This is a genomic window from Rhizobium sp. R339 (assembly GCF_002211395.1).
GTDB lineage: Bacteria > Pseudomonadota > Alphaproteobacteria > Rhizobiales > Rhizobiaceae > Rhizobium.
Window position 1 is genome coordinate 1 of record NZ_LOKV01000027.1, and the last position, 113,310, is coordinate 113,310.

A 113,310-nucleotide genomic window follows, 5' to 3' on the forward strand; every position below is an offset into this window, starting at 1 on the left:
TGCCGCTGTTCCGGCAGCAGATCAAGGAAGGCGGCCCGGTGACGCTGACGCATCCCGATATCACCCGCTACTTCATGACGATTTCGGAGGCCTCGCAGCTCGTCATCCAGGCGGGCGCAATGGCGGACGGCGGGGATGTTTTCCTGCTGGATATGGGAGAGCCTGTCCGCATCGCCGATCTTGCCCGCAAGATGGTGGAGCTTTCCGGCCTGACCGTGCGCCACGAGGATAATCCCGAAGGGGATATCGAGCTTGCCGTTACCGGCCTCAGGCCCGGCGAGAAGCTCTATGAAGAACTGCTGATCGGCGATAATCCCGAAACGACGGAACATCCCCGGATCATGAAGGCGCGCGAGGATTTTCTGTCCTGGCCGGAGCTTTCAAAGAGGCTGAACTCGCTCAACGCGGCGCTGGATCGCAACGATATGATCGCGGCGCGCGTGGCCTTGGCGGAACTCGTTTCCGGCTATTCATCGACGGGCGAGGTTTCGGATCTGGCCTTCACCGGCGCCGAAACCATTACGGCGGCCTGAAACTCCGCCGACGCCCAGGTGGCGGAAATCAGCTTCGAACGACGGGCGCAAATCGCGTGCTGCCGCGATCCGCGCAAATGAGCGCGACCATATAGGCGAAGATCGGATCCAATGCCTTTTGGTTGAACATGATGCCGAAGCTGCCCGTTATAACGTAGCTGCTGATCAACAGAAGGGCGATCGCGACGGCGAGGTCGCGGCCCGGCCCGGGCTCCTTTTTCCAGGCAGCGATCAAAGGTGTCAGGAGCAGCAGCGAAAGTGCGGCGATGCCGACGATGCCTGCGTCAATTCCCGCGGTTAGAAAACCGTTATGAACATGCGAATAGGGAAGCTGCGGCCTGATGCTTTCGGGGACCTCCGCCAGCACCGCCGCCATTCTGTTTTGCGGGCCATAACCGGTAAACGGATCCTTGACGATGGCCGATAGTGCGCCTTTGTAGAGGGCGACCCGCGCGCTCAGCGATGTGATATCGCCATGAGCGCTTTCAAGCGACGAAAGATTGTTCTGGAGTTCGCGGACGCGATAGACGACCTGGTCGCTGCCGAGAGCAAGAAGCCCCAGCAACAGCACGGTGCCGGTGATGGCCACGCTGCGCAAACTCACATGAAAGCGGTGCTTGGGAAAATACCACAGGAAGATCACGACGTGCACGGGAATGACCAGCCAGGCCGAGCGCGTTCCGGAGAGCAGCGCGCAACCTAGGCCTGCCGCATATCCCAGGATCGCGATTTTTTGCTCCATGCTTTTGGGCGAATGGATGTTGAGAAGCGCGACGCTGCCGAAAAGAACCCCAATAACGCCGAGCAGTGCGGCGTTCGAGGTACCCGCTTCCGCCCTAGGCATCAGGAACAGGACCTGAAGCAGGCTGAAAATAAAGGTCACGATCATGCCGAGGCCGGCACCCAGGATAAAGAGCGGCACGAGGCGGCCATCGGGAGATTGGCGCATACGCGGCAAAATCAGCCAGATCGAAAAGAAAGGCAGGAGACGGAAAATCCAATTCAGCTCTTCGGAGAAAGGCGGATTGACGAATATGCTGACGATCATCACCACCGGGTAGATCGTCATGCAAATGGCAACCAGTCGGTCGGATTTCGACAGATTCAGTGGAAAGCGGGCCGTCGTCAGAAGATAGAGGCCCGATATCATCGACCCGAGGAGGATGAACGAGTTAAAATTGGGCGAAAGGCCGGGCAGGATTGCAAAGAGAAAGACCGCAATGCCGTTGGTTCGATCAAGCGTGCTTCCCGACCCGTTTCCGGGATGAAGTATCGCAATCACGAGTTGCCTGAAGTAATTCACTTTGCTGATCCTGAGGTGTCGCTAATCCAGCCTCGCTAAGGACCGTTGTCACCGCTGTCAAGCTGTGAGGGCAGGCAAAACCCCTGCTTTCCTCACTGTCGTATTCTGGCAACAGCAAAGCCTGATGCTTCCTCGTCTTACCCGATGATCAGCCGCAATGTTCTGCGATGGTCAAGCCGACACGACAAGAAAACACGTTTGAGGTGCGAACTTGCTGCGAGGCTTTATCGTCAAGCGTCGTGATTCCGCGTTCGGAAAAACGCCATTAGAGCGCATGATGGGTGGGCGATACACTCAATCGACTGCACCGCCACTTGGTTGGTGCCTGCCGCTATCGCCAATAGGAGCGCGCCGGGCTTTCCGCTGATGATCGGCCCAGGAGATAGCCGAGACCGAATGCGACAAAGCCGATACTGAGCAGCAATGCGCTTGCTGTGTGCGGATGGTCTCTAGCGCCTGAGGTGACTGCATAGACCTCACGTTTCACGCCGCTGGCCGCCGATCGGGCAGCCTTGGCCAATCCCTCCGGCTGCTCGACGGGTGTGCCGGTGAATCCCGCGTTCAAATCTTGTTTGTCGGCCATGTCGGGACCTTCCTCAATTACTCGGGGGAATTTTTCAGTCCTGCTCGCGTGTGCCGGGTGAGGCTTCGCGTTGATCAGCGTCTTCGAGATCCGTCTTCACGAGGAAGGTATCGGCATGCTGGCGCGAGGCCTCGCGCAGGGCTTCGAGCTTTGGAGGATTATCGGCTTCGCTCCACTGCGCATCGAGTTCATGCTCAGCCAGGCTCCAGTGATGCGCCTGTCTTCCCTCCGGCCTGCCTTCCCTTTCCCACAGGGAATAGGCGCGTTTCCGGATTTCGTCCTCGCGGCTGGTGGTCTGCGGCCGGCTCCGATCGTCGGCTACGCTTGCGGTTCGCCGCGCCGTCTTTGGTCTGCGCGCATCCGTCGCGGCTGAAGTTTGCGCCTCGGCGCCGTTGGTCGCACTTCCGTTCGTCTTGCGTCGTGCTGGGTTTTTCATGAACATCTCCTTGGGAAAACACAACCAAGTCGGCTGATCTAAGTTCCCTGCAAGAATGCATTTCCGCCACGTCGATGCCGAGCACAGCACACCTTGGCAAGGCATTATAACTGATATACTAGTATGCCAGAGAGCGTCGGCATACTGGTATCCCTCATGCGGCAGACAGCAGAAACCCAGGTCTTCGTACCGCCATCGTTTCAAGAGCTTGGCGGCCGGCTGCGCCGCGTTACCGCGGCTGGCGTCATCTACGAGCGCCTGCACGCCGACATCGTCTCGCTCCGGATGCGGCCCGGCATGCTGCTGCAGGAAAAGCGGATCGCGGAAGAATTCGGCGTCAGCCGCACGCCGGTGCGCGAGGCCCTGCTGAGGCTTTCCGAAGGCGGACTGGTCGATATCTTTCCGCAATCGGGCACCGTCGTATCGCGCGTGCCGGTCTCAGTGATCCCCGAAGCGGTCGTCGTGCGCAAGGCACTCGAAGGCACGACCGTCGAGATGGCGGCTCAGACCGCAACCCCTGCCGATATCGCCCGCCTTGATGCTATCATCGCCCGTCAGCATGCGCATGCCGCGGCCGATGATGTCGTGAGCTTCCATGAGGACGACGAGGCCTTTCACGAGGCGATCGCGCAGATATCGGGCTATCCCGGCATCTGGGGACTCCTGAAGACCGTCAAGGTGCAGATCGACCGGGCGCGGCGGCTGGCGCTGCCGGCGCTCGGGCGTATGGGCAATGTGGTGCACGAACACACCATCATCCGCGATGCGCTCGTCGCACATGATGCGGCGGCGGCACGCGAGGCGATGATCCATCACTTGAGCGCCGTCATCCCTGACGTCGATGAATTGCGCTCGCGCTACCCCGATTATTTCTGCTGACGGCAGTCCAAACAGGAAACGAAAAGGCGAGGAAGGAAGAAGGATGAGGCAAGGTTGGAGATGGTTCGGGCCGGAAGCGCCGGTAACGCTGGATGACGTCCGCCAGACGGGCGCGACCAACATCGTGTCATCGCTGCACCAGGTGCCGATCGGCAGGGCCTGGACAGAGAAGGAAGTGCGCGAGCGGCAGTCTTTGATCGAGACGACGCCTGCCGGCCGTTCGCCGCTTATCTGGTCGGTCGTGGAAAGCATCCCGATTCCTGACGCGGTCAAGCGCAAGGGCGGGGAGGCGAAGGCCGAAATCGAGGCGTGGATCGCCAGCCTCGAAGCGGTCGCTGCCTGCGGCATTCCGATCGTCTGCTATAATTTCATGCCTGTCGTGGACTGGACGCGCACCGAACTCGATTTCGTGACGCCGACAGGGGCCACCGCCATGCGCTTCGATCATGAACGTTTCGCGGCCTTCGATCTCTTCATTCTGGAACGGCCAGATGCAGCCCGGCAATATTCCGAGCAAGACCGTGAGCGGGCGCGGGCTGTCTTCGAGACCATGTCGGAGGAGGAGATTGCCGAGATCACCCGCATCATCACTTCGGCCCTGCCTGGTTCGACCACCGAACCCCTGACCATCCCGGCTTTCCGGGAGAAACTGGTCGCCTATAGCGGCATCGATGCCGCAAGGCTGCGCCAGCACCTAATCGAATTCCTGGAGGCGGTGACGCCGGCTGCCGAAGCGCGCGGCGTCAAGCTGACGCTGCATCCCGACGATCCGCCGCGCTCGCTGTTCGGCCTCCCCCGCATCGCATCGACCGCCGATGACTATGCGGCTCTCTTCGATGCGGTGCCGTCGGTGGCGAATGGCATGTGTTACTGCACCGGGAGCCTTGGCGTGCGGGCCGACAACGACCTGCCGGCAATCGCCCGGCGCTTCGCGTCGCGCATCCATTTCGCCCATCTGCGCGCCACGACCCGCGAAGGCGACGGCCGGACCTTCCACGAAAGTGCGCACCTCGAAGGCGACGTCGATATGGTCGCGGTTCTCAGGGAACTGGTTGCCGAAGACGGCCGCCGCGGTTCCGAAGATACCATCGTCTTCCGCTCGGACCATGGCCACCGCATGCTCGATGATCTCGACAAGACGGTCACGCCAGGCTATCCCGCCATCGGCCGTATGCGCGGCCTTGCGGAGCTTCGTGGCATCATGCATGCGCTCGGCGCTCCGCCGACCTGACGGTCCGCGGCGCGCCAGCCGCTGGCGCTGCTACGAAATCTCGACGGTGAAGCCGAAGCGCGCCGTCGCGCCGGGCGACAATATGTTGGTATACGGCCGTCGCGACAGCTCGCTCGAGGCTCCGGCTTCCGCGGCCGTTCCATGCCATGGCTCGACGCAGATGAAGGGCGCGCCCGGCTTGGTCCACAGAGCAAGATTGGGCAAGTTGTCGAAACGGAACCGCAGGCTCGGCCCGCCTTCGGCGCGGTAGCGCAGCCCTTCGCCCGCGCCTTTCGGGAAGATCATCGCGTCCTTCTCGAACATAGCGTGATCCAGCACCAGCCGGCCTCTGTCGAAGGGTGAGGGCAGCGGCGCCGGATCGATGAGACCGCCCTCCAGCCGCACGAGCTCCGGCTCACCCTCATTGTCCAGCGTGACCGTGTGGGCGCGCCCGGACGCATGAGGCAGCGGCCAGACGAAAGCCGGATGGAAGCCGAACCCGAAGGGCATCGGTTTCTGGTCGCGATTGGTAACTTCCGCCGTGACAGTCAAGGCGCTGCCCTCGATCGCATGTTCGACGGCGAGGAGAAAATCGAACGGATAGACCGCCCGGGTGGCTTCAGATGCGGCCAGCTCGTGCCGGCATGTCGTCGCCGTGGAGCTTGCAAGGGTAAATTCGCTGCGCCGGGCAAAGCCGTGCTGTGCCATCGGGTAGACCGTGCCGTCGATCGCGACTTTGTCGTCGGGCGCCTTGCCGACGATCGGAAACAGGATCGGCGCGCGCCCTGTCCAAAAGGCCGCGTCGCCCGTCCATAGCCAGGAGCGTCCGTCGCTGGTGGTGAGCGCCTGCATCTCGGCGCCGAGCGAGGAGACGTCAACAGTGAGATCCTGGTTGCCGATCCGGATTGAGCTTGGCATCGCAATTCCCCTTCACGCTGGTTCGGTATCAAAGCCATATCTTTCCGCGTCGGGAATTTCTACCTGTTCGGGAAAGGCGGGGCGGTGATTGGCGTCAATATTTCTCCGGCTTGTTCAAGCTCTCGCCGTCCGGAAGCGAATGAGGGTTTTGTGCTTTTCATCCGCCGATCGGACAACTAACCATATCATTGATCATCGTTTCGAAAGGCGGCGGGTTTGACGAACTTCAGACAATTGGAGGTGCTGCGAACGCTGCTGGCGACCGGATCGACGATTGCCGCGGCAAAGAGCATGGGGCTCAGCCAGTCCGGCGTCAGCCGCCTTCTGCAGCAACTCGAAACCGATCTCTCGCTTACGCTGTTCGCGCGTGAAAAAGGACGGCTGATCCCGACGCCGGAAGCGCTGATCTTGGCGCGGGACGCCGAGAATATCCTTCTCGGCATCGACCGCTTCTCCGGTCTGGCAGAGGATCTACGCACCGGTGCGGCCGGTCCTGAGGTCGTCAGGATCGGCCTGCCGAGCAGCATGTGGGAGGATTTCGCGCCGGCAATGCTCGTCGATTACGCAAAGGATTTTCCCGGCGTCCGCATCGAAACCTTCTTCGAGACGACGACTGCGATCACGAGGCTGGTGGAGCAGCGCATCATCGATTTCGGTTTCCTGCGTTATGAAGGCGAAACGGGACCGGGCATCGAGATGGAGCCGGTCGCCACCGGTGTCAGCGTCTGTGTCATCCAGAAGGACCACCCTCTCGCGGAACTGAACGAGATCGCGCCGAAGGATCTGCGCAATATTCCGCTGATCCTGATCGGCCGCCAGCGGCCGACGCGCATGCTGCTCGACCAGGTCTTCAAACGGGCAGGGGTGAAACAGAACGTCAAGATCGAGACGCATACCAACAGTTCGGCCTGCGCCTATGCCGCCCACGGCCTGGGCGTCGCCATCCTCAGCAGCTTCTACGCCAACCTTTACCGTCACCTGCCGGTCGTCCAGCGGCCCTTCGTGCCGCAGTCGACGCAGGAGTTCGGTCTGGCCAAGCCGGCCGGCCAGCCGCCGTCGCTTGCCGCGCAAGCGCTGATGGACGCGTTGAAACGCCAGATCGCCCTATCGCAGAAATAACAGCAAAACGAGTGGGATAAGCTTCGTCCGCACAAGCTGCGGAGCCGAAATGCTTCGTCCGCTTCTGCATAGGGGTATGACGAAACTGCATAATATTGCAGGTATTTCTCAAATCCATCATAGTTCTCGCAAAACAAACGCATGAAAGCGGCGGATCGCCGCCAACCATGTTCCAGGGGAACTGATGCTCAGATTCATTATCAACCGCCTTCTCATGGCGCTGCCGACAGTGGTGATCGTTTCGATCACCGTCTTCGCGCTCATTCGTTTCATTCCCGGCGATCCCGCCGCGCTGATGCTCGGCGATATGGCCGAGCCGGAACAGATCGCCGCCATGCGCTCCGAACTCGGGCTCGACAAGTCGATCCCGCAGCAATTCCTGATCTGGAGCGAAAACGTGCTGACCGGCGATTTCGGCCGTTCGATCGTCAATAACGAGCCGGTCCTGCCGCTGGTTGCCGCGCGTTTCATGATCAGCGCCGAGATCGTCCTGATCGCCGTTGCGCTTGCGAGCCTCATTGCCGTTCCCGCCGGCGTCATCGCCGCCTGGCGGCAGAACAGCATCACCGATCTCGCGTTGGTGGGCACGGCGACCGTGCTGCTGTCGATCCCGACTTTCTGGCTCGGCCTGCTGCTGCTTCTGCTGTTCGGCCTGAAGCTCGGCTGGCTGCCGGTGCTGGGCTACGTCTCCATCGGCAGCAATTTCTGGGGCGGCCTGATCTATCTCGTCCTGCCGATCATGACGCTCGTCATCCATGAGATGGGCGTGCTCATCCGGATGGCGCGCGCCTCGACGCTGGAAGTGCTGCGGCTCGATTACATCACCCATGCCCGCGCCAAGGGGCTGTCGGAAAGCGCCGTGCTCTGGAAACACGCGTTCAAGAATGCATTCGGCCCGACCTGGACGATGATCGGCCTCATTCTCGGCAATCTGCTCGGCGGCATCGCCGTCATCGAAACGGTTTTCACCATTCCGGGTCTCGGCCGGCTGATGGTCGACAGCATTTTCGCGCGTGACTACCCGGTCATCCAGGGCTGCCTGCTTTTCGTCGCGATCTCCTATGTGCTGGTCAACCTGATTGTCGACCTGCTCTATCCGCTCTTCGATCCGCGCGTGGTGGCAGAATGAGAAACCTCACTCTGAACGGCCTCATCGGCGGCCTGCTGATCGCCGCACTTCTCGCCACCGCCGCAACAGGCTTCTTCTGGACCCCTTACGATCCGATGAAGCTGAGCTTCACCGCCCGTCTTGCCGCTCCCGACGCGGCCCATTGGCTCGGCACCGATGAATTCGGCCGCGACGTGCTGAGCCGCTTGATGGTTGGCGCCCGCGCCAGCGTCTGGATCGGTTTCCTCACGGTTGCCTTCGCTGCAATCTGCGGAACGGTAATCGGCATCATCAGCGGCTATGCGCGTGGCTGGGTCGATGCCGTCATCATGGCGATCAACAATGCGCAGCTCGCCTTTCCCGGCATCCTGCTGGCGCTCGGCCTGCTCGCCGTCTTCGGCGCCAACCAATACGGTATCATCTTCGCGCTCGGCATCGCCTATACGCCGTCGATGGCGCGTGTGGTGCGTGGTGCGGTGCTGTCGCTGCGTGAGCGCGAATTCATCGAGGCATCCAAGGTGATGGGCAATGGCGAGATCTATACGATGGCCCGCCATATCCTGCCGAACTGCCTGGCGCCGATCACGGTTCTCTCCACCTCCATGTTCGGCTGGGCGATCCTCTCGGAAAGCGCGCTCAGCTTCCTCGGCCTCGGCGTGCCGCCGCCGGCGCCGACCTGGGGCAATATGCTGGCGGCCGGCCGGCCTTTCATCGAGCAGGCGGTTTGGCTCGGGCTCTTCCCCGGTCTCTGCATCGCGCTCACCCTTCTCGGTATCAACCTTCTGGGCGACGCGCTCCGCGACAAGCTCGATCCGCGTATGAGAGGCCTGAAATGATCAAGGAAAGCCTTCTCAGCGTCCGCGGCCTGTCGCTCCAGGTCGCCCATCGCGGCATCGATGTCGTCAGGGATGTCAGCTTCGATATCGAAGCCGGGGAAATCTTCGGCATCGTCGGTGAAAGCGGCTCCGGCAAGACGCTGGCGACCCGCGCTCTGATCTCGCTCCTGCCACCGGCCGTCAGGGTGACGGGCGGCACGGTCAGCTACAAGGGGCGCAACGTGCTGGCGATGAGCGACAGCGCGCTGCGGCAATTGCGCGGCGCCGAAATCGGCGTCGTCTTTCAGGAGCCGATGACCTCGCTCAATCCGTCGATGACGATCGGCCGGCAGCTTGAAGAAGGGCTGATCCTCCACACGAAGATGCCGCCGGAGGAACGCCGCAGCCGCATTCTCGATATGCTCACCCGCGTCGGCATCCGCGATCCCGAAGGGGCGCTGCCGGCCTATCCGCACGAATTCTCCGGCGGTATGCGCCAACGTATCATGCTGGCTTCGGTGATGCTGCTGAAGCCGGCGCTCCTGATCGCCGACGAGCCGACGACGGCACTCGACGCCGTCATCCAGCGCGACGTCATGGAACTGTTGGTCGAGCTGACGCGGGCCGAAGGCACCGCTGTCCTGCTCATCAGCCACGATCTGCCGATGGTGGCACGCTATACCAGCCGGATCGTCGTCATGGAAAAGGGCGCGATCGTCGAACAGGGAACCACCGAGCAACTGCTCGAGGCGCCGCGCCATCCCTATACGAAAAAACTGCTCTCCTCGCTGCCCTTCCGCGGGGAGACCCGCGCGATCGATCTCACAACCGCGCCGATGGTGTCGGCGCGCGATATCGTCGTCGATTATGCCGGCCGGAAATCGCTGTTGAAGAAAGCGGCGCCGAAACGTGCGCTGCATGGCGTCAGCATCGATATCCGCGAGGGCGAGGTCGTCGCGCTCGTCGGCGGTTCCGGCTCCGGCAAAACGACGCTCGGGCGCACGATTGCCGGCCTCGTCGATCAGAGCGGAGGTCAGATCCTCTTCCAGGGCCGCGAGCGTGATGCAGACTGGCGCGACTATCGGCTGAATTGCCAGATGGTGTTCCAGGATCCCTATTCCTCGCTCGATCCGCGCATGACGATCGCAGCCCTCGTCGAAGAGGCGCTGCGGCTGGTGCCGGGCATCGACGGCGCGGCTAAGAAAAAACGCGCGTTGGAAACGCTGGAGGAAGTCGGCCTCGGCGCCGATTATACCTTGCGGTATCCGCATGAGCTGTCCGGCGGCCAGCGTCAGCGCGTCGCGATCGCCCGCGCCATCGCCCGGCGGCCGAAATTCCTGATCGCCGACGAGCCGGTTTCCGCGCTCGACGTGACGGTGCGCGCCCAGGTGCTCGATCTCTTCTCGAACCTTCAGAAGCGCTACGGCTTCTCCTGCCTCTTCATCAGCCATGATCTCGGCGTGGTCGAACAGATCGCCGACCGTGTGGTCGTCATGCAGGACGGCCGGATCATCGAAGAGGGCGACCGCAACACGATCTTCGACAGTCCGAAGGAGGCCTATACGCGCCGTCTCCTTTCGGCAATTCCCGCTCTCGATCAGAACGAGCAGGGCGGCGTGAAACTGAAATGGCGCCTGGAGAACTGAGTTGGACACGGGCACGAATTCAAGCGGGGCCGCCAAGCGGCTGAATGCGATCTGCGATGCGCAGCCCTTCGTTACGCGCTTCATGGCGCGCAATCTTCTGACCGGCGAAACGATCGGCCGCGGCGCCGATGAGGAGACGCCGTCGGCAAGCACGCGCAAGACCTCGATCATGATGGCGGCATTGAAGGCGGTCGAGGACGGCCGCCTCGATCTCGACGAGCAGATCGTTTACGAGAAGCGTCTTGCCGAGGAAGTGGCGAGCGGCATCTTCCGCTACATGACCCCCGGTATCGTCATTTCGCTGCGCGATGCCATCACCGGCATGATGGTGCTAAGCGACAATGTCTGCACCAAGATGGTGTTCGAACGCCTGACGCTCGAGGAAGTCGACAGCTACTGCAAGGCGCTGGGCATGAGCGGCACGCACCATCGCTTCCTGATTCCGCCGCTGGCGCTGTCGCCCGATCACGCGCTCGGTGCGGTCACGACGACGACCGCGGCCGATCAGGTCTTGCTGCTGCAGACAATCCTGGATGCGCAAACTTCGGAAGATGCGGCAGCGAGGCTCGGCTGCTCGCAGGCGCTCTGCGCCTTCGCGCTGCAGACGCTGAAAAACCAGGTGCTGCGCTACGGCATCCCGTCGCGGCTGCCGTTCGAAACCATCGTCGCCAGCAAGGGCGGCCGCGGCAAGCGCGGGCGCATGGATACCGGCATCGTCTTCCGGGACGGGGCACCGTTCTACATCCTCGCCGCCTATACCGACCAGGTTCCTCAGGTGATGGAAGACGGAACGCCAGGTTACACGATCGCACTCGAAACCATCGGCAGTCTCGCCCGGGCCTGCTGGGAAGAGTTCCAACAATAATCGATCAATAAACAGAAAGAGGGTAGAACAATGAGAAAAATCCTGCTTGCAAGCACCATTCTGCTGACCATGGCCGGTACGGCGGCAGCCCGCGATATCGTCGTGGCGCAAAGCTCCGACCTGCGCAGCAGCAATCCCGGCGTCAACCGCGACGGCAACACCGACAATGTCATCCTGCATATCGTCGAAGGTCTCGTCGGCTATGCCAATAATGGCGAGGTCAAGCCGCTTCTTGCCAAGACCGTCGACATGTCCGCCGACGGTCTGACCTATACGTTCAAGCTGCGTGACGGCGTGAAGTTCCACAATGGCAAGGTGCTGAGCGCCGATGACGTCGTCTGGAACTGGAACCGATACATGGACCCGAAGACCAAGTGGACCTGCATCAATGATTTCAACGGCAGCGGCGTCGTGCACGTCACCGGCATCAAGGCCGTCGACGCCTCCACCGTCGAGATCGTGCTGGAGAAGCCTTCGGCGGTTTTCCTCGGCCTGATGTCGCGTCCGGAATGCGGCTACACCGGCATCATCTCGAAAGACTCCGTTGCCGCCGACGGCACCTTCGTCGCGCCGATCGGTACCGGTCCGTTCAAATGGGATGAGTGGAAGAAGGCCGAATATATTCATCTGACGAAGTTCGCCGACTACGTCTCGCCGGCGAATGACGGCAAACCCGACGGCGCGGTCGGCTCCAAGCGGCCGCTGGTCGACGGCATCAAGTTCATGGTCATTCCCGATGCCTCGACCGTCAAGGCAGGTCTCGAATCCGGTGTGCTCGATACGGCGGAGATCTCACCGGACCTGATTCCGGAGTTCAAGGCGAGCGACAAGGTTCAGCTGATCATCGCCCGCAACAACGGCAAGAACCTGTTCTACATCCAGACACGCGATCCGGTCCTCGGCAAGCCGGGCGTGCGCCGCGCCATGGCGCAGGCGCTCGATCTCGATGAACTCGTGGCGGCGGCCTCGAACGGGACCGGCGAAGCCAATGGCTCGATGGTGCCGACGGACTCGGTCTATTTCAGCGACACGCAGAAGAAGCGCCTTCCCTATGATCTCGAAGCCGCGAAGAAGGAGCTTGCCGAGGCCGGCTACAATGGCGAGCCGATCACCATCATCGCCAACAAGCGCGGCAACGTGCCGAGCTTCCCCGCCGCCGTCATGGCGCAGGCCATGATGCAGCAGGTGGGCCTCAATGTGCAGATCGAGGTCCTCGACTATGCAACGCAGGTCGATCGGCGCCGGTCCGGCAACTACCAGGTCATCTCGCAGTCGGTAACGCCGCGTCTCGACCCCGCTCTGGCCTACAGCTTCTATGTCGGCGACAAGGACAAGAACGCATCGCTGATGTGGGACAATCCGAAGGCGATCGAACTGCGGAACGCCGCGTACGCCGAAATTGATCCGGAAAAGCGGCAGGCGATCTTCGATCAGTTCCATACGCTGATGCTTGAGGATATGCCCGGCATCTTTCTCTACGACATGGTCGATGTCTGGGGCGCGACGAAGAAGCTGAAGGGCCAGCCGGTCTGGCAGTCGAACGCCCGCCTCTGGGAAGTCTCGCTCGACGACTGAGCCTGTTGCCCAGAGCGTGCCGCGGGTTTGCGACGACACGCTCAAAACCAAGGAATTCGACAATGCCGCCGGGCTTCGGTCCGACGGCAGCAGATCGTTTGACGCCGCGGGAAGCGGCGATGCATCGAGGACATGCCATGCCCGACAGAGAAGCCGTCTTGACCCTTGCCTCCGTCATCGAGGGCATGAAGCCCGAATTCACGGCGCTGAGCGATCAGATCTGGGATTTCGCCGAGCTGAAATTCGACGAATATCGGTCCAGCAAGCTGCTTGCGGCGACGCTGGAGGAAAACGGCTTTCATCTCAGGCGCGGGATCGCCGGGATGGAGACGGCCTTCATCGGCGAATATGGCAGCGGCCAGCCGGTGATCGCCTTTCTCGGCGAATTCGATGCGCTGGCCGGCATGAGCCAGGTCGCTGACGTGGCCGAGGCAAGGCCGATCGCCCCGGATGACAGCGGTCACGGCTGCGGCCACAATCTGCTCGGCGTCGGCTCGCTGCTCGCCGCGATCGCGCTCGCCAGGCATCTCGAAGAGAAGGGGCTGCCGGGAACCGTGCGTTATTACGGCTGCCCGGGCGAAGAGGGCGGCTCCGGCAAGACTTTCATGGTGCGCGCCGGCGCCTTCGACGATGTCGATGCGGCGCTGACCTGGCATCCGGCGCCCTTCAACGGCGTGCGTTCCACCAACAATCTTGCCGTGCTCGAATATTACTATCGGTTCAAGGGGCTGGCCGCGCACGCGTCGAACAGCGCCCATCTCGGCCGTTCGGCGCTCGATGCGGTCGAGCTTATGAATGTCGGCGTCAATTTCCTCCGCGAGCATATGCCTGCGGACTGCCGCGTGCATTATGCGATCACCGACACCGGCGGCCGGGCGGCAAATGTCGTCCAGGCGAGGGCCGAAGCCCTCTATCTCATCCGCGCGCCCGAGATGGCGCAGGCGATGGCTCTTGCCGAACGCGTCGAGAAGGTGGCGCGCGGTGCGGCGATGATGACCGAGACCGAGGTGGAGGTCGTCTTCGATACCGCCTCCACCAATCTTCTCCCCAATCTGACGCTAGAAGGCGCGATGCACGAGAACATGGTGACGCTCGGGCCCGTGCCCTTCGACGAGGCCGATATCGATTTCGCGCAGAAGATCCAGAACACTTTTACGGAGGAGGCGATCAAAAGCAGCATCCGCCTTTACCACATCAAAAGCGACGTCTTTTCCAACCAGGCGATCGACGGCTCGACGCCGCTGCATCTCGGTCTTCGCGATTTTGAGGGCCAGTCGCATTTCCGCGCCGGCTCGACGGATGTCGGCGATGTCAGCTGGGTGGTGCCGACAGCGCAATGCTGGACGCCTGCCTGGACGATCGGCACCAATCCGCATACCTGGCAGGTGGTGGCGCAGGGGCGAAGCCCCGCCGCCCACAAGGCGATGGTGCATGCAGCAAAGACGCTGGCGGCGACCGGCTTGTCACTGCTGACCTCTCCCGACCTGCTGGCGCGGGCCAAGGCTGAATGGCGCGACAAGACGAAGGGAAGAGCCTATGTCTGCCCCATACCGGCGGCGGTAAAGCCGGGAAAGGCGCATGCTCGCGGGTGAGGTGACATAGTCAGCAGCAACACCGCGATTTGCTATTTACGCATCGCGCCCAAGCGCGCGAGCACTTCGTTCGGGATGCCGTAGCGCTGAATGGCGTCGCGGTTGTTCCGCAATCCGCAGATCTCGCGCTGGATGAAGAATGCCCAGACGGCGTCGGAGGCTTCATTGACGAGCCGCTCACGCTCTTCGGCGCTCTGGCGCTCGGCTGACCAGGATTTCAGGCTGGCGAGCGCTGCTTCCACTTTCAGCCCGTGACGCCCGAGCGCATCGGCGCGTTCCGACATCAGCTCGTATTCGAGCACGTTGAAGCCGTTGGCATTCTGCTGGTGCTGTCTGAAGGATTGCGGCGGACGAACGCTCATGGGCACGAATTCCTTTTCAGCGCTGGCATCGACATTATCCAATCCGTCCGCCGAGATCGAGAGGGTCGAACGGGCCTACCCCGCTGTTTCCATGCGTGGTAAGGGGCGCGGTAACTTTTCCAGGTCCTGCGCGCACATCATGATTCGTATCGAGAATATCAGCAAGCAACTCAGCCACCGGATCCTCTTCATCGAGGCATCGGCAGCCCTCAACAAAGGCGAGAAGATCGGCCTCGTCGGCCCGAACGGCGCCGGCAAGACGACGATCTTCCGGATGATCAACGGCGAAGAGCAGCCCGACGAAGGACAGGTGTCCTGCGAAAAGGGCGTCACCATCGGCTACTTCAATCAGGATGTCGGCGAAATGGCAGGCCACAGCGCCGTCGCCGAAGTGATGAACGGCGCCGGGCCTGTCAGCATCGTTGCCGCCGAATTGCGCGAACTCGAAGCCGCCATGGCCGATCCTGACAGGGCCGGCGACATGGAGGAGATCATCGAGCGTTACGGCGAAGTGCAGGCGCGTTACGAAGAACTGGACGGCTATGCGCTCGAAGGGCGCGCCCGCGAAGTGCTTGCGGGCCTCAGCTTCAGCCAGGAAATGATGGACGGCGATGTCGGCGCGCTGTCGGGCGGCTGGAAGATGCGCGTGGCGCTTGCCCGCATTCTGCTGATGCGTCCCGACGTCATGCTGCTCGACGAACCGAGCAACCATCTCGATCTCGAAAGCCTGATCTGGCTCGAAGAATTTCTGAAGGGCTATGAAGGGGCGCTACTGATGACCTCGCACGACCGCGAGTTCATGAACCGCATCGTCAACAAGATCATCGAGATCGATGGCGGCGGACTGACGGCCTATTCCGGCGACTATGAATTCTACGAGCAGCAGCGGGCGCAGAACGAGAAGCAGCAGCAAGCCCAGTTCGAGCGCCAGCAGGCGATGCTTGCCAAGGAAATCAAGTTCATCGAGCGGTTTAAGGCGCGCGCTTCGCATGCCTCGCAGGTACAGAGCCGGGTGAAGAAGCTGGAGAAGATCGACCGGGTGGAGCCGCCCAAGCGCCGGCAGTCGGTCGCTTTCGAATTCCAGCCGGCACCGCGCTCCGGCGAGGACGTGGTCAGCCTGAAGAGCGTCCACAAGAAATATGGCAGCCGAAGCATCTATGAGGGGCTGGATTTCATGGTGCGGCGGCGCGAGCGCTGGTGCATCATGGGCATCAACGGCGCCGGCAAATCGACGCTTTTGAAGCTGGTGACGGGCACGACCACGCCTGACCAGGGCAGCGTCGCTCTCGGCGCCAGCGTCAAGATGGGCTATTTCGCCCAGCACGCCATGGATATCCTCGACGGCGAGCGCACCGTCTTCCAATCGCTGGAAGACCGGTTTCCGCAGGCCGGGCAGGGGCCTTTGCGCGCGCTTGCCGGATGTTTCGGCTTTTCCGGCGACGATGTCGAGAAGCGGTGCCGGGTGCTCTCCGGCGGCGAGAAGGCGCGTCTGGTCATGGCGATGATGCTCTTCGACCCGCCGAACCTGCTCGTGCTCGACGAGCCGACGAACCACCTCGATCTCGACACCAAGGAAATGCTGATCAAGGCGCTCTCGCAATATGAGGGCACCATGCTCTTCGTCTCGCACGACCGGCATTTCCTCGCCGCGCTTTCGAACCGCGTGCTGGAGCTGACGCCCGAAGGTGTTCACCAATATGGCGGCGGCTACACGGAATATGTGGCGCACACCGGCCACGAGGCGCCCGGCCTGCGAAGCTGACGATCTTTTTCCGGGACATGTCTGGGAACTCACACAGGAATTAAAGTAGCCGCGGCCAGTTCGTGTGGAGAGGGCAACTCTCCGCCGATGTGCGGCGGCTGCCACGATGATGACCCAATTCCATGATGTTTGCAGGCCCTTCTTGGGGCAAATCAGGTCGGGGCAGCATGGACTGGATCAATCGTTATGTCGATCAGCCGTTATTGAACGGGGCTGCGGGCTTGCTGCGGGCTTGGCACATTCGCACGCGCCAGCCGCCGGAGCTGCTGGAGCCGACGTGGAATCTGGCCGTGCTCTCTTTCCTCCTCATCGCGAGCGGACAATTTATGACGGGCAGGGCTTTTGCGCTCAGCGTCGTCGCGCTGGTCATGCTGGCGCTGCCTTCCGCGCGAAAGCTGTTTTCGGCGATGAAGGCGGGCAGCAGCGCCTATGGCGCGCGGCAATATAAGTCTTTGCGCGCACGCGCCGTCACCAAACGCGAGGCGGAGTGGTCGGTCCGGTTGATCGTCCTGTTCGCATCCGCCTGCCTCCCCTTCGTCGCACGGATCGATGATCCAGTGGGAGCCTGCTTCATGCTGGGTGCCAGCGTCTGGTTCGTGCTGACCGGCCCGCTCAAGGCCTATCTCGAAGCGGCAGAACCTCCGGAGCCGAATGAGGGCGACCGGATGTTTGACGGCGTTTTTCATTTCGGCTGAGCAAAGCCGATGCGGCGCTCCCCGTGCCGTCCGTGAGCGGGCAGGGAACCAAAAGCGGGCGGTCTCCGTTATGCCAGCAGCAACGTAAGAGGAGATCGCGATGCTTTACTACGCTTTGGTATTTCTCGTTGTGGCCTTGATTGCCGGCGTCCTTGGATTTGGCGGCATCGCCGGGGCTTCAGCTTCCATTGCCCAGGTTCTGTTCTTTATTTTCCTGGTGCTGTTCGTCGTGTCGCTCGTCATGCGCTTTATGCGCAGAGTATAGTGCCGACGGATAGAGTATAAAAACCCGGCGAAACCATCGCCGGGTTTTTCTTTACTGGAGGTTGCCGTCCCGATCGCGATCCGCCGTCGCGAAATCCGCCATAACCCGCTGTATAAATTCGCTCTTGTTGATGCGGCCGTCCTTGTTGGCGTCCGTCAGGGTGAATTGCTCGACGGTCAGGATCTGCACCGTCTCGCCGGATTGCAGGCTGCCGTCTTTGTTCTTGTCGAGATTACCGAAGGCCGTGCCCATGAAGGCTTCGTATTCGGAACGATCGACCGTCTTGCTGGAATTGACGTCAAGCTTGTCCATCTGCCCCTGATACATCGAGGCGGCTTGTTGGGCGAGCACGCCGGTGGATTGGAACAGGGCGACTGCCGTTACCAAAGCCAAGATCTTCATCGCTATACCCCCACGATTTATTTGCAAGCCAGGCGGTTGCCAACGAAACCGCCGCCGCCGATGCCGGCGCCGATGGCGAGCACCTGGCCGGTGCCGGCCCCGATGGTGCTGCCGATCAAGCCGCCGACGATCGCGCCGCCGACGGTGCCGGCAATACAGCCGAATTCGGAATTCCGGTCCGAGACGGCTTGAGACGTGGTTCCGGATTGACAGGCGGATACCGCAAGGCATCCTGCCAGCATGATGGTTGTGTGTTTGCGCATTTTTCCCTCCCGATGAACTCTGCACCGCCATTTCCAATAGAAATCGGCGGGCGTGCCGTTAGCCGGCCCCAGCAAAATAATCATCTGACATGCATCTCAAATTTCAGCCGGCATTGCTGCTGAAGCAGAAACAGAACCCCGGAAAAGCATCCGGACATTCTGTTGTCATGCCGGGAATCGGTATTTCGATTCTTCGTATTTGTTGCTGTGCAGCAGGAAATTTACGGAATACTACAGCTATACATGAGCTCTGGCAACCTATGCGATCACCCCAGCTCGACGCGGCTGCTGCCCGGTGCATCCTCGGCGAAACAGCATGTGCCTTTCCTGCAACCATTCCTGACAAGATTGTGAAATGGCGTATGCGGGTAGCATATGCCTTTGAAATGTCCCAATGCCGCTAAACCGTAGGGTTGTCGCTTGCGCCTCCCGCGCTTTGACACGCGACGCGAAAACGGCGCCGATCTGGGATCGTTTACGGTTCCCGTCCGTTATCCGGTGCCGGCAGCCGGGTATTCCCGTCACGATTTGAGAAGGAGAGACTTATGAACAAAACTCTTGCGACGGCTTTTGCCGCGGTATCGTTGTCGTTTGTCGGCGCGGGGGTGGCTGGTGCCGCCGACCCCGTCACCAGGACATATGAAGAGCCGGATCTGCGCAATGGCGTGAAGATCGGCTATCTCACCTGCGATATCAGCGGTGGCACGGGCTATGTGCTCGGTTCGTCCAAGGAAGCCGATTGCGTCTTCCAGTCGATTGTCGGCAACGAGCTCGTCGATCACTATACCGGCGAAGTCAGAAAGCTCGGCATCGATCTCGGCTTCACCACGCGCAGCCGCCTGATCTGGGGCGTTTTCGCGCCGACCGCCGGCTATCATCGTGGATCGCTTGCGGGCCTCTATGTTGGCGCCAGCGCGGAAGCGACGGTCGGCGCCGGTGTCGGCGCCAATCTCCTGGTCGGCGGCACTTCCGGCTCGATCCATCTGCAGACGGTCAGCCTCACCGGCCAGCTCGGCCTCAACGTTGCCGCCGGCAGCGCATCGATGACGCTGACGCCGGCGAATTGACAGGACTTTGACGCGTCCCTGCCGCGGCGCGGCGGGGGCGTCCCCCTTCTTGAAATTGATTTCCTTCCACGCCCAAACGGATCGCCAATGGATATTCGAATGGCAACGCCCGATGAGGACGAAATCCTGGCCGGGCATTATCTGAAGATCTGGGACAGTTACGGCACGCCGCCCGAGCACTATAGGGCGGATGCGGCGGCGCGGATCTTGTCTTTCCTCAGAAGCGGCCGCGCGGAGCGGCGCCTCGCCTCGTTCCTGGCCGTCATCGACGGTGAAATCGCCGGTTCCGTATCCTGCCAGCTGCACCAATCGCCCTTTCCTGAAGTCATCCGGGAGGAGCAGCGGCTGCTTGGTTATATCTGGTCCGTCTATGTCGAGGACGTCTTCCGCAGGCGCGGCATCGCGCTGGCGTTGACCAAAGCGGCTGTCGGCTACCTGAAATCGATCGGCTGTACGACGGCTGTCATCCATGCCTCGGATGCCGGCGAACCCGTTTACCGCTCTGTCGGTTTCGAAATAGCCAAGGAAATGCGGCTGAAGCTTCTGGAGGAATAGCAGGCACCGTCCGGCTAGGCTTTCGCCCGGCCGGGTGCGGTGAAGGCGGCGATCGTCTCCTCGTCATGGCCGGCCTCGCGCAGAAAGCGGCCGGCAAATTCGATGGCCGGGCTCCGCAGCGCATCGTCCGGCCGGATCAGGTGGAACGCCACGTGGGATTCGAGCGTGCGTTCCGACACCGCGACGGCGCGCCCGGCGGCCAGCGCCGCATCCGATAGGGGAGGGCGGGCGAGCGCGATGCCGAGCCCCTGGGCACAGGCATCCATCACCAGATTATAGTCCTCGAAGCGACGGTCCTGGCCGCGGGGCGTATAATCGATACCCTCACGCGAGAGCCAGCGGCGCCAGCCTTCTATATTCGAATCGTGAATGATCGGCAGGTCGAGCAGCGAAAGGGCATCCGAGCGCTGTCCGAGCTGCTTCGCCAGTGCGGGCGCGGCTATGGGAAAGGATTTCTCCCGCCACAGCGGCAGGGCGCGCACGCCGGCCCAGGGACCCTTGCCGCAACGGATGGCGAGATCCGTGCCTTCGCCGAAATCCGCCAGCCGATGTTCGAGTGTCAGTTCGACATGCAGCTCGTTTCCTTCGAGCTTCGCCAGACGCGGGAACAGCCACAGCGACGCCACCGAAGGCGTCACCGAAAGGCGCACCACCGCCTTGTTCGGCCGGGGCAGCCAGCGCTCGCCGGTGTTGCCGAGCAGGGAAAGCGCTTCCGCGGCGCGGGCGAAAAACCGCATGCCCTCCGGCGTCAGCCGCACGCCGCGCGCTTCGCGCGCAAACAGCCGCACACCCATCCAGCGCTCGAGCCGCGAAACCTGCCGCGACACCGCGCCATGGGTGAGGCCGCTTTCCTCGGCCGCGGCCGAAAAGGATCCGAGGCGGGCGGCGCGGGCAAAGGTCTCGAGAGTATCGAGGGGCGGAAGGACTGGTGAGCTGTGAACCATACGCACATTTGATCATCGATTGCGGTGCTTTTCAAGCATGGATCGAAAGCCTAATTCATTCTCACGCGCGCAGATGGAGGCGAAAATGAGCATGGCGGCAAGCACACCGGTCTCGGCGAAACAGCAAGGCGCATTCGATCTGGTGGCCTTTGCGGCGATCGTCGTCACCATTCTCTTCTGGGCTTCCTCCTTCGTGGTGATCCGCATCTGCCTTGGACCGCTGACGCCGATCGAACTGGCGACGGCGCGGTATGTGGCGGCCGGCGTCCTCGCCCTTGTCTATCTCACTATCTATCGGCCGATGCCGGAAAAGCGCGATTTCTTCCGCCTCTCCGTCGCTGCCGTGCTCTTCATCGCCGCTTATGCGGTTCTGTTGAACACCGGCGAGCAGACCGTGGCGGCGGGACCGGCCAGCTTCATCATCAATACCATGCCGGTCTTCACCGCCCTCATTGCCACATTCGCGCTCGGCGAGCGCTTCGGCCGCTGGGGCTGGGCGGGCACCGCGGTTTCCTTCGGCGGCGTCGCGCTGATTGCGGTCTCCTCGGACGGCGGCTTCAAGCTCGATCCGAACGCTGTGCTGATCCTCGGCGCAGCGCTCTGCTCGGCGATCGCAAGCGTGCTGCAAAAACCGTTGCTCGCCCGCCTGCCGGCGCTTGCCGTCACCGCCTGGATCCTGCTGATCGGCTCCGTGCCGCTGTTTCCCGCCGTCCCGGCGACGATCCGCGCGCTGGCCGCCGCACCGGCGGAGGTCAACTGGGGCGTCGCCTATCTCGTCATCTTCCCGACGGCGATCGGTTATCTCACCTGGGCCATCGCATTGAAGCGGCTGACGGCCGCGCGCGCCTCGAATTTTCTTTACGGGGTTCCGCCGGTCGCAACGCTGATCGGCTTCGTCTGGCTCGGCGAAACGCCGACGGCACTCGGCGCGATCGGCGGCGTCATGGCGATCCTCGGCGTGCTCGTGGTCAACGTCATGCGGAAACGGTAACGGCCGCGCCGCTACCACCAAAATCGGCGGCGAAAGTTCGCCGCCGATAAATAGACGTTGCGCCGCTCTTCGCTTTCTTTAAAAACGAAAGCAGATCGAAAGGGGGCGCCGATGTTCTTGACCGACCGACAAACTGAAATCGTGGCGATCGCGAAATCGAGCGGCAGGGTTCTGGTCGAGGAGCTTGCCTCCCGCTTCTCGGTAACGCCGCAAACCATCCGCAAGGATCTGAACGATCTCTGCGATGCGCAGGTGCTGACGCGCATCCATGGCGGCGCGACATTTCCGAGCGGAACCGAGAACGTCAAATACGAGGCGCGCCGCCAGATCGCCGCTTCGGAGAAGCAGGCAATCGGCGTTGCGGCCGTCGAGCTGATCCCGAGCGGAGCCTCGCTCTTCATCAATATCGGCACGACGACCGAGGCGGTGGGCGAGGCGCTCGCCAATCATCACGAGCTGATGGTGATCACCAATAATATAAACGTTGCCAACAGGTTGCGTCTCTTCCCGGCAATCGAGGTGGTAATCGCCGGCGGGGTCGTGCGCGGTTCGGACGGCGGGATCGTCGGCGAAGCGGCGGTCGATTTCATCCGCCAGTTCAAGGTCGATTATGCCGTGATCGGTGCCTCGGCGATCGATGTCGACGGCGCGCTTCTCGACTATGACTTTCGCGAGGTGAAGGTCGCGCAGGCGATCATCGCCAATGCCCGCCACGTCATTCTCGTTGCCGATTCGACGAAGTTCGAACGCACCGCGCCGGTCCGGATCGGTCAGCTTTCCCAGGTTCATACCTTCATCACCGACCACTGTCCGGTGCCGTCGATCCGAAATCTCTGCCTCGAAAACAATGTGAAACTGATCGAAACGAGCAGCAGATCGCGATAGAGCTCCCAACATTCGTTTGACATTCGTATTTCTTTCGTTTTAACTGATGTCACTTTCGCAATCGCGCAAGTTTTGTGCGATGCGAAATCAGCAGTAGGCTCGGAGGGGCAATTGGGCCGGGAGATATACGACATTTTCGTCATTGGCGGCGGCATCAACGGCTGCGGCATCGCGCGTGATGCCGTCGGGCGAGGCTATTCCGTCGCGCTGGCGGAGATGAACGATTTCGCCTCCGGCACCTCATCCGGCGCCACCAAGCTGATCCATGGCGGCTTGCGTTATCTCGAGCATTACGAATTCCGCCTCGTGCGTGAATCGCTGATGGAGCGCGAGATCCTCTGGGCGATGGCGCCGCACATCATCTGGCCGCTGCGCTTCGTATTGCCTTATCACAAGGGCGGTATCCGCCCGGCCTGGCTGATCCGGCTCGGCCTCTTCCTCTACGACCACCTCGGCGGTCGCAAGCTGCTGCCGGCGACGGATGTGCTGGACATGCGCAAGGATCCCGCGGGCAAGCCGCTGAAGGCGCTGTTTACGAGAGCATTCGAATATTCCGACGGCTGGGTCGACGATGCCCGCATGGTCGTGCTGAACGCCCGCGACGCCGCCGACAAGGGTGCCGCGATCATGCCCCGCACCAAAGTGGTGTCGGCAAGGCGCGAGAACGGCCTTTGGCATATCGAGACGACCGATACCGTCACCGGCCGTAACGGCAGCCATCAGGCCCGCATGCTGGTCAATGCCGCCGGCCCCTGGGTCGATCACGTCATCCGTTCCGCCTTCGGCCAGAACGAGGCCCGCCATGTTCGCCTCGTCCAGGGCAGCCATATCGTCGTCAAGAAGAAGTTCGACGACCCGCGCGCCTATTTCTTCCAGAACCCCGACAACCGCATCATCTTCGCCATTCCCTATGAGGGCGACTTCACCTTGATCGGCACGACCGACCGCGATTACACCGCCGATCCCAAGGACGTCCGGATCTCCGAGGAGGAGACCGTCTATCTCTGCAATGCGGCGTCGGAATATTTCAAGGAGCCGGTCAAGCCGGAGGATATCGTCTGGACTTATTCGGCGGTGCGGCCGCTTTATGACGACGGCGCCTCGAAGGCGCAGGAGGCGACGCGCGACTACGTGCTGAAGCTCGAGGGCGAGGGCGCCGCCGCACCGCTGCTCAACGTCTTCGGCGGCAAGCTCACCACCTATCGCCGGCTTTCCGAACATGCGCTGGAAAAGATCGGTGCGGCGATCGGCATCAAGGGCGCTCCCTGGACGGCGAAGAGCCACCTGCCCGGCGGCAATTTCGCCGTCAAGGGTTATGAGGCCGAGGTCGCCAAGCTGAAAAGCCGCTATCCCTTCCTTGCCGATCCGCATGCGCGCCGGCTGGTGCGCCGCTACGGCACCAGGGCCGAGACGCTGCTCGGCGATGCCCGCGGCATCGATGATCTCGGGCGGCTGTTCGGCGGCGATCTTTACGAAGCCGAAGTCAGATATCTCGTCGAACATGAATGGGCCCGGCACGCCGATGACGTGCTGTGGAGGAGAACAAAGGATGGTCTGCGCCTTTCCGGGGAGCAGGCTCAGTCACTGGAGGAGTACATGGCTGCCATACCGGCGATGGCCGGATAAGGCGGCATGTGGTCCCCGCTGCGTGGAGGCAGGGGAATCGGAATGCTGGAACTGCGAAACGCCGCCAAGATGGTGGGGGCGGACTATCATATCTATCCGACCGATCTGGTCCTCGAGCGCGGCACGCTGAACGTCCTGCTCGGGCCGACGCTGTCGGGCAAGACGTCGCTGATGCGGCTGATGGCGGGGCTCGACCGTCCGACCGCCGGCTCCGTCCATTTCGACGGCGCCGACGTCACCGGCATGCCGGTGCAGAAGCGCAATGTCGCCATGGTCTACCAGCAGTTCATCAATTACCCGGCGCTGACCGTCTATGAGAACATCGCCTCGCCGATGCGCATCTCGGGGAAGGATGCCGCCACGATAGACCGCGACGTGCGCAAGGCCGCCGAGCTTCTGAAGCTCACGCCCTATCTCGACCGCACGCCGCTCCATCTCTCCGGCGGCCAGCAGCAGCGCACGGCACTTGCGCGCGCCCTCGTCAAGAACGCCAGCCTGGTGCTGATGGACGAGCCGCTCGCCAATCTCGATTACAAGCTGCGAGAGGAACTGCGTGAGGAACTCCCGAAGATCTTCGCTCAGTCCGGTGCGATCTTCGTCTATGCGACCACCGAACCTTCCGAGGCGCTGCTGCTCGGCGGCAATACGGCAACCTTGAACCAAGGTCGGGTCACCCAGTTCGGGCCGACGATCGACGTCTACCGGCGCCCCGTCGATCTCGACAGCGCCGGCATCTTCGCCGATCCGCCGCTGAACACGCTCGACGTCACCAAAGCGGGCAATGTCTTCACGCGTCAGGGCGGAGCAGCACTTCCGGTTCCCCCGCATCTGGCCGCCGTGCCGGACGGGCCGGTTACTGTGGCGTTTCACCCGCATCATCTCGGCTTCAAGCCGCAGACCGGTGACGCCGCCCGCCTGCAGGCGCGCACGCTGGTTTCCGAGATCACCGGTTCGGAGAGCTTCGTTCACCTGGAATATGACGGCGTGCGCTGGGTCATGCTGGCGCACGGCATTCACGACATCGATCCCGACATGGAGATCGAGGCCTTCCTCGACACCCGCCACCTCTTGGCCTTCGGCTCCGATGGCCGCGCCATCGCCACGGTCGGCCACGCTGCCGCTGCAGCGGCAAAGGCATAGGAGAGCACAATGGCACGCATTACGCTCGACCATATCCGCCACGCCTACGGAGCCAATCCGCAGACGGAGAAGGATTATTCGCTGAAGGAAGTCGACCACGAATGGAACGACGGCGGCGCCTATGCGCTGCTCGGTCCGTCCGGCTGCGGCAAGACCACGCTGCTCAACATCATCTCGGGTCTGCTGCAGCCCTCGCATGGCCGCATCTTGTTCGACGGCAAGGATGTGACGAACCTTTCGACGCAAAGCCGCAACATCGCCCAGGTCTTCCAGTTTCCCGTCATCTACGACACGATGACCGTTTACGACAATCTGGCCTTTCCCCTGCGCAACCGCGGCGTGGCCGAGGCCGATGTCGACCGGCGCGTGCGCGACATTCTCGAAATGATCGACCTTGCCGGCTGGGCCAAACGCAAGGCGCAGGGGCTGACCGCCGACCAGAAGCAGAAGATCTCGCTCGGCCGCGGGCTGGTGCGCAACGACGTCAACGCCATCCTGTTCGACGAGCCGCTGACCGTCATCGATCCGCACATGAAATGGGTGCTGCGCTCGCAGCTGAAACGGCTGCACAAGCAGTTCGGTTTCACCATGGTCTATGTCACCCACGACCAGACCGAGGCGCTGACTTTCGCCGAGAAGGTCGTTGTCATGTATGACGGCCAGATCGTTCAGATCGGCACGCCGGCCGAGCTCTTCGAGCGGCCGAGCCACACCTTCGTCGGCTATTTCATCGGTTCGCCCGGTATGAACGTCATGCCGGCCCACGTCGACGGCAGCGCCGTCAAGGTCGGGGACGAGGTGCTGACGCTCGATTACGCGCCGAAGACCGCCGGCTCGGTCAAAACCGAGCTCGGTATCCGCCCCGAATTCATCCGTCTCGGACGCGAGGGTATGCCGGTCACGATCAGCAAGGTCGAAGACATCGGCCGGCAGAAGATCGTGCGAGCCCGTTTCGCCGGCCAGCCGCTCGCGATCGTTGTGCCCGAAGATGCCGATATCCCCGCGGATGCCCGCGTCACCTTCGATCCGTCCGCCATCAGCATCTACGCCGACAGCTGGCGTGTCGGCAGGGAGGCCTGAGCCATGCAGAAGACTTGGAACAACAAAGCCTGGTTTCTGGTGTTGCCGGTGCTGCTGCTCGTCGCCTTTTCGGCTGTCATCCCGCTGATGACCGTCGTCAACTATTCGGTCCAGGATACATTCGGTAACAACGAATTCTTCTGGGCCGGCACCGACTGGTTCATCCAGACGCTGCATTCCGACCGCTTCTGGGAAGCGCTGCAGCGCAACCTGCTGTTCTCCTTCATCATCCTGGCGTTGGAAATTCCGCTCGGGATCTTCATTGCGCTCAACATGCCGAAATCAGGGCCGGGCGTTCCCGTCTGCCTAGTGCTGATGGCGCTGCCGCTGCTCATCCCGTGGAATGTCGTCGGCACGATCTGGCAGGTTTTCGGGCGCGTCGATATCGGCCTGCTCGGCCATACCCTCGAAGCGATCGGCCTCGACTACAACTATGTCCGCGATCCGATCGACGCCTGGGTCACCGTCATCGTCATGGACGTCTGGCACTGGACGAGCCTCGTCGTGCTGCTCTGCTATGCCGGCCTCGTCTCAATCCCCGATGCCTATTATCAGGCGGCCAAGATCGACGGCGCCTCGCGTTGGTCCGTCTTCCGCTATATCCAGCTGCCGAAGATGAAGCGGGTGCTGCTGATCGCCGTGCTGCTGCGTTTCATGGACAGTTTCATGATCTATACCGAGCCCTTCGTCGTCACCGGCGGCGGCCCCGGCAACTCGACGACCTTCCTCTCCATCGACCTTGTGAAAATGGCGGTCGGCCAGTTCGATCTCGGCCCGGCAGCGGCAATGTCGATCATCTATTTCCTCATCATCCTGCTGCTCTCCTGGGTGTTCTACACCGTGATGACCAGCAGCGACGCGAGCTAAGGGGGAGGGCAATCATGACCAATAAATTCAAACCTGCAGGCAGCCTCTCCTGGCTCGTCCCGACGATCTATATCATCTTCCTGATCCTGCCGATCTACTGGCTCGTCAATATGAGCTTCAAGGAGAACGCCGAGATCACCGGCGCCTTCTCGCTCTGGCCGACGAACCCGACGCTGCGCAACTACACGGTCATCTTCACCGATCCGTCCTGGTATAACGGCTACATCAACTCGATCATCTACGTGGTGATGAACACGGTGATTTCGGTGGCTGCGGCGCTGCCGGCGGCTTACGCCTTCTCGCGCTACCGCTTCCTCGGCGACAAGCATCTGTTCTTCTGGCTGCTGACCAACCGCATGGCGCCGCCGGCGGTCTTCGCGCTGCCCTTCTTCCAGCTCTATTCGGCCTTCGGCCTGATCGACACCCATATCGCCGTGGCGCTTGCCCACTGCCTGTTCAACGTGCCGCTCGCCGTCTGGATCCTCGAAGGTTTCATGTCCGGCGTGCCGAAGGAGATCGACGAGACCGCCTATATCGACGGTTATTCCTTCCCGCGCTTCTTCATCAGGATCTTCATTCCGCTGATCGCAAGCGGCGTCGGCGTGGCGGCATTCTTTTGCTTCATGTTTTCCTGGGTCGAACTGCTGCTTGCCCGCACGCTGACGACGACGGCGGCAAAGCCGATCTCGGCGATCATGACGCGAACGGTTTCGGCCTCCGGCATGGACTGGGGCGTGCTGGCGGCGGCCGGCGTGCTCACCATCATTCCGGGCGCGCTCGTCATCTATTTCGTCCGCAACTACATCGCCAAGGGCTTCGCGCTCGGGCGCGTTTGAGGAGGAGACGGTCATGAATTTTTCCTGGATGGCCTGGACGCTGCCGACGGCGCTGTTCTTCCTGACGATCCTGGCGCTTCTGGTCGCCATGAGCGTCTGGGAATATTTTTCGCCGGGCGGCTCGCCGCGCACGGGTGTGCTGCGCTTCGAGACCACGCGCGGCGACCGGCTCTTCGTTTCGCTGCTGGGCAGCGCTTTCATTCATCTTGCATGGCTTGGGCTCGCTGGGCCCAACCTGTGGTGGGCTCTTGCCATCTCCGTGGTCTACGCCATCGGCGTGTTCCGCTACGTGTGACGGCAAAGTGAAGACAGATGGCCGGGGGTCCTTGGCCGCCTGAGTATGTGACTGCAATCGCAAACCCTGGGAGGATATTATGCGACGGCACTTATTGACGACGACAGCAGGTCTGCTGCTGGCAATGACCGCATCGGCCTATGCCGGCATGGACGAGGCGAAGACCTTCCTCGACAAGGAAGTCGGCGATCTCTCGACGCTTCCCCGCGCTGACCAGGAAAAGGAAATGCAGTGGTTCGTCGATGCAGCGAAACCCTTCGCCGGCATGGACATCAAGGTCGTTTCCGAAACGATCGCGACACACGAATATGAATCCAAGGTGCTGGCCCCGGCCTTCACCGCCATCACCGGCATCAAGATCACCCACGACCTGATCGGCGAAGGCGACGTCGTCGAAAAGCTGCAGACGCAGATGCAGTCGGGCGAAAACATCTATGACGCCTATATCAACGACTCGGACCTGATCGGCACCCATTGGCGCTATCAGCAGGCCCGCTCGCTGACCGACTGGATGGCCAACGAAGGCAAGGATGTCACCAATCCCGGTCTCGACATTGACGACTTCATCGGCAAGTCCTTCACCACGGCGCCTGACGGCAAGCTCTACCAGCTGCCCGACCAGCAGTTCGCGAACCTCTACTGGTTCCGCTACGACTGGTTCAACGACGAGAAGAACAAGGCCGACTTCAAGGCGAAGTACGGTTACGATCTCGGCGTGCCGGTCAACTGGTCTGCCTATGAGGATATTGCCGAGTTCTTCACCGGCCGCGAGATCGACGGCAAGAAGGTCTATGGCCACATGGACTACGGCAAAAAGGACCCGTCGCTCGGCTGGCGCTTTACCGACGCCTGGCTGTCGATGGCCGGCAACGGCGATAAGGGCATCCCGAACGGCAAGCCGGTCGACGAATGGGGTATCAAGGTCGACGAGAACTCCCGTCCTGTTGGTTCGTGCGTCGCACGCGGCGGCGATACCAACGGCCCGGCCGCAGTCTACTCCATCCAGAAATATCTGGACTGGATGAAGGCCTATGCGCCGGCAGCCGCCCAGGGCATGACCTTCTCCGAATCCGGCCCGGTCCCGTCTCAGGGTGAAGTCGCCCAGCAGATGTTCACCTATACGGCCTTCACCGCCGATTTCGTCAAGGAAGGCCTGCCGGTCGTCAATGCCGACGGTACGCCCAAATGGCGTTTCGCACCGAGCCCGCACGGCGTCTACTGGAAGGACGGCATGAAGCTCGGCTATCAGGACGCCGGTTCCTGGACGCTGATGAAGTCCACGCCCGACGATCGCGCCAAGGCGGCCTGGCTCTATGCCCAGTTCGTCACCTCCAAGACTGTCGACGTGAAGAAGAGCCATGTCGGCTTGACTTTCATCCGCCAGTCCACGCTTGATCATAAGTCCTTCACCGACCGCGCGCCGAAGCTCGGCGGCCTCGTCGAATTCTACCGTTCGCCGGCCCGCCTGCAGTGGTCGCCGACCGGTACGAACGTTCCCGACTATCCGAAGCTGGCACAGCTTTGGTGGCAGGCGATCGGCGACGCCTCTTCCGGCGCGAAGACGGCGCAGGAAGCGATGGACTCGCTGTGCTCCGAGCAGGAAAAGGTGCTCCAGCGCCTGGAACGGGCGAAGGTCCAGGGCGATATCGGCCCGAAACTCGCCGAAGAGCATGATCTCGCTTATTGGAACGCGGATGCGGTGAAGAAGGGCAACCTTGCGCCGCAGCTGAAGATCGAGAACGAGAAGGAAAAGCCGCTTACCGTCAACTACGACGAACTCGTCAAGAGCTGGCAGAAGTAAGGCGGACCCGGCCGGAAGCGACGAGGCTTCCGGCCATCACTTCCCGCCACCGGCTGCAGGCCGGTGGCACCCCACAATCTTTCTCATGAGATGTCCGCGTCTTGCCGTTTCCGGCAGGCGGAGCGGTTTCGCGTGAGCCGGAGACGGATATGAGCGGCTATATTCTTTCGATCGACCAGGGCACGACATCTTCGCGCGCCATCATCTTCGATGGCGACATGAAAATGGCCGGCTCGGCGCAGGCGGAGATCACCCAATATTATCCGCAGCCCGGCTGGGTGGAGCACGACGCCGCCGAAATCTGGCAGTCCGTCATCGATACCGTGCGCGGGGCAATCGCCGATGCCGGCTTGAACGCCGCCGCAATCGCCGCGATCGGCATCACCAATCAGCGCGAGACGGCAGTCGTCTGGGACCGCCGCTCCGGAACACCGCTTCATCGCGCGATCGTCTGGCAGGACAGGCGTACGGCCGAAATGTGCGATAGCCTGAAGGCCGACGGATATGAAAAACTGTTCAGCGCCAAGACCGGCCTGCTGCTCGACCCCTATTTCTCCGGAACGAAGTTGCGCTGGCTGCTCGATAATGTCGATGGCCTGCGCGAGAAGGCGGAGGCGGGCGAAGTCTGTTTCGGCACGATCGACAGCTGGCTGATCTACAAGCTGACTGATGGTCGCGTGCATGCCACCGATGCGACCAATGCGTCGCGGACGCTGCTCTACAATATCGATGATGGCGCATGGGACGAGGAGCTTCTCGGCATTCTCGGCATCCCCGCGGTCATGCTTCCCGAGGTGAGGGAATGCGCCGATGATTTCGGCCGGGTCGACGAGGCGCTGTTCGGCGCTGCCCTCCCGATCCTCGGTGTGGCCGGAGACCAGCAGGCGGCGGCCGTGGGCAATGCCTGCTTCGAGCCCGGCATGATGAAATCCACCTACGGCACCGGCTGTTTTGCGCTGCTCAATACCGGCAGGGACCGTGTTTCCTCTTCCAACCGGATGCTGACGACGATCGCCTGCCGGCTCGACGGCGAGACGACCTATGCGCTCGAAGGCTCGATCTTCATCGCCGGTGCCGCCGTGCAATGGCTGCGCGACGGTCTCGGCATCATCAATCAGGCCTCCGAAGCCGGGATTCTGGCGACCAAGGCCGATCCCGGGCAGCAGGTCTATATCGTTCCTGCCTTCACCGGCCTCGGCGCGCCCTATTGGGATCCGGCCGCGCGCGGCGCGATCTTCGGCCTGACGCGAAACAGCGGCCCGGCGGAATTTGCCCGCGCCGTGCTCGAATCCGTCGCCTACCAGACGCTCGACCTGCTGGTGGCGATGAAAAAGGACTGGGGCGCCAACCAGCTGGAAACGGTGCTGCGCGTCGATGGCGGCATGGCGGCTTCGGATTGGACGATGCAGTGCCTGGCCGACATTACGGGAAATCCCGTCGACCGCTCGGCGATCCGCGAGACGACGGCGCTCGGCGCCGCCTGGCTTGCCGGATCGAAAGCCGGCATCTGGCCCGGCAAGCGCGAATTTGCCAAGGCCTGGGCTTGCGACCGCCGCTTCAGCCCCGCGATGGAAGAGACCGAGCGGCAGGGGAAGATCATCGGCTGGAAGAATGCCGTATCGCGCATGATCTCGGACGCCTCGGCCGGCTGACGCATTCCCTGTATGTGGCTCGCTTTACGCGCGGCCGGCGGCTTTCCTGTTGATGAAGCTGAGCGCGAGAACCGCGAAGATCAGCGTGCCCGTGCCGACCTGCTGCCAGTAGAAATTCAGATCGGTCAGCAGCAGCCCGTTGGCGACGATGCTGAGCAGCAGGACACCAAGCACGGTGCCGCCGACATTCGGCCGCCCGAGCGGGCTGAGCGTCGTGCCGATGAAAGTGGCGCCGATGGCATTCAGCAGGAAGGCATTGCCGGAGGACGGGATATAGACGGTGACTGTCGCCGTCAGGATCAGCCCGGCGACGGCTGCGATCAAGCCGACGATGATGAAGGTCACGGCGATATGGGCGGATGTTCCAATGCCGGAATAGCGCACGACCGCCGGCTGAATGCCGATCGAGAGAATGACGCGGCCGAAGCGGGTGCGGGCAAAGACGACCGCTGCGGCTGCGATGATCGCGATGGCGGCCGCAAGCGGCACGGGGAAGCCGGCGATCGTGCCATGGCCGAGAAAACGGAAAGCCTCGGGCACGCCGCTCGGCGGTAGGTAGACTGGATTGCCGCCATTGGTCAGCAATTGCTGGACGCTGCGGCCGATGAACAGCGTGCCGAGCGTGGCAAGGAACGGCGACACACCGATCCCTGATATCAGCAGCGCGTTGAAGGCGCCGACGAGCGCCCCGGCCGCCAATCCGGCAAAGGCGGCAACTGCCACCGGCTGTCCGGCAAGCACGAGGGAGACGAAGGCGAAGCTCGCAAAATCCATCGCCGTTCCCACAGAGAGATCGATGCCGCCCGACGAGACGGCGAAGGTCATGGCGATGGAGACGATGGCGAGCAGCGTGAAATTGTTGACCAGGATGCTCTGGAGGTTCGCTGGCGTCAGGAATGTCGGCGTTGCCGCCGAGAAGATCGCGGACACCGCCACGAGCGCGAGGATCAGCCCGTAGCGCAGTGCGCCGGCGCCGATCAGGTGGGGCAGGTTGGCGGCGGCGGGCGTCGAAGTCTGGAGCGACATGATCAGGCCTCCTGCCGGCGCAACAGCGTGGTCGCGGAGACCACGATCAGAATGAGCACGCCCTGGACGCCGCTGACCAGCGTGCTCGAAATATTGAGCAGCTGGAAGCCATTGGTCAGGAAGCCGACCAGCAGGGCCGAGAGGAATGTGCCGGTGACCGTCGGAACCAGCCGGCGTGAAAAGACCGAGCCGAGCAGGGCGATCACGACGACTGGCAACAGCATCTCGCCGGAGCCGGTCGTGCTGCCGCTCAGATAGGAGACGGACAGGATGCCGGCGATGCCGCCGGATATGCCGCTGGCGACGAAGGCACCAGCGAGCAGCCGGCGAAGCGGCAGGCCGGCGGCGCGCGCCGCATCCGGGAATTCGCCGACGGCATAAAGACGTAGGCCGAGCGGCGTATATTGAATGATCGCCGTAGCGATTGCCGTGAAGCCGATGAGCACATAGGCGAGCACCGGCAGGCCGAAGGGATCGGAGCCCGAAAGCGCCGAGAGGAACGGCGTGGAGGCCGGCAGGACGGTATTCTGGGTCAGCACCAGTTCCAGCCCGGCGACGACGTTCATCACCGCAAGCGTGGCAAGAAGCGGCACGATGCCGGCATAGACGACGGCAACGGCATTGACCGTGCCGATCAGCGCTCCGGTCAGGATTGAGGCAGTGATGGCCGTCGCGTCGCCGTAGCCGAGCTGTGTCAGGCTGGCATAGACGGCGGCGCTGAGGCCCATATTGGCCGCCAGCGACAGGTCGATGCCGCCGGTGACGACATTGGAGCCGCCGGCAACCAGAACGACCGTCAGCCCGATGGCCAGCACGCCCGATATGGCGGATTGGCCGAGCACGTTGCCGATATTGCCGACGCTCAAGAAATAGGGCGCGGTGAGCGAGAAGATGATCAGAATGGCCGCAAAAGCGATCAAGGATCCGAAGCGCAAGACGCCAGCGGCGATGTTGCCGGCCGGCTGGGACGGCGGTTCTATCGCCGAAAACCCGGCAGGTGCGAATTCCACTTCAGCCGACATGGCGCTTGCCCTCTAACGATCCGGTCGATTCCGCCAGCACGGCATCCGCCGTGGTCTCAGACGATATGAATTCCCGCGCCACGCGGCCGCGGAAGAGCACGAGGATGCGATCGGTGATGCCGACGAGTTCGGGCAGGTCCGAGGACAGCACGATGACGGCCGCACCCCGCGCCGCAAGCTCGCCGATCAGCCTATAGATTTCGACCTTGGAGCCGATATCGACACCGACCGTCGGCTCGTCGAGGAGATAGATCTCGGAGTGGCGGCTCAGCCACTTGGCGATGGCCACCTTCTGCTGGTTGCCGCCCGAGAGCGTCCGCAGAAGCGCATTCCGGCCGCTGGTCTTCACCTGCAGCCGGGTGATCAGGGCATCGATTTCGCGCCGCTCGCGCTTGCGATCGAGAAAGCCGAAACGCGTGAACCGGGCGAGGCTGGAAAGGCTGGTATTTTCCGCAACGCTGAGGTCGAGCGCGATGCCATGGCGGCGCCGATCCTCCGGCACCAGCGCGATCTCGTGGCCAGCCGCCTGCTTTGGATTGGTGAAACGGGCAGCTTTGCCATTGATCTCGATGCGGCCGGACGCCGACCTCTCGAGCCCGAAGAGGGTACGCACCAGCTCCTTGGCGCCGGAGCCGAGTAGGCCGGTGAGTCCGAGCACTTCGCCGCGGCGCAGCGAGAAGCTGACGTCGGTGTATTTCCCCGGCGACGACAATTGCTCGACCTTGAGGATTTCCTCACCTGATGTGACCTGCGGCTTCGGAAACATCTCCTTGATATCGCGCTCGACCATCAGCCGGGCGATCGCGGAAGCCGAGGTCTCTCCGATAGGCACGGAAGCGACGGTGAGCCCGTTGCGCAGCACGGTGACGTGATCGCAGAGCTCCTCGATTTCGTTGAGATAATGCGAGATGTAGATGATGGTCACGCCTTCATCGCGCAGGCGGCGGATCAGCCGGAACAGGATATCGGCCTCGCGCGCCACCAGCGCGGCCGTCGGCTCGTCGAAGACCAGAACCTTCGGCTGGTTGAGGAGGGCGCGGGTGATCTGCACGATCTGCTTTTCGGCGGTCGACAATTCGCCGATCAGGGCGGTGTTCGGCAGGCGGAGGCCGAAATAATCGTTGAGAATATTGGAGGCGCGGCGCTGCATCAGCCGCCGGTCGAGAAAGGGCGTGCCCGATATGCGCGGTTCCCGCCCGAGGAACAGGGCCTCGCCGGCGGTGAAGGTCGGCACCAGCAGCCGGTCCTGGTGAATGAAGTGGATGCCCAGCTCTTCGGCGAGATGCGGCGTCAGCCTGTCGAATGTCCGCCCTTCGATCTCGATCCGGCCGTCATCCGGCTGGTGAAGACCGGCAAGCAGCTTGATCAGCGTCGATTTGCCGGCACCGTTCTGGCCGACAAGACCGTGGATCGTGCCGCGCTTGACGAACAGCGACGCGCCGGCCAGCGCCTGCGCGCCGCCGAAGCGCTTGACGATGCCTTCGAAGCGGATGATGTCGTCGCGCGCCCTTGCCGGCGGCGTCAGCGAAATGGCCGTCATAGGATCTCTCCGGTCGTCATGCCCCGGGCGATCCGGCCACGCCGGATTGCCCGTCGGCGAGCGTCAGCCGATGCCCAGCTTCTTGGTGACTTCGCCGACATTGGCCTTGTTGGCGAGGAGCGCCGGCACGTAGGTCTCGCGCGGCAGCGTCTGTCCGGAGAGGAGCCTCGCGACGTTGCGGATGGCGGTCCGGCCGATTTCCGCCGGCTGCTGCGCCACATCGGCACCGGCGGGCGAATTCGGATCGGCGACAAGCTGCAGCACTTCAGGGCTGCCATCGACGCCGTAGGTGCGGATTTCTGTCCGCCCCGCTGCCGTCAGCGCCTGTGTTGCGCCAAGCTGGGGAATATCCCAGGCCGACCAGATCGCCTTGATCGACCCCTTTTCCGGATACTTGTTCAGGATCGCCGTGATCTGGGTGAAGGCGTCCTGCACGGTGTTGGGGATGACGTCGCGCAGTTCCGGCTGGAGGATTTTCACCTTCGGGAAATATTTGACGACATTGACCAGCTGGTCGTAGCGGATGGCGCAGGGGGTGACGCCATAGAAACCGTTGAAGACGACGATATTGCCTTCGCCGCCGATATCCGAGACGAGCTGCAGCGCGAGATCCTTGCCGATGCCCCAATTGTCCGACGTGGTGTTGTTGATCGAATTGGTCGAGCCGACATCGACGGTCAGGACCGGAATGCCGGCATCGCGCGCCTTCTTCAGCCAGGGATCGATGACGCTCAGCGTGCCGAGGATTTGAACGATCGCATCCGGCTTCTGGGCGATCAAGGTCTGCAGCTGCGAGACCAGCTTGCCGTCATTGCGTCCGGCGTCCACGGCGATCGGCTCGCCGCCGAGACGCTTCACCTCTTCGATCTGGGCATTATAGGCCTGCAGGTCGAAGAAGTGATCGGTGCCGGTCGCGCTGATGGCGATGCGCTTGGCTTTCAGCGACAATTCTTCTTCGGCTGCCAAAACAGGCTTCCGGCCGATCAGCGAGGCGCCGGCGACGGCGACCCCAGCCGCAGCGGACAATTTCAGCAGATCCCGTCTTCCAAGGCCGCTTTCGGATTTTTCGATGCTCATAACCACTCTCTCCAAATGACTTATATCTATAAATTAGGTGGACTACTGAAAATGAGGAGAAATGGATTTCCAAAAAGATAAGCTTCGAGGAAAAGACTGGACGGAGCGAAAACGCATTCCTGGCTGCCGGTTTCCCGGCAGCTCCGCCGCACGTCAGGAGATTGCCTATTCGGCTTGCGTGGCGGCGGCCATGATATTTGCTGCGGGGAGCGACGGCCGGTCGCTCCTCGCAGAGAGTGCCATTACGTTTTCTGGCGCGGCGAGCGCGCCATCAGCCGGGCATAGGCGATGGCAGAGAGCATGTTGACGTGGTTGGCCTTGCCGGTGCCGGCTATGTCGAAGGCGGTGCCGTGATCGACCGAGACGCGGTCGATCGGCAGCCCGAGCGAGACGTTGACCGCCGTCTCGAAGGCGACGAGCTTGATCGGGATGTGGCCCTGGTCGTGATACTGGGCGATGACGAGGTCGAAGGCGCCGTTATAGGCGCGGGCGAACACCGTATCGGCCGAGATCGGCCCGACGACGTCGATGCCCTTGGCCTGCGCCTGCTCGACGGCGGGCGCCAGGAATTCCGTGTCTTCGGTGCCGAACAGGCCGTTTTCGCCGCAATGGGGGTTAAGGCCGGCCACGGCGATGCGAGCCTTCTTGCCGAGGCGCAGGAAATGTTTGTGCCCGGCTTCGATGGTCGCCAGCACCCGCTCCGTCTTGGCGCGTTCGATCGCGCCCTTCAGCGAGATATGGGTCGAGACATGGATGGTGTTCAGCCGTTCGGAGGCAAGCAGCATGAAGGAGCTCTTCGAGCCTGTGAGATGCGCGAGAAGCCCGGTATGGCCGTCATGGTGATGGCCGGCAAGGTTCATCGCTTCCTTGTTGATCGGCGCGGTGACGATGACATCGGCTTTCCCAGACATGGCGAGATCGACGGCGCGGGTGATATAGCGCACCGACGCGTCGCCCGCGACCGGGCTGACCTTGCCGATCTCGGGGAGGGCCGCGCCGAGCGGAACTTCGTCGACGGCGATCCTGCCATCGCCGGCGGCGTCGGCAAGCGCAAATTTCAGGCCCGTGCCGCTGACGCGGTCGGCCCGCTCCAGCGCTTCCACATTGCCGACAACGACGAAATCGCCGCGTTCTTCGTTCGGAAGGGCAGCCAAGGCCTTGACGATCACTTCGGGGCCGACGCCAGCGGGATCACCGAGCGTCACGGCGACTTTTGCATTCCTGTCCATCATCAAAGTCCTTCTGAAAACCGTGTCGCCTAGAGCATGATGCCGAAAAGTGTAGGCGGTTTTCGGGCGGCATCATGCTCTAACTCTTTAATTTAGAACAGGATTCAGATTTTAGGCCGACCTGGCCTAAAATCATCCTGTTCTAGAAGGCGGCCGCGTAAATCGAGCGAATGTCGGCGCGGGTGAGATCGCGCGGATTGTTATCAAGTAGCCGGCGAATGGCAAAGGCGTCGTCGGCCATGGCGTCGAGATCGCTTTCCGGGACGCCGAGGCCGGAGAGCTTCATCTCGATGCCGAGAGCGGCGCAGAAAGCGTAAGCCGCATCGAAGACGGATGCCGTATCGTCCGAGGGCTCATAGCCGAGCGCCTCCATCACCGCTTTCGTCTTCTCAGGGGCCGCCGGCGTGTTGAAGGCAAGCACATGTGGGAAGATCAGCGCATTCGCCGCGCCATGCGCCACATGCCAGCGCGTGCCGAGGGGATAGGCGAGCGCATGGCCGCCGGCGGTGTTGACCGGGCCGAGACAGAAGCCGCCGTAAAGCGAGGCGAGCGACAGGCCGGCGCGCGCTTCCGCGTCGCTGCCGTCCTTGACGGCGCGGGCGAGATATCTGCCGACCAGCCGGGTTCCCTCGATCGCGTAGATGTCGACCATCGGGTGGGCCTTGCGGTTGGTGAAGGCCTCGACGCAATGGGCCATCGCATCGACGCCGGTGGCGGCGGTAGTGCGAGCCGGCACGGTGAAGGTCAGGGCTGGATCGATGACGGCGATGTCGGCGAGCATATGCAGGCTTTCGACGGCGAGCTTCGCCATCGTCTTGGGATCGGTGACGAGTGCGCGGATGCCGGCTTCGCTGCCGGTGCCCGAGGTTGTTGGCACCTGGGCGAGACCGGCCTTGCGCGGTCCATGCACCTTGTTGGGGCCGACGACCTCATGCAGCGTCTGCGCCGAGCCGGCAAGAACGGCGGCAAGCTTTGCCAGATCCATGGCGCTGCCGCCACCGAAACCGACGATCAGCTCTGCATCGGCGGCATTGGCCGCAGCCAGCACCTTGTCGAGATTGGCCGTATCCGGCTCCGGCGTCACTTCGGAGAAGACCGTCACCTCGCCCTTGAGTTCCAGCACGTCGATGCGCGAAGCGTTGAAAGCATCCGAGATGACAAGCGTGCGGCGATAGCCTCTTTCGCCGGCCCATTTGCCGAGCTTTCCTGCCGTGCCGATGCCGAATTCGATCTGATGCGGCCGAATTATCGTGATTGGCGAACCCAAGCTGGCCATGAACCAGTCCTCCCTGCAGGATCTTGCGGCAATAGTGTCGCTCTCTTTATTGTAAAGTTGTAATGTCAAAGTCAAGCCGACATTCCCGAGAGCCTGAAATTTTGTCGCGCGATGTTCGCCGGAGCAAGTTTTCAGATGAAGTTTGCACGATTATTTTGTATATAAAACAATAAGATATATGAATTTCGCCGATTAGGGCGGGCATTTGGCTTAGGAGAGGCCGAGTCCGTCGCGCGGCAGCCGACCGGTCAGGGCTGTTGTCAATTCATGGCTGTTCGATCGGCCAAAAACCATTGTACCCGCGTCCTTTCGGTGTTGATCGGACGCAGGTTTACAATTGGCTGGCCGCTGCCTTGCTTACGGCAGGGCGTTCGGTTCGAGGCGCACATATTTGATGGCGCGCCGATAGTAGGTATAGGCGACATGGAGCGTGCCGTCGCCGCTTTGGGTGACCGAGGGATAGGAGAATTCCCGGTTCAGCGAATCCTTGGAATTGTTGCTGAGGCAGTGGCCTTCGCCGGTATCGAGATCGATCCGATACGGAAAGCTCCTGCCGCCATCCCTTGATATTGCGAGGCTCAGCGGCGCACGCGGAACACCCCAGATCGCTTTCCGGCGGATATCGGCAACGGCGGCCGCCGTCTCTCCGGCGTCGTCGCCCTCGATTTCGTCATAGAGAGACAGGCGCCGCGCATCCGACATATCGGCGTTCGAATGGTTGTAAACCATTGCGATTTCTCCATCATTCAGGACTGTAGCCTGAATGGAAGAGTTGTTGTTCGGAAGTTCGGTGGGCTCGGGCGCGCTCCACGTCCTGCCGCCATCGCTCGATCGGCTGGAAAGAATGCTTTCGGCGAAACGGTTGCGGTAGAAGGCAATCATCTCGCCGCCGCCGAGCGGCAGGATGTTCATGTGCACGGCGCCGATGCTGTCGGCGATGTCGTGCATCTGCCAGCTTGCGCCGCCGTCGCGTGAGATCAGCACGGCGGCCGTATCGGCGTCGCCGCTCCAGCGCTGGCCGTTGAGGCCGACGCAGCGGAACACCGGAAGCAGCCATTCGCCCCTGCCGTTGACGACCATCTGCTGGCGAACAAATGTGCCGGGGCTGTCGCAGAGGATGCGGACCGGGCCGAAGCTTTGGCCGCCATCATCGGAGATCCGGCATTTGACAACGGAACCGTCCTGATTGCCCGAGGTCTGCGAGGTATAGAGCAGCCATGTCTTTCCGCCAGGAGCATTGAAAATCAATGGGTTCTGCTCGGATTTCTCCGGATCGTCGCTCATCTTTTCAGGCTCGGACCAGCGCTTCGACCCCGGCGCCAGCCGCGACATGTAAATCGAGATGTCGCCCATGCCCTCCATCGTGCCGCCGAACCAGACGCATGTCAGTGTGCCGTCAGGCAGAAAGGCGAGATTGGCCGCATGGTTCTGGATGCAGGGGGAAGGCAGATAGGCGTCGGCACGGCCTGCGATGGTGGGATGAGGGGCTATGGCCCCGGTCATCAGGGCGGGGACGGCTTCGGGGGACAGGCCGGTGAAGGTCATGGCGGATCTCCTCAAGGCAGCTTGGCGTAGCTTTCGGCGAGCGCGGCATAATCCGCATCGCCGAGTGGCATCAGCGGCGCACGTGTGCGCTTCCAGGCGGGATTGCCTGTCTTCAGCCCCACCATTGCCTTGATGGTCGGGATCTGGACGTAAGAGTTGGAAAGCGTGCGATAGGCGTTGATGCGCGCCTGCGCCGCCTCGACATCGGCGGCGCGCGCCTCGTCATGCACATGGTCGTAGACGGTGCGCAGCGAATCCGCCACGAGATTGGAGGTTGCGGTAATGCAGCCGGCGCCGCCGGCCTTCATCAGCGGCAGCAGCAGCGGATCGGCGCCAGCGAGAACGGAAAACCCGGGATAGGCGGCGATGATAGCCTGCATGTTATTGAAATCGCCGGCAGATTCCTTGATGCCGACAACGGTTTCGGGGAAGGCGGCAATCAGCCGGCCGATCAGCGGGATGGAGAGCGGCACGCCCGAAACCTGAGGGATGTGGTAGAGGATGACCTGCAGGCGCGTGTCGGCGATCTTTTCCAGCACCTGCGAATAGGCGGCGAAGAGGCCGTCGTCGGAGACGCCCTTGTAGTAGAAGGGCGGCAGCATCACGACCTTGGTGACGCCGACCGACAGGGCGTGCCGCGTCAGTTCCACGGTTTCGGGAATGGCGACGACACCGGTGCCCGGCAGCAGCTTGTCGGCCGGAATGCCGGCCTCCAGCGCCGCTTCCAGAATTGCGCGGCGCTCGCTGGAGGAGAAGGAATTGGCCTCGCCGGTCGTGCCGAGCAGGGCCACACCATGGCAACCCTCAGCCAGCAACCGCCGGCAATGATCGGTGAAAAGGGCAAGGTCCGGCCTGTTCTCTGCGGTCAGCGGCGTTGCGGCCGCGCTGAAAACGCCCGTGATCCTTTGATGGCTCATCCTATCCTCCCTTCGGCGCGTCCCATCTTGCCGATCTATCTCCGAACCGGCCGGTTGCGCGTGCATTTGTCATTCGCCTGTCGCGATGGAGTGCCAAGAACTTTTCCATTGCAGCGCTTTTGTCAAGAAGACAAAATGGCCTCGTGGAAAACCAAAAAACTATCTATTTGATTTTGTTTGTTTATTTTTAGAGGTATATTTTGTTCGACTGAAAAACGCGATTTTTTGTTGACATATTTACAATAACGGGAGAACGATATGGGACCGGATTGTGCTGCGCCTGGCAAGGGGCAGGGAGAGCGCTGCCGAATTTACCGTGGGAGGAACGCATGTCTTTTGATCAATCTGATAAAACCAATATCTCGCGTCGCAATGCGCTGAAGCTTGGCCTTGCTGCCGGCGTCGGCCTCACCGTCTTCGGAATGAATGCCCGTATCGTGATGGCCGATGAAGGCCAGGTCCTTAAGGTCGCGCATCCGGCCTTCGACCAGGATTGGTCGCCGCTGCGCGGCGGCGGCAGGACCTTCCGCTGGAATTCGATCTGGTGGGCTTCGCCGATGTATTTCGACAGCGAAGGCAATATCAAGCCTTACGTCTTCACCAGCTGGGAATCGGCCGACAACACGGTCTGGACCTTCAAGATCGATCCCAAGGCCGTCTTCTCCGACGGCAGCAAGATCACCTCGGCCGACGTCAAGGGATCGTGGGAAGTCGCCTCGATGCCGAACACCAAGAGCCAGCGCGCCGACCAGGTGCTGAGCAAGGTCAAGGGCTACGCCGAAATCGCCGCTGGCTCGGGCAACGAGCTGACCGGTGTCGCGACGCCCGACGAGGGGACGGTGGTGGTGACGCTCGCCGCCGCCGATCCGATCTTCTTCATGCGTCTCGCAAACCACATCGCGCCGATCACCAAGGCATCGCAGTCGCGGGGCAGCGACGGCGAGGAAATCATCGACTGGTACAAGCCGGAGAACAATCCGGTCTTTTCCGGCCCGTTCAAGCTGACGAGCATCGATATCGATGCCGGCAAGATCACCTTCGAGCCGAATGAGAACTTCTTTGGGCAGAAGCCGAAGCTTGCCCGCATCGACATTACCTCGATCGAGGACAATGTCACCGCGACGTCGCTGATCAAGTCCGGCGAGTTCAACGCCCATACCGAGCTCGTCACCTCGACGATCATCCAGGATCTCGGCCCGGAATTCTCGGCCGGCCCGCTGATCCCGACCAGCCAGCACTTCTGGTTCAACATTTCCCGCGCGCCGATGGACGATCCGAAGGTGCGCCAGGCGCTGATCATGGCGGTCGATCGCGACGGGTTGTTCAAGGCTTCCTATCCGGATGGGCCGCACAAGAAGGCCGATCAGATCCTCAATTCGGTTCCCGGCGCCGACAATTCCGGCTTCGAACCCTTTCCCTTTGATCCGGCAGCCGCCAAGAAGCTGCTCGCCGAATCGAGCTATGGCGGGCCAGAGCGCCTGCCCAAGCTCCTGTTCGTCGGCATCTCGGCGCCGGCCATTCAGGCCGCCGCCCAGTTCATCGCCGAGCAGTGGCGCCAGAATCTCGGCATCACGGCCGTCGACATGAAGCCGCAGCAGGACGCCTATGCCGGTCCGGACCAGAACTCGGTCCAGATCTTCCGCGACGACGTCGGCACCCGTGTTCCCGATGCCGTTTCCTATCTGGCTGGCAGCATCGCCTCGACCTCGTCGAACGCACAGAACAAGCTCGGCGGATACAAGAACGACAAGGTCGACAGCGCCCTTGCCGAAGCGGCGACCAAGGCTGCGGACGATCCGCAGCGCGTCACTCTCGCCCAGGAGGCCCAGAAGGCGTTCCGCGAGGATTGGGCCTTCATTCCATGGTATTCTCAGGCGATGTCGCGCTGGGCCACCAAGGAGGTCAAGGGCATGGAGAAGAACCTCGACTGGCAGATCGCCGAGCCCTGGAACATCTCCATCGGCTGATTCTGAACTATCGTTTCTGACGATGAGCGCGCGAGGGCCGCAAGGCCTTCGCGCAAGTTTCAAGAAGAAGAGATGCGATCCGCCGGGCTTTGGCAAAGGGCGGGAACGCATCGTACCACAGGTGGGAGGTGGCCTTGCTGCGCTACGTGCTAACCCGGTTCGCCATCTGGATTCCGTCCGTTCTCGTGGTGATGCTGGCCGTCTACGCGCTGGCCTTCTATGGCGCTGGCGATCCGATCAAGCTCATCTTCCTGCGCGCGCCGGGCGACGTCGCCTACAATCCGCAGCGCATCGAGGCCATTCGCGAAAGCGCCGGTCTCAACAGGCCCTTCATCGAGCAGTTCGGCCTTTACATCTGGAACCTGCTGCACGGCCAGTTCGGCAATTCGCTGACATCAGGCCGCGCCGTCTGGGCGATGGTCTCGGCTGCCGCCCCGGTCTCGTTCCAGCTTGCCCTCTGCGCCATCATCCTGACGGCTGTCGTCGCGATCCCGCTCGGCATGATCGCCGCGCTGAACCAGAATTCGCGCCTCGACTATGCCATTCTCGGCTCGGCGCTCTTCCTCTGGGCGATCCCCGCCTATGTCGCCGGTCCGCTGCTGATGGTCGGCCTCATCGTGCTCTTACCGGGTGCCAGCGTGCCTTATGGCTGGGGCGGCGTCTTCGATGTCCGCATCCTGTTGCCGCTGCTGGTGCTCTCCTTCCAGCCGATCGCGCTGATCGTGCGCCAGACGCGCGCCGCCGTCATCGAGGTGCTGTCGGAGGATTTTGTCCGCACCGCCCGCGCCAAGGGTGTGCCGGAGATCATCGTGGCGCTGCGCCATATCCTGCGGCCGGTGCTGACGCCCGTGGTGACCCAGCTCGGCCTGATCATGATCACCATCGTCAACGGCGCCATCTTCGTCGAACTCGTCTTCGGCTTGCCGGGTCTCGGCCGCCTGACGGTGCAGGCGCTGATCAATTCCGATTATCCCGTCATCCTGGCGATCACGCTGATCGGATCGTTCCTGGTGATGGTGTCGAACCTGCTGGTGGACGTGCTCTATCCGCTGCTCGATCCGCGCGCCAACGATTCAAGAAGGAGCCGCTGACCATGTCCGCCATCCCTCTTTCCACCACCGAGACCATCGAGGAGCCGCCGGTCAGCCTGTGGCGCGACGCCTGGCATCGGCTGCGGCGCAACAAGCTCGCCGTCTTCGGCCTCGTCGTCGTCCTGATCCTCGCCTTCACCGCGATCTTCGGGCCGTATCTCACGCCCTATGATTATCTCAGCCAGGACCTCAACGCCCGCAACGCACTGCCGTCGATGAGCCACCTCTTCGGAACCGATGATCTCGGCCGCGACGTCTTCAGCCGCGTGGTCTTCGGCACGCGCACCGCCTTCCTCGTCGCCGTTATCGTCACCTTCTTCGCCGTGCTGATCGGCCTAACCCTCGGCGCGGTGGCCGGTTTCTTCGGCAATCCCTTCGACCGCGCCATCATGTGGCTGACCGACGTGACGATGTCGGTCCCCAACCTGCTGCTCGTCGTCGTCATCAACGCCTCGCTGAAATCGCCGATCACCCGATGGATGGAGGCGCGCTACCTCGAGACCCTCAATCCCTTCTACCGCCAGACGATCTGGGTGGATTTCATCCTCGTCTTCGGGTCGATGGCGCTCATCTCCTGGCCGCCCTATGCCCGCCTGGTGCGCGCTCAGGTCCTGTCGATCCGCAGCCGGCCCTATATCACCGCGGCCCAGGCGCTCGGGCTATCGAACTGGCTCATCATCAAGCGCTATGTGGTGCCGAATGCACTCGGGCCGCTGATCGTCTCGGTCAGCGCCGGTCTCGGCACGGCGATGGTGCTGGAAAGCGCCTTCAGCTTCCTCGGGGTCGGGGTCAATCCGCCGACGCCGAGCTGGGGCAACATGATCTCGGACGGCCTTCGCGTCTGGCAGCATTATCCGCATCTTCTCGCCGCTCCGGCGGCCGTGCTCGGCCTTGCCTCGGTTGCCTTCAGCTTCCTCGGCGACGGCCTCAACGACGCGCTCAATCCGCGGGGCAGCAAATGATGGACACGCAAAACAGAGAACGCCTGCTCGATGTCAGGGGCCTCACCGTCGAGATCGACGGCCGCAACGGCCCAGCCGTCGTCGTCGACGGCATCGATCTGCATGTCGACAAGGGCGAGACGCTAGGCGTCGTCGGCGAATCCGGCTGCGGCAAGAGCCTCACCATGCTGAGCCTGATGCGGCTCCTGCCGAACAAGATCAAGGTCGCCAGGGGAACGGCGAGTTTCGACGGCCGCGACCTGCAGACGATGTCGAATGGCGAGCTGCGCAAGGTGCGCGGCGGCGATATCGGCTTCGTCTTCCAGGACCCGATGACCTCGCTCAATCCCGTCATGCGCGTCGGCGACCAGATCTGCGAGCCGCTGATCTATCATCGCAAAATGAAAAAGGCGGAGGCCCGCGCCCGCGCCGTCGAGCTTCTGCGCCTGGTCGGCATTCCTGGCCCCGAAGAGCGGCTGCAGGCCTTTCCGCATGAACTATCAGGCGGCATGCGCCAGCGCGTCATGATCGCGATCGGCCTTGCCTGCAATCCGAAGCTCCTGATCGCCGACGAGCCGACGACGGCGCTCGATGTCACGATCCAGGCCCAGATCGTCGATCTGGTGAAGGATCTGCGCGCCAAGCTCGGCATGTCCGTCGTCTGGATCACCCATGATCTGGCGTTGATAGCCGGCCTCGTCGACCGTGTCGCCGTGCTTTATGCCGGCACGGTCGTTGAGGATGCGCCGGTCGATGAGCTCTATGCCCGCCCAAGCCATCCCTATACGCGCGGTCTGCTCTCCTCGATCCCGAAACTGTCCGATCCACCGGCAAGCCGGTTGAGCTCGATCGGCGGCACGCCGCCGGAGCCCGGCCGCCGGCCAAAGGGCTGCCCCTTTGCGCCGCGCTGCCCCCTCGTCGAGGCGATCTGCCACGAGAAGGTGCCGCGGCTCGAACCCTTGAGCGGCAGCAGCGACCATCGCGCCGCCTGTTTCGTCGTCCAGAAAATGCAGGAGGCCGCGTGATGGCTGCGCAACCGCTGCTCAAGGTCGAAAACCTCGTCAAGCATTTCCACGTCAAGCTCGGTGCCTTCGGCGAACGCTCGGCCACCGTCTATGCCCTCGACAATGTGGATCTCGACATCATGGAAGGCGAGACGCTGAGCCTCGTCGGTGAATCCGGCTGCGGCAAATCGACGACCGGTTTCACCATCCTCAACCTCTACAAGGCGACCAGCGGCAGGGTCGTCTACAAGGGACAGGATCTCGCCACGCTCGACGAAAAGCAGATGCGGCCCTTCCGCCGCGACCTGCAGATCGTCTTCCAGGATCCCTATTCGACGCTCAATCCGCGCATGACCGTGGGCGAGGCGATCGGTGAGCCGATCCTCTTTCACAAGCTCTGCACCAAGGCTGAACTCAAGGAGAAGGTGGCGGCGCTGCTGACGGATGTCGGCCTGCCTACGCGGTTTGCCCAACGTTATCCGCACGAGCTTTCCGGCGGCCAGCGCCAGCGCGTCGTCATCGCCCGCGCGCTCGCCTGCCAGCCGAAATTCATCGTCTGCGACGAGGCAATCTCCGCGCTTGACGTGTCGATCCAGGCGCAGATCATCAACCTCCTGCTCGATCTGCAGGAGAAATACGGCCTGACCTATCTCTTCATCGCCCATGACCTCGCGGTGGTGCGCCATATCAGCACCCGCGTCGGCGTCATGTATCTTGGGCGGCTCGCCGAACTGGCGACCCGCGAGGAGCTCTTCGACAATCCGCTGCACCCCTATACCAGGGCGCTGCTGTCGGCCGTTCCCGAGACCGATCCGGAACATGAGCGCACCCGCCAGCGCCAGATCCTGCAGGGCGATGTGCCGAGCCCGCTGAACCCGCCATCCGGCTGCCGGTTTCACACGCGTTGCCCGATCGCCATGGATGTCTGCAGCAAGGTCATACCCGTCTGGAAGGAAGCCAAGCCCGGTCATCTCGTCGCCTGCCACGCCGTCAATACGGAAGAGATCGCATGACGCTGAAGGCCGCGATCATCGCCGACGATCTGACGGGGGCGCTCGATACCGGCACGCCCTTCGTCGCGGCCGGCCTTTCGGTCGCGGTCGCCGTCGATATCGAGGCGGCGCAGGATGCGGTTGCCACCGGCTGCGATGTCGTCGTCGTCAATACCGCGTCCCGCGCCCTTGGCGAGCGTGACGCCGCCGACAGGGTCCGATCGGCGGCCAGGATATTTCGCGATGTGAAGCCCGGCGTCATCATGAAGAAGATCGACTCCCGGCTGAAGGGCAATGTCGCGGCCGAAAGCCTGGCGCTGGCGGATGTGTTCGGCCTGAAGACTATTCTCGTGGCGCCCGCCATTCCCGATCAGGAGCGCCTGACCTACCGAGGCTGCGTCATCGGGCGTGGCGTCAACAAGCCGCTGCCGATCGCCAGGCTGTTCGAGGGCCGGGGCGCAGACAATGTCGTCGTTGCCGATGCAGAAGACGATAACGATCTCGACCAGATCGCCGAAGGCCACGACTGGCGAAAGACGCTCGGCGTCGGTGCGCGCGGCCTCGGCGCGGCGCTCGCCCGCTGGCTCGGCGAAGCGGGCCGGCCGGCAACGGAATTTGCCGCGACCCCGCGCACGCTGTTTGCCTTCGGCTCGCGCGATCCGATCACCGAGGTCCAGATGAACCGGCTCGAAGCCTCGGGTTCCCTGCGCATGGTGGTCGACGCGCCGATGGGCGAGATCGAATGCGGAGAGGGCCTGGCGCTGCCGGTGTTGCTGCGCTGCACCGGCGACATGGCGGCCGATGCCGGGCTCGTCGCCAGCCGCTTTGCGGCAGGCGTCAGGACTGTCATCGGTGATACGAGGGCGGATATGCTGATGGTCGGCGGCGGCGATACCGCACTTGCCGTATTCCGTGCACTCGGGGTCAGCGTGCTGGTGCCGAAGGGCGAGATCGAAGCCGGTATCCCCTGGTTCGATGTCACGGCCGCTGACGGGCGGCATTTTCGGTGCGCCGTCAAGTCGGGGGGCTTCGGCACGCCCGATAGTTTGCTAAGACTGGTTCTTCGGAATCAGGCGGCCTAGTAGGATACCGTCGGGGAGAATGACGTGACTGAAGCGAATGGCGAATCTTTGAACGCGGAAGCCGGCCCGCCGGGCAAGCCCGAACGCGGCAAGGCCGTCAAGCTGGTTGATCGTGTCTTCGACCAGTTGCTCGAGCGCATTCGCGGCGGAAACTATCCGCCGGATTCACGCCTTCCCGGCGAACACGAGCTGGCCTCGATGCTGGGCGTTTCCCGGCCGATCGTCCGGGATGCGCTGGCGCGGCTGCGCGACCAGGGCATGGTCTATGCCCGGCAAGGCGCCGGCACCTTCGTCAGCGCCCATGGCTCGCCGACGACACAGCTTGCCTATTCGCCCGTCAAGACCATTGCCGATATTCAGCGCTGCTACGAATTCCGCCTGACGATAGAGCCGGCAGCCGCCTATTTTGCCGCCAAACGGCGCAACGAGCAAGCGATCCAGAAAATCGCCAGCGCGCTTGCGGATCTGCGCGAGGCGACAAGCCATCAGCTTCACCGCGCCGACGCCGATTTCACCTTCCATCGCGCCGTGACGGAAGCGGCCAACAATCATTACTACACCGCGTCGATCGATGCGCTGAAGGCCCATATCGCCGTCGGCATGCACCTCCACGGCCTCTCCCTGCTCGGCCCACGCCAGGGGCTGGAACAGGTCTATGAGGAGCACAACGCCATCTACAAGGCGATCGCCGACGGTCGCGCCGACGATGCGCAACGGCTGATGAAAGCGCATCTCGAAGGGTCTCGCGATCGCCTGTTCGAGGGCAGGGTGCTCGACCTGTCATTTTGAGCCGGTCGCGGGGGTAATGCCTCACGCTTCTGAGGCTTATTTGTTGAGTTCCTCGGCCATCTGGAGATGATGCTCCAGGGCGGGACGTGTGGCTGCGGCCCAGGCCTTCAGCTCGGGATTGTCCCCCTCGTCGCCATATCGCTTGAAGAGATCGACTGCGTCCTCGTGAGCGGCTTCCTGATCAGAGTGATATTGCTTGTTGAAATCGTCTCCCTGCAGGCCGTTAAGCTTGTCGAGCATGCTCTGCTGCTCCGATGTCATGGCGCTCGGAAGGGTTGCCTTGACCTTGCCGCTTGAGACCAGTGCCTTGAGCTCGTCGCTGGTCTTCTGATGATCGGTGATCATTTGCTGCGCAAAGGCCTTCGTCGCATCGTCGCCGCGCTCGGCAGCGAGTTTGCTGGAGGCGATTTCGAACATATCGCTGGCGGCTGCTTCCTGGACGAAATCCTCCGTTTTCGGCGGGACGCCCATCAAGGAATTGACGCCCGTCTTTTCGGCGGCGGATTGCGCAAAAGCGGGAACGGCAAGAGAGACGGCGAGCGAAGCAATAACAAGGCGTTTCATCGGGATCTCCTCGGTTGATGGTCTGCCGAACTTTCGAGAAAGACGAGAGTTCCCGTGATCTTGTTTCGATGTCCCGGTTGGGCGTCACGATAGAATATCGTCAGTCGGATTTTTGCTTTTTGATGATGCTGATGGCGCCGCTGACTTCGAGAATCGCAAATTTGATTTCCGTAACGCTTTCGATGCCTTCTTGGCTCCGAGCCGCCTCCATGACGTCTTCTTTTTGCAGCCTGGCTCCCTTGAGGGCACGCTCGTCATAGACGCCATCCGTCACGAGCACAGTCGGCACTCCATCAATGACGTGGCCAGCGCGCGGCCACCATCTCTTCACGTAAGACAACCCGATGTCAGTCGTGAACAGCGTCAGGATCAGGATGACGGAGTTGGTGATCGAAAAGTCGTCGCCGAGCATCGCCTGCTGCGTGGTCTCGGAGATCACCAGCACGATGACGAGATCGAAGGGTGTCATCTGAGCGAGCGTCCGTCTTCCCGACAGGCGGATGATCACAAGCAGCGTGAAATAGATCGTCAGTCCGCGTAATACGGCATCCACGGTGGCGCCCTCACGGAAAGATGAAAGTCGATTGGGTGCGGGTATCAGCACCGATCCCAATGGTGGCGCGTCGTGGACCGGCAAGCTCCGTCTGCAGGCGGAACACGATCTGCGCTGGTCCTGCCGGGTCGGCGGGGAATACGTAGCCTATCCGCCCATCTCGGGCGAAGGTCGTCTTTTGAGGCGGATCGATCCCCTCTATCGAAAATGTTTGAAGAAATTCCGCGTCGACCGTGAAGACCCTGTCTTCGGATGAAGGCCCAAAGTTCAAGATCATGTGCTCGGGAGCATTCCACCGCGAAATGGCCGGGAAATCTACCGAACCCTCCGGCAATACGAGGGTTTGGCGTGAAAACGCACCTCCCCGCCCAAGCAAACCCAATAGGCATGCGACCAGGAGGAGCGTGAAGATGATCCAGGAAATGCGTTGAACTGCCCAGAATCTTGTCTGGAAATCGGTGGTATCGACCAGGCCCTCCGGCAGTGCGGGCTCACGTATTTTTCCCATGCGCACTCCCTTACGCGTTGCGCATAGAACTGGCGTTGCGCCTAAATGTTCCCGCATACCTGACGGTTGCAGGAACGGTCAGAAGCCGAAAGGAAAAGTCTCCAGGTCACCGTCGCTGGGTTCCCGCTGCGCCAGCGGCGAAAGTGCACGCGTCTCGTCGAACCAGAGGAAGGCGTCATATTGCCGGGATAGCGATGTCGGCATGTAATGGCTCAACCGTTCCGTTTCCGGCCGGTAGATGACGCCGATGAAGCGCTGAAGCCGCTGCTCGACGAGGCTGGCGTGCAGCTCTTCATGGGCTTTGAGATCGAGAAGAAACCGCGGTTTTCCGGAATCGTGACATAGGTGCTCGCAGCTTTGTGGCAGCGACGGATTGACTTGTTTTTTCTCGGCTGTTCCATCCCAATCGCTCGCGGCGATCACTTCGCCGGAATGCGTTCCCAATCCTATGAGACTGGTCATTCCGTCAAACCGCTGCCGGCAGAGCTGGCCGAGGTTCAGTTCGTCGCGGGCGGCCGCCATGTCGGTGTAGCGGGCGTCGCCGATATGCGAATTATGGGCCCACACGATAATCTTCGCCGCCGATCCGTGAAAGTCGAGCAGGTGTTCGATCGTATCGGCCATATAGGTGTCGCGGAGATTCCAGGCTTGCGAACCGCCATAATACATGACGCGGTAATATCGTTCGGCCGCGGCGAGCAAGCGTGCCGACTGAGCGGCATTCAGAAAATCGTCGCCATCGGAGGCCTCGTCATCTAGCGACTGGGCGAGGAGTTCCGTGCACTGTTTCAGCACCGCATCCTCGCATGATCGATAAGCGTCGGTGAGGACGGCTCTGCCGTAAGTCGCCGGATTGCTCTGCCAGGGGCTGAGGCAGCCGTAGCGTTCCCTGGCGATGGCTGCGGTTTCCGGGCTGACGCTTTCGAGATAGTCGAGCACGGAGCGGATCGAGCCCGACATGTTGTAGAGATCCAGCCCGTAGAACCGTATCGGATCCTTTTGCAAAGCCGCGCGCCGTTGGTTCTCCTCTTTCATCCAATTGGCGAATTTTGAAAACTCCATGTTCCGCCACATCCACTCGGGAAAACGGCCGAAGGGCGGGCTGCCTTTTAGTGCTTGTCCTTTGGTCCATCGATCGATCGCGGCGGCATCGGGCCAGTCTGCTTCGACCGCGATCAGATTGAACCCGTGATGCTCGATGAGGTGGCGGCTGATGGCGGCGCGGGCCTCGTAAAATTCGGCCGTGCCGTGGGTGGATTCGCCGAGCAGAACGATGCGGCTTTCGGCAAACCGATCGAAAAGAGCGGCAAAGTTCTGGTCATCAAGGGATGAAAATTCTTCCGCCGCGTCTGCGATGAGCCGGTGAGGGGGCTCTTCCGGACGTGACGACGGGGCCGTCGCCGTATACATCGGATGGGCTGCCGTCCAGGCGTCTTCGCCGATCAGGGGAACGAAGAATACGCCGCCGAGATCGTCTTCCTCGAAGGCTTCGGCCCCGATACGCTTGATCCGCTTCAGCCGCTGCGCGTCGCCGCGGCCGACGGGAATGATAAGCCGTCCTCCAAGGTCCAACTGCTCCTTCAAGGCAAGCGGCACCTCGGGTGCACCGGCGGATACGATAATGGCATCGAACGGAGCGGCTTTCGCCCAGCCCTTGCTGCCGTCGCCCACGCGAACATCGATGTTGCGGTATCCGAGCTGTTCGAACCGCTCGCTGGCTTGAAGCGCCAGCCTCTCATGGCGCTCGACGGAATAGACGTGCTTGGCGATCCGGCTGATGAGGGCCGAGGCATAACCGGAACCGGTTCCGACCTCTAGCACCTTGTCTCCGGCGTCGAGATCCGCCTTTTCGAGCATCAGGGCGACGATGAACGGCTGTGAGATGGTTTGGCCGTCGCCGATCGAGAGCGGCGCATCCTCATAGGCGAATTCCGCATAGCCCGGATCGACGAACCTTTCGCGCGGTACCGCGCGCATCGCCCTGACGACGCTTTGGTCGCAGATACCGCGCCGCGTCAGCTGTTGCTCTACCATGCGATCTCGGGTGCGCGTCATATCCATGGATCGGCTCCGTCGTCGATTGTAATTTCGGGAGTCAGAAGAAGGCAAAACACCAGGTCGTCCGGAGAGTTCCTTGGGCGAGCGGTTTTGCTCCGCGCGGTTACGGAACTTAGTCTGAAGAGCGAAGTTGGACAGGCATTAGCGAAGAGGCGTCAATGTCCGAAAATCCACTCATCACCGAACCGGTCGAAGATCTTGCCTCGCGTCTGGAGGCGATGACCGAGGACGAGTTGTTCGTGACCATGAGCGAGCTGGAAAAAGCCAGCGAGGCTGCTCCGGACGAAGCGGCCGAGATTCTTCCACGGATCGCTTTGACCGAAAGCGAAATCGAACGGCGCTTTCCCGGCCAGGTGCTCGCGCCCTATCGCGACTGGAAGCAGAGACAGCCGCTTCTTTGACTGCGGCAAACAGAACCGAAATGAATGGAGGCTTCGATGAGCAGTTCCGAGACGACAACGGACCATAAGGCGATCCGTGCATGGGCGGAGGAAAGGAAGGGCAGGCCGGCGGTCATCCGAGCCGGCGGCAAAGGCGGTGTCCTGCGCATCGATTTCGGCGAAAAGGAAGAGGAATTCGACGAGATCGGATGGGATGAATTCTTCAAGATCTTCGACGAAAGCAAGCTCGCCTTTCTGTACCAGGACAAGACTAAGGACGGAAAGACGAGCCGCTTCAACAAATTCGTCGAGCGTGGCTGAATGTTCGGCGGCTCACAGCCGCCGGCTCCACTTATTTGGCGCCCGAACCGGGTTTTGTCATGTTGGCATGCTGGTGGGCGAGCACGCTTGCCGGCGTGACATTGGCGACAGCGGCCTGCAATTTGTTCTTCCATCCGCTGACGACGTCGCCCTCGCCATCCATCATCGCGTCATAGCCGATCCGCGCGACTTCGCCGGCATCATCTTTCTTCGCCTGGCCGATCGACGTATCCAGAAGGTCGGCGCGCCGAAAGAATTCGGTCTCGGTCGCTCCCGGCATGAGGCAGCTGACCGTCACGCCAGAGTCCTTCAGCTCCTCCCGCAACGCGAAGGAAAAGCTGTTGATGAAGGCTTTGGTGCCGTTATAGACGGCCTGGTAGGAGCCGGGCATGAAGCCCGCGATCGAGCCTGTCAGCAGGATGCGGCCTTTGCCGCGGCTGCGCATCTGGTTGCCGATCTCGTGGATGAGATAGATCGTTCCGGTGATGTTGGTGTCGACGACCTTGCGTGCTTCGGTGAAATTCTGGTCGAGGAAGCCCTTGCCGAGGCCGCGTCCGGCATTGGCCATCAGGAGGTCGACCGAGCGGCCGCCGGCGGTGATACGCTCGACGAGCCGGTCGACACCTTCGAGCGTCGAAAGATCGGCTTCGACGGCATCGACCGATGTGCCGAACTCCCTGAGATGTGCTGCGGCCTGGTTGATGCGCTCTTCGTCGGCGACAATGATGAGATCATAGCCATCCTGCGCCGCGCATTTTGCCAGTTCATAGCCGATGCCCGTCGATGCGCCGGTGACGACGGCAAGGCCTTTATCTGATTCATGATCAGCCATGATGTTTCTCCTTTAAGGTTTCAGAACGACCTTGATGCATCCGTCCTGCTTATCCCGGAAGGTCTTGTAGAGCTCGGGACCATCTTCCAGCGTGCCGCGGTGCGTGATGACGAAGGAAGGGTCGATTTCGCCCTTCTGGATCCGGTCCATGAGGATCGGCAGGTAATGCTGGACCGGTGTCTGCGCCATTTTGAACGTCAGGCCGCGATTGATTGCGGACCCCATCGGAATCTTGTCGAGAAAACCGCCATAGACACCGACGATCGAGACCGTGCCGAAGTTGCGGCAGCAGTGGATGGCCTGGCGCAGCACATGCGGCCGGTCGGTGCCCATGAACAATGCGACCTTGATGCGGTCGAGGCGGGAATCCCAACTGGCGGCGGCCTCGGCCTCTGTTCCCACGGCGTCGATGCAGGCATCCGCACCGCGGCCATTGGTCAACGCCATGATTTCGTCGTAGATGTCCTTGTCCAGGAAATCGAGGGTGATGGCTCCGGCCGCTTGCGCCAGCGCCAGCCGCTCAGGCACAGTGTCGATGGCGATCACCCGCTCGGCCCCGAGCAGGAAGGCCGAGCGTATCGCCATCTGGCCGACCGGACCGCAGCCCCAGATCGCGATCGTCTCGCCGGGCTGGATGTTGCAGAAGTCGGCGGCCATGTAGCCGGTCGGGAAAATATCGGAGAGAAACAGCACCTGCTCGTCGGAAAGCCCTTCCGGCACCTTGACCGGCCCGACATCGGCATAGGGTACGCGCAGATATTCCGCCTGCCCGCCGGCATAGCCGCCGAGCAGATGCGAGTAGCCGAAAAGGCCGGCCGGCGAATTTCCCCAGAGTTTCGTCACCTTCGATCGGTCGGGATTGGAGCGTTCGCAGCCGGAATAGAAGCCGCGCTTGCAGAAGAAACATTCCCCGCAGGAAATGGTGAAGGGCACCACGACACGATCGCCGACCTTGAGCTTTGTATTGTCCTTGCCGACTTCCACTACCTCGCCCATGGTCTCATGGCCCATGACATCGCCGCTGTGCATGTCAGGCATGACGCCGTCATAGAGATGCAGATCCGATCCGCAGATCGCGCAGGCGGTGACCCTGATAATGGCGTCGCGTCCCTCTTCGATTTTGGGATCGGGAACGCTGTCGCAGCGGATATCATGTTTGCCGTGCCATGTGAGAGCTCTCACGGTGTTTCTCCTCGGCCGATCCTTCGATGGCGCTCCAACCTCAACTTTTGCGAAATGTTCCCGTCAATAAAGCTTTCGGCTTGGGGAGGTTCAAACGCTGCGTGGATCAGGGGAACCAAGGGTGGTGCGGCAAGTTCCTTCCTGAGCAAGCCGGGCAACGACAGCAACGCACATCATGAGAAGGAGGGCGCCATGACCTCGCCCAAACATGCCAAATCCACGAAGCCGACTGATAAGGACAACACCGACGATCCAGGCATCGGTCGCTCGCGCGGCATCGTCTCGCCGCCAGATGACGAAGCTCTTCAAGCCGACAATACGGTCGAAGGCGATACCGCCAACGATACGACACCCCAGGGCGGCGTCGATCCGCGACATCGCGGCCGCACCAACAAGTAACGAGGCAGGATCATTCAGAGTTCGATCAGCGCATAGGGTTTGCCGGTCGGTTTTTCGATATGCGCAGCCACATTATAGACGGGCGCGCCGCCTGGCGTGCGACCCTCATAGGAGCCGCGATGGGCGTGGCCGTGCACTACCGCATCCACCCGAAAACGGTCGATGGTTTCAGCCAACCGTGAAGAGCCGAGAAACGGATAGATCTCCAGAGGTTCGCCTGCCACGGTTTCGGCGATCGGTGCGTAGTGCAGTACGACGAGCGAGCGGTCGGCGCGGACCTGCCGCATCGCATTTTCGAGCCGCATCGATTCCTCGACGCTTTCGGCAACCATCGCCTTGATCGCCGCCTCACCGAACGAACCCAGCATATGGCGGCCGAAGCCGCCGGCAAAACCCTTGACTCCGACGAAGCCGACGCCGGCGACCTCGGCCGCCTGGCCATTCAGCAGCTTGACCCCGACATCAGTGAGGATCTTGCAGACTTCGTCGACATGCCCGCTTTCGTGATCGTGATTGCCGAGGACCGCGACCGTCGGCACGGTGCAATGGCGCAGGTCGCTCGCGAGCAATTCGGCCTCCTTCGGCTTGCCGAGATCGGTCAGATCCCCGGCGATGACCAGAACGTCGGCCACCGAGGAAATCTCGGCGAAGAGATCCTTGTAGGATTTTGCGCCGTCCTCCGTCACATGAAGGTCGGCCACCGCCGCAATTCGCACGCTTTTTCGCTGATCGTCCATTACGCTTCTCCTAATCTCCTCGTAGCTCACCTTCGCCGCCGACATCGGCAAAGCCCCATTCCTTCACATCGATTTCAAAATCGACGCGGGAATACATCCGGCCGCGGCATATCTTCATCTGCGGAAGCGGCAGCTCCTGCTGCGCCTTGATCCGGTCCAGAAGCTCCTCCAGCAGCCATTGCGGGATCTTGTCGCGCTCGGTCGGGTAGATCCATCTAAAATTGAGGAGATGGATCAGGAGGACTTCCCAATGAACTTCGAGATAGGCGAGCAGCTTGCGCCAATCGATCTGATCATGCGCCTTGAGGATGACATGGGCGATATCGGCGCCGTCGTAGCGGTGCCGCAGCTGGACGAAGCATTTCGACCAAATCAGTTCGGTCGGGCTCACGATCCTCACTGTATGGCCGCACATTTCGACCTTGCGCGCGTCCTCGAACCAGTCCTCGCCGACAGGCATGGTCCCGTTGGAAGAAGCAAAGATCACGTCGAAGAAATGATTGCCTTTCAAGACCTTTCCAAGCCAGCGCTCGTCTTCCACTTCGACGGCGTAACCCTTTGATTTGAAATGTCCGAGGATGCGTGCGTAGTCGCCCGCCTTGCAAAAAATGTCGAAGTCCTTGGTCTGCCGCGAGATGCCCGTATAGGCGCAGACGGCATAGGTGCCGGCAACGAGGAAAGGGATGTGGGAGTCAGCAAGCTCGCGAACCACTTCGGTCACGAACGGCTCTGCGTCTGGATCGATCAGTTGCGGAACCGCCTTCACTTTCATCAGCATGTCATTGTCGTCACCCTTGCCAGCATTTTTCGCGGTCATCGTCGGTCCCTGTGTTGATACGCACAGCAACACGTGGAGGGGCTTGATGTTCCCGGCAGCTTTGGTTTGAGGCAAAACCTGTCAATCCGGATCGGAACTTCGCTACCGCCGCTTCGTTCGGACAACGAGACGCAATTCCGCGTCGGCAGACTCACGACTTGAATTGGAGCATGTGATGGACAGGCAAGCGAAGATATCGACCGGCATGAACGACAGGCCGAGGGACGAGACGATTGCCGAAAGCGGCCCCGGTATTCCTGACGACAGCGGCAGAATGGTTGAAGTTACGGATGAGGAAGTGCAGCGCATCAAGAGTTCGCTTTCGCGCGATCGCCTTGACGATCTCAAGGACGAACTTGACGAACAGACCGATCTTCCCCAGAGGGGCGCACCGTGAGCGACAGCAGAAAAGACAGGACGGTATCCTCGGGAGTGCGGCACGACAATTCGAAGCCGCCGCGACGAATGATGATATTCGTCATCACGATTTTCATCATTGCCTGTCTTCTCGCCCTGGCTTTCATGTTGATTACGCATCCCGGCGAACCTGATGAAAAAGCACCGGCGCCGGCAACGGAGCAGGTACGATGAGCGAGAATTCGGACAAGGACCCCATTCAGCGGCCATCGTCGTCCCCCGAGGGGAAAAGGACCAGGCTCAATGCCGGCAGAATAGCGCTGATGCTGGTCGGCACCGTTGCCGTCGTCGCATTCATACTCTACGGGACGATCGTCTTCTATGGCCTCATCAAAGGCTCGTAAGAGCAGACGATTCTGCTTCGTGTAATTCGCCTGTCGCCGGCGTGGCAGTTCATGCGGAATCAACCCCTCGCCGCAATGCGCCTAAGTATGATGAGGAGCGTCGGCTTCCACTTCGGCGTAGAGCTGTCCGCACAGTGTCAGCGATCCGCGCATGGCGGCGACGCGTTTTTCGGCATCCTCGGACGAATAGGCCCAAATGTCGGTCGCCCAAGTCTTGCCATCCATCTCGTATTGCAGGGCAAACCTGTAAAGCTGGCGGCCGTCGTTGCCGGTCGTCACGAAAGCCCCGTCTGGATCGTCATGACCGTTCCGACTTCTGTTAAAACTTATAACATTCACAGCAAGCTCCCTGGATGCGCGATCTTGCAGCTCTCACGGAGCCGCTTTTCCAGGGCTAACCAAATCGATCGGCTTTCGTTCCCACGCCGCCTGGAGCATGATGCCGAAAAATGTGAGCGGTTTTCGGACGACATCATGCTCTAACTCTTTAATCTAGAACAGGATTCAGATTTTAGGCCAACCGGGCCTAAAATCATCCTGTTCTAGGGGCGAGGGGTCTGCGGTCGCAACGTCTTGCCGGATGCCGCATCGAAGAGATGAAGCTTCTCCGGCCGGGGGGCTATCGTGACGGCCCGACCCGGATCAAAGTCGTAGCGTTCCGTAAACACCGCGACCAGCTCGCCCGGGCCATAGCGCAGGAACACCATCGTTTCATGGCCGGTGGGTTCGGTGACGGCGACCGTCGCTTTCAGACCCGCGTCGGCGAGCGACAAATGTTCGGGCCGTACGCCCAGCAGCACGGCCTGTCCGTCCGAGGCTTCCGGCGTGAAGCCGAGCGCAATCTCGTCGCCGGACTCGGTGACGAAGATCGCCCCATCGGCCTTGTAGCGGCCCTTCAGCAGATTCATCGACGGCGAGCCGATGAAGGTTGCGACGAAGGTGTTGCCGGGGCGGTCGTAGAGTTCCAGGGGCGTGCCGATCTGCTCGACCTTGCCGCCCTGCATCACCACGATCTTGTCGGCCATGGTCATCGCTTCGACCTGGTCATGGGTGACATAGATGGTCGTGGTTCTCAGCCGCTGGTGCAGCTCCTTGATCTCCTTGCGCATCTGCACGCGCAGTTTGGCATCGAGGTTCGATAGAGGCTCGTCGAACAGGAACACCTGCGGCGACCGGACGATAGCCCGCCCCATCGCGACGCGCTGACGCTGGCCGCCCGAAAGCTGACGTGGATAACGGTCCAGATAAGGCACGAGGTCAAGTGTTTCGGCCGCCGCCCGCAGGCGCTGCTTGATCACGTCGGCCGGCTGCTTCTGCAGGCGCAGCGCAAAGACCATGTTTTCGGCGACGGTCTTGTGCGGATAGAGCGCATAGCTCTGGAAGACCATCGCGATGTCGCGGTCCTTCGGCGGCAGATTGTTGACGACCTTTCCGCCGATCGAAATACTGCCGGCGGTGATACCTTCGAGCCCTGCGACCATGCGCAACAGGGTCGACTTGCCGCAACCGGACGGACCGACGAGCACCACGAACTCGCCGTCGCGAATTTCGATATTGACGCCATGCAGAACATCCATGGCGCCATAGGCCTTGCGCGCCCCTGAAATATTGACCTCAGCCATGTGCCTCCCACTTGCTTTTCAGCCCCTGAGCAGCGTCAGGGTTATGCATCCTTCGCCGCGTATTCCAGAGATCATCCTGCCGGGCAGATGGCCTCGGCGCCTGATTGGAATACCCGTCAAACCTCCTCCATGAAACGTTTCATTTCTTGTTGACTTTTTCAGCGAGCCGTCTGATCCTCCGCGGCGAGACCGGGAGGAGCGGTTTCAAGCAGAATATGAAACGTTTCATTTTCTGCTTACCAGATAGTTCTGCCCCAGGCCAGTCCTAAATGGGGCTGGGCCAGGCCGGGTCGGCCGGCGGTAGCGCAACGAAACGTGGAGGAAGACATGAAAGTCGAAATATACGATGCATTGATGCGCCGTCAGGCCAGTCGCCGCGACGTCCTGCGCGGAACGGCGAGTGCCGCGGCTCTGCTCGGCCTGTCCGGCGCAATGGGCGGGATTCCCGGCACGGCATTTGCGGCCGATGATCTGCGCGCCCAGATCCTGCAGATCCCAGGCGTCGGCAAGGGCTCGCCGACGGATGCAGACTGGCAGAAGGTCGGCGAACTCTGCCTCGGCCCGACCAAGGCCAATGTCAAGGAGGGCGAATTTGCCGGTGTCGAGCTGACCTTCATGGGGCTCAACAACCAGAACCTCCACAACTTCCTGTTCCGTGGCTTCCTGAAGCCGTGGGAGGCCTATACCGGCGCCAAGATCAACTGGATCGACCTCGCCCAGGCCGACTACAACGCCCGCCTCCAGCAGTCGATCGCAACCGGCACGGTTGATTTCGACATTCTGGAAATGGGCGCACCCTTCGAAGGCGACACCGCTGGACGCGGGCTTCTCGACGAGATGCCGGACTGGGCGGCAAAGCAGATCGAAGCCGACGACCTGGTAAGCTACCTCAAGCCGCCGGTCGGCACCTGGGATGGCAAGACCTATCGCGTCACGATCGACGGCGACTGCCACACCTTCGCCTACCGCAAGGACTACTTCGGCGAGGGCTCTATCAGCGGCATGGCCGAGCCGCCGAAGACCTGGCAGGAGGTCAACGCGGCGTCCAAGGCGCTGATCGGCAAGACCGATCCGCTGACCGGCCAGCCGGCCTATGGTTATCTCGATCCGCTGAAGGGCTGGGGCGGTTTCGGCTTCTATTTCATCGAGAACCGTGCGACCGCCTATGCCAAATATCCGGGCGACCCGGCTTGGCTGTTCGATCCCGAAAACATGAAGCCGCTGGTCAACAACCCCGCATGGGTCCAGGCGATCCAGGACGTGCTCGATCTGATCGCGGCCAAGGCCTATCCGGCCGACCAGATCAACGCCGACCCCGGCACGACCGCCTTCTCGCAGTTCCTGGCCGGCACCGGCGCAATGCTGATGTGGTGGGGCGACGTCGGCTCCGGCGCGCGCACCTCGGACACGTCGGTCGTTGGCGATGTGGTCGGCTTCGGCATCAACCGTGGCTCCGACCGCGTCTACAACCGCAAGACCGGGCAATGGGAAGACAAGTACAACGAAGCGCCCAACATGGCCTATCTCGGCTGGGGCATCTACGTCACCAAGCAGGTCTCCGGCGACGAGAAGAAACGCAAGGCGGCCTGGTCCGCCGCCGCCCATCTCGGGGGCAAGGATCTGTCGCTCTGGACCTCGGCCTATCCCTCCGGCTTCCAGCCCTACCGTCAGTCCAACTTCAACTATGACGAATGGGAAAAGGCAGGTTACGACCGTGCCTATATCGAGGATTATCTGGGTTCGAACGCCGACAGCTACAACCACCCGAATGCTGCGATCGAACCGCGTATCCCGGGCATCTTCCAGTATTACTCCGTGGCTGAGGACGAGCTGGCAAAGGGCTTTGCCGGGCAGTACAAATCGGCGCAGGAGACCGCGGATGCGATTGCGGCCGCCTGGGAGAAGATCACCGACCAGATCGGCCGCGACAGCCAGCTGAAACTTTACCGGGCGAGCCTCGGGCTCTGACCGGTTGACCAAAACGCGCTGGCGGAAGCGATTTCGCCAGCGCCCATTCTGTCCGGGCGAGGAATATCATGTCGACAGTCGAAGGCGACCTGCTTCACACAGTCGAAGCCGGCTCTATTTCCGCGGGCCGCCGCTTCTGGGGCCGCGCGGCTCTGTGGCTGAGCGCCCTGTGGTTCATAGCGTCGTTCGCATTGCAGGGTGCTTATGAACTGGGCTGGACCGGTTGGGGTTTCGCGAACTGGCGGCCGGTTCTCTATGCCTATTTTTTCTGGGCTGCGGTTCTGTGCGTCACCCGCGTCGTCATTTACGGCGAGGCCGGCAAGAAGGCGCTCTTTGTCCTGCCGGCCGCGCTTTTCGTCGTGTCGATGGTGGTGTTTCCGCTGCTCTTTGCGCTCTGGATCGGCTTTTCCGATTGGAACCTCGCCTCCTCGGCCGGCCGGCGCTTCAACGGGCTCGACAATGTCCGCCGGATGATCGCCGATCCTTTCTATGCCAACGCCCTCTTCAACATGATCCTCTATTGCCTGGCGATCGCGATCGAATATGCGATCGCCTTCGGCCTGGCGCTGCTCCTCAACCAGGAAATCCTTGCGCGCAAATTCTGGCGGGTAACCTTTCTGTTGCCCTTGATGCTGTCGCCGGTCGCGGTGAGCTGGATGGTCGGCAAGTCGATGATGGAGACCCGTTTCGGCCCGGTCGCGCGCTTCGCCCGCTGGCTCGGCTGGGAAAATCCCTCCTTCTTCGGCGATCCGCTGACGGCGCGGCTTTCGATCATGATCATGGACGCCTGGAACTTCATCCCCTTCATGATGATCATGCTGCTCGCCGGACTGCAGGCCCTGCCCAGGGAGGTGCTTGAGGCGGCCGAAGTCGACGGCGCCACCAAGTGGCAGCGCTTCTGGCAGGTCATTTTCCCGCTGATGCTGCCGGTGTCGGTGACGGCGGTGATGATCCGCATCATCTTCAAGTTGAAGCTCGCCGACATCATCATCACGGTGACATCGGGCGGTCCTGGCGGGGCAACCGATTCCGTCACCAGCTTCATCTATCGCGAATACCGCGACCGTTCGAATGTCGGCTATGGAACCCTGCTCGCGCTCGTCTATCTGGTAATTATCGTCGTCGGCATGACGGGACTGATGAAGATTTCCGACCGCATCGTGAAGCGGATGACGGGGAGGCTCTGATGGTTCGAATCGATTTCGAAAAATACGGTCGCGGTCAACGCATTCGCTGGTGGGCCATGCGTTTCGTCGTTTACGGCCTGCTCGTCATCTGGGCGTTCGTCTGCATCTTCCCGCTGTTCTGGACGGTGTCGACCTCGTTCAAGACAGCCGCGGATGTCATGCGCGGCAATCTGATCCCTTGGTTCAACTTTGCGCCCAGCTGGCTCGGCTGGCGCTCGCTCGGGCTCTCCCCGGATACGGCCTTCCAGATATCGACGGTGCGCGACGAATTCATGCGCAGGCTGTGGAACAGCGTCATCATCTCGGTCACGGCATCCGCCCTTGCAGTCGTGCTCGGGTCGCTCGCGGCCTATGGTCTCAGCCGCTTCTCCTATAAATTCGGCCATATGCGCAATTCGGACATTTCATTCTTCTTCCTGTCGCAGCTGATCATGCCGCCGGTGGTTCTCGCCCTGCCGTTCCTGGTTCTCTACAAGGAGCTGGCGCTACTGGACACCTATGTGGGCATGATCGCCGTCTACACGCTGATGGTCCTGCCGATTGTCGTCTGGATTATGCGCGATCAGTTCGCCACCGTGCCGGTGGAGCTCGAGGAGGCTGCGCTGGTCGACGGGTTGTCGGTCTGGGGGGCGTTTGCCCGCATCATCGTACCGCTTGTTCTGCCGGGCATGGTTGCCGCGTTCCTGTTGGCGCTGATCCTTTGCTGGAACGAATATTTCTTCGCCGCGCTGCTGACCTCGACCAACACCAATACGCTGCCGGTGATGATCGCCAGCCAGACAGGCAGCCAGGGCATCAACTGGTGGTCGATGGCAGCCCTTTCCACCGCCGGCATCCTTCCGCTTGTTATCGTCGGCGTCGTGCTGGAAAAGCACATCATCGCCGGGATGACGGCAGGAGCGGTAAAATAGCCGCGGGACGCTCGAACATGCCAAGGATGCCCACAGTCAAGGATGTCGCCGAATATGCCGGTGTATCCGTGGGCACGGTTTCGCGCGTGCTGTCGGGCGAAGCCGCGGTCAAACCCGCGCTGCGCGAAAAGGTCAACGAGGCTATTTCCGCGCTCGGTTACCGGCCGAACGTCACCGCCAGAGCGCTGCGCACCAGCAGAACCGATGTCATCGGCCTCATCGTTCCCGACATCACCAATCCATTCTTCGCGCAGCTTGCCGCAAGCATCGAGCGCGCAGCGCTCGAACGTGGGCACAGCCTCATGCTGGCGAGCTCGCATGACGATCGCGGGGCGGAGGAAAGCCACGTCCTGGCGTTTCTCGACCGGTCGGTGCGCGGAGTCATCGTGGTGGCTTCGAGCGATGGTCCGGGGCTTCCTCTGGAGACAGCGGTTCCGATCATATCGCTGGACCGGCGCTTCGGCGCCTTTCCGCTGGTGTCGACCAACCATACGCAGGCGGCCGCGCTGATTGCGGACCATCTCTATGAGCTGGGCCACCGCCACATCGCCTACATTGCCGGACCGCCCGACACCGAGGCCGGGCGCATGCGCAAGGAAGGCTTCGTCAGCCGGATCGGCTGGCTCGGCAAAAAAGGCGACCCGGTCGAACTGGAAATCGCCTACGGCAAATTCGATTACGAATCCGGCGAGAGAATTGCCCGCGACCTGCTTTCGCGCCCGCCACAAGACCGGCCGACGGCGATTGCGGCGGCGAGCGACCAGCAGGCCATCGGGGCGCTGCGGACGGCGCGCGATCTCAAGATCGACGTGCCGCGAAAGCTGTCGGTCACGGGTTTCGACGACATTTCGCTCGCCAATCTCGTCGTCCCGCGGCTGACGACAATACGCCAGCCGGCCGACATGCTGGCGCGGCGCGCGGTCGGCCTTCTCCTCGAGGAGCCATCGAGCACGGATGACGAGATGGTGGACGGATCGCTGATCGTGCGTGGTTCGAGCGGCCCATGTCCGCAACCCAAGCCGGATACTCCAAGGCACAGGAATTGAAGCAAGGCCGGCACTGCGGCCGCCAGAAAGGGATGGAAGGATCAATGCTCAAGGGAATCAGGGCCGAACTCAACGGCGACATTCTTCAAGCGCTCAGCAATATGGGACACGGAGACTATCTCGTCGTCTCCGACATGAATTTTCCATCGGATTCGATCGCCCGTCAGACGCGTCTGGGCAGGCTCCTGACCATGGAAAACATTCCGGCACCGCAGGCGATCGACGCGATCCTGTCCGTCTTTCCGCTGGACACGCCGATCCAGCCTTCGGCGGGCCGCATGGAGGTGATCGGCAAGCCGGATGAAATTCCGCCGATCCAGCAGGAAGTGCAGGCCATCGTCGACCGCGCCGAAGGCAAGCCGTCGCCCATGTATCCCGTCGAGCGCATGGCGTTCTACGATATCGCCAAGAAGGCTTATTGCGTCATCGCCACGGGCGAGCTGCGGTTCTATGGCTGCTTCCTTCTGACCAAGGGAGTCATTCCGGCGGAGGACGCTCTGAGATGAGTGCGAAAAGCGGAATCGTCATTCTCGGCATTTTTGCCGCCGACACCGCCTATAAGGCAAAGCGCCTGCCGCATATCGGCGAGACGCTGCTGGGATCGGGTTTCACGCTGGGGCCGGGCGGCAAGGGCTCCAACCAGGCGATTGCCGCGGCAAAGGCCGGCGGCAAGGTGAGCTTCATTTCGCGGGTCGGTAACGACCCGTTCGGGGAGATGGCGCTCGCCGCCTATGCGGCGGCCGGCGTCGAAGCCAGGGTGATGAAGATGGATGGCGTTTCGTCAGGCGCGGCCTTCATCTTCGTCGACGAAGTGAGCGGCGACAATGCGATCATCGTTGCGCCGGGTGCTGCGGGCCTTATCGGCATCGAAGATATCGATGCGAACCGGGCGGAGGTCGAAAGCGCCGCCATTTTCATGACGCAGCTCGAACAGCCGCTGGAGGCGGCGATCCATGGCTTGTCCATGGCGAAAAGGGCAGGGGTCACGACGATCTTCAATCCCGCGCCTGCTCGGGCCATTCCGGACAGCGTCTATGGCTTGTGTGATTTCATCGTTCCCAACGAGGTCGAGGCAGCCCAATTGGTGGGACATGCGATCGAAACGGATGAACAGGCACGGGCGGCGGCCAAAACGCTGGTCGATCGCGGAGCGAGAGCGGTGATCATTACGCTCGGCGCACGCGGCGCATTTTATCACACGGGCGGGCAGAGCGAGCTCGTACCGGCCTTATCCGCGGGCAATGTCGTCGACACGACGGGAGCCGGGGACGCTTTCCTCGGCGGTTTCGCAACGGCGATTTCCGAAGGACGTGCGCCGATCGAGGCCATCCGCTTCGGCTGCGCGACGGCGGCAATTGCCGTGACACGGCCGGGCACCGCGCCCGCCATGCCTTCCCGGTCCGAAATCGACGCCTTGCTGCGTTCTTGATTCAAGACCGCGCGCTGGAACCGGCGAGGGTGACTTCGCCGTTCTCTTCGCCGTCCCAGTATTGGATAGAGGACGCCGACACCTTGATCAGCACGAAACCAGGCGTGTCGGTCCCCTCAGGGAACCAGCGCTCGAGATCGGCGACCCAGTGCTCTTCGAAGGCGGCTTTGTCGCGCACCAGCGATGCAACGCCTTCGATCGCAATGAAGATGCCTGGCTTGCCAAGCAGGCTGGGCGGAGCCGTGAACGTCAGCGATACGTCCTTGTTGCTTTCGATCTCGGCAATCTTCCGGGTTTCCTCGTAGGAGAAGAACCAGGAGTCGCCATCGTACTCGACGTCGCCGTTATTGCTCATCGGCCGACTTGAGATACGGCCGGATCCTGCCTTCGTCGTCAGCATGCAGAAGTCGATCTTCTTGAGGCGAGACGCGAGGTCTTCGAGTGTCATGGACGCCATTTTTCATCTCCCACGTTTGGACGTGGGGATAGCGTGCAGGCTCGGAGTTTGTTCCCGTCCGAGCCGCCGGATCGTTCGTGATGACCGTCCCTTATGCGGCTGTCGCCGGCTCAGGGTATTTGCGCGCCTGTCGTGGCGACGTATACCGAATAGAGCGAGCGTGTCGCGGCGATGAACAGGCGGTTGCGTCCGGGGCCGCCGAAGGTGAGGTTTGCGACGGTCTGCGGCACGCGGATCTTGCCGATCAGCTTTCCCGTTCGATCGAAGCAATGGACGCCATCGCCGGCACTGGACCAGAGGTTGCCATTGACGTCGGTCCGGATGCCGTCTGGAATGCCGTTGTCGATGTGGCAGAAGACACGGCCGTTCGCGAGCCTTCTGCCGTCGACGACGTCGAAGGCGCGGATGTGACGCGGCAGGCTTTCGTCGTGGCTGGCCGCCGAATCCGCAATGTAGAGGATCGCCTCGTCAGGCGAGAAGGCGAGCCCGTTCGGCTGGATGAAATCCGTGACGACGGCTGTAAGCTCGCCGGTCGCCGGATCGAGCCGATAGACGTTGCGGGTCGCCTGCTCGGGCTCGGCCTGATAGCCTTCATAATTCGACATGATGCCGTAGGTCGGATCGGTGAACCAGATCGTGCCGTCCGATTTCACCACCACGTCGTTCGGCGAATTCAGCCGCGCGCCGTTGAAATGGTCGGCGAGCACGGTGATCGAGCCATCCACCTCGGTCCGCGTGACGCGCCGCCCGCCATGTTCGCAGGAAATGAGCCGGCCTTGCCGGTCTCGCGTATGGCCGTTGGTGAAGTTGGAGGGCTGCCGGTAGACGGAGACGCCGCTCTCCGGCGCCCATCGCAGCATGCGCTGGTTGGGAATGTCGCTCCACAGAAGCTGGTTGGCATCGTTGAACCAGACCGGGCCCTCCGCCCAGCGGCAGCCGGAATGGAGTTCGTCGAGGCCGGCGCTCGTCACGATCAACTGCCGGAAGCGCGGGTCGTGGATTTCATAGATGCTGGCCTCGGCCATTTCGGTCTTCCCGTTTATCGCATGCCCGCCCGGCGGCCGCCGGCGAGCATGATGACGCTGATGATGATGAGGCCGGTCATGATAAGGCGGATGCCCGCGCCGAGCCCGTAGGTGTTGAGCATGGAGACGACGAGGAACATGAAGAGCGATGCGCCCCAGATGCCCGGCACGTTGGAATCGCCGCCGGCAACCGCCGTGCCGCCGATCACGACGACGGCGATCGAAGTCAGCAGATATTCCGAACCCATGTTGAGCGCCGCGCCGCCCGAAAAGCAGGCGAGCAGGTAGCCCGCGACGGAGGCGAGAACGGCGCAGAAGAGGTAGGTGACGAAGCGCGTGCCGTCGACAGGGATCCCGGCCATGCGCGCGGCCGGCATGCTCTGGCCGATCGCCGAGATCCAGCGCCCGTAGATCGTCTTCTCCAGCAGGAACCAGGCGATGAGCGAGACCAAGAGCGCGACGATCGCCACATTCGGCACGCCGAGCGTGTTCGAGGTGGTGAATTCCGCGAGTATGCTCGGGGGTTTGATACGCAGGCCGCGGTTGGTCCAGATCGCCGCGGACTGCACGATGAAGCTCACCGAAAGCGTGGCGATGATCGGCGGAATGCGCAGCGCCTTGATGAGCGCATAGTTGCAGAGGCCGACGACGAGGCCGATGAGGATGGCGACCAGAAGCCCCGGCAGGATCAAGCCGTTTTCGACATTCATCAGCTTCAGCGCCACTGTGGCGGCGAGCGTCATGGTGGCGGGAACGGAGAGATCGACATTGCCCGGGCCGAGCGTGATGACGAACATCTGGCCGATGCCGACGATGACCGAGAAGGCCGCGAAGGTGAGTGCTGCCTGCGACAGGCCGAGCGTGCTGGCGCCGAGCGTCACCATGATCGTCAGGAACCAGACGACGAAGGCGGCAAGCCATGACCAGATCCAGGGTTTGCCGAACAGACGAAGGACATGGGTCATCGGCGCTTCTCCCGCTTCTCCAGGCGGTTCAGCATCAGGCGCAGCGCCAGCACGATGATCAGGATCGCGCCCTGGGCTCCGATCTGCCAGTCGGGCGAGATGCGCAGGAAGGACAGGAAGGAGCCGGCGAGCGTCAGCGTCAGCGCGCCGATCACGGCGCCGACCGGAGAGACGCGGCCGCCGATGAACTCGCCGCCGCCAAGGATCACGCCGGCGATCGACAGCAGCGTGTAGCGCAGCGCGATATTGGCGTCCGCCGAGGTCGTCAGGCCGACGAGGGCGATACCGGCAAGCACCGCGAAGAAGCCGGCGAGACCGTAGGCTGCGGCGCGCGCCGCGACGATCGACCAGCCGGCGCGCTCGACGGAGCGCTGGTTGCCGCCGATGCCGCGGATCAGCACGCCGAGCGAGGAACGCATGACGAGAAGATGGGCGACGGCGGCGATGACGATGCTGGCGACGATCGCCATCGGCGCCAGCGGCGGCTTGACGGTCATCAGAGAGCGCACCCAGTCCGGCGCCTGCCCGCCCGGGGCCGGCAGCAGCAGAACGGCTAGGCCGCCCCAGACGAAGCTCATGCCGAGCGTCACCACGATGGAGGGCAGATTGCGCAGATGGATGACGACGCCGAGGCCCGCATAGGCTGCGATCGCGCCCGTAAGGATCAGCAGGCCCATGGCAGGATTATCGCGCAGAAAGGTGGCGCTGACGCAGGCGACGAAGCTGACGAAGGTGCCCATGGAGAGATCGAGATCGTTGACCGCCATGACGAGCATCTGGGCGATCGTCGCAAGCGCGATCGGCACAGCCAGGTTGAAAAGCAGGTTGAGCCCGACATAGCTCATGGCGCGCGGCTGCAGCCAGAAGACGGCGGCGAGCAGCAGCGTCAGCGACAGCGCCGGAATGGCAAGACGCATGGCGTCGGACGAGAGCCGGAACGTCATGCTGCGACCCCTTCGAAGGAGGCGGCGATGATGTTCGTCTCGCTGACGGCATCGCCGGCGAGTTCGGCCGTAATGCGGCCTTCGCGAAACACGTAAACGCGGTCGCAGAGGCGCACCTCGTCCATTTCAGTCGAATACCAGATGAAGGTGCGGCCGCGCGAAGCTTCGTCGCGGATGATCGCGTAGACCTCCTGCTTGGTCCCGACATCGACGCCGCGCATCGGATCATCCATCAGGACGACGGGCGCGCGTGTTGCAAGCGCGCGGGCAAAGAGCACCTTCTGCTGGTTGCCGCCGGAAAGCGACAATATGCGGTTTTCCATGTCGGGCGTGCGGATTTCGATCCGCCGCTTCCAGTCGGCGCCCTTCGTCTCCTCTTCGCCGGCGAGAATGAGGCCGCGCCGCGATAGGTCGCCAAGCGAGGCGATGGAAAAGTTGCGCAGGATGCTCCAGAGTTCGAAGACGCCGTTGAGGCGGCGGTCGCCGGCGACGAAGGTGACGAGCGGATCGCGCTCCGGCAGCCAGTTGCTGGACTGGGCGGCATGCAGGGCGAGCAACAGCTCCGTCTGTCCGTGGCCGGCAAGGCCCGCCAATCCGATGATCTCGCCCTTGCGGGCCGAAAAAGCACGGCCCTCCGTCTGGTGGGAGAGAACGAGCGGGGCCGAGGACTGTTCGCGCGCCGGGCGCTTGCCCGTCTCCTCCTTCGCAACGGTGCCCATGGCTTCCACCAAACCATGATGATCGAAGCCATGCGCCGGACGTTCGGCCACGACACGGCCGTCCTTCATGACGATGATGCGGTCGGAGGTTTCGAGGACCTCGTGCAGAATATGCGAAATGAAGATGACGGAGCCGCCGGCTGCGACGAAGCGGCGGACATGGTCGAGCATCTGGCGGGCAAGGCTTGCATCGAGCGAGGAGGTCGGCTCGTCGAGGATCACCAGCCGCGGCGCAATGCCGGCGTCGGAAAAGGCCATTGCGATCTCGACCATCTGCCGCTCGGCGATCGAAAGGTCTCCGACGGCCCGGCCGCTGTCGATGCCGTGGCCGGGAAAGACGGTATCGAGGCTCTTTTCGATCACTCTTGCTGCACGCCTGCGCCAGCCGAAGCCGCCGAGATCGCGGTGCATGATGCGCGTATTCTCGATGATCGAGAGGTTGGGGCAGAGCGAAAGCTCCTGGAAGACGCAGCGCACGCCGCGGCCGCGCGCGGCGTTGATGCCGTATCGCTCCAGCCGCTCGCCATCGCTCGCCACACTTCCTTCATGGGGCGTAAGCCCGCCATTGATCACGCTGACGATCGTCGATTTGCCGGCTCCATTGTGTCCGACGAGCCCGACGCATTCGCCCGGCATGACGCGGAGCGTAACGCCGTCAAGCGCCCTGACCGCGCCGAAGCTCACCTTGGCGCCGTCGACGGCGATTACAGCCTTCAATACGTCATCCATGCTGCCTGCCACATCTGCTCGCAAGGAATGCCGCGCGGCCATTCGCGGCCGCGCGGCAATCGCCGGGAGATTATTTTGCCGACTCGATGACCTTGATCGCGTCTGCCTGCGTGTATTCCACATTGGCAACGCCGCCGGCCTGGGTATTGGCGAGGTTCGTTTCGAGATTGTCCTGATCGATGCGCAGGAAGGGCACGACGAGGTCCTTCTTGACCTGCTTGCCGTCGAGGATCTGCTGGGCGACCCAGAAGGCGAGGGTGGAGACGCCGGGTGCGATGGAGACGGACATGGTCTCATACCCATTGGCGTCCTTCTGCTCCTTCCACCATTTCAGCTCGTCTTCTCGGTTGCCCATGATGATGGTCGGCATCTTGCGGTCGGTCGCGGCGATCGCCTGCGCGGCGCCGTAACCGTCGCCGCCCTGCGTTACCACGCCGACGATCTCGGGCAGGCTCGGCAGGATGCCGGCAACCGCCTTCTGCGCCACGTCCTGGGCCCAGTCTCCGTGGACCGAGCCGACGACCTTGAACTGCGGGAACTGCTTGACGCCCTCGTGAATGCCGGCCGAGATCTCGTCGTCGACGAAGACGCCGGCAAGGCCGCGAATCTCGAGCAGATTGCCGCCCTGCGGCAGCTTCTTCGACAGGTACTCGACTTCGCTGCGGCCCATCTCCTTGAAGTTGACGGCGATGCGCCAGGCGCAGGGTTCGGTCACGATGCCGTCGAAGGAAACGACGGTGATGCCGGCGTCGCAGGCTTCCTTGACGGCGCCGTTCAGCGCCGTCGGCGAGGCGGCGTTCAGCACGATCGCGTCATAGCCCTGCAGGATCATGTTCTGGATCTGCGCCGCCTGCTCCGTCGCCTGGTTTTCGGCGGTGGTAAAAGGGTCGGCTGCGGCAACGACGCCTGATTTGACGGCTTCGCCCGTCACCTTGCCCCAGCTGGTCAGCATGGCCTGGCGCCAGGAGTTTCCGGCATAGTTGTTGGAAAGGGCGATCTTTTTGGCCGACGTGTCGGCAAAGGCGGATACGGGCATGGCGGCGCAAGCAATAGCGGCCGATGCCAGAAGCATCTTACGGATTGTCATGTCTTCCTCCCTCATGATCGCGCCGGTCGGCCGATCGCTTCACTCCTGCCGGTTCAAGCGGGCCGAAGTGAAAATTGTTCTTGCACTGAGCTTCCTCCTCTCAGTAAGGGCAGGATGCGGGAGATCAGCCGGCCTGTACAGGGGCAAGGCGGCAAGTCGTTTGCGGGTTTTGCGCAACAAGCTGCGGGTTTACGCAAGACGGCGGCCCATTCGCGGGCGCTTACTGGGAAACGATCACGGCGGGTTGAGGAGCCTGTCGCGACGGGGAGGAACTGACAATGCTGCATCTCGCACCGGCAGCCCTGTTCGACCATTATCTCGGCATTTCCCGGCTGCTTGCCGGCCAGCTCGACTTCCGTTCGGCGATCCGTTCCGTCGCGGCCGAGGTCGCCCACATCATCCCGCACGATCATCTCGATGTGTGCGTGCTGCTCGAGGGCGGCAATTATCACACGGCCTATGAGACGGGCATCGAAACCGCCTGGGGCGAGATTGCCGGTGCGCCTGTCGTCAACAGCCCCATCCGCTCGCTGCTGCGAGGGGAAGTCGACTTCCTGCTCTCGGACGACGCGATGAAAGATCCGCGCTTTCATTTCGAGGGCGCCTTCAAGCGGCCGATCGTCGAACAATCGCTCAGGAGCCGCCTGCATGTGCCGATGAAGGTGCAGGGCACGATCATCGCCGCACTTTCCTGTTCGTCTCACCGGGCCGGCGTCTATACGATGGAGGACGTCGAGCGCGCCCGCATCATCGCCGATCTTCTGACGCCCTATTTCTTCGCGCTGCAGGCGGCCGAGCAGGCGCAGCGTTCGGCGATCGTCGAGGCGGAGGCGCGCGCCCGCGAAGAGGGATTGCGCCAAGGCGCGCTGAAACTCACCGAAGCCCTGGAGCAGGAGCGGCAGCGGATCGGCATGGACCTTCACGATCAGACGCTCGCCGACCTGACGCGGCTTGCCCGCCGGATCGACCGGCTGTCGCGCAACGGCGAGGTGACGCCCGAGGCGCTCGAACCCGTTTCGCGGTCCCTGCAGCATTGCATGCAGGACCTGCGGCAGATCATCGAGCAGGCAAAACCTTCCGTGCTCCAGCTCTTCGGACTTGCCCAGGCAATCGAGCACCATCTCGACCAATCGACCCGTGACACCGGGGCCGGCATCGAATGGGGCCTAGCCGACGAGACGAACGGTGCGCTCGAAAGGCTGGAGCCGACCGTCAGCGTCGCCTTGTTCCGCATCGCCCAGGAGGCGATCAACAATGCCGTGCGCCATGCCGCCCCGCTGGCGATCATGGTGCGGCTCGAAGCCGATGACGAGCAGCTATCGATCGAAATCTCCGACGACGGGACCGGGCTTGCCAAGACGCGGGGACGGATCGGCGGCGGCATCGACAATATGAAGACCAGGGCGCGGCTGATCTCGGCGCGCTTCACGACCGGACCGGGCCACAATAATCGCGGAACCGCGGTGCGCGTCGTGCTGCCGCTTGCGCCGAACGGCCCCACGGGCGAGCCAGACTGAGGAGAAAGCGCGATGAAGGTTCTGATCGTCGAGGACGACCCGCTGCACCGGTCCTACCTGCACGAGGCTGTCAACGCCGCCCTGCCGGAATGCGACACGGTGATCGAGGCGGAGAACGGAACCGTCGGTGAGAAGCTCGCCCGCGACCATAAGTCGGCGCATATCGTCATGGATCTGCAGATGGCGAGCCGCAACGGCATCGAGGCGGCGCGCACGATCTGGAAGGAGCGGCCGGAGACACGCATCCTGTTCTGGTCGAATTATTCGGACGAGGCCTATGTGCGCGGTGTCTCGCGCATCGTGCCGGATGGCGCGGCCTATGGCTATGTGCTGAAATCCGCTTCCGACGAGCGGCTGAAGCTTGCGCTGCGCTCGATCTTCATCGAGAGCCAATGCGTCATCGACCGCGAGGTGCGGGGCCTGCAGCAGAAGAGCCTCGGCCAGACGAACGGCTTCACCGATTCCGAATACGAGATCCTCGTCGACATCGCCCTCGGCCTGACAGACCGCGCCATCGCTAGACGCCGGAACTTGTCGCTGCGCAGCGTGCAGAACCGGCTGCAGCAGCTCTACGACAAACTCGACGTCTACCAGACCGCCGGCGACGACCACGAGGACGGCCGCTTCAACCTCCGCGCCCGCGCCGTCACCATCGCCTTCCTGCGCAAACTCCTGAACTACAGCGCCCTCGAACGGGCCGAGGCGGAGCTGCAGGAATGGCTTGACGGGAAGTAGCTGAGACGTTGCCGCGAATGCTCGTGGCTATCGGTTATCGTCAGACTCCGTGGAACCAAGCTCCCCCGTCAACGCGGCGAGTGAGTTGGCAGCAGGATAGGCAGTGGTCACCACCGGCAGGATGAGGCGGCTGGGATAGGCCGCGCCGGAGAAGATCTGCTGCCTGGCCAGAGCGAAATCCGAGGCCTTCGCGAGAGTGGAAGCGACTTCCGACTGCGGATTGCGGTCGAAACGGGGAAAGTTCGAAGAGGCGATCTGAAGCCGCAGCCGATGCCCTTTCTTGAACAGGCGACTGGTATGTCCGAGCCGGATGATGACTTCGGCGGGATCATCCCCTGTTTCGCCGCCGCGGCTCCATCTGACGATGCCATCGACGACGGCGAGGCTCCGATCATCGGGAGCCACGTCGCAAAGCTTTGCTGTCCAATCGCAGGTCGGAGCCGATGAGGTGACCCAGAGGCAGGCCGTTACCAAACCTGTCACCTCGAGATCATCACGAAGGGGCTGGCCGGTGAAGACCAGCACGTCGTCTCGCGACTCGATCGTCGACTGATCGAGCGGCCCCGAATTTCTCCCGAGAAGAAGGCCGGGAAGGAAAGTCGCGCCGCCGACGGTCGGCACCGGTCTCGTCGGATCGGAGACATAGCTGGCGCTCACTTTCGCGCCGGGTGCCGAGCCGAGCGTGGCTCGGCCGCAATCGAGGAAATGCGGCACGGCGACCGTATCCGGCAGCGGCCAATCCGGCGCCGCGTGCCAGCTGTTCGACCCCGAACGGAAATAGCGCACCATTGGCGAGGTCGGTTGGCGATCCTGAAAAACGCTGTCGAAGAAGGCGAGGTTCTCCTCCGGGAGGTCGATGCTTGATGCACTGTAACCCAGCCATTCCTCGCCCTGCCAGTCGCTCGGATTGCCATGGGACCACGGGCCGATGATAAGCCGGTCGGGTATCTCGCGTCGTCTCGTCCAACGCGATTTTGCCTTCTCGAAGAGTTCGATCGAACCCTCTAGAAAGATATCGTTCCATCCGGCGACGACCAGCATTGCGGTTTCGTTCGTCTCGATCCGATCCGGCCGAACTGACGCGGACTTGCCGCTGATTGCGTCGGGGTCGAACCAGTCGCGGGCGTAGGGTGCAAGCTCGGCGATCGCTTCATTGAAGATTGGCAGCCGGGCGAAAGCCGAAAAGGGATCCCGCTGCAAGAGTTCCAGAAAGGCTTTCGAACGCTCTTGGACATCCGCTGGCATTACCGCCATCCGATGCAGGATATGATCGGCGCCCAGCGCCTCGATCACCCATAGCAGCAGGAAGGCGAGTTCCAGCGCGCCGCCACGATACATCCACGTTTCACCGTGACGCGCCGTCGTCAGCTGCGGCGCGATCGCTTTCAGGCCTGCGGGATTTTCCGACAGTGCGAGCACCTGGGTGGCGCCGACATAAGACGCGCCGAACATCCCGATTTTTCCATTGCAGAACGGCTGGCGCCTCAGCCACTCGATCGTATCGGCGCCGTCACGCCCTTCGAATTCAAAGGGCGCGAACTCGCCGTCCGATTGATAGCGGCCGCGGGTATCCTGAATTGCGATCGCATAGCCTCGGCGCAGCGCCGCCTGAAACTCCAGAGCGGAAATATATTGCGATCCGAACGGCGCTTCCTTGCGATAGGGGGTTCGCTGCAGAAGCACCGGCCAGGCGCCGTCCGCCGCCGGAAGCCAGAGATCGGTCTTGAGTTTCACGCCGTCGCGCATCGCCACATCGACATTGTCGAGCAGCCTGAAGGTTGCTTGTTTCGTCATGGCCGGTTCTCAGCGCCTGCCGACAAGTCGCTGCCGCAACTGGTCGAAGGAGACCGCGAGGATGAGCAGGAAGCCGGTGGCCGCCTGCTGCCAGGAAGAGTTGATGTTCATCAGCGTCAGCCCATTGTTCAGCACGCCGACGATCAGCAGCCCGATCACCGTGCCGAACATCGTACCCGTGCCGCCCTTCAGAGACGTACCGCCGAGAATGACGGCGGTGACGACGGCGAGTTCGAGGCCGATACCGGTCGTGCCCGACGTCGAGCCGAGCTGCGAGGCGCTCATCAGCCCGCCGAGCCCGATGAAGGCGCCCGACAGCAGGAAGCTCAGAAACACCACGCGCTTCGTCTTGATCCCGACCAGGCGCGCGGCATTCTCATTGGCGCCGATCGCATAGATCGACCGGCCGAAGACCGTGCGTTTGAGGACGAGGCCGACGACGATGGCGACGAGAACGAAGACCAGCGCGGACAGCGGAATGTTGAAGAAGGGGCGCCAGATCGCCCAGTCGAAGTTAGAGATCAGCATATTCTTGCCGCCGCCGATCGATTGGGTCAGGCCGCGGAAGATCGCCAGTGTGCCAAGCGTGGTGATCAGCGCATTGACACCGATCTTCGTCACCAGAAAGCCGTTGATTACGCCGATCCCCATGCCGACGAGCAATGCGAGGGCACTTGCCGGAACGATGCCGATGCTGTCGACGGTCAGCGCCATGACGAGGGCTACGAAGGCGACACCGCTGCCGACCGACAGGTCGAACTGGCCGGCAATCAAAAGCATGGTTCCGCCGGCTGCAAGCACGCCTGTTATCGACAAGGCCGTGATGACGTTGACCCAGTTGCCCCAGGTCAGGAAGTAGGGCGAACTCAAGGAGAAGAAGATGATTTCGGCGAGCAGGAAGGCGAGGAGCGCCGCCGATTCCGGCGTCTTGCGCCAGAAGCCGGTTTTACCGCCATTCGCGTCGATATCCGCCATGGCAGTCAGGGCATCGGATTGAAGCTTGTCATGCATGGACACCGCCTCCCGCGGCTTCAGTCAGAGTTTCGGTTGAAATGCGATCATGCGGGATTTCCGCAATCAGCCGCCCGCGGACCAGCACGAGCGCGCGGCTGGCGACGGCATTGATATCCTCGTAGTCGGAGGTGGCGATGATGATGGCATGACCTTTGGCTGCCAGATCGGCGAGGATGCGATAAATCTCCTGGCGGGCGCCGACATCGACACCACGCGTCGGTTCCGTCAGCACCAGGATCCTGGAGTCTGCCTCGAGCCAGCGGCCGAGCAGGACCTTCTGCTGGTTGCCGCCGGACAGTTCGGTGATGATCTGGCTGCCGGTAGCATCCGCCTTCACGCGCAGCTTGCGATGCCAGCGGGAATAGGCGGAGTGCAGCCGCTCGCCGCTCAGGAGGCCGGCGCGGGCCAGCTTTGGCCAGCTTGGTGCAGACAGGTTCTCCGCGAGCGTCATCGTGCGCAGCAGCCCCTCGCTCGCCCGGTCTGCCGGCAGATGCCCAATCGACGCGGCTATCGCCTCGGCCGGATGGTGGAAACGGACGGACTTGCCGTCGACGAGGAGTTCACCTCTATCGAACGTCCGGGCGCCGACGAGCGAGGCCGCGAGCTCCTGAACGCCGGGACCGACCTTGCCGTACATGCCGAGGATCTCGCCGGGCCGCAGAGCAAAGGAGATATCCGCGAAAGCATCCGATCCGAGGTGCTTGGTCTCGAGAATGGGCTCCGCGGCGGAAGATGGAGCAGCAAACGAATGGCGCGCATGTGCGACCGCGCGCCCGACCATTGCCTCGATCACCTGTTCCTGGGAAACCTCACGGGTCGGCCGGTCCAGTGAGACGCGGCCGTCACGCAGCACGCACACCCGATCCGCCAAGGCAAAAACTTCGTCGAGCCGGTGAGTGATGTAGAGAACGGCAGTCCCGCGTTCGGCCAGGCGCCGGATCAGTTGAAAGAGCTTGCGCGCCTCGGCGTCCGACAGGGCAGCGGTGGCCTCGTCAAAGATGATGCACTTCGACGCGCCGATCGTTGCGCGGGCAATCTCGATGATCTGCCGCTCGCCGAGACGAAGATTTGCGACTTTCTCCATCAGCGGCAGTTCGGCGCCAAGCAGATCAAGCGCCTCCTGTGCCATCCGCTGCATGAGCCGCCGATCAAGAAGGCCGCCTTTTGTCGGCCAGGCGCCAAGGACGATATTCTCGGCAACCGTCAGGGTGGGGGCGTCGGCGATTTCCTGGGCGATCAGCCTGATACCGGCTTCCCGCGCATCGCCGACACCGTGGAAGGACGCAAGCTTGCCGTCCACGGAAATCGTCCCGTCATCCGGCCGGTGGTCACCGGCCAGGATGCGCACGAAGGTGGACTTGCCGGCGCCATTCTCTCCGAGAAGGGCAGTGATCGTCCCGGCTGCGAGATCGAGGTCCACGCCATGCAGCACCTCGACCGGGCCGAACGATTTCCGGATGCCGCGGACGGCAAGGAAGTCCGTCGTCATTTGCAGGCATACTCCGGGTAGATCTTGGCGACATTTGCCGGGGTAATCAGCTCATGCGGAACCAGGATCTGGCTGTTGATCTTCCCGCCCTTGATGGCCTTGACCAGGTTGGGGACGATCAGATCGGCGTAACGCTCCGGGAAATAGGCGGCCGTCGCGATGAAATGCGGCGCGGTCCAGATCTGGCAATTGTCGGGGTCGAAATTCTGGACGCCCAGATAGAGATCCTGGTTCCGTCCCTGCGTGCGCGCAGCGGCCAGCGCTGCGGTGATGACGTCTTCGTTGATGCCGACGGTGATGATCTTGGTGGCGCCGGGCAGGGCGGTCAGCGTATCGGTGAACTGGCGTTGCGCTGCATCGGCCTGGCCGCCGGCGCCCGTATCGATGATGCGCAGGTTCTGCACCGGCCCGCAAACGGCCTCGAAGGCCTTGCGGATGCCGCCCATCCGCTGGTCGTTGACGACGCCCACGGCCGTCGATTCCAGCGATACGAAGGCATCGTATTCGCAATTGAAATTCTTGGCGAAATACATGCCGAGTTCATGGCCGACGATTTCACCGGCATAGGAATTGGCTGCGCCGACAAAGGCGGTTTCGCACGGCTTCTGTTCGATATCGATCGCGATGACTGGAACTTTGGGGCCTTCGGCGCAGATGTTGGCGGCGGCCGCAGCGTCTGCCTGGAATGTGATGAGGCCATCGACATTCTGCGTCTTGAACTGGCGGACACAGGAGAGGGCGGTGGCGGCATCCATCTTGGAATCGCAGGTCACCAGCTTGAAGCCGGCAGTTTCGGAGGCCTTCTCCATGCCGCGCTGCAGTGCATCCGTGAAGGGAACGCCGAGGATGAGCTGGGTAAAGCCAAGTGTCAGTCCCTTGGCGCTGCCGGGTTGGATCGGCTCGAACTTTGCCACTTCCGCAGGCGGTGTCGGCGCCGGGGCGTCCAGATGGATCTCGGCAGCGCCGGCCGTCTGGCCTCCCAGCGCCAGAACGGCTGCAACGAGCAGGCCAGCGATGCGGCGTCCGCGGGCGGGATATGTCGAATTTCCTATAGGCATGTCAGGTCCTCCTCACCTGTTGTTTTTGACCGGGGTGTCAGCCCGCGGCCCATGCATGTTCAGCAGATCTGGATCACCTCGAGATCCAGAAGCTTGCCGAGTTTTTCGATTTTTCCGGCGATATGTCCGACGCCGACGGCACAGTGATGCGCCGGCCCTTCGGCGTTCCAGCTCTCGACGAAGCGGCGAGCGCCGATCTCGAATTTGTAGCGGCTGTTGGTATTGCCGATTTCCAGGATCGGTCCGGGCACGGACTCTCCCTGGGCGCAGAGCAGAACGATCCGCCCCTCACGCTCGATCACCGATAGAAGGGTCACCGGCCCATGCCTGACGGACATCTCGACGCTGACGCCGGATCCGACCTTGCCGTGATACACTTTGAGCGGGCGGATCTTGGTCTTGCCTTCGGCGACCTTGATATGGCCGGGTCCGTCATGGCCCATGAGCACGACGTCCTCGCGAAAGTCCATCGCATAATATTCGGTGAAGGAGCCGCCCACGCCGAAACTGTCCATGATCTTCATGGCCTGGACGTTCTTGACCTCGTATTCTCCGGCAACCGGCACGCCCTGCGCCGTCAGCAGCGAGCAGCCGACGATCACCGAGGTGATCACGTCTTCATATTCATGACCCGGCGTGGATTCATAGTAATAGGCGAGCGAGCCGAGCTTCCTCGCATCGACGAACTTGCGCAAGGCGACGGCGGTGCCGGCAGCCCTTCGAAGTTCGGCTGGATCGCAATCCGGATCGATGTCGAATTCCTGCCTGATCGTCGTCAGAGACAGGGCGATCTCCTCGTCCGTCGCCTCGCGCCGCAGGCGCGCCAACTCGTCAATCTCGACGATTTCGATGTGCGTGCCGAAGGCTGCCGCATGCGCGGTCAGATCGGAATAGATATCGAGCATGCCGTTGTAATAGCGGCCCATGACGCCGAGCCTGTTATGCGCCATCACATGGGCGACGCGTGCCGCATCGATCCAGCCGACAATTTCGCGGTCGACGATCGGGTCGCCGTGCAGCATGCCGGTGATCTGGTGGAAGGCGACCCCCGAACGGCGAAACACATTGGCGATCTCCGGCACGGGACAAGCGCCGCAGTGGGCGAGCCATTCGCCGGTCATCTTCGTCCGGTTTCCAAGCGCGTTGAAGCTGCGATAGTCGATCGATGCTTCCGGCTGCAGGTTCAGGATGATGACGGGAACACGCGCACGCCGCACGACCGGAAGGACCGTGGAGGACAGCGCATAGGTCGTCACGTGTAGAAAGATGATATCGACATCGGCTTCGCGGAAACGATGGCCGGCGTCGAAGGCCCTTTCGGGCGAGTCGATCAGGCCGAGGTTGACGACCTCGATATCCGGCCGGGCGAGCTTGTCGGCCATCTGCCCGACATAACTCTCAAGCCTTTCCTCCAGCCCTTCGAATTGCGGCCAATACGCCGCAAGACCTATCCCGAAGAGGCCGACTTTGAGCTTGCGATCCGTCATGCGCGCTCCGCCGTCAAACAGCAATGCGCAGGGTGTGGCAGCAGGCAGACGCCGGCCGCGCTCAGCAACGATGACACTGACTTTTTCTCCTCCAGGGCCGCAACTGGCTTGCGGTTTGGCGCCTCGGCGGCAACGCCGCTGCCGGCTCCATCCTCCTGTGAACCGTAGCATCACGGATGCGAGTTGACATAACGGTCTTTTCCCCAAAAATGATCTGAAGCATACAAAAAATGATCCTTGGCGATGGTCGATGACAAAGAACTATTTCCTCTATTTGCCCGATAATCGGCTGTGTTCTGCCTGGGGATGCACGGCAGTCTCTACGGGGCATACGAAAATCCTGCCTCATTCCGTCTATCCTCCGATCCGCCATCCCGATGATCATCATTTCGATTGGAAAAGAGGCCGGATCCTGCAGGCCTATCAGGTCATTTTCATCGCCGAAGGGCGCGGCCTTTTCGAATTCGGGCGCCGCGGCAAGACGCAGGTGGTCGAAGCTGGATCCATCGTCCTGCTGTTCCCCGGGGTCTGGCACCGTTTTGCGCCCGATCCGGAACTTGGCTGGACGGAGAACTGGATCGAATGCCGAAGCACGGCCTTCGATTTCGCGCGAACCGCGGGACTGATCGATCCTTCACGCTCCGTCCTGCCGTCGACGACGGAGATTGCGGCTGTGTTTGAAAGAGTCCACAGCCTTGCAGTAGAGGACGGACTTGCCAACCAGCCGCTGCTTTCGACGCTCGGGCTCCAGCTTCTGGCACTACTCTCGCAACAGAGAGAGCTGACGGCGGCGGCGCCCGCGGACCGGCTGGTGGAGCGGGCTCGCATGCTGCTGATGGAACGGTGCACGCAACGGATCTCGGTCGAGGACGTGGCGGGCGAACTCGGCGTCAGCTATTCATATTTCCGGCGCGTCTTCCGCGAGAAGACCGGTGTCTCACCAAAGCAGCATCTTGTTTCACTCAGAATCCGCCGGGCGCAGGATATCTTCGCCAATACCGACAAGCCCATCAAGGAAGTCGCCGGTCTTCTCGGCTTCAGTTCCGCATTCCATCTCTCATCGCAGTTTCAGGATCTCGTCGGCTGCAGCCCATCCGAATATAAGCGCCGATCGATCGGCAGCGAATGAGTGATCCAGACCGGGTGGAGCCCTGCGCCGTGAGGCGGGTTCCTCAGCCATTGTAAATGTTATTACGTAACATTTTATTTGACTGACGTAATAACATTACGTATGCAGTCGCGACTTCGCGTCGCTCGGCTGAATCCCTCGATCACCACTGGAAACTTTCTGCCATGTTGAAAACGCTTCTCCTCACGTTGGCCCTTGCAACGCCGATAGCGGCCGGCCCGGCATGCGCTGAAACGCTCAAAGTGGCGGGTCCATGGGAAATCACCGGGATCGAGCCTGCTCAGACCGGCTATGTCTTCAGCCGCCTTCAAGTCGCCGAAACGCTGGTGACGACCGATAAGCAGGGGGCGCTCGCTCCCGCGCTCGCGGAAAGCTGGGCAGTCTCGGACGACGGCCTCACCTGGCGCTTTGCGATCCGCAGCAGTGCCTCCTTTCACGACGGAACGCCGGTAACCGCCGAAACCGCAGCGGCAAGCCTCAAACGAGCGTTCGCCGGCGTCGGCGTCCTCTCGCAGGCGCCGATCGCGGCGATTGCTGCTGAAGGCGATGAGGTGCGAATTCGGCTGACGAAACCATTCTCCGCTCTGCCCGCCTATCTCGTGCATTTCAGCACCATCATCCTGGCGCCGTCTTCATTCGATGCCGCGGGCAAGATCGTGCAGATCGTTGGGTCGGGGCCTTACAAGGTGAAGAACCTGACACCACCGGCGCGGCTTGAGCTCGAAGGCTCGGGCAACTGGTGGGGCGGCAGGCCCGGCATCGAGGATGTGAACTATCTTGCGGTGGGGCAGGGGGAGACCCGCGCCCTGATGGCTGAAAGCGGGGAGGCGGATCTCGTCTTCTCCATGCTTCCGGTGTCGGTCGACAGGTTGAAAAACAATCCGAAGCTCGATGTCCGGATTGCAACCATCCCCCGCACCCGCATCCTGAAGGTCAATGCGGCATCACCCTTCTTCGATCAGGTGGAGGAGCGTCAGGCAGTCAGCGCCGCCATCGACCGTTTCGGCATCGCCAAGGTCATTCTGCGCAACTCCGATCTTGCCGCAACCCAGCTCTTCCCGCCGGCGATGAAGGGCTGGAACGTCGCTGACGTTCAGCCGCTTGCACAAGATCTGGAAAAAGCAAGGCAGCTGTTGGCCGCCGCAGGCTGGACCCCGGGGAGCGACGGCATCCTGGAAAAGGATGGCAAGCGGTTCAGCGTGACGATGCTGACCTATTCCAGCTGGCCGGAACTGCCGCCGATCGCCACCGCGCTTCAGGCCCAGCTTCGGCGCGTCGGTATAGAGGCCAAGGTATCCGTCGGCAACAGTTCGGAAATCCCAGCCCGCCACAAGGATGGAACGCTGGAAATTGCACTGATCTCGCGGCTCTATTCGATCGTACCCGATCCGGTCGGCACATTGCTCCAGGACTATGGCCCGGGCGGAAGCGACTGGGGCGCCATGGGCTGGGATAACAAGGAGATGCAGGGCGTCGTCGAAAAACTGGCTGCGACGAGTGACGCGAATGTCCGCGCTCCGCTCCAGGCCGGCGTGGTCGATATCCTGCAGCGGGAACTGCCGAGCATTCCCGTCACCTGGTCCGAGCTGGCCATTGTGTCGAGCAAGCGGATCACCGGCGTCGAGGTGGATCCTCTCGAGGTGAATTACGGCCTCTCCTCGATCCGCTGGACAGAATGAGCGCAAGCAAGATGCGAAACTTCCTTCTCGCGCGCCTTCTGCAGGCAGGCGTCGTCGCTGTCGTGGTCGGCGCATTGTGCTTCGTCCTGATGCGGGTCTTGCCCGGCGATGCGGCGATGCGCATCGCCGCCGGCCGCTACGGGCCGGACGCGCGAATTGCCGAGGCGGCGGAGAAGGTGAGGCTCGAACTGGGTCTCGACCGGCCGGTCGCGGTCCAGCTGCTGGAATGGCTCGGCAGTCTGCTGCGGTTCGATCTCGGACACTCGCTGGTGACGGGCGGTTCCGTCGCGCACGAATTGCAGGTGCAGCTCGGTGCCACGCTCTGGCTCGCAGCCGCAGCCCTTGCCTTGTCGCTGCTGATCGGTCCGATCGTCGGAATTTTCTCGGGCTTGAACCCGGGCGGAGCGGTCGACCGGATGGGGCTTGCCGGCGCCGTCGTCTTCCGCGCTGTCCCGCCTTTCGTGCTTGGTCTGATCCTGATGCTTGTCTTTTCCAAACAGCTCGGCTGGCTGCCGCCGGCCGGCTTCGGCTCGCCGCGCGAAATCCTGCTGCCGGCGCTGACCCTGGCGCTCGGGCTCGCCGCCATGTCGAGCCGCGTCACCCGCAACTCCGTCGCAGCTGTTGCCCGGGCGCCTTACTTCGCTTTCGCCCGCTACAAAGGGCTCCCGGAGGCCGTTGTCGTGCGGCGGCATGGACTGCGAAACGCAGCCATCCCTGTCGTCTCCTATCTCGGCTTGCAGGCGATCTATCTGGTCGAGGGCGTCGTGGTGGTCGAATCGCTGTTCGCTTATCCGGGCATTGGTCATGCCCTGGTGCATGCGATCGTCGAGCGGGACATACCGATGGTGCAGGGGACCGCGCTGGTCATGGGGCTGATGTTCGTCGTTATCGGCGCGGTCGTGGATTTGCTCACGCTATGGCTCGATCCACGCTTGGGGAGAAATGCATGAGTGCGGTGGCTGGAATCTCCTATACGAGGCCGAAAGCAGGGATCGGGGTTGTGCGATCGGTCGGCGCCGGCCTGCTGATCCTGCTCGGCGGTTTTGCCATCGCCGGCCCATTGGTCATTCCGTCCGATCCCGCCGCGCAGGATCTCAGCGCGAGCCTTGCCCCGATCGGCGGCGACTACCTGCTTGGGGCCGATCACTACGGGCGCAGCCTGCTGGCGCGGCTTGCGCATGGCGCGCGCCTCTCCTTCGGCATGGCGTTCCTGACCATGCTGGCTGCGGCGATACCCGGCGTTCTGCTCGGTCTTTGCGCCGCCTGGAAGGGCGGGAGGACGGAGCGGTTTCTCGAACTCGTTGCGACCATCGTGCTTGCCTTGCCCGGCCTCATGCTGGTGCTTCTCTTCCTCGCCTTCTCACCCGGCAATTACGGGCCGCTCTTCCTCGGCCTGTCGCTGACGCTGTGGGTGGAGTTCTACCGAGTCACCAAGGCAACGACGAAAACGGTGCTGGCTCAGCCGCATATCGAGGCGGCGCGCATGCTTGGCTTCAACTCGCGCTACATCCTCATTCATTACGTCCTGCCGGTTATCGGGCAGATGATCGCTACCCTTTCGGCCTTCGCGATGGCGACCGCGATCATTGCGGTTTCGACGCTTAGCGCGATCAGCGTCGGTCTCCAGCCGCCGACGCCCGAGCTCGGCGGCATGATCGTCGAGCTGCTACCCTACTACGCCGAGGCGCCGGTGCACGTGCTGCTGCCAGCAGCCCTGATCTTTCTGCTCGTTCTCGGCTTGCAGCTGCTTGCGCCAGGGGATCGGGCATGAACGTGAACATCGCGTCCGATCTTTGGGTTTCGAACCTGTCGATCCGCGGTTCGGCAGGCAGCATCGTCTCCGACGTGTCGCTCGCTTTGGGTCCAGGCCGGCCGTTGACGCTGCTCGGCGAAAGCGGCTCGGGAAAATCGCTCGTCGCGCAGGCGATCATGGGCAATCTTCCGCCCGAACTGGATGCCACCGGCCGTGTGATCTTCAAAGGAGCGGATCTCCTCACGGAAACGCCCGCCGCGCGTCGCCGCCGCTGGGGCCGGAGCATCGGCCTCCTGCCGCAGGAGCCTTGGCTGGCGCTCGATCCGACCCTGCAGCTGCTGCCGCAAGTGGCGGAGGTCCATCGCTACGTGAAGGGAAGAACCGCTGCCGAAAGCGCGACGGCCGCGAAGGGAAACCTCTCTGACGTTTCGCTGTCATCCGCGCAGAGCCTTTATCCCCTCCAGATTTCCGGCGGCATGGGGCAGCGGGCGGCAATCGCCATGGCGCATGCCGCGGACACGGAGCTGCTGATCGCCGACGAGCCGACCAAGGGCCTCGATGCCGAGCTCAGGGACTCGGTGATGGCCCGCCTGAGACAGGAAGTGGAGGCGGGCCGCCTGCTCCTGACCATTACCCACGACGTCGCCGTCGTCCGGACGCTCGGCGGAACCGTCGGCGTCATGCTGGATGGCCGGCTCGTCGAATACGGCACCGCCGAAGAGCTGCTCGACCGCCCGAAGCATGCCTACACCGAAGCGCTGCTCGCCGCCGAACCGGCGCGGTGGCGGCGTCACGTCACGGCGTCGTCAGGGGAGCGCATCATTGCCGGCCGCGGGCTGGAAAAAAGATATGGCGACAAGGTCCTGTTTTCCGGTCTGGATGTCGAGATTGCTGCCGGAGAGATCGTCTCGATCTTCGGCCGGAGCGGCTGCGGCAAAACGACCGCAGGCAATATTCTGCTTGGTCTTGTCAAAGCTGATGCAGGAATGGTCGAACGAAAGCCGGGCCTTTCGCCGCGGCGTTTCCAGAAGCTCTACCAGGACCCGCCGGCCGCTTTCGCGCCCCATCAGACCATCCGCAAGGGGCTGAAGGATCTGGTGCGCCTTCATGGCAAGGACTGGGCTGAGGCCGAAGAGCTGCGCCGGCGTTTGCGGCTGTCCGAGATCTTGCTCGACCGTCTGCCGAACCAGATTTCCGGCGGTGAATTGCAACGTTTTTCGCTGCTCCGCGCCTTGCTGCTCGAGCCGGCCTTTCTATTCGCCGACGAGGCGACCTCCCGGCTTGATCCCGTCAGCCAGATGGAGGTGATCATGCTCCTGCGAGAGGTCGTCGAGGAAACCGGGCTGGCCGTCCTCATGGTCACTCACGACCGGGATGTTGCCCATAAGATATCCGCCCGGGTCGTGGAACTGAAAGGATAGGCCAACAACCGAAGCGTTAGCAGGATGTCGGCGCTGTCCTGGCAGCGCTTCTCAATGGGAAGGTGTCTCGCAAAGCGGCACGGGGCGCGGCGGCGGGCCCGGATGATCCTGTTTGTACTTGACGATGACCGGCTCCAGCTTTTCCTTCGGCCAGAACTGCGGAGAGCCGATTTCGCCGAGGCACGAAGCGTTCCAATATGATCCGGCCTTTTCCGGCGGCTGGCCCGATGTCACTGCGCGCGCGACCGCGCTGATGTCGCGTGCCTCCGGATAGATGTAGAGGGTGGTCGGATCATCCTTCACCATCGACAAGACTTGCGGCGCTTCCTCGGGCGACCAGCTGGTGCAGCCGTCGCTGCGGCCGCCCGCATAGGTGACAAGCTTTCCGAACGGGACGTAGCCCTCGCGATTGGCATAGGGGCTTTCCGGCTTTTTCTGCATGCATATGCCGGAGACGAGCGCCGCGGCATGTCCGCCGATGGCGCGCTGCCTGGCGTTTGCGGTCTCGCCGATGCCGTCGAACTGGAGGAATGAGCGGGTGAGCACCGTCTCCCGATCGGCAGAGGCGCCGTAATAGCCTTTGAACGAGGTCTTGATCTCACTCGTCAGATAGGCGCCGCCCGCCGTCAGGTTGGAATCCATCGCATTGCCGAAATTCCTGGCGCACTCCCGGCCATTGGAGAAGTTGACGACGCCCTTCAGGTTGCGGCCGCCGCCATGTCCCGCCGATATCACCCGGAACGACTTTTCCGCCTCGCAGATCATGTAGAAGCGGCCGCCTGCCGTTCCGTCGGTAAGATCGTTCGGCCGTGTGGCATCCATCGCGAAATAGCAGGAGTTCCTGACCTTTCCCTCCGCGATCTTCTGCTGGTAAAGCGCCCGGGCCCGCTCCAGAACGACGGCAGCGATCTGGCCTTTGCCTTCGCCGACATATCCGGCCAGCCAGCTTGGGACGGATGATGTTTTCCCTGAAGCCAGTGCCGGGTTTGCGCCCAGGAGCGATGCGAGGATCGCGGTGAAGGCAAGGGACCAGGGAAGGCTTGTTCTAAAGGGCATGCAGCAGTCTCCTGCACATTGGGCAATCATGACATGACGCCGCAAGCAATAGCGGATTCGCGCTTGGTTGGCACGAGTCCCGGCGGTCCCCAATCCTGCTCCCGCAGTCCTTAAATACTTGCTTCGAACCGCCAGCGCTTTGTCGAATAGCGCGGCATGGCCGGCAGCCTGCCAAGTCCGGAAAACTCCAATGCTGTTTGAGTGACAGGTTCGGAACCGCATTGTTCGTCGCGGCCAGAGCACAATTATGTGAAATATATTTCAGCATGTGAATTATATTGACACGAATGCAGCTTTGCGATTAGCTGCCCATACCGGACTTCGAGGAGGAAATCCGGGCTTCAACGCGATCAGCGGCGTCGTTTCGGCGCCCTCGGGCTTTTTGGGAGGGGCTTCGGCCTCGAGGAGGACTTTTGCGCACTTTACTCACGACGACCGCAATGGCGGTCTTGGCAGCAACCCTTTTTGCCGGCTCCGCGGCCGCCGCGACGGAGAACCCGTTCCGCTGCAAGCCCGGCGAAAAATACGTCATGAACGTCATGGTCTCGGGCGTCGAATACTGGTTCCCGGTTTACGAGATGTTCAAGCAGGCGGGACAGCAGCTCGGCTGCGAGACCGAATATACCGGCACGCCGGAATATGACGTCAACAAGCAGATCGCTACTTTCGACCAGGCGCTGGCGCAAAATCCGGCCGGCATTCTCGTTCATCCGATGAACTCCGATCCGTTCATCGAGCCGATCAACCGCGCCATCGGCCAGGGCACGGCGGTCGTCACCTTTGCGGCCGACTCGCCGCTGTCCAAGCGCGTGTCCTTCATCACCTCGGACAATACCCGCGAAGGCACTTATGCCGCCGACGCGATCGCCGAGAAGATGGGCGGCAAGGGTGAATATGCCGTTCTGGAAAATCCCGGTCAGGACAACCACGACAAGCGCATCGCCGCCTTCATCGCCCGCATGGACGAGAAGTGGCCGGATATGAAGCTCGTCGGCCGCGCCGCGTCTAATCAGGATCCGACCAAGGCCTATCAGGGGCTTTCCAGCCTCATCCAGGCCAATCCGAATCTTGGGGCGGTCTTCATGCCGGAGGCGAATTCGGCGATCGGCGCCGCGCAGGCCAACAAGGAAACCGGCGGCAAGGTTCTCGTCATGTGCGCCGACGTCAATGCCAACATCCTCGACATGATCAAGGCCGGTGAAGTCTTCGGCTCGATCAACCCCAACCAGGGCATGCAGGGTTACATGGGCTTCATGCTGCTGTGGCTCGCCAAGCACCCGGAACTGATCGACCCGATGAACGATGCCAAGCGCTCGGGCTTCAACCCGATGGGCATCCCCGTCGTCGACAACGGCCTCTCGATCGTGACCGCCGCAAATGCCGACGACTTCTACTGGGACAAGTACCTGAAGCATCGCGGCACGAGGGGCATCGAGGAATAAGACCCGACAGGGCCATCCGCGCCGCCTGGCGCGGATGGTTCGAACGGAGAGGGAGGAAGACGATGGCGGAGCCCGTGCTCACCATTCATGGCGTCACCAAGCACTTCGGGGCGGTGAAGGCGTTGACGGATGTCGACTTCACCCTCGAACGCGGTGAAGTCCATGCGCTCTGCGGCGAAAACGGCGCCGGCAAGTCGACGCTGATGAACATCATCGCCGGCGTGCTGCAGCCGACCGAAGGCGAAATCCGCATCGACGGCAAGGCTGTGCGCATTTCCTCTCCCGCCGCCGCCCAGTCTCTCGGCATCGGCCTGGTGCACCAGGAAATCGCGCTCTGCCCGGATGCCTCGGTTGCCGAAAACATGTTCATGGCGGCGACCAATCGCCGCCGGGCGCCGCTCATGAATTACCGCGGGCTGGAGCGCGATGCGCAGGCGGTGATGAACCGGCTTGCCGCGATCGATGTCCGCCGCAAGGTCGCCGACCTGCCGATATCAAGCCAGCAGCTCGTCGAGATCGCCAAGGCGCTGACGCTCGACTGCCGCGTGCTGATCCTCGACGAACCGACGGCTGCCCTGACCGAGACCGAGGCGCAACAGCTCTTCTCGATCATCCGCGACCTCAAGGCGAACGGCATTTCGATCATCTATATCAGCCACCGCATGGCGGAAATCTTCAGCCTCTGCGACCGGGTCACCGTGTTCCGCGACGGCCGCTACGTCTGCACCGACCGCATTGCCGACGTGACGCCGGACGACGTGGTGCGTCGCATGGTCGGCCGCGAGATCACGCAGCTCTATCCCGACAAGCTCGGCGCCGGCGAAACGTCAGACGAGACCATTCTCGAGGTCGACGGCATCAGTGACGGGGTGCGTTTTCACGACGTCAGCTTCGGCCTGCGCAAGGGCGAGATCCTCGGCATCGGCGGCCTCATCGGCTCCGGCCGCACGGAAATCGCCGAAGGCATCTGCGGGCTGCGGCCGCGCACGGCCGGCACGGTGCGCCTGCACGGCGCGGCGCAACCGATCCGCGCCTATTCCGATGCGGTGAAAGCCGGCATCGTCTATCTCTCCGAAGACCGCAAGGGATCGGGTGTCTTTTTGGAAATGTCCATCGCCCAGAACATATCGGTGCTGGATCTGAAGGCGCTTACCAATGCGGTCGGCCTGCTGAACGGCCGCGCGGAGGCCGCGCTGGCCGACGACTTCGCCCGAAGGCTTGCTGTGCGTATGAGCGGCATCGGGACGCCGGTGAAATCGCTTTCCGGCGGCAACCAGCAGAAGGTGGCGATCGCCAAGCAGCTTGCGGTGAAGCCGAAGGTCATCCTGATGGACGAACCAACGCGTGGCATCGATGTCGGTGCGAAAGCGGAGATCCACCGTCTGCTGCGCGAGCTGGCAAGCTCGGGCATCGGCATCATCGTCATCTCGTCGGAAATGCCGGAGCTTCTCGGCCTTTCCGATCGTCTGCTGGTCGTCCGCGAGGGACGCATCGCGGGAGAGCTCGGTGCCGACGAGATGTCGGAAGAGGCCGTGATCCGCCTTGCCTCCGGCATGGGCAGCGCAAGGGCGGCAGACCATGCCGCGTGAAGAGAACATGGGAGAGAGGGAAATGGCAATCGACACGATGGCGGCAGGCCTGCCCAGGACGTCGTCCTTCAAACGCATCGGAACGATGCGCGAGGCCGGGCTGATCGCGATCATCCTGGCGCTCGGCATCATCATGAGCGTTGCCTCGCCGCACTTCCTGACGCTTGGCAATTTCCGCGCCATGCTGATGAGCTTTTCCGTGGAGGGCATCGTCGTCGTCGGCATGACAATCCTGCTCATCGTCGGCGGCATCGATCTTGCGGTCGGCTCCGTCGTCTGCTTCGCGATGGTGCTTTCGGGCTCGCTCTTTCTCGCCGGGCTCGATCCGTGGACGGCCTCGCTTGCCGGCATTCTTGCCAGCAGCGCCGTCGGCGCCATCATGGGCTTCTTCGTGACGGTCGTCGGCCTCAACCATTTCATCACGTCGCTGGCGGGCATGGTGATAGTGCGCGGCCTCTGCCTCATCATCACCAAGGGCACGCCGCTTTCGCTCTTCACGCTGCCGGCCGGCTTCAAGGCGGTGGGGCAGGGCACGTTCTACGGCATTCCCTATGTCATCCTGATCTTCGTCGCCGTCGTCATCCTGTTCGATTTCCTGCTGCGCCGGGCGACCGCCTTCCGCAAGGTGTTCTACACGGGCAGCAATGAAAAGGCGGCGCTTTATTCCGGCATCAAGACGAACCAGGTGAAGTTCTGGGTGACGGTGCTGTGCTCGACGCTCGCCGGCGTCGCCGGTGTCATCTACATGTCCCGCTTCGGCGCCGCGACGCCCACGTTCGGCGTCGGCATGGAGCTGAACATCATCGCAGCCGCGGTGATCGGCGGAGCCTCGCTGAACGGCGGCTCGGGAACGATCCTCGGGGCCATTCTCGGCATCGCGCTTCTTTCCCTCGTCACCTCGTCGCTGATCCTGCTAAACGTTTCCGTCTATTGGCAGGACATGATCAAAGGATGCATCCTGCTTGCCGCCGTATCCATCGACCATTTCCTGCACAAGCGGAAGGCCGCCTGACATGCCGATCGCCAAACTGAAACCCAGGACGACAGCCCCGCGCGAAGAAATCGTCATCGCCCGCCAGATGCACCAGGCGCTCGTCCTGCATTTTCTGGAGGGTTTGACGCAGGCGCAGATCGCCGATCAGCTCGGCATCTCGCACGCCACCGTCAACCGCCTTATCAAGCGGGGGCGTCAGCTCGGCCTGGTCGAGATCAAGATCAAATCGCCGATCGAACCGCTTGTTGATATGGAGGAGCGGCTTCTGGCGCTCAGCGGCATCAGCCGCGCGGTCGTGGTCCCCACCGTCTCCGACAATCCGCAGACGGCGCTGCAGGCGGTCGGCGAGGCGGCGGCCCGCCTGGTGCTCGAAGAAATCGCCGACGGCGATACGATCTGCATCACCGGCGGCAAGGGCGTCAGCGCCGTCGTCGCCGGCCTCCAGGCGCCGCGCCGCTTCGATGTCGAGGTCATCCCGGCAACCGGATGCGTGCAGGGCAAGCACTATACCGACGTCAACCACGTTTCGACGCTGATGGCCGACCGGCTTGGCGGGCGCTCCTACCAGATCCATGCGCCGCTCTTTGCCGATGATGCCGAGCAGCGGTCGATGCTGATCAACATGCGCTCCGTCGCCGACGTCTTCCGGCGGGCGCGCGAGGCCAAGGTGGCGGTGGTCGGCATCGGCTCGATTCTGACCGACGATTCGAGCTATTACGACCTGCACCCTTCCTCCAGCACCGATCGCGCGGCAATCGAGCGTTCGGGCGCCAGCTGCGAACTGCTCGCCCACCTGCTCGACGATCACGGCCGCGTTTGCGACTACAGCCTCAACCGGTCGCTGGTTTCGCTGACGCTGCCGGAATTCGCCTCGATCCCGACGAAGATCGGCGTCGCCAGCGGCCCGAACAAGGCCGGGCCGATCCTCAGCATCCTGCGCGGCAACCACCTCGATACGCTCGTCACCGACGAGGCGACGGGCGCGCGCATTCTTGAACTTGCATCCGAGGAAGGATTTTCCGCATGAGCGGCGAACAGTTGACCCGTGAAATCGGCCGCTCCGGCGTTAAGGCCTCGGCCGTCGGCCTCGGCACCTGGGCGATCGGCGGCTGGATGTGGGGCGGCACTGATGAGGCGGAATCCATCGCCGCCATCCAGGCCTCGCTCGATGCCGGCGTCACGCTCATCGACACGGCGCCGGCCTACGGCCTGGGCCGGTCCGAAGAGATCGTCGGCAAGGCGCTTGCCGGACGCCGCGGCAAGGCGGTGATCGCCACCAAGTGCGGGCTGGTGTGGCATACCCAGAAGGGCAACCATTTCTTCGAGCAGGACGGCAAGCCGGTGCACCGCCATCTCGGGCGGGACTCGATCGTTCACGAGGTGGAGGAAAGCCTGCGCCGTCTCGGCACGGATCATATCGACCTCTACATCACCCATTGGCAGGACCCGACGACGCCGATCGAGGAGACCGTCGCGGCGCTGGAAGAGCTGAAACAGGCTGGGAAGATCCGCGCGATCGGCGCCAGCAACGTCAACCGGTCGGAACTCGAGCAATATATCGAGACCGGTTCGCTCGATGCGATCCAGGAGCGGTTCAGCATGATCGATCGTCAGATCGAGGCGGACCTGCTGCCGCTCACGATCGCCAACGGCGTGTCGACGCTCAGCTATTCCTCACTGGCGCTCGGCCTGCTTTCCGGCGCCATAGGGCCTGAGCGTGTGTTTTCCGGCGACGACCAGCGCAAGGACAATCCGCGCTTTTCCGTTGCCAACCGCCGCAAGGCCAAGGATTTTGCCGAGGCGATCCGGCCTGTGGCGGAGCGCCATGGCGCCAGCATCGCCCAGACGGTGATCGCCTGGACGCTGGCGCAGCCGGGCGTAACCTTCGCGCTTTGCGGCGCGAGAAACCCGGCGCAGGCGCTCGACAATGCGCGAGCCGGAACGCTTCGCCTTTCAACCGCCGATCTCGTGGCCATCGACACCGCCATATCGGCGCAGCTCGCCACCATGGACGGATAACGGACGCCATCATGAACCGTGTGGAAACAATGGACGGGCTTCGCCAAAGCCCGAAGGTGGACGTTTGCGTCCTCGGCGGCGGCATCAACGGGCTCAGTGTCTTTCGCGAGCTGGCGCTGCAAGGCGTGAACGTGCTGCTCGTCGAGCAGGGCGACTATTGCTCCGGCGCGAGTGCCGCCCTCTCGCGCATGGTCCATGGGGGCTTGCGCTATCTGGAGAATGGCGAATTCAGCCTCGTGCAGGAATCGCTCGTCGAGCGCGACAGGCTGCTGCGCAACGCGCCCCATTATGTCGCGCCATTGCCGACGACGGTTCCGGTTTTCGACATCTTCTCCGGCCTTGCCAACGGCATCGTGCGCTTCCTCGGTCTCACCCGCCGTCCGAGCCGCCGCGGCGCCGTGGCCATCAAGACCGGGCTCGCCATCTACGATTTCCTGACGCGCAAACGCGCGCTGATGCCCCGCCACCAGTTCCGCGGACGCCGGGCGACGCTCTCAAAATGGCCGGCGCTCAATCCCGGGATCCGCAGCTCTGCGACCTATTACGACGCCTGGGTGAGCCATCCGGAGCGGATCGGCATCGAACTGCTGCGCGACGGCCTGTCCGCTGGCGCGAATGCCCGGGCCTTGAACTATGCGACGATCGAGCAGGCCGGGGCGGGAGACTTTCTACTGCGCGACGGTATCGCCGGGGAGACGTTTCGCATCCAGCCGCGGCTGATCGTCAACGCGACCGGCGGCTGGATCGACATCGCGAATGGATCGCTCTTTCCCGAAGCCGCGCGGCCCGCCCCGCTGATGGGCGGCACCAAGGGATCACATCTCATCATCGACAACCCCGCGCTCCGCGACATACTCGACGGGCACATGATCTATTACGAGAACGAGGATGGGCGCATCTGCATCCTCTTTCCCTATCTCGGCAAGGTGCTGGTCGGCTCGACCGACATTCGCGTCGACGACCCCGGCACCGTGCGCTGCGAAAGCGACGAGCGCGACTATATCCTGCAATCGCTTGCCTTCGTGCTGCCCGGCATCCGCATCCGGCCGGAAGAGATCGTCTTCCAGTTCGCCGGCGTGCGCCCGCTGCCGGCCAGCAAGGATAGTTTTACCGGACGCATCCCGCGCGACCATTTCTGCACCGTGATCGAAAGCCATGATGGCGGCCCGCCGGTGCTCTGCATGATCGGCGGCAAGTGGACGACGTTCCGCTCCTTCGGTGAATTGGCGGGCGACATGGTGCTGGAACGGTTTGGCCGGCCACGGCGCGTCGATACGGCGGAAAGGGCATTTGGCGGCGGGCGTGCCTTCCCCAAAGACGGCGGCGGCTGGGTTCGTGACCTTGCGGCGTCGGCGGGCATCTCCGTCGATCGCGCTGCGATCCTCTTCGAACGTTACGGCACCGATGCGGAGGATGTCGCCGGCTTCATCGCGGCAGGCCCCGACCATCCTTTGCCGCATGCCGGCTACAGCCTCCGCGAAATCCAGTATCTGATCGGCGCTGAAGCCGTCGAGCATCTCGACGACCTGCTGCTGCGCCGCACGACCTTAGCAATCTCAGGCGAGCTGTCGCTTGACATGACTGACGCCGTGCTCGCCCTGCTGGCTGCCGAAAGAGGCTGGTCGGTTGAGTGCGCCGCCGAAGAGCGCATTCGCTTTCTCACCATTCTGCGCGAGCGCCACGGCGTCGCCGAAGCAACCCTTTCCGCAAGGAACGAACGAAGGAGTGAATTATGCGAGACAACCGCAAGGTCCGGATGAACCGGCTGTTCGGCAACGGCCGTTGCCTGGACGTGGCGATCGATCACGGCGTCTGCAACGAGCCGTCCTTTCTCGACGGGCTGGAGAACATGCCGGCCGTCGTCAAGGCGCTGGTCGATGCGAAGCCGGATGCGATCCAGATGAATTACGGCCAGGCCGATCTGCTGCAGGATCTGCCCGGCAAGGACAAGCCGGCGCTCGTCATGCGCATCGACATGGGCAATCCCTATAACCGCATCCGCCACCGCGACATGTGGGCAGTGCTGCAGAACGAAGCGGAGCCGCTGGTCGGCGCCTTGCAGATGGATGTCGCCTGCGTGGTCGTCAACCTGTTCATGCTGCCGGATGAGCCCGATCTCTTCCGCCAGTGCGTGAAGAACATTTCGCGCGTCCGGGCGGACTGCGAGAAATATGGCATGCCGCTGATGATCGAACCGCTCGTCATGCAGCCGGTCACCGAGCGCGGCGGCTACATGGTGGACGGCGATGCCGACAAGATCGTCACCCTGACGCGGCTCGCCCGCGAAATGGGCGCCGATATCGTCAAGGCCGATCCGACGACGAATGCGGAGGATTTCCACCGCGTGGTCGAGGCGGCGCGATGCCCGGTGCTGGTGCGCGGCGGCGGCAAGGAGGATCTCGCCGCCGTCTTCGCCAAATCCGCCGCCTTGATGCGGCAGGGTGCGAAGGGCATGGTCTATGGCCGCAACATCTACCAGCATGCCAATCCGAGCGCCGTCGTGCGCGGTCTGATGGCGATCATCCACCAGGATGCGAGCGGCGAAGAAGCCGTCACGATCTACCGTCAAGGCTGAGAGGCTGGAGCAATTCCCGGAAAAGCGTGAAGCGGTTTACCTTTGGAATTGCATAAGGAATGACAGAACCTTGGGAGGGGTTCGCAATGGGAGAATATCTGTTGGGGCTCGATGCCGGCAACACCGTCATTAAGGCGGTGATCTTCGATTGCGCCGGCCGGGAAGTGGCCTATGCGGGAGAGGAGGGGCATAGCCGCATGCCATGTCCCGGCCATGTCGAGCGCGACCTCGGCGAGCTCTGGGCCAATGCCAAGCGCGTCATCCGCACTTGCCTCGACCGGGCAGGCATCGCTGCGGCCGATATCGCCGCAATCGGCTGCGCAGGCCACGGCAACGGGCTTTATGCGCTTGATCGAAATGGCGATCCCTTCCTCGGCATCCAGTCGCTCGACACGCGGGCGACCCGGCTCGTCGAGGAATGGGCGGGCGAGGCTGTCGGCGATCGCACCTATCCGATCTCCCGCCAACGGCCATGGCCCTCGCAAACGCCAACCCTGCTCGCCTGGCTGAAACGGTATCGGCCGGAGGTTTTCCAGCGCATCGGCACGGTGTTCTGTTCCAAGGATTTCGTCGTCAACCGGCTGACCGGCGAGCGTGTCAGCGAAATGTCGGATATGTCGGGGGCGGGGCTGCTCGATCTCGCCGCCCGCCGTTATGACCGCACGCTGATCGAGGCTTACGGCCTCGGCGACTGCATGGACCTGCTGCCGCGGCTGATCGAAAGCGCCGACATCGCCGGCAGGGTGACGGAAGAGGTCGCCGCGGAAACCGGCCTTGCCGCCGGCACGCCGGTGGTCGGCGGTCTGTTCGACGTCGTCGCCTCGGCACTCGGCTCGGGCGTCTCGCGCACCGGCAGCGCCTCGATCATCGCCGGTACCTGGAGCATCAACCAGGTCATCATCGACGGCCCCGATCTCGGCAGGCCTGTCTTCATGTCCTCGACCTTCGACCGCACTCGCTACATGGCGATGGAAAACAGCGCCACGTCGGCCGCCAATCTCGAATGGTTGGTGCGGGAATTTTTCGACGGTGAGCATGCGGAGGGCGTCTCGCCCTTCGACGCCTGCTGTGCACTGGCGGCGGAAATTCAGCCGGCTGCCGACGACCCGCTCTACCATCCCTACCTCTACGGCGCCCAGCAGGACGGCCATGCGCGGGCTGGCTTCTACGGCATTGCCGGCTGGCACACCAAGGGACACATGATCCGCGCCCTTCTCGAAGGCGTCGCCTTCGGCCACCGTCACCATGTCGAGACGCTTCGCACAGCCGGGGCGACCTTCGACCAGGCGGTGCTGTCCGGCGGCGGATCGCGCAGCCGCCTTTGGCCGCAGATCTTTGCCGACGTGCTCGGCGTGCCGGTTTCTGTCGCCGTCTCCAGAGAGACCGGGGCTCTCGGCGCGGCGATCGCGGCAGCAACCGGTGTCGGCCTGTTTGCCGATTTCACGGAAGGCGCGGATGCCATGGTGCGTATCGACCGGCACTATCGGCAGAATGCCGCGCTCGCCGCGCATTACGGCCGGCGCTACGCGCTTTACAATGATATTGCGGAAGCCATGGCGCCGCTCTGGCGGCGGCTTTCGGCAGCCGAACCTACGGCAACGGGAGCTGCGGCGTGACGATGGATGGTAATGAAACGCCGATAGACGAGGGAAGCTACGATTTCATCATCGTCGGCGCCGGCTCCGCCGGCTGTGTTCTGGCAAACAGGCTCTCGGCCGATCCTGGGAATCGAGTGCTGCTGCTCGAGGCCGGAGGCACGGACCGCTATCACTGGGTGCATGTGCCGATCGGCTATCTCTACTGCATGGGCAATCCGCGCACCGACTGGATGATGAAGACGGCCGCCGAGGCCGGGCTCAACGGCCGCGCGTTGAACTATCCGCGCGGAAAACTTCTCGGCGGCTGTTCGTCGATCAATGGCATGATCTATATGCGCGGGCAGGCGGCCGATTATGACGGCTGGCGGCAGGCCGGAAACGCCGGCTGGGGCTGGGACGATGTGCTGCCCTATTTCCTGAAGTCGGAAGACAATTATCGTGGCAAATCCGCCATGCACGGCGCCGGCGGCGAATGGCGCGTCGAGCGCCAGCGCCTCTCCTGGCCGATTCTCGACGCCTTCCGCGATGCTGCGGAAGAACTCGGCATCCCGAAAACCGACGATTTCAACGATGGCGACAATGAAGGCTCGGGCTATTTCGAAGTCAACCAGAAGGGCGGCCTGCGCTGGAACACGACGAAGGCCTTCCTGCGGCCGGCGATGAGGCGTGGGAATCTTCGCGTCCTGACGGGCGCCGAGACCGAACGGCTGGAGTTCGACGGCAAGGCCGTCGCCGGGGTGCGCTTCCGCCTCGGCGGCCGGCTTTGCATTGCCCGCGCGTCCCGCGAGGTGGTGCTGTCGGCGGGCGCCATCAACTCGCCGAAGATCCTGGAACTGTCCGGCATCGGCCGGCCGGAGGTTCTTTCGGCGCTTGATCTTCCGGTTCGTCACGCCCTTCAGGGCGTCGGCGAAAACCTTCAGGATCACCTGCAGATCCGCACCGTCTTCAAGATCGAAGGCGCGCGCACGCTGAACCAGCTTTATCACAACCTCTTCAGCCGCGCCGGCATGGGCCTGCAATATGCCGTCAACCGGTCCGGCCCGCTTTCGATGGCGCCGAGCCAGCTCGGCATCTTCGCCAAAAGCGATCCGGCGGTTGCGACGGCGGACCTCGAATATCACGTGCAGCCGCTCAGCACCGACCGGCTCGGCGAGCCGTTGCACCGCTATCCTGCAGTCACGGTTTCCGTCTGCAATCTCCGGCCGGAAAGCCGCGGCACCGTGCATGTCACGACGGGCGACGCCGGCCAGCCACCGGAAATCCGCCCCAACTATCTGTCGACGGCCGGCGACCGGCTGCTTGCGGCAAAATCCATCCGCCACGCCCGCAGCCTCATGCGGACGAGGGCCATCTCCCGCTTCAACCCCCAGGAAATGCTGCCGGGCCGGGAATATGAGAGCGACGACGACTTGATCCGCCGCGCTGGCGACATCGCCACGACGATCTTCCACCCCGTCGGCACCTGCAAGATGGGCAGCGATCCGATGGCTGTGGTGGATACGCGACTGCGCGTGCATGGCGTCGCGAAACTGCGGGTCGTCGATGCCTCGGTCATGCCGACGATCGTCTCCGGCAATACGAATTCGCCGGTGATCATGATTGCGGAAAAGGCGGCGGAAGCGATCCTGAACGGTGATTAGAGCCAGTTTGATGGCGTCGCCTACGGCATCGCTCCGCCCGACGCCGCCATCTGGCGTCGATCAGATGCTGTCCGGCACCCTGCCATCGGGCGTCAGGTCATCGACGGCGCGCGGAAGTTCACGGGACAGGCGCGAGACGATTTCTTCCCGGCTGAGGCCGGTCTTCTCAGTCAGTTCCGATAGAACTTCATCGCCCAATGCATTGGCAAGATCGGGACTTTCAATTGGCTGGTTCGGCCCCGGTTTGACCCAGGAATCCGCCACATCGCCGCGGCCGTTTTTCGTCAGCTGATCCACAAGCCCGCCGAGGCCGCCGCTGAGAATGCCGCCGGCGGACCCGCCGCGAATGAGATCGGCGAGGCCACCGCCTCTCGTCAGGTTGCCGAGGATATCGCCAAGGCCGCCCTGCGCGGTTCCTGGGGCCACCTGGCCCGGAGCGCGCTGGCCACCCTGGGTCAGGTTCTTCAGAATTTCATTGATCTTGTCACGATTCTGGTAGCCGGCGACCGCGAGGATGCCGAGCAAGGCGGTAAGATTGCGGTTCATGGTGATCTCCTCCAGTTTTTGACCAAAGGAAACCTGCAGAAGAGATTATGGTTCCATCGACCAGAGCGGCGGGCTCAGCGGCCGTTTTCCTTGCGCCAGGCCTGGTATTTCTGCCGGTGCTCGTCCTTCGTGCAGGGGTAGAGACCGATGATTGTTTCCCCAGCCTTGACCTGCTCAAGGACGAAGTCCTCATAGTTCTCCATATTCGCGCATTCATCGGCGATCTCGTCGGCCAGATGCGCCGGGATGACCATGACGCCGTCGCCGTCGCCGACCAGCACGTCGCCTGGAAACACCGCGACGTCGCCGCAGGAGATCGGCACGTTGATATCGAGCGCTTCGTGCAGAGTGAGATTGGTCGGGGCGGATGGTTTGGCGTAGTAGGCCGGCATATCAAGCGTTCCGATCCCTGCGGCATCGCGAAAGCCGCCGTCCGAGACGACGCCGGCCGCGCCGCGTAGCGCCAGCCGGGTGATCAGGATCGAGCCGGCCGTTGCGGCCCGCGCGTCCTTGCGGGCATCCATCACCAGCACCTGCCCCGGAGGGCATGTCTCCATCGCAACTCTTTGCGGATGGTTCGGATTCTGGAAGACGGTGATCGGATTGCGGTCTTCGCGGGCGGGTATGTAGCGCAGCGTGAATGCCTGTCCCACCATCACCTCCGCCTTGGGCGCCACGGGCACGACGCCCTGGATGAACTGGTTTCGAAGGCCGCGCTTGAAGAGGGCGGTCGCGATCGACGCGGTGGAGATCTTCTTGAATTTCGCCCGGGTCGCGTCGCTCAGCACATAGTCGGTCATGCTCATTTCTCCCTCAATAAATATCCGGTTCGCCGGCGCTTTTGCCGAAGCCGGTTTCAAGAAAATCGAAGTCGCAGCCTTGGTCGGCCTGTGTCACATGGCGGGAGAACATCCAGCCATAGCCGCGCTGGAAATGCGGCTCCGGAGCCTTCCATGCATCGCGGCGGCGGACGAGTTCGGCCTCGTCCACCAGCATGTCGAGCCGGCGGTTCGGCAGGTCGAGGCGAACGATGTCGCCGGTTCTGAGCAGCGCCAGCGGGCCGCCGACATAGCTCTCGGGCGATACGTGCAGGATGCAGGCGCCGTAGGAGGTGCCGGACATGCGCGCATCCGAGATGCGCAGCATGTCGCGATGCCCCTGCTTGATCAGCGCCTTCGGGATCGGCAGCATGCCCCATTCCGGAAAGCCCGGTCCGCCCAGCGGCCCGGCATTGCGCAGCACGAGGACGTGGTCGGGCGTGACGTCGAGATTTTCGTCGTCGACCGCCTTCTTCATGTCGGGATAGCTGTCGAAGACCAGCGCCGGCCCCTGATGCACATGAAATCTAGGGTCGCAGGCGGCAGGCTTCATGACGGCGCCGTTGGGGCAGAGATTGCCGCGCAGAACGGCGAGCGATCCCTCGTGATAGACCGGGTTGGAAAGCGGCCGGATGACGTCGTCATTATAGACCACCGCGCCGATCAAATTCTCGCCCAAGGTCTTTCCGGTGACCGTCATCGCCGTCAGGTCCAGCCTGTCTTCGAGCTGTTTCATCAGCGCCCTGAGGCCGCCCGCATAGAAGAAGTCCTCCATCAGATAGTCTTTGCCGGAAGGGCGGACGTTGGCGATGAGCGGCGTCACCCGTCCCAGCAGGTCCAGATCGTCGAGCGTCAGGTCGATGCCGGCGCGCCGGGCCATCGCGATCAGATGGACGACGGCGTTGGTGGAACAGCCGGTCGCCATGGCGACGATCGCGGCGTTGCGGCACGCCGCTTCGGTGACGATCTGGTCCGGTCTCAAATCCTCCCAGACCATTTCCACGATCCGCCGGCCGCAGGCTGCCGACATCCGCTGATGATTGGCGTCGACGGCGGGAATGGACGATGCCCCCGGCAGCGTCAGTCCCATCGCATCCGCGATCGCCGTCATGGTGCTGGCGGTTCCCATCGTCATGCAGGTGCCGGCCGAGCGGGCGATGCCGCCTTGAACGCCGAGCCATTCCGCATCGGTGATGTTGCCGGCGCGGCGCTCGTCCCAATATTTCCAAGCGTCCGAGCCGGAGCCGAGAATCTTGCCGGCGTAATTGCCCCGCAGCATCGGCCCGGCGGGCAGGTAGATCATCGGCACTCCGGCCGACAGCGCGCCCATGACGAGGCCCGGCGTGCTCTTGTCGCAGCCTCCCATCAGCACCACGCCATCGAGCGGATGCGAGCGGATCATCTCCTCCGTCTCCATCGCCAGCATGTTGCGGTAGAGCATGGAGGTGGGTTTGGTGAAGCTTTCGTCGACCGACAGCGACGGCAGCTCGACAGGGAAGCCGCCGGCCTGCGAGACGCCGCGCTTCACGTCCTGCACGCGCTCCTTGAAGTGGGAGTGGCAGGTATTGAGCTCCGACCAGGTATTCAGGATGCCGATGATCGGCTTGCCGCGGAAATCTTCCTCGGCGTAGCCGAGCTGCATCATGCGCGAGCGATGGCCGAAGCTGCGAAGGTCATCAGGCGCGAACCATCGCGCGCTTCGCAGCATGTCCGGCGTTTTTCTGTGTGTCATGAGGATACCTTCTCGGGATGGGAAAATTGCATTCGCGGCTATTCCTTCATTCCCCATTTCTGGATGGTGTGGCGCTCGATCGTCTGGAAGACCAGGTTCTCGACGATCAGGCCGATGATGATCACGGTCAAGAGCCCGGCGAAGACTGCCGGAATATCGAGCAGGTTGCGGTTCTCGAAGATGAACCAGCCAAGGCCTCCCTGGCCCGAGGAGACGCCAAAGACGAGCTCGGCGGCAATCAGCGTGCGCCATGCGAAGGCCCAGCCGATCTTCAGGCCGGTGAGGATGGAAGGGAAGGCGGCCGGCACGAGGATCCGCAGCACATAGGAAATGCCCGTCAGGCCGTAATTGGCGCCGACCATGCGCAAGGTGCGCGAGACGCCGAGGAAACCGGAATGGGTATTCAGCGCCACCGCCCACAGAACCGAATGCACGAGCACGAAGACAAGGCTGGAGGCGCCAAGGCCGAACCAGATCAGCGCCAGCGGCAGGAGCGATATCGCCGGCAGCGGGTTGAACATCGCCGTCATCGTTTCGAGAAAATCCGTGCCGATGCGCGTGTTGATGGCGAGCACGGTCAGGAGTGCAGCGAGTACGGTGCCGAGCGCATATCCCATGAACAGGATCTGCAGCGTCGTCCAGATGCGGGCCGGCAGCGTGCCATCGGCGAAGCGGTCGACCAGCGTGACGATCGTGTCGCTGAGCGTCGGGAACAGAAGGGGATTGTCGAGATACGAGGCGTAGACCTGCCAGACGATTGCCAGCGTGAGGATCAGCAATGTCTTGCGCAATGCGCCGATGCCCCAGAGCGTTTCGAATGCACTGAGCCTCTGTTCGATCGGTTTGATGTTGTCGTAGGGCTTGGCGGCCTCGACATCGGGCGCGAGAATGATGTTTGCGGACAACATGGTTCTATTCCTTGTGGCCGGGTTCCGAGGAGAACAGCAGGTTATGGATGTCACGCTCGAGCGCCGCGGCACTGCCGTCCTCGTGGCTGACCTTGTCGACATCGACCACTTCCGCCTTGACCCTGCCTGGGTGCGGCGACAACAGCAGGATCCGGTTCGAGATCTTGATCGCTTCGGCAATCGAATGGGTGACGAAGATGACGGTGAACTTGGTGTCTTCCCAAAGCTGGAGCAGCTCGTCCTGCATTTGCCGGCGGGTGAGGGCATCGAGCGCTGCGAAAGGCTCGTCCATCAGGAGGATATCCGGCTGCATCGCCATGCCGCGGGCAATGGCGACACGCTGCTTCATGCCGCCGGACAGCGTGTGGGGGTAGCTGTCGACGGCGCGGGTCAGCTTCACCTTGTCGATATACTCGCGTGCCAATGCCTCGGCTTCCCCCTTCGGCAGCTTGCGGGCGACCAGCAGTGGGAACATGACGTTCTCGAGCACGGTTTTCCAGGGCATGAGCTGGTCGAACTCCTGGAAGACCATCATGCGGTCAGGCCCCGGACACTTCACCTGCCGCCCATTGATATGGATGGAGCCAGCCGATGGCGTCATGTAGCCGCCGACGGCTTTCAGAAGCGTTGACTTGCCGCAGCCGGACGGACCGAGCAGCACGAACCTGTCGGATTGGCTGACGGAGAAACTGACGCCCTCGGTGGCGGTGACCAACAGGTTCGGGGTCTTGTAGCGCAGCGTCACATTGTCGACCTTGAGGAGGGGCTCTCTCTCGGCCGCGGGGGCGGTCTCGTTGCCGGTGGGGGCAATGGCCTGAAGCATTGGAATTACTCCTTGAAGAGGGGGAGCGGCGGGTTTAAGCGCCGCTCCCAGGTGCCGTCAGTTGCCGTTGAGATAGGCGGAGTCGGGCAGGTAATAGTCGGTCCAGGCTTTCGGCATGGTCTTGAGCGTACCGATCTTGTTGAGGTGCTCGGCAAACTTCATCGTACCCTGCGGGTCGGTGCGCCATTCATCCATGCCCGGTTCCTTCAGCATGGCGAGCAGATCATCGAGGCTGGTCTTGTCGCCCGATACCGTCTTGTAGGCTTCCAGGGCGGCCTTGGGGTCTTTCTTGATGAAGGCGACTGCTTCTTCCGTCGCTTCGCGCAGCGCCTTGACGATCTTCGGGTTGGCGTCGGCGAATGCCGTGGTGGTGAAGAAGGTCGCCTGCGTCAGCGCACCTCCCAGGATCTCCTTGGAATCGGTCACCCTGTGCACGCCCTGCTGCTTCAGTTCGATATATTGGAAAGGCGGTGCCGAGAAATGGTTCTTCACCTCGTGGTTCGGGTTGGCGATCGCAGCAACCGCGTCCGGATGCCCAAGCTGAACAGTGTTGGAATCGAATGACTTGACCTTGTCCTCGCCGAACATTTTCGCCGCCGCCATCTGCAGCAGGATGGCCTGGGTCGACACGCCGACCGTGGGCACGGCGATCTTGTCGGAGGGCGTAATGTCCTTGAGCGACTTGATGCGCGGGTCATTGCTGACCATGATCACCGGCTGCGCGGAGCTGGTGATGATCCCCTTCACTTTTCCTCTGGTGCGGTCCCAGAGCAAAAGCAGGTTGCCGGTGCCGGTATTGACGACGTCGACGTTGCCGGCAAGCAACGCATCCGTCTGAGCGCCGCCGCCGCTGAAGGTCCGCCATTCGACAGTCACGTCAGCCACGCCCTCGGCGGCCGCGTGCTTTTCGATCAGCTTCTGCGTCTCCATGACATGGCTGGCGAGGTAGAGGATGCCCGGCTGGCGAGTAATCGAGATAGCGGTCTTTTCCTGCGCCTGGCTGGCCGAAGCAAGGCCGAGCGTCAGGGCCGCGGCCGCAAGACAATGTTTTAGAATTTGCATCTGGTCCTCCCAAAGGATGCGGGCGATAGCCCTCTGCCGCCCCTCCCGAGGCGGATTTCTTCATTGAAGCACTAATGCATCAGTGCATCAACCCAAAAAATGTGATCTAGTCGATTTGCACGACGCGGAAGAAGGGCAGGGACATGAGTGGAATGGTTCGGGAAAGCCAGCTGGATCGGTCACGACAGGTGGCGCTGCAAATCCATGAGATATTGCGGGCGAGGATACTGACGGTGGAGCTTGCGCCGGGGACGGTATTGTCCCGCGCCTCGCTGCAGCTGGAATTCGGCGTGAGCCAGACCCCTGTACGCGATGCCTTGATGCGGCTTCAGGAAGAAGGACTTGTCGAAGTTTATCCGCAATATGCGACCGTTGTCGCCAAGATCGACACCGACCATGCGAGGCAGGCGCAGTTTCTGCGGCTATCGATCGAGCTTGAGGCGGTGCGGCGGCTAACCGAAGAGGCGCCAGGCGAGACGGCGGCGGAGCTGCGCGAGATTCTGGCGCGGCAGAAGGCGGTTCAGTCTCCGGAAACTTATGACATCTTCGACGACATTGACCGCGATTTTCACCGGAAGCTCTACGAGAGGGCGGGCATATTGCAGCTTTGGGCCAATGTCAGGCGCCAGAGCGTGCATCTCGACCGGTTGCGGCGCCTCAACCTCCCGATGCCGGGCAAGATGCAGACAGTCCTTGCCGACCATGAATCCATCGTCGACGCCATCGCGTCGGGTAGTCCTGAAGCGGCGACGGCGGCGCTCAGAAAACATCTGTCCGGCACACTGTCGATCATCGATCTGATCAAGGCGCAGTACCCGGATTACATTCGCGGTTAAGGCCTGCCGAACGCCCGACGAAAAGTATGCCTCACGCAATCTCCCGGCGTTAGGGTTCCTCAATGCCCGCCAGGGTGGCGACGCATGATCTCTATCGAGAGAGGTTTCCATGACGATGAGGAAATATACAGCGGAAGCAATTGGTACGTTCTGGCTGACGTTTGGAGGCTGCGGCAGCGCCGTGATCGCGGCGGGCCTGCCGAATGTCGGAATTGGTTATCTCGGAGTGGCGTTGGCATTCGGGTTGACTGTCGTGACCATGGCCTACGCCATCGGCCACATCTCGGGCTGCCATTTGAACCCGGCCGTCACGATCGGCCTCGCAGCCGGCGGACGGTTCCCAGCAAACCAGATTGCCCCCTATATCGTCGCTCAGGTGGTCGGCGCCGTTATCGGCGGCGGCGTGCTTTACCTGATCGCCAGCGGCAAAGCCGGATTCGATCCCTCCGCCGGCTTCGCTTCGAACGGCTACGGCGAACATTCACCCGGCCAATACGGCCTGTTTGCATGTTTCCTGGCAGAACTGGTGCTGACGGCGGTATTCCTGTTCATCATCATGGGGTCAACGCACGGCAAGGCGCCTGCCGGCTTTGCGCCGCTTGCCATCGGTCTCGGACTGACGCTCATCCACCTGGTCAGCATCGATGTCACCAATACATCGGTCAATCCGGCGCGCAGCACGGGCGTGGCGGTCTTTGCCGGCGGCTGGGCCGTTCAGCAGCTCTGGTTGTTCTGGCTGGCGCCGATCGCCGGCGGGATGATCGGCGGCGCGCTTTATCGCTGGCTCAGCCATGAACCGGATGGTGTCGTCATCGGAACCGCACCGGCGGAATAGACCGGGAAGGCCACCGCGACCGGCCCTTGCCGCGTCGGTCGCGGCGGATCCGCTGACGGCGTTGCGAGGCGCTGCATCCATAGTTAGGTTGCAGGGCACACGGCCAGCGGGATTTCAAGGAAAGGTAATGATGCGAGACAGCTTGTTGCCGGCCGCTGTGATCTTCATCTCAGCCCTCACCATTGCCGGCGCCATTCTCCTTCGCCCCACCGGCTTCGATCGGTGCCTGCATGTCGTTTCGGCCGACATCAACCGCCACGTCGGCAGCGCGACGCTGGACCCGAAGGACGCCGAAGCGCAGGGGGCCCGGATTTGCGCCGGCAATGGCGCCAGGTAACCTCTCCCCCGGCGCACAAGCGCACTGGAAGTCTACCCTCCGCCCATCCGCAACCGCTCGCGGACGTATCCGCGGCGCAGCTTTTGCGCAGCAAAACGAGACTGAACATCGGCAGCCTCTGCAGCCGTATCGAAGAACTCGATCTTCTGCCGGCCATTCGTGCCGATCCTGCCCCAGCGGCGAACAAGCGCGCTGCCTCCGAATAGACTTGGCTCGACGGACAGGCTGTAGAAACGCGCCATATTCCGAGCGTGATCAATCCTGTAAAGCAGCGTCATTTCAGTGTCGGCATCCATGTTCGCATCATCGGCCGCACTGTTCCCGGCGTCCAACGAGTTTCCTGAATCGATCCCGGCGGATTGATTCATCTGCGTGATGCATTGTGAAACTGAACACCTCTGGCGCCTTGCAGCGGTTCAGGGCATCCTATGATGGCTGAAGATTGTGCTTATGGCAGTTGGAGGAAGGCCGATGCGTTGCTTTACCGTGCTTGGACCCTCGCAGACCGGAAAATCGACAGTCGTGGAAAAGCTCGGCTCCCTGGAGGGGACGCCGAGAAAATCGAGCTCCCCTTATGGATTGAACCTCACAGAGTTCACTTTCGGAAACGAGGCCTGGTGCGCACTGGATGCGCCAGGACCGAACGAAGCCTTGGCGCATGCGCAGCACGCGCTTCTTGCCAGCGACGCCTGCATATTGTGCGTTTCATCGGCACCCGAGGAGGCGGTGCTCGCAGCGCCCTATCTTAAGATCGTCGAAGCTTCGGGGACGCCCTGCATCCTCTTCGTCAACCGGATGGACGAACCGAGAGGGCGGTTGAGGGACGTGATCGCCGCGCTTCAAGACTACGCCAGCCACACCCTTTTGCTTCGCCAGATCCCGATCCGCGAGGGGGACAGGATCATTGGCAGTTGCGATCTGATTTCGGAAAGGGCGTGGCGCTATCGGGAAGGCCAGACTTCGGCGCTGATCGCAATCCCCGAAAGCACTGCCGAACGCGAGCACGAAGCGCGCACCGAGCTCCTCGAACACCTGTCCGAATTTGATGACTGGCTTCTCGAGGAACTGATCGAGGACCGCGAGCCATCCAGCGACGCGCTCTATGCCATCTCATCACGGGTTCTCAGGGAAAACAGAATTATCCCGGTCCTGATCGGTGCTGCAAGTCACGGCAACGGCATGATGAGGCTGATGAAGGCGCTGCGCCACGAGGCGCCGCCGGTCGGGATTCTCAGGCAGCGTCTCGCTCATGCGGGCACTGTCGATGAAGGCAAACTGGCGGCCGTGAGCTTCCATGCCTATCATCGCCAGAATGTCGGCAAGACGGTGCTCGTGCGCGCACTTGGGGAGGGACTGCGGCAAGGCGCATCGCTCGGCGGCTCCAGCCTCGGCGCCGTCCAAAGTCTCGCAAACGGGCGGTCCAATTCGCCGGTTCTGCCTGCGCCGGGGGATGTCTTCGCGACGGTCAAGTCCGACCACCTGTCCGTCCCTTCGCTGTTGACCTCCGGCGCGGTGGTCGCCCCGCCTGAGTGGACGGAACCACCCACGCCGATGCTTGAAAGGATCCTGGTTCCGGGCAGCGAGCGCGATGAAAACAAACTTTCCGAAACGCTGGCGAAACTTTCCGAGACGGATCGCGGCCTGAAAGTCTTGCAGGAGGAAGGCACGGGCGCTCAACTCGTTCGCGCCCAAGGACCGGTGCATCTGCGTGATCTCTGCCGAACGTTGTCGGAAGTCTTTCACATCTCCGTGACCGACCGAACGCCCAGCCCAACCTACCGCGAGACGATCGCCAAACCATCGGAGGTTCATTACCGCCATCGCAAACAGACCGGCGGTGCCGGGCAATTCGCGGATGTGAAGCTGAGCATTCACCCCAACGAGCGCGGCCAGGGCTTCACCTTTGGCGAAACCGTCAAGGGCGGCGCCGTTCCGCGCAATTACTTCCCCGCCGTCGAAGCGGGGGCGCGCGAAGCGATGGAGAAAGGACCGCTAGGTTTCGAAGTCATCGATGTCGGCGTAACGCTGTTGGATGGTCAGCACCATACCGTCGACAGTTCGGAACACGCTTTCCGGACTGCATCGAAAATGGGGGTGCGACAGGCGTTTTCCGAAGGATCGACCGTCTTGATGCAGCCGATCTTCCGCACGGAGTTCCACATCCCGTCGGTCTATTCCGGCAGCCTTGTCCAGATCGTCGCCGCTCTCAACGGTCAGGTTCTCGGCTTCGACCGAGATGAAGCCGCCAAGGGATGGGACATCTTCCGGGCGCTGGTTCCGGGCGGCGCACTTGAAGATCTGGCGCGGTCGCTGCGCTCGGCGACGCAGGGCATTGGCTATTTTTCCAAGAGCTTCGATCACTTCGAGGAACTATACGGCAAGGAAGCGGACGCCATTGTGAGGGCAAAGGAGAAATCAGCCACCGCACACTGAAACGCTCGCGCCACGTCATGCTCGTTCACAGAACCGGGTTCACGCCCGCCCTGGCGTGCCTGAAACGTTTGCAGTTCCTCTAGCATAGGCCCGCCGTTGCGGGCTTGCCTACCGGGGATGGCGTGCTTTGGGTAGTGATCAGTTCGCCGATGGCGATCATGTAGAATTCGACCATTGGTATGCGGGCTCAAGTTCTTTGGCCAAATCAACCGCGTTCCCGATTGCCCAGCAGGTGAAATCCTCCGTCGGCTGCTCCGTTTCTCTCGATGAGTTCGCAGGTCAGCGGGATCCGGTCAACGAAGAGCTCGATCTCGATCGTGCCGGTCCTTATCTCAGGATCGACGATCGCTGCCGCACCTCCATGCGCGGCATCTATGCGATCGGCGACGTGACCGGTGAACCGATGCTGGCCCATCGGGCCATGGCGCAAGGGGAGATGGTGGCCGAGATCATCGCCGGCAGGAAGCGGGCCTGGGACAAGCGCTGCATCCCCGCCATCTGCTTTACCGATCCCGAAATCGTCAGCGCCGGTCTCTCGCCGGCGGAAGCGAGGGCGCAAGGTTATGAGATCCGCACCGGCCAGTTTCCGTTCAGCGCCAACGCGCGGGCGATGACCACTGCTGTCCGAAGAGGGCTTCGTGCGCGTCGTCGCGGGTGGCTCCGAACTTTCGGCGGCCTTCGCCCTGGCAATCGAAATGGGCGCACGCCTGGAAGACATCGCCGGCACCATCCACCCACATCCGACCCGCAGCGAAGCGATCATGGAGGCGGCGGCGAAAGCTTTAGGGAGCGCGCTGCATATTTAAAAAGGGATGGCGGGCTCCTGGCATAGTTGTGGGCCGGACTATCTCTCGGCCATAGACCTTCTCACCGGCGGGCTAATTCGTTGCTCCGAAATACTGCCGATTATTCCGCTTACCGCAGGATAGAGCGGCCCTTATTAACTTACTGAAATAAATATAAACGCCACGCCAACCAGAAGCTAAAGGCCATCTGGCTTCCGTTACCCCGGCAGCAGCTCCGGGCTAACCAAATGGCTTGTCGTCTCTATCATGGAGCCAGGCGGTCCTTCTTGAGCCGCAATCCCCGCCCTCCGAGTCAAACGGCATAGCAGAAGACAATGATTAAACCGAACATTGTGGGTGTCAAGGATCCCGCAGTCCGGGGGGTACAGCAGTCCGCTACATTCTACACCGCTGCACCTCATGGCAGGCGCTGCTCGGCTATTCCGCATTGTTCTATTGAAGAGCGCACACGTCCCTGGTCTCGGCATTCAAAAAAGCCGATATGCGGTGCATCTCCGCATCGCCGCAGATCGCAGCCCACCTCGTTGTGTCGTGGAGGAAAGTCCAATGGTACGCCCCGCTGCGAAACTGCTGCCTTCTGAATGGCTAGGGAAGTCACCCCAGCGCTCGATTGCGTTCAGCTGCAGCTCTTCATCGAGACATTCCGTTCACGAGCGCTAATTCGGCGCAATAATGGGGCCCCGACCCGATGGCACCGAGCGATCAATGAGCGCATCTCCGGCACTCGCCTGCCGGATACGGCCGAAAGGGCGGCATTCGGGGCGCGCCCCCGTGACTGCCCTTGTCGATCGCATTCCGAACTGATGCGCATCAGTGTCAGCTGGATTGCGGTCAAGTGCTAAAAAAACCCGTCGCTACGCCGCATGCACGGTTGCCGCTAGGGCGGCCGGCGCGAAAGGAACTGCCACTTTCATGCTGCTGGGGTTATCCGACGTCTTTGTCGAAGAGTTGGTGGATGCCCACCAGGCGCGAGTGTTGCCGGCTCGCATACGATTTTGATCGCGCTACTGACCTCGATGGTCTCGGGTCTGGTCGCAGACAGACGAGGATCTCCTCCTTGAGCCTTCCTCCTAATCGCGCTGCTGACGTTCGAACAACGATGACGGAAGCATGCGTGGGCTTGGATGAAAGGTGGCGTCGTCCTGTAGAGGCGGACAAGCTTCGACGTTGCTCCGCGAAGGAACGTTGGCTGGCGCGTTGTCGGCTCCTGCAATCTCTTCCGGCATGGCTGGGGAAGGTCCAGCCTGACGGAGCTTCCTTTGCGGGCTCAGGCCTGCAGACCACTTCAAACCCGGGCTTTCATCCGTAGTCAGCAGTTATCAGGCGCGCTCTCGCCGGCTTAAAGGTAATAGGGAACTCCCGAAGAGGAGAACGGGCGGCCGCAGACGCCGGTCAAAGCGCACCGATGGTGGCGCA

General features: G+C 62.4%; 107 protein-coding genes and 3 pseudogenes. 65 read left to right on the forward strand and 45 right to left on the reverse strand.

The features are described from left to right. A partial coding sequence (locus ATY76_RS28760; protein ID WP_190233750.1) for a polysaccharide biosynthesis protein occupies positions 1-533 on the forward strand: 533 nt, incomplete at its 5' end. Between the two features lie 28 nt (positions 534-561). Here the strand turns inward: ATY76_RS28760 and ATY76_RS28765 are convergent. From ATY76_RS28765 to ATY76_RS28775, 3 genes are all read right to left on the reverse strand, one after another. Beyond that, positions 562-1,836 (reverse strand): O-antigen ligase family protein, encoded by a 1,275-nt coding sequence (locus tag ATY76_RS28765; protein ID WP_088678061.1) that lies wholly within the window; start codon positions 1,834-1,836, stop codon positions 562-564. A gap of 331 nt (positions 1,837-2,167) precedes the next feature. Beyond that, positions 2,168-2,419, reverse strand: coding sequence for a hypothetical protein (locus ATY76_RS28770; protein WP_088678062.1), 252 nt, complete (start codon positions 2,417-2,419; stop codon positions 2,168-2,170). 34 nt (positions 2,420-2,453) lie between these two features. Then, a complete protein-coding gene (locus ATY76_RS28775; RefSeq protein WP_088678063.1) occupies positions 2,454-2,855 on the reverse strand; it encodes a DUF2934 domain-containing protein in 402 nt (133 codons plus the stop codon). Positions 2,856-3,011: 156 nt separating this feature from the next. Here ATY76_RS28775 and ATY76_RS28780 point away from each other — a divergent pair, with 156 nt between their 5' ends. Both ATY76_RS28780 and uxuA read left to right on the forward strand, forming a co-directional pair. Beyond that, a complete protein-coding gene (locus ATY76_RS28780) occupies positions 3,012-3,734 on the forward strand; it encodes a GntR family transcriptional regulator (RefSeq protein ID WP_088678064.1) in 723 nt (240 codons plus the stop codon). A gap of 43 nt (positions 3,735-3,777) precedes the next feature. Continuing rightward, a complete protein-coding gene (gene uxuA, locus ATY76_RS28785) occupies positions 3,778-4,965 on the forward strand; it encodes a mannonate dehydratase (protein ID WP_088678065.1) in 1,188 nt (395 codons plus the stop codon). 30 nt (positions 4,966-4,995) lie between these two features. Here uxuA and ATY76_RS28790 read toward each other — a convergent pair whose 3' ends face one another. After that, positions 4,996-5,862 carry an aldose 1-epimerase family protein gene (locus tag ATY76_RS28790; protein ID WP_088678066.1) on the reverse strand — a complete coding sequence of 289 codons (867 nt, stop codon included), beginning with the start codon at positions 5,860-5,862 and terminating at the stop codon, positions 4,996-4,998. Positions 5,863-6,078: 216 nt separating this feature from the next. Here ATY76_RS28790 and ATY76_RS28795 point away from each other — a divergent pair, with 216 nt between their 5' ends. The 7 genes from ATY76_RS28795 to ATY76_RS28825 all read left to right on the forward strand — a co-directional run bounded on the left by ATY76_RS28795 (position 6,079) and on the right by ATY76_RS28825 (position 14,582). Next, on the forward strand, positions 6,079-6,981 hold the full coding sequence (locus tag ATY76_RS28795; RefSeq protein ID WP_088678067.1) for a LysR family transcriptional regulator: 903 nt from the start codon (positions 6,079-6,081) through the stop codon (positions 6,979-6,981). A gap of 184 nt (positions 6,982-7,165) precedes the next feature. Continuing rightward, positions 7,166-8,110 (forward strand): ABC transporter permease, encoded by a 945-nt coding sequence (locus ATY76_RS28800; RefSeq protein ID WP_088678068.1) that lies wholly within the window; start codon positions 7,166-7,168, stop codon positions 8,108-8,110. Then, a complete protein-coding gene (locus tag ATY76_RS28805; RefSeq protein ID WP_088678069.1) occupies positions 8,107-8,925 on the forward strand; it encodes an ABC transporter permease in 819 nt (272 codons plus the stop codon). Before ATY76_RS28800 ends, ATY76_RS28805 begins: the two co-directional genes overlap by 4 nt. Beyond that, positions 8,922-10,550, forward strand: coding sequence for an ABC transporter ATP-binding protein (locus ATY76_RS28810; RefSeq protein WP_088678070.1), 1,629 nt, complete (start codon positions 8,922-8,924; stop codon positions 10,548-10,550). Before ATY76_RS28805 ends, ATY76_RS28810 begins: the two co-directional genes overlap by 4 nt. Before the next feature lies 1 nt (position 10,551). Beyond that, entirely contained in the window at positions 10,552-11,415 is an 864-nt protein-coding gene (locus tag ATY76_RS28815) for a class A beta-lactamase-related serine hydrolase (RefSeq protein ID WP_245310119.1), read from the forward strand. Between the two features lie 30 nt (positions 11,416-11,445). Next, positions 11,446-12,990, forward strand: coding sequence for an ABC transporter substrate-binding protein (locus ATY76_RS28820; RefSeq protein WP_088678071.1), 1,545 nt, complete (start codon positions 11,446-11,448; stop codon positions 12,988-12,990). Positions 12,991-13,127: 137 nt separating this feature from the next. Continuing rightward, positions 13,128-14,582, forward strand: coding sequence for a M20 family metallopeptidase (locus ATY76_RS28825; RefSeq protein WP_088678328.1), 1,455 nt, complete (start codon positions 13,128-13,130; stop codon positions 14,580-14,582). Between the two features lie 32 nt (positions 14,583-14,614). Here ATY76_RS28825 and ATY76_RS28830 read toward each other — a convergent pair whose 3' ends face one another. Next, the gene (locus ATY76_RS28830) at positions 14,615-14,944 is read right to left on the reverse strand and encodes a DUF6665 family protein (protein ID WP_088678329.1); all 330 of its coding nucleotides are present in this window, start codon (positions 14,942-14,944) and stop codon (positions 14,615-14,617) included. Between the two features lie 139 nt (positions 14,945-15,083). Here ATY76_RS28830 and ATY76_RS28835 point away from each other — a divergent pair, with 139 nt between their 5' ends. From ATY76_RS28835 to ATY76_RS28845, 3 genes and pseudogenes are all read left to right on the forward strand, one after another. Beyond that, positions 15,084-16,706, forward strand: coding sequence for an ABC-F family ATP-binding cassette domain-containing protein (locus tag ATY76_RS28835; protein WP_088678072.1), 1,623 nt, complete (start codon positions 15,084-15,086; stop codon positions 16,704-16,706). 106 nt (positions 16,707-16,812) lie between these two features. Next, positions 16,813-17,401, forward strand: a pseudogene (locus ATY76_RS28840) (hypothetical protein). A 100-nt stretch (positions 17,402-17,501) separates the two neighbouring features. After that, complete coding sequence (locus tag ATY76_RS28845) at positions 17,502-17,666, forward strand: DUF1328 domain-containing protein (protein ID WP_003571841.1); 165 nt, start codon at positions 17,502-17,504, stop codon at positions 17,664-17,666. Positions 17,667-17,717: 51 nt separating this feature from the next. Here the strand turns inward: ATY76_RS28845 and ATY76_RS28850 are convergent, their stop codons facing one another. Together ATY76_RS28850 and ATY76_RS28855 are read right to left on the reverse strand one after the other, a co-directional pair. Continuing rightward, the gene (locus tag ATY76_RS28850) at positions 17,718-18,068 is read right to left on the reverse strand and encodes a hypothetical protein (RefSeq protein WP_088678074.1); all 351 of its coding nucleotides are present in this window, start codon (positions 18,066-18,068) and stop codon (positions 17,718-17,720) included. 17 nt (positions 18,069-18,085) lie between these two features. Further along, a complete protein-coding gene (locus ATY76_RS28855) occupies positions 18,086-18,331 on the reverse strand; it encodes a hypothetical protein (RefSeq protein WP_088678075.1) in 246 nt (81 codons plus the stop codon). 545 nt (positions 18,332-18,876) lie between these two features. On the opposite strand from ATY76_RS28855, the gene ATY76_RS28860 reads away from it, so the two are divergent. After that, complete coding sequence (locus ATY76_RS28860; protein ID WP_088678076.1) at positions 18,877-19,398, forward strand: DUF992 domain-containing protein; 522 nt, start codon at positions 18,877-18,879, stop codon at positions 19,396-19,398. A gap of 87 nt (positions 19,399-19,485) precedes the next feature. Next, complete coding sequence (locus ATY76_RS28865; protein WP_088678077.1) at positions 19,486-19,953, forward strand: GNAT family N-acetyltransferase; 468 nt, start codon at positions 19,486-19,488, stop codon at positions 19,951-19,953. A gap of 14 nt (positions 19,954-19,967) precedes the next feature. Here ATY76_RS28865 and ATY76_RS28870 read toward each other — a convergent pair whose 3' ends face one another. Continuing rightward, positions 19,968-20,897, reverse strand: a complete 930-nt coding sequence (locus tag ATY76_RS28870; RefSeq protein WP_088678078.1) for a LysR substrate-binding domain-containing protein — start codon at positions 20,895-20,897, stop codon at positions 19,968-19,970. A 73-nt stretch (positions 20,898-20,970) separates the two neighbouring features. On the opposite strand from ATY76_RS28870, the gene ATY76_RS28875 reads away from it, so the two are divergent. The 10 genes from ATY76_RS28875 (at position 20,971) to glpK (ending at position 32,070) form a co-directional block, all read left to right on the forward strand. Continuing rightward, positions 20,971-21,888, forward strand: a complete 918-nt coding sequence (locus ATY76_RS28875; protein ID WP_088678079.1) for a DMT family transporter — start codon at positions 20,971-20,973, stop codon at positions 21,886-21,888. Positions 21,889-21,999: 111 nt separating this feature from the next. Further along, a complete protein-coding gene (locus tag ATY76_RS28880; protein ID WP_088678080.1) occupies positions 22,000-22,773 on the forward strand; it encodes a DeoR/GlpR family DNA-binding transcription regulator in 774 nt (257 codons plus the stop codon). 111 nt (positions 22,774-22,884) lie between these two features. After that, positions 22,885-24,399: a glycerol-3-phosphate dehydrogenase gene (gene glpD, locus ATY76_RS28885; RefSeq protein ID WP_088678081.1), complete on the forward strand. Its 1,515-nt coding sequence runs from the start codon at positions 22,885-22,887 to the stop codon at positions 24,397-24,399. Between the two features lie 42 nt (positions 24,400-24,441). Beyond that, complete coding sequence (locus tag ATY76_RS28890) at positions 24,442-25,539, forward strand: ABC transporter ATP-binding protein (RefSeq protein WP_088678082.1); 1,098 nt, start codon at positions 24,442-24,444, stop codon at positions 25,537-25,539. 9 nt (positions 25,540-25,548) lie between these two features. Further along, complete coding sequence (locus tag ATY76_RS28895; RefSeq protein WP_088678083.1) at positions 25,549-26,619, forward strand: ABC transporter ATP-binding protein; 1,071 nt, start codon at positions 25,549-25,551, stop codon at positions 26,617-26,619. A 3-nt stretch (positions 26,620-26,622) separates the two neighbouring features. Continuing rightward, positions 26,623-27,486: a sugar ABC transporter permease gene (locus ATY76_RS28900; RefSeq protein WP_088678084.1), complete on the forward strand. Its 864-nt coding sequence runs from the start codon at positions 26,623-26,625 to the stop codon at positions 27,484-27,486. 14 nt (positions 27,487-27,500) lie between these two features. Beyond that, complete coding sequence (locus tag ATY76_RS28905; protein ID WP_010027958.1) at positions 27,501-28,322, forward strand: carbohydrate ABC transporter permease; 822 nt, start codon at positions 27,501-27,503, stop codon at positions 28,320-28,322. A gap of 13 nt (positions 28,323-28,335) precedes the next feature. Continuing rightward, positions 28,336-28,617, forward strand: a complete 282-nt coding sequence (locus tag ATY76_RS28910; protein ID WP_088678085.1) for a DUF2160 domain-containing protein — start codon at positions 28,336-28,338, stop codon at positions 28,615-28,617. A 79-nt stretch (positions 28,618-28,696) separates the two neighbouring features. After that, on the forward strand, positions 28,697-30,418 hold the full coding sequence (locus tag ATY76_RS28915; protein WP_088678086.1) for an ABC transporter substrate-binding protein: 1,722 nt from the start codon (positions 28,697-28,699) through the stop codon (positions 30,416-30,418). A 149-nt stretch (positions 30,419-30,567) separates the two neighbouring features. After that, positions 30,568-32,070 (forward strand): glycerol kinase GlpK, encoded by a 1,503-nt coding sequence (glpK, locus tag ATY76_RS28920; RefSeq protein WP_088678087.1) that lies wholly within the window; start codon positions 30,568-30,570, stop codon positions 32,068-32,070. Positions 32,071-32,094: 24 nt separating this feature from the next. Here the strand turns inward: glpK and ATY76_RS28925 are convergent, their stop codons facing one another. The 8 genes from ATY76_RS28925 to ATY76_RS28960 form a co-directional block, all read right to left on the reverse strand. Next, positions 32,095-33,096 (reverse strand): ABC transporter permease, encoded by a 1,002-nt coding sequence (locus tag ATY76_RS28925; protein ID WP_088678088.1) that lies wholly within the window; start codon positions 33,094-33,096, stop codon positions 32,095-32,097. Between the two features lie 2 nt (positions 33,097-33,098). Beyond that, complete coding sequence (locus ATY76_RS28930; protein ID WP_088678089.1) at positions 33,099-34,118, reverse strand: ABC transporter permease; 1,020 nt, start codon at positions 34,116-34,118, stop codon at positions 33,099-33,101. Further along, on the reverse strand, positions 34,108-35,658 hold the full coding sequence (locus tag ATY76_RS28935) for a sugar ABC transporter ATP-binding protein (protein WP_088678090.1): 1,551 nt from the start codon (positions 35,656-35,658) through the stop codon (positions 34,108-34,110). Before ATY76_RS28935 ends, ATY76_RS28930 begins: the two co-directional genes overlap by 11 nt. 63 nt (positions 35,659-35,721) lie before the next feature. Continuing rightward, a complete protein-coding gene (locus tag ATY76_RS28940; RefSeq protein ID WP_088678091.1) occupies positions 35,722-36,735 on the reverse strand; it encodes a sugar ABC transporter substrate-binding protein in 1,014 nt (337 codons plus the stop codon). 242 nt (positions 36,736-36,977) lie between these two features. Next, positions 36,978-37,964 (reverse strand): 4-hydroxythreonine-4-phosphate dehydrogenase PdxA, encoded by a 987-nt coding sequence (pdxA, locus tag ATY76_RS28945; RefSeq protein ID WP_088678331.1) that lies wholly within the window; start codon positions 37,962-37,964, stop codon positions 36,978-36,980. A gap of 142 nt (positions 37,965-38,106) precedes the next feature. Next, positions 38,107-39,240, reverse strand: a complete 1,134-nt coding sequence (locus tag ATY76_RS28950; protein ID WP_088678092.1) for an iron-containing alcohol dehydrogenase — start codon at positions 39,238-39,240, stop codon at positions 38,107-38,109. A gap of 357 nt (positions 39,241-39,597) precedes the next feature. Further along, a complete protein-coding gene (locus ATY76_RS28955; protein WP_088678093.1) occupies positions 39,598-40,785 on the reverse strand; it encodes an exo-alpha-sialidase in 1,188 nt (395 codons plus the stop codon). A gap of 11 nt (positions 40,786-40,796) precedes the next feature. Further along, on the reverse strand, positions 40,797-41,702 hold the full coding sequence (locus ATY76_RS28960) for a dihydrodipicolinate synthase family protein (RefSeq protein WP_088678094.1): 906 nt from the start codon (positions 41,700-41,702) through the stop codon (positions 40,797-40,799). A gap of 329 nt (positions 41,703-42,031) precedes the next feature. On the opposite strand from ATY76_RS28960, the gene ATY76_RS28965 reads away from it, so the two are divergent. The 7 genes from ATY76_RS28965 to ATY76_RS28995 all read left to right on the forward strand — a co-directional run bounded on the left by ATY76_RS28965 (position 42,032) and on the right by ATY76_RS28995 (position 49,568). Beyond that, positions 42,032-43,669 (forward strand): ABC transporter substrate-binding protein, encoded by a 1,638-nt coding sequence (locus tag ATY76_RS28965; protein WP_088678095.1) that lies wholly within the window; start codon positions 42,032-42,034, stop codon positions 43,667-43,669. 134 nt (positions 43,670-43,803) lie between these two features. After that, the gene (locus tag ATY76_RS28970; RefSeq protein ID WP_042119692.1) at positions 43,804-44,760 is read left to right on the forward strand and encodes an ABC transporter permease; all 957 of its coding nucleotides are present in this window, start codon (positions 43,804-43,806) and stop codon (positions 44,758-44,760) included. 2 nt (positions 44,761-44,762) lie between these two features. Next, the gene (locus ATY76_RS28975) at positions 44,763-45,722 is read left to right on the forward strand and encodes an ABC transporter permease (RefSeq protein ID WP_088678096.1); all 960 of its coding nucleotides are present in this window, start codon (positions 44,763-44,765) and stop codon (positions 45,720-45,722) included. After that, positions 45,719-46,726, forward strand: coding sequence for an ABC transporter ATP-binding protein (locus tag ATY76_RS28980; RefSeq protein WP_088678097.1), 1,008 nt, complete (start codon positions 45,719-45,721; stop codon positions 46,724-46,726). The genes ATY76_RS28975 and ATY76_RS28980 overlap by 4 nt, the downstream gene beginning before the upstream one ends. Beyond that, positions 46,726-47,718: an oligopeptide/dipeptide ABC transporter ATP-binding protein gene (locus ATY76_RS28985; protein WP_088678098.1), complete on the forward strand. Its 993-nt coding sequence runs from the start codon at positions 46,726-46,728 to the stop codon at positions 47,716-47,718. The genes ATY76_RS28980 and ATY76_RS28985 overlap by 1 nt, the downstream gene beginning before the upstream one ends. Further along, positions 47,715-48,779: a four-carbon acid sugar kinase family protein gene (locus tag ATY76_RS28990; RefSeq protein ID WP_088678099.1), complete on the forward strand. Its 1,065-nt coding sequence runs from the start codon at positions 47,715-47,717 to the stop codon at positions 48,777-48,779. The genes ATY76_RS28985 and ATY76_RS28990 overlap by 4 nt, the downstream gene beginning before the upstream one ends. A gap of 24 nt (positions 48,780-48,803) precedes the next feature. Further along, positions 48,804-49,568: a FadR/GntR family transcriptional regulator gene (locus tag ATY76_RS28995; protein WP_088678100.1), complete on the forward strand. Its 765-nt coding sequence runs from the start codon at positions 48,804-48,806 to the stop codon at positions 49,566-49,568. Between the two features lie 36 nt (positions 49,569-49,604). Here the strand turns inward: ATY76_RS28995 and ATY76_RS29000 are convergent, their stop codons facing one another. The 4 genes and pseudogenes from ATY76_RS29000 to ATY76_RS29015 form a co-directional block, all read right to left on the reverse strand. Then, complete coding sequence (locus tag ATY76_RS29000) at positions 49,605-50,132, reverse strand: DUF4142 domain-containing protein (RefSeq protein WP_088678101.1); 528 nt, start codon at positions 50,130-50,132, stop codon at positions 49,605-49,607. A 100-nt stretch (positions 50,133-50,232) separates the two neighbouring features. After that, positions 50,233-50,685: a YetF domain-containing protein gene (locus tag ATY76_RS29005; protein WP_088678102.1), complete on the reverse strand. Its 453-nt coding sequence runs from the start codon at positions 50,683-50,685 to the stop codon at positions 50,233-50,235. A 10-nt stretch (positions 50,686-50,695) separates the two neighbouring features. Further along, positions 50,696-51,205, reverse strand: a pseudogene (locus ATY76_RS29010) (protein-L-isoaspartate(D-aspartate) O-methyltransferase); the annotation flags it as partial. A 66-nt stretch (positions 51,206-51,271) separates the two neighbouring features. Beyond that, positions 51,272-53,254, reverse strand: a complete 1,983-nt coding sequence (locus ATY76_RS29015; RefSeq protein WP_088678103.1) for a protein-L-isoaspartate(D-aspartate) O-methyltransferase — start codon at positions 53,252-53,254, stop codon at positions 51,272-51,274. A gap of 155 nt (positions 53,255-53,409) precedes the next feature. On the opposite strand from ATY76_RS29015, the gene ATY76_RS29020 reads away from it, so the two are divergent. Both ATY76_RS29020 and ATY76_RS29025 read left to right on the forward strand, forming a co-directional pair. Next, a complete protein-coding gene (locus ATY76_RS29020; RefSeq protein WP_088678104.1) occupies positions 53,410-53,652 on the forward strand; it encodes a hypothetical protein in 243 nt (80 codons plus the stop codon). Between the two features lie 36 nt (positions 53,653-53,688). Further along, positions 53,689-53,952: a hypothetical protein gene (locus ATY76_RS29025; RefSeq protein WP_088678332.1), complete on the forward strand. Its 264-nt coding sequence runs from the start codon at positions 53,689-53,691 to the stop codon at positions 53,950-53,952. 31 nt (positions 53,953-53,983) lie between these two features. Here the strand turns inward: ATY76_RS29025 and ATY76_RS29030 are convergent, their stop codons facing one another. Together ATY76_RS29030 and ATY76_RS29035 are read right to left on the reverse strand one after the other, a co-directional pair. Next, entirely contained in the window at positions 53,984-54,784 is an 801-nt protein-coding gene (locus tag ATY76_RS29030) for an SDR family NAD(P)-dependent oxidoreductase (RefSeq protein ID WP_088678105.1), read from the reverse strand. Positions 54,785-54,796: 12 nt separating this feature from the next. After that, entirely contained in the window at positions 54,797-55,966 is a 1,170-nt protein-coding gene (locus ATY76_RS29035; protein ID WP_088678106.1) for a zinc-dependent alcohol dehydrogenase, read from the reverse strand. A 192-nt stretch (positions 55,967-56,158) separates the two neighbouring features. Here ATY76_RS29035 and ATY76_RS29040 point away from each other — a divergent pair, with 192 nt between their 5' ends. Beyond that, a complete protein-coding gene (locus ATY76_RS29040) occupies positions 56,159-56,365 on the forward strand; it encodes a hypothetical protein (protein WP_088678107.1) in 207 nt (68 codons plus the stop codon). Positions 56,366-56,379: 14 nt separating this feature from the next. Here the strand turns inward: ATY76_RS29040 and ATY76_RS29045 are convergent, their stop codons facing one another. After that, a complete protein-coding gene (locus ATY76_RS29045) occupies positions 56,380-57,102 on the reverse strand; it encodes a metallophosphoesterase (protein WP_088678108.1) in 723 nt (240 codons plus the stop codon). Positions 57,103-57,112: 10 nt separating this feature from the next. After that, complete coding sequence (locus ATY76_RS29050; RefSeq protein ID WP_088678109.1) at positions 57,113-57,919, reverse strand: nucleotidyltransferase family protein; 807 nt, start codon at positions 57,917-57,919, stop codon at positions 57,113-57,115. 175 nt (positions 57,920-58,094) lie between these two features. Between ATY76_RS29050 and ATY76_RS29055 the strand changes: the two genes are divergently transcribed. From ATY76_RS29055 to ATY76_RS33870, 3 genes are read left to right on the forward strand one after another with little or no spacing between them, the layout of a single operon-like run. Next, a complete protein-coding gene (locus ATY76_RS29055) occupies positions 58,095-58,316 on the forward strand; it encodes a hypothetical protein (RefSeq protein WP_088678110.1) in 222 nt (73 codons plus the stop codon). Then, positions 58,313-58,510 (forward strand): hypothetical protein, encoded by a 198-nt coding sequence (locus ATY76_RS33420; RefSeq protein WP_141105057.1) that lies wholly within the window; start codon positions 58,313-58,315, stop codon positions 58,508-58,510. Before ATY76_RS29055 ends, ATY76_RS33420 begins: the two co-directional genes overlap by 4 nt. Then, positions 58,507-58,680 carry a hypothetical protein gene (locus ATY76_RS33870; RefSeq protein ID WP_190233751.1) on the forward strand — a complete coding sequence of 58 codons (174 nt, stop codon included), beginning with the start codon at positions 58,507-58,509 and terminating at the stop codon, positions 58,678-58,680. The genes ATY76_RS33420 and ATY76_RS33870 overlap by 4 nt, the downstream gene beginning before the upstream one ends. A gap of 81 nt (positions 58,681-58,761) precedes the next feature. Here ATY76_RS33870 and ATY76_RS29060 read toward each other — a convergent pair whose 3' ends face one another. Together ATY76_RS29060 and ugpC are read right to left on the reverse strand one after the other, a co-directional pair. Next, positions 58,762-58,959: a hypothetical protein gene (locus ATY76_RS29060; RefSeq protein WP_348627531.1), complete on the reverse strand. Its 198-nt coding sequence runs from the start codon at positions 58,957-58,959 to the stop codon at positions 58,762-58,764. A gap of 263 nt (positions 58,960-59,222) precedes the next feature. Further along, positions 59,223-60,302, reverse strand: coding sequence for a sn-glycerol-3-phosphate ABC transporter ATP-binding protein UgpC (gene ugpC, locus ATY76_RS29070; RefSeq protein ID WP_088678112.1), 1,080 nt, complete (start codon positions 60,300-60,302; stop codon positions 59,223-59,225). Between the two features lie 327 nt (positions 60,303-60,629). On the opposite strand from ugpC, the gene ATY76_RS29075 reads away from it, so the two are divergent. The 6 genes from ATY76_RS29075 to rbsK all read left to right on the forward strand — a co-directional run bounded on the left by ATY76_RS29075 (position 60,630) and on the right by rbsK (position 66,843). Further along, complete coding sequence (locus ATY76_RS29075) at positions 60,630-62,270, forward strand: extracellular solute-binding protein (RefSeq protein WP_088678113.1); 1,641 nt, start codon at positions 60,630-60,632, stop codon at positions 62,268-62,270. A gap of 68 nt (positions 62,271-62,338) precedes the next feature. Further along, the gene (locus ATY76_RS29080; protein WP_088678114.1) at positions 62,339-63,457 is read left to right on the forward strand and encodes a sugar ABC transporter permease; all 1,119 of its coding nucleotides are present in this window, start codon (positions 62,339-62,341) and stop codon (positions 63,455-63,457) included. Further along, entirely contained in the window at positions 63,457-64,368 is a 912-nt protein-coding gene (locus tag ATY76_RS29085; protein ID WP_088678115.1) for a carbohydrate ABC transporter permease, read from the forward strand. Before ATY76_RS29080 ends, ATY76_RS29085 begins: the two co-directional genes overlap by 1 nt. A gap of 17 nt (positions 64,369-64,385) precedes the next feature. After that, complete coding sequence (locus ATY76_RS29090) at positions 64,386-65,414, forward strand: LacI family DNA-binding transcriptional regulator (protein ID WP_088678116.1); 1,029 nt, start codon at positions 64,386-64,388, stop codon at positions 65,412-65,414. Positions 65,415-65,458: 44 nt separating this feature from the next. Then, on the forward strand, positions 65,459-65,920 hold the full coding sequence (locus ATY76_RS29095) for an RbsD/FucU domain-containing protein (protein ID WP_088678117.1): 462 nt from the start codon (positions 65,459-65,461) through the stop codon (positions 65,918-65,920). After that, entirely contained in the window at positions 65,917-66,843 is a 927-nt protein-coding gene (gene rbsK / locus ATY76_RS29100) for a ribokinase (protein ID WP_088678118.1), read from the forward strand. The genes ATY76_RS29095 and rbsK overlap by 4 nt, the downstream gene beginning before the upstream one ends. A 1-nt stretch (position 66,844) precedes the next feature. Here rbsK and ATY76_RS29105 read toward each other — a convergent pair whose 3' ends face one another. The 6 genes from ATY76_RS29105 to ATY76_RS29130 form a co-directional block, all read right to left on the reverse strand. After that, positions 66,845-67,300, reverse strand: a complete 456-nt coding sequence (locus tag ATY76_RS29105; RefSeq protein WP_088678119.1) for a pyridoxamine 5'-phosphate oxidase family protein — start codon at positions 67,298-67,300, stop codon at positions 66,845-66,847. Between the two features lie 110 nt (positions 67,301-67,410). Next, complete coding sequence (locus tag ATY76_RS29110; protein WP_088678120.1) at positions 67,411-68,325, reverse strand: SMP-30/gluconolactonase/LRE family protein; 915 nt, start codon at positions 68,323-68,325, stop codon at positions 67,411-67,413. 14 nt (positions 68,326-68,339) lie between these two features. After that, complete coding sequence (locus ATY76_RS29115; protein WP_088678121.1) at positions 68,340-69,290, reverse strand: ABC transporter permease; 951 nt, start codon at positions 69,288-69,290, stop codon at positions 68,340-68,342. Then, positions 69,287-70,234 (reverse strand): ABC transporter permease, encoded by a 948-nt coding sequence (locus ATY76_RS29120; protein WP_088678122.1) that lies wholly within the window; start codon positions 70,232-70,234, stop codon positions 69,287-69,289. Before ATY76_RS29120 ends, ATY76_RS29115 begins: the two co-directional genes overlap by 4 nt. Continuing rightward, positions 70,231-71,682 carry a sugar ABC transporter ATP-binding protein gene (locus ATY76_RS29125; RefSeq protein ID WP_088678333.1) on the reverse strand — a complete coding sequence of 484 codons (1,452 nt, stop codon included), beginning with the start codon at positions 71,680-71,682 and terminating at the stop codon, positions 70,231-70,233. The genes ATY76_RS29120 and ATY76_RS29125 overlap by 4 nt, the downstream gene beginning before the upstream one ends. A gap of 70 nt (positions 71,683-71,752) precedes the next feature. Further along, positions 71,753-72,769 carry an ABC transporter substrate-binding protein gene (locus tag ATY76_RS29130; RefSeq protein WP_088678123.1) on the reverse strand — a complete coding sequence of 339 codons (1,017 nt, stop codon included), beginning with the start codon at positions 72,767-72,769 and terminating at the stop codon, positions 71,753-71,755. A gap of 278 nt (positions 72,770-73,047) precedes the next feature. Between ATY76_RS29130 and ATY76_RS29135 the strand changes: the two genes are divergently transcribed. Both ATY76_RS29135 and ATY76_RS29140 read left to right on the forward strand, forming a co-directional pair. Continuing rightward, positions 73,048-74,286 (forward strand): sensor histidine kinase, encoded by a 1,239-nt coding sequence (locus tag ATY76_RS29135; protein WP_088678124.1) that lies wholly within the window; start codon positions 73,048-73,050, stop codon positions 74,284-74,286. Positions 74,287-74,298: 12 nt separating this feature from the next. After that, entirely contained in the window at positions 74,299-75,021 is a 723-nt protein-coding gene (locus ATY76_RS29140) for a response regulator transcription factor (RefSeq protein WP_088678125.1), read from the forward strand. Between the two features lie 27 nt (positions 75,022-75,048). On the opposite strand, the gene ATY76_RS29145 is transcribed toward ATY76_RS29140, so the two are convergent. The 5 genes from ATY76_RS29145 to ATY76_RS29165 are packed head-to-tail and all read right to left on the reverse strand — an operon-like array spanning position 75,049 to position 81,863. After that, positions 75,049-76,815 carry a CocE/NonD family hydrolase gene (locus ATY76_RS29145; protein ID WP_088678126.1) on the reverse strand — a complete coding sequence of 589 codons (1,767 nt, stop codon included), beginning with the start codon at positions 76,813-76,815 and terminating at the stop codon, positions 75,049-75,051. A gap of 9 nt (positions 76,816-76,824) precedes the next feature. After that, positions 76,825-77,826, reverse strand: a complete 1,002-nt coding sequence (locus ATY76_RS29150; RefSeq protein WP_088678127.1) for an ABC transporter permease — start codon at positions 77,824-77,826, stop codon at positions 76,825-76,827. Beyond that, the gene (locus ATY76_RS29155; protein ID WP_088678128.1) at positions 77,819-79,318 is read right to left on the reverse strand and encodes a sugar ABC transporter ATP-binding protein; all 1,500 of its coding nucleotides are present in this window, start codon (positions 79,316-79,318) and stop codon (positions 77,819-77,821) included. Before ATY76_RS29155 ends, ATY76_RS29150 begins: the two co-directional genes overlap by 8 nt. Then, positions 79,315-80,376, reverse strand: coding sequence for a sugar ABC transporter substrate-binding protein (locus ATY76_RS29160; RefSeq protein ID WP_088678129.1), 1,062 nt, complete (start codon positions 80,374-80,376; stop codon positions 79,315-79,317). The genes ATY76_RS29155 and ATY76_RS29160 overlap by 4 nt, the downstream gene beginning before the upstream one ends. 59 nt (positions 80,377-80,435) lie before the next feature. Then, positions 80,436-81,863: an arabinose isomerase gene (locus tag ATY76_RS29165; RefSeq protein WP_088678130.1), complete on the reverse strand. Its 1,428-nt coding sequence runs from the start codon at positions 81,861-81,863 to the stop codon at positions 80,436-80,438. A 250-nt stretch (positions 81,864-82,113) separates the two neighbouring features. Between ATY76_RS29165 and ATY76_RS29170 the strand changes: the two genes are divergently transcribed. From ATY76_RS29170 to ATY76_RS29190, 5 genes are all read left to right on the forward strand, one after another. Beyond that, positions 82,114-82,992 (forward strand): AraC family transcriptional regulator, encoded by an 879-nt coding sequence (locus tag ATY76_RS29170; RefSeq protein WP_088678131.1) that lies wholly within the window; start codon positions 82,114-82,116, stop codon positions 82,990-82,992. A 164-nt stretch (positions 82,993-83,156) separates the two neighbouring features. Continuing rightward, entirely contained in the window at positions 83,157-84,671 is a 1,515-nt protein-coding gene (locus ATY76_RS29175) for an ABC transporter substrate-binding protein (protein ID WP_088678132.1), read from the forward strand. Between the two features lie 11 nt (positions 84,672-84,682). Continuing rightward, on the forward strand, positions 84,683-85,621 hold the full coding sequence (locus ATY76_RS29180; RefSeq protein WP_088678334.1) for an ABC transporter permease: 939 nt from the start codon (positions 84,683-84,685) through the stop codon (positions 85,619-85,621). Beyond that, a complete protein-coding gene (locus tag ATY76_RS29185) occupies positions 85,618-86,442 on the forward strand; it encodes an ABC transporter permease (protein WP_088678133.1) in 825 nt (274 codons plus the stop codon). The genes ATY76_RS29180 and ATY76_RS29185 overlap by 4 nt, the downstream gene beginning before the upstream one ends. Beyond that, entirely contained in the window at positions 86,439-87,845 is a 1,407-nt protein-coding gene (locus ATY76_RS29190) for an ATP-binding cassette domain-containing protein (protein ID WP_088678134.1), read from the forward strand. Before ATY76_RS29185 ends, ATY76_RS29190 begins: the two co-directional genes overlap by 4 nt. A 51-nt stretch (positions 87,846-87,896) precedes the next feature. On the opposite strand, the gene ATY76_RS29195 is transcribed toward ATY76_RS29190, so the two are convergent. Next, positions 87,897-88,901, reverse strand: a complete 1,005-nt coding sequence (locus ATY76_RS29195) for a hypothetical protein (protein WP_088678135.1) — start codon at positions 88,899-88,901, stop codon at positions 87,897-87,899. A gap of 413 nt (positions 88,902-89,314) precedes the next feature. Between ATY76_RS29195 and ATY76_RS29200 the strand changes: the two genes are divergently transcribed. The 9 genes from ATY76_RS29200 to ATY76_RS29240 all read left to right on the forward strand — a co-directional run bounded on the left by ATY76_RS29200 (position 89,315) and on the right by ATY76_RS29240 (position 100,758). Beyond that, on the forward strand, positions 89,315-90,343 hold the full coding sequence (locus ATY76_RS29200; protein ID WP_088678136.1) for a substrate-binding domain-containing protein: 1,029 nt from the start codon (positions 89,315-89,317) through the stop codon (positions 90,341-90,343). Between the two features lie 62 nt (positions 90,344-90,405). Beyond that, positions 90,406-91,932 (forward strand): sugar ABC transporter ATP-binding protein, encoded by a 1,527-nt coding sequence (locus ATY76_RS29205; RefSeq protein ID WP_088678137.1) that lies wholly within the window; start codon positions 90,406-90,408, stop codon positions 91,930-91,932. Between the two features lie 22 nt (positions 91,933-91,954). Further along, on the forward strand, positions 91,955-92,944 hold the full coding sequence (locus ATY76_RS29210; RefSeq protein WP_190233752.1) for an ABC transporter permease: 990 nt from the start codon (positions 91,955-91,957) through the stop codon (positions 92,942-92,944). Between the two features lies 1 nt (position 92,945). Next, complete coding sequence (locus tag ATY76_RS29215; protein WP_088678139.1) at positions 92,946-93,953, forward strand: sugar-binding transcriptional regulator; 1,008 nt, start codon at positions 92,946-92,948, stop codon at positions 93,951-93,953. Next, positions 93,950-94,945, forward strand: a complete 996-nt coding sequence (locus ATY76_RS29220) for an aldo/keto reductase (RefSeq protein WP_088678140.1) — start codon at positions 93,950-93,952, stop codon at positions 94,943-94,945. Before ATY76_RS29215 ends, ATY76_RS29220 begins: the two co-directional genes overlap by 4 nt. Positions 94,946-94,956: 11 nt before the next feature. Further along, on the forward strand, positions 94,957-96,705 hold the full coding sequence (locus ATY76_RS29225) for a glycerol-3-phosphate dehydrogenase/oxidase (protein WP_190233753.1): 1,749 nt from the start codon (positions 94,957-94,959) through the stop codon (positions 96,703-96,705). Further along, entirely contained in the window at positions 96,678-97,520 is an 843-nt protein-coding gene (locus ATY76_RS29230; RefSeq protein ID WP_088678141.1) for a class I fructose-bisphosphate aldolase, read from the forward strand. The genes ATY76_RS29225 and ATY76_RS29230 overlap by 28 nt, the downstream gene beginning before the upstream one ends. 86 nt (positions 97,521-97,606) lie before the next feature. Then, a complete protein-coding gene (locus ATY76_RS29235; protein WP_088678142.1) occupies positions 97,607-99,136 on the forward strand; it encodes an FGGY-family carbohydrate kinase in 1,530 nt (509 codons plus the stop codon). Between the two features lie 2 nt (positions 99,137-99,138). Next, on the forward strand, positions 99,139-100,758 hold the full coding sequence (locus tag ATY76_RS29240) for a GMC family oxidoreductase (RefSeq protein ID WP_088678143.1): 1,620 nt from the start codon (positions 99,139-99,141) through the stop codon (positions 100,756-100,758). A 60-nt stretch (positions 100,759-100,818) separates the two neighbouring features. On the opposite strand, the gene ATY76_RS29245 is transcribed toward ATY76_RS29240, so the two are convergent. The 6 genes from ATY76_RS29245 to ATY76_RS29270 all read right to left on the reverse strand — a co-directional run bounded on the left by ATY76_RS29245 (position 100,819) and on the right by ATY76_RS29270 (position 106,647). Next, positions 100,819-101,304 carry a YidB family protein gene (locus tag ATY76_RS29245; protein ID WP_088678144.1) on the reverse strand — a complete coding sequence of 162 codons (486 nt, stop codon included), beginning with the start codon at positions 101,302-101,304 and terminating at the stop codon, positions 100,819-100,821. 74 nt (positions 101,305-101,378) lie between these two features. Then, on the reverse strand, positions 101,379-102,104 hold the full coding sequence (locus ATY76_RS29250; protein WP_088678145.1) for a ribonuclease activity regulator RraA: 726 nt from the start codon (positions 102,102-102,104) through the stop codon (positions 101,379-101,381). A 13-nt stretch (positions 102,105-102,117) separates the two neighbouring features. Next, on the reverse strand, positions 102,118-103,854 hold the full coding sequence (gene araD, locus ATY76_RS29255) for an L-arabinonate dehydratase (protein WP_088678146.1): 1,737 nt from the start codon (positions 103,852-103,854) through the stop codon (positions 102,118-102,120). A 38-nt stretch (positions 103,855-103,892) separates the two neighbouring features. Next, a complete protein-coding gene (locus ATY76_RS29260; protein WP_088678147.1) occupies positions 103,893-104,762 on the reverse strand; it encodes an ABC transporter permease in 870 nt (289 codons plus the stop codon). A 4-nt stretch (positions 104,763-104,766) separates the two neighbouring features. Further along, the gene (locus tag ATY76_RS29265) at positions 104,767-105,585 is read right to left on the reverse strand and encodes an ABC transporter ATP-binding protein (RefSeq protein WP_088678148.1); all 819 of its coding nucleotides are present in this window, start codon (positions 105,583-105,585) and stop codon (positions 104,767-104,769) included. A 57-nt stretch (positions 105,586-105,642) separates the two neighbouring features. Beyond that, positions 105,643-106,647, reverse strand: a complete 1,005-nt coding sequence (locus ATY76_RS29270; protein WP_088678149.1) for an ABC transporter substrate-binding protein — start codon at positions 106,645-106,647, stop codon at positions 105,643-105,645. 143 nt (positions 106,648-106,790) lie between these two features. Between ATY76_RS29270 and ATY76_RS29275 the strand changes: the two genes are divergently transcribed. The 3 genes from ATY76_RS29275 to ATY76_RS29285 all read left to right on the forward strand — a co-directional run bounded on the left by ATY76_RS29275 (position 106,791) and on the right by ATY76_RS29285 (position 108,655). Next, positions 106,791-107,483, forward strand: a complete 693-nt coding sequence (locus ATY76_RS29275; protein WP_088678150.1) for a GntR family transcriptional regulator — start codon at positions 106,791-106,793, stop codon at positions 107,481-107,483. 109 nt (positions 107,484-107,592) lie between these two features. After that, the gene (gene aqpZ / locus ATY76_RS29280; protein WP_088678151.1) at positions 107,593-108,318 is read left to right on the forward strand and encodes an aquaporin Z; all 726 of its coding nucleotides are present in this window, start codon (positions 107,593-107,595) and stop codon (positions 108,316-108,318) included. 130 nt (positions 108,319-108,448) lie between these two features. Further along, positions 108,449-108,655, forward strand: a complete 207-nt coding sequence (locus ATY76_RS29285; RefSeq protein ID WP_245310124.1) for a hypothetical protein — start codon at positions 108,449-108,451, stop codon at positions 108,653-108,655. A gap of 32 nt (positions 108,656-108,687) precedes the next feature. Here ATY76_RS29285 and ATY76_RS29290 read toward each other — a convergent pair whose 3' ends face one another. Then, positions 108,688-108,987 (reverse strand): WGR domain-containing protein, encoded by a 300-nt coding sequence (locus tag ATY76_RS29290; protein WP_245310126.1) that lies wholly within the window; start codon positions 108,985-108,987, stop codon positions 108,688-108,690. Between the two features lie 139 nt (positions 108,988-109,126). Here ATY76_RS29290 and ATY76_RS29295 point away from each other — a divergent pair, with 139 nt between their 5' ends. Together ATY76_RS29295 and ATY76_RS29300 are read left to right on the forward strand one after the other, a co-directional pair. After that, positions 109,127-111,088, forward strand: coding sequence for an elongation factor G (locus ATY76_RS29295; protein ID WP_088678153.1), 1,962 nt, complete (start codon positions 109,127-109,129; stop codon positions 111,086-111,088). A gap of 298 nt (positions 111,089-111,386) precedes the next feature. After that, positions 111,387-111,894: pseudogene (locus ATY76_RS29300) on the forward strand (FAD-dependent oxidoreductase); the annotation flags it as partial. Between the last annotated feature and the right edge of the window lie 1,416 nt (positions 111,895-113,310).

Excerpts from the sequence above, each read along its gene's own strand:
- ATY76_RS28900 (WP_088678084.1), top strand. The coding sequence starts at position 26,623 with ATGCAGAAGACTTGGAACAACAAAGCCTGGTTTCTGGTGTTGCCGGTG.
- ATY76_RS33870 (WP_190233751.1), top strand. The coding sequence starts at position 58,507 with ATGAGCGAGAATTCGGACAAGGACCCCATTCAGCGGCCATCGTCGTCC.
- ATY76_RS29025 (WP_088678332.1), top strand. The coding sequence starts at position 53,689 with ATGAGCAGTTCCGAGACGACAACGGACCATAAGGCGATCCGTGCATGG.
- ATY76_RS29130 (WP_088678123.1), bottom strand. The coding sequence starts at position 72,769 with ATGACAATCCGTAAGATGCTTCTGGCATCGGCCGCTATTGCTTGCGCC.
- ATY76_RS29260 (WP_088678147.1), bottom strand. The coding sequence starts at position 104,762 with ATGTTGTCCGCAAACATCATTCTCGCGCCCGATGTCGAGGCCGCCAAG.
- ATY76_RS29185 (WP_088678133.1), top strand. The coding sequence starts at position 85,618 with ATGAGTGCGGTGGCTGGAATCTCCTATACGAGGCCGAAAGCAGGGATC.
- araD (WP_088678146.1), bottom strand. The coding sequence starts at position 103,854 with ATGACACACAGAAAAACGCCGGACATGCTGCGAAGCGCGCGATGGTTC.
- ATY76_RS29240 (WP_088678143.1), top strand. The coding sequence starts at position 99,139 with ATGGATGGTAATGAAACGCCGATAGACGAGGGAAGCTACGATTTCATC.
- ATY76_RS28905 (WP_010027958.1), top strand. The coding sequence starts at position 27,501 with ATGACCAATAAATTCAAACCTGCAGGCAGCCTCTCCTGGCTCGTCCCG.
- ATY76_RS29250 (WP_088678145.1), bottom strand. The coding sequence starts at position 102,104 with ATGACCGACTATGTGCTGAGCGACGCGACCCGGGCGAAATTCAAGAAG.
- ATY76_RS29150 (WP_088678127.1), bottom strand. The coding sequence starts at position 77,826 with ATGCATGACAAGCTTCAATCCGATGCCCTGACTGCCATGGCGGATATC.
- ATY76_RS28965 (WP_088678095.1), top strand. The coding sequence starts at position 42,032 with ATGTCTTTTGATCAATCTGATAAAACCAATATCTCGCGTCGCAATGCG.
- ATY76_RS28770 (WP_088678062.1), bottom strand. The coding sequence starts at position 2,419 with ATGGCCGACAAACAAGATTTGAACGCGGGATTCACCGGCACACCCGTC.
- ATY76_RS28845 (WP_003571841.1), top strand. The coding sequence starts at position 17,502 with ATGCTTTACTACGCTTTGGTATTTCTCGTTGTGGCCTTGATTGCCGGC.
- ATY76_RS28980 (WP_088678097.1), top strand. The coding sequence starts at position 45,719 with ATGATGGACACGCAAAACAGAGAACGCCTGCTCGATGTCAGGGGCCTC.
- ATY76_RS29285 (WP_245310124.1), top strand. The coding sequence starts at position 108,449 with ATGCGAGACAGCTTGTTGCCGGCCGCTGTGATCTTCATCTCAGCCCTC.
- ATY76_RS29040 (WP_088678107.1), top strand. The coding sequence starts at position 56,159 with ATGACCTCGCCCAAACATGCCAAATCCACGAAGCCGACTGATAAGGAC.
- ATY76_RS29140 (WP_088678125.1), top strand. The coding sequence starts at position 74,299 with ATGAAGGTTCTGATCGTCGAGGACGACCCGCTGCACCGGTCCTACCTG.
- ATY76_RS28975 (WP_088678096.1), top strand. The coding sequence starts at position 44,763 with ATGTCCGCCATCCCTCTTTCCACCACCGAGACCATCGAGGAGCCGCCG.
- ATY76_RS28780 (WP_088678064.1), top strand. The coding sequence starts at position 3,012 with ATGCGGCAGACAGCAGAAACCCAGGTCTTCGTACCGCCATCGTTTCAA.
- ATY76_RS29265 (WP_088678148.1), bottom strand. The coding sequence starts at position 105,585 with ATGCTTCAGGCCATTGCCCCCACCGGCAACGAGACCGCCCCCGCGGCC.
- ATY76_RS28930 (WP_088678089.1), bottom strand. The coding sequence starts at position 34,118 with ATGTCGGCTGAAGTGGAATTCGCACCTGCCGGGTTTTCGGCGATAGAA.
- ATY76_RS29135 (WP_088678124.1), top strand. The coding sequence starts at position 73,048 with ATGCTGCATCTCGCACCGGCAGCCCTGTTCGACCATTATCTCGGCATT.
- ATY76_RS28925 (WP_088678088.1), bottom strand. The coding sequence starts at position 33,096 with ATGTCGCTCCAGACTTCGACGCCCGCCGCCGCCAACCTGCCCCACCTG.
- ATY76_RS28805 (WP_088678069.1), top strand. The coding sequence starts at position 8,107 with ATGAGAAACCTCACTCTGAACGGCCTCATCGGCGGCCTGCTGATCGCC.
- ATY76_RS28800 (WP_088678068.1), top strand. The coding sequence starts at position 7,166 with ATGCTCAGATTCATTATCAACCGCCTTCTCATGGCGCTGCCGACAGTG.
- ATY76_RS29275 (WP_088678150.1), top strand. The coding sequence starts at position 106,791 with ATGAGTGGAATGGTTCGGGAAAGCCAGCTGGATCGGTCACGACAGGTG.
- ATY76_RS28860 (WP_088678076.1), top strand. The coding sequence starts at position 18,877 with ATGAACAAAACTCTTGCGACGGCTTTTGCCGCGGTATCGTTGTCGTTT.
- ATY76_RS28790 (WP_088678066.1), bottom strand. The coding sequence starts at position 5,862 with ATGCCAAGCTCAATCCGGATCGGCAACCAGGATCTCACTGTTGACGTC.
- ATY76_RS28810 (WP_088678070.1), top strand. The coding sequence starts at position 8,922 with ATGATCAAGGAAAGCCTTCTCAGCGTCCGCGGCCTGTCGCTCCAGGTC.
- ATY76_RS29045 (WP_088678108.1), bottom strand. The coding sequence starts at position 57,102 with ATGGACGATCAGCGAAAAAGCGTGCGAATTGCGGCGGTGGCCGACCTT.
- ATY76_RS29175 (WP_088678132.1), top strand. The coding sequence starts at position 83,157 with ATGTTGAAAACGCTTCTCCTCACGTTGGCCCTTGCAACGCCGATAGCG.
- ATY76_RS28825 (WP_088678328.1), top strand. The coding sequence starts at position 13,128 with ATGCCCGACAGAGAAGCCGTCTTGACCCTTGCCTCCGTCATCGAGGGC.
- ATY76_RS28990 (WP_088678099.1), top strand. The coding sequence starts at position 47,715 with ATGACGCTGAAGGCCGCGATCATCGCCGACGATCTGACGGGGGCGCTC.
- ATY76_RS28865 (WP_088678077.1), top strand. The coding sequence starts at position 19,486 with ATGGATATTCGAATGGCAACGCCCGATGAGGACGAAATCCTGGCCGGG.
- ATY76_RS29030 (WP_088678105.1), bottom strand. The coding sequence starts at position 54,784 with ATGGCTGATCATGAATCAGATAAAGGCCTTGCCGTCGTCACCGGCGCA.
- ATY76_RS29270 (WP_088678149.1), bottom strand. The coding sequence starts at position 106,647 with ATGCAAATTCTAAAACATTGTCTTGCGGCCGCGGCCCTGACGCTCGGC.
- ATY76_RS28820 (WP_088678071.1), top strand. The coding sequence starts at position 11,446 with ATGAGAAAAATCCTGCTTGCAAGCACCATTCTGCTGACCATGGCCGGT.
- glpK (WP_088678087.1), top strand. The coding sequence starts at position 30,568 with ATGAGCGGCTATATTCTTTCGATCGACCAGGGCACGACATCTTCGCGC.
- ATY76_RS29125 (WP_088678333.1), bottom strand. The coding sequence starts at position 71,682 with ATGGATGACGTATTGAAGGCTGTAATCGCCGTCGACGGCGCCAAGGTG.
- ATY76_RS29095 (WP_088678117.1), top strand. The coding sequence starts at position 65,459 with ATGCTCAAGGGAATCAGGGCCGAACTCAACGGCGACATTCTTCAAGCG.
- ATY76_RS29055 (WP_088678110.1), top strand. The coding sequence starts at position 58,095 with ATGGACAGGCAAGCGAAGATATCGACCGGCATGAACGACAGGCCGAGG.
- ATY76_RS29190 (WP_088678134.1), top strand. The coding sequence starts at position 86,439 with ATGAACGTGAACATCGCGTCCGATCTTTGGGTTTCGAACCTGTCGATC.
- ATY76_RS29120 (WP_088678122.1), bottom strand. The coding sequence starts at position 70,234 with ATGACGTTCCGGCTCTCGTCCGACGCCATGCGTCTTGCCATTCCGGCG.
- ATY76_RS29225 (WP_190233753.1), top strand. The coding sequence starts at position 94,957 with ATGAACCGTGTGGAAACAATGGACGGGCTTCGCCAAAGCCCGAAGGTG.
- pdxA (WP_088678331.1), bottom strand. The coding sequence starts at position 37,964 with ATGGACAGGAATGCAAAAGTCGCCGTGACGCTCGGTGATCCCGCTGGC.
- ATY76_RS28915 (WP_088678086.1), top strand. The coding sequence starts at position 28,697 with ATGCGACGGCACTTATTGACGACGACAGCAGGTCTGCTGCTGGCAATG.
- uxuA (WP_088678065.1), top strand. The coding sequence starts at position 3,778 with ATGAGGCAAGGTTGGAGATGGTTCGGGCCGGAAGCGCCGGTAACGCTG.
- ATY76_RS28960 (WP_088678094.1), bottom strand. The coding sequence starts at position 41,702 with ATGAGCCATCAAAGGATCACGGGCGTTTTCAGCGCGGCCGCAACGCCG.
- ATY76_RS29050 (WP_088678109.1), bottom strand. The coding sequence starts at position 57,919 with ATGACCGCGAAAAATGCTGGCAAGGGTGACGACAATGACATGCTGATG.
- ATY76_RS28835 (WP_088678072.1), top strand. The coding sequence starts at position 15,084 with ATGATTCGTATCGAGAATATCAGCAAGCAACTCAGCCACCGGATCCTC.
- ATY76_RS28830 (WP_088678329.1), bottom strand. The coding sequence starts at position 14,944 with ATGAGCGTTCGTCCGCCGCAATCCTTCAGACAGCACCAGCAGAATGCC.
- ATY76_RS29180 (WP_088678334.1), top strand. The coding sequence starts at position 84,683 with ATGCGAAACTTCCTTCTCGCGCGCCTTCTGCAGGCAGGCGTCGTCGCT.
- ATY76_RS29145 (WP_088678126.1), bottom strand. The coding sequence starts at position 76,815 with ATGACGAAACAAGCAACCTTCAGGCTGCTCGACAATGTCGATGTGGCG.
- ATY76_RS29170 (WP_088678131.1), top strand. The coding sequence starts at position 82,114 with ATGACAAAGAACTATTTCCTCTATTTGCCCGATAATCGGCTGTGTTCT.
- ATY76_RS28875 (WP_088678079.1), top strand. The coding sequence starts at position 20,971 with ATGGAGGCGAAAATGAGCATGGCGGCAAGCACACCGGTCTCGGCGAAA.
- ugpC (WP_088678112.1), bottom strand. The coding sequence starts at position 60,302 with ATGGCTGAGGTCAATATTTCAGGGGCGCGCAAGGCCTATGGCGCCATG.
- ATY76_RS28955 (WP_088678093.1), bottom strand. The coding sequence starts at position 40,785 with ATGACCTTCACCGGCCTGTCCCCCGAAGCCGTCCCCGCCCTGATGACC.
- ATY76_RS28855 (WP_088678075.1), bottom strand. The coding sequence starts at position 18,331 with ATGCGCAAACACACAACCATCATGCTGGCAGGATGCCTTGCGGTATCC.
- ATY76_RS29085 (WP_088678115.1), top strand. The coding sequence starts at position 63,457 with ATGGTTCGAATCGATTTCGAAAAATACGGTCGCGGTCAACGCATTCGC.
- ATY76_RS29090 (WP_088678116.1), top strand. The coding sequence starts at position 64,386 with ATGCCAAGGATGCCCACAGTCAAGGATGTCGCCGAATATGCCGGTGTA.
- ATY76_RS29195 (WP_088678135.1), bottom strand. The coding sequence starts at position 88,901 with ATGCCCTTTAGAACAAGCCTTCCCTGGTCCCTTGCCTTCACCGCGATC.
- ATY76_RS29220 (WP_088678140.1), top strand. The coding sequence starts at position 93,950 with ATGAGCGGCGAACAGTTGACCCGTGAAATCGGCCGCTCCGGCGTTAAG.
- ATY76_RS28940 (WP_088678091.1), bottom strand. The coding sequence starts at position 36,735 with ATGAGCATCGAAAAATCCGAAAGCGGCCTTGGAAGACGGGATCTGCTG.
- ATY76_RS29000 (WP_088678101.1), bottom strand. The coding sequence starts at position 50,132 with ATGAAACGCCTTGTTATTGCTTCGCTCGCCGTCTCTCTTGCCGTTCCC.
- ATY76_RS28775 (WP_088678063.1), bottom strand. The coding sequence starts at position 2,855 with ATGAAAAACCCAGCACGACGCAAGACGAACGGAAGTGCGACCAACGGC.
- ATY76_RS28870 (WP_088678078.1), bottom strand. The coding sequence starts at position 20,897 with ATGGTTCACAGCTCACCAGTCCTTCCGCCCCTCGATACTCTCGAGACC.
- ATY76_RS29155 (WP_088678128.1), bottom strand. The coding sequence starts at position 79,318 with ATGACGACGGACTTCCTTGCCGTCCGCGGCATCCGGAAATCGTTCGGC.
- ATY76_RS28850 (WP_088678074.1), bottom strand. The coding sequence starts at position 18,068 with ATGAAGATCTTGGCTTTGGTAACGGCAGTCGCCCTGTTCCAATCCACC.
- rbsK (WP_088678118.1), top strand. The coding sequence starts at position 65,917 with ATGAGTGCGAAAAGCGGAATCGTCATTCTCGGCATTTTTGCCGCCGAC.
- ATY76_RS28950 (WP_088678092.1), bottom strand. The coding sequence starts at position 39,240 with ATGGCCAGCTTGGGTTCGCCAATCACGATAATTCGGCCGCATCAGATC.
- ATY76_RS28935 (WP_088678090.1), bottom strand. The coding sequence starts at position 35,658 with ATGACGGCCATTTCGCTGACGCCGCCGGCAAGGGCGCGCGACGACATC.
- ATY76_RS29210 (WP_190233752.1), top strand. The coding sequence starts at position 91,955 with ATGGCAATCGACACGATGGCGGCAGGCCTGCCCAGGACGTCGTCCTTC.
- ATY76_RS29235 (WP_088678142.1), top strand. The coding sequence starts at position 97,607 with ATGGGAGAATATCTGTTGGGGCTCGATGCCGGCAACACCGTCATTAAG.
- ATY76_RS29015 (WP_088678103.1), bottom strand. The coding sequence starts at position 53,254 with ATGGATATGACGCGCACCCGAGATCGCATGGTAGAGCAACAGCTGACG.
- ATY76_RS29295 (WP_088678153.1), top strand. The coding sequence starts at position 109,127 with ATGCGTTGCTTTACCGTGCTTGGACCCTCGCAGACCGGAAAATCGACA.
- ATY76_RS28895 (WP_088678083.1), top strand. The coding sequence starts at position 25,549 with ATGGCACGCATTACGCTCGACCATATCCGCCACGCCTACGGAGCCAAT.
- ATY76_RS29230 (WP_088678141.1), top strand. The coding sequence starts at position 96,678 with ATGCGAGACAACCGCAAGGTCCGGATGAACCGGCTGTTCGGCAACGGC.
- ATY76_RS29105 (WP_088678119.1), bottom strand. The coding sequence starts at position 67,300 with ATGGCGTCCATGACACTCGAAGACCTCGCGTCTCGCCTCAAGAAGATC.
- ATY76_RS29020 (WP_088678104.1), top strand. The coding sequence starts at position 53,410 with ATGTCCGAAAATCCACTCATCACCGAACCGGTCGAAGATCTTGCCTCG.
- ATY76_RS28910 (WP_088678085.1), top strand. The coding sequence starts at position 28,336 with ATGAATTTTTCCTGGATGGCCTGGACGCTGCCGACGGCGCTGTTCTTC.
- ATY76_RS29075 (WP_088678113.1), top strand. The coding sequence starts at position 60,630 with ATGAAAGTCGAAATATACGATGCATTGATGCGCCGTCAGGCCAGTCGC.
- aqpZ (WP_088678151.1), top strand. The coding sequence starts at position 107,593 with ATGACGATGAGGAAATATACAGCGGAAGCAATTGGTACGTTCTGGCTG.
- ATY76_RS29165 (WP_088678130.1), bottom strand. The coding sequence starts at position 81,863 with ATGACGGATCGCAAGCTCAAAGTCGGCCTCTTCGGGATAGGTCTTGCG.
- ATY76_RS29215 (WP_088678139.1), top strand. The coding sequence starts at position 92,946 with ATGCCGATCGCCAAACTGAAACCCAGGACGACAGCCCCGCGCGAAGAA.
- ATY76_RS29080 (WP_088678114.1), top strand. The coding sequence starts at position 62,339 with ATGTCGACAGTCGAAGGCGACCTGCTTCACACAGTCGAAGCCGGCTCT.
- ATY76_RS29115 (WP_088678121.1), bottom strand. The coding sequence starts at position 69,290 with ATGACCCATGTCCTTCGTCTGTTCGGCAAACCCTGGATCTGGTCATGG.
- ATY76_RS29110 (WP_088678120.1), bottom strand. The coding sequence starts at position 68,325 with ATGGCCGAGGCCAGCATCTATGAAATCCACGACCCGCGCTTCCGGCAG.
- ATY76_RS29160 (WP_088678129.1), bottom strand. The coding sequence starts at position 80,376 with ATGCCTATAGGAAATTCGACATATCCCGCCCGCGGACGCCGCATCGCT.
- ATY76_RS28890 (WP_088678082.1), top strand. The coding sequence starts at position 24,442 with ATGCTGGAACTGCGAAACGCCGCCAAGATGGTGGGGGCGGACTATCAT.
- ATY76_RS28985 (WP_088678098.1), top strand. The coding sequence starts at position 46,726 with ATGGCTGCGCAACCGCTGCTCAAGGTCGAAAACCTCGTCAAGCATTTC.
- ATY76_RS29245 (WP_088678144.1), bottom strand. The coding sequence starts at position 101,304 with ATGAACCGCAATCTTACCGCCTTGCTCGGCATCCTCGCGGTCGCCGGC.
- ATY76_RS29205 (WP_088678137.1), top strand. The coding sequence starts at position 90,406 with ATGGCGGAGCCCGTGCTCACCATTCATGGCGTCACCAAGCACTTCGGG.
- ATY76_RS28880 (WP_088678080.1), top strand. The coding sequence starts at position 22,000 with ATGTTCTTGACCGACCGACAAACTGAAATCGTGGCGATCGCGAAATCG.